105 protein-coding genes and 1 pseudogene are annotated in these 114,459 nt (G+C 71.8%); 80 read left to right on the forward strand and 26 right to left on the reverse strand.

Features of this window, described 5'->3' with window-relative positions; translation table 11 throughout:
• The first annotated feature begins 186 nt into the window (after positions 1-186).
• The gene (locus ACFC96_RS23710; RefSeq protein WP_376613993.1) at positions 187-765 is read left to right on the forward strand and encodes a hypothetical protein; all 579 of its coding nucleotides are present in this window, start codon (positions 187-189) and stop codon (positions 763-765) included.
• Positions 766-868: 103 nt separating this feature from the next.
• Here ACFC96_RS23710 and ACFC96_RS23715 read toward each other — a convergent pair whose 3' ends face one another.
• The gene (locus tag ACFC96_RS23715; RefSeq protein WP_340460962.1) at positions 869-1,183 is read right to left on the reverse strand and encodes a ferredoxin; all 315 of its coding nucleotides are present in this window, start codon (positions 1,181-1,183) and stop codon (positions 869-871) included.
• A gap of 254 nt (positions 1,184-1,437) precedes the next feature.
• Here ACFC96_RS23715 and arc point away from each other — a divergent pair, with 254 nt between their 5' ends.
• The 6 genes and pseudogenes from arc to prcA all read left to right on the forward strand — a co-directional run bounded on the left by arc (position 1,438) and on the right by prcA (position 7,240).
• On the forward strand, positions 1,438-3,204 hold the full coding sequence (arc, locus tag ACFC96_RS23720) for a proteasome ATPase (RefSeq protein WP_376257199.1): 1,767 nt from the start codon (positions 1,438-1,440) through the stop codon (positions 3,202-3,204).
• A 278-nt stretch (positions 3,205-3,482) separates the two neighbouring features.
• Positions 3,483-4,994 (forward strand): depupylase/deamidase Dop, encoded by a 1,512-nt coding sequence (dop, locus tag ACFC96_RS23725; RefSeq protein ID WP_376257201.1) that lies wholly within the window; start codon positions 3,483-3,485, stop codon positions 4,992-4,994.
• A gap of 120 nt (positions 4,995-5,114) precedes the next feature.
• Positions 5,115-5,333, forward strand: coding sequence for a ubiquitin-like protein Pup (locus ACFC96_RS23730; protein ID WP_011027899.1), 219 nt, complete (start codon positions 5,115-5,117; stop codon positions 5,331-5,333).
• Between the two features lie 75 nt (positions 5,334-5,408).
• Positions 5,409-5,604 (forward strand): annotated as a pseudogene (locus tag ACFC96_RS23735) (endonuclease domain-containing protein); the annotation flags it as partial.
• Positions 5,556-6,398 (forward strand): proteasome subunit beta, encoded by an 843-nt coding sequence (prcB, locus tag ACFC96_RS23740; protein WP_376257203.1) that lies wholly within the window; start codon positions 5,556-5,558, stop codon positions 6,396-6,398. The pseudogene ACFC96_RS23735 and the gene prcB, both read left to right, overlap by 49 nt.
• Positions 6,399-6,481: 83 nt before the next feature.
• Positions 6,482-7,240, forward strand: a complete 759-nt coding sequence (prcA, locus tag ACFC96_RS23745; protein ID WP_376257205.1) for a proteasome subunit alpha — start codon at positions 6,482-6,484, stop codon at positions 7,238-7,240.
• Positions 7,241-7,306: 66 nt separating this feature from the next.
• Here the strand turns inward: prcA and ACFC96_RS23750 are convergent, their stop codons facing one another.
• Positions 7,307-8,344, reverse strand: a complete 1,038-nt coding sequence (locus ACFC96_RS23750) for a LacI family DNA-binding transcriptional regulator (protein ID WP_376613995.1) — start codon at positions 8,342-8,344, stop codon at positions 7,307-7,309.
• 123 nt (positions 8,345-8,467) lie between these two features.
• On the opposite strand from ACFC96_RS23750, the gene ACFC96_RS23755 reads away from it, so the two are divergent.
• The 17 genes from ACFC96_RS23755 to ACFC96_RS23835 all read left to right on the forward strand — a co-directional run bounded on the left by ACFC96_RS23755 (position 8,468) and on the right by ACFC96_RS23835 (position 26,066).
• Positions 8,468-9,727: an MFS transporter gene (locus tag ACFC96_RS23755; RefSeq protein ID WP_376257209.1), complete on the forward strand. Its 1,260-nt coding sequence runs from the start codon at positions 8,468-8,470 to the stop codon at positions 9,725-9,727.
• A 9-nt stretch (positions 9,728-9,736) separates the two neighbouring features.
• Positions 9,737-11,098, forward strand: a complete 1,362-nt coding sequence (gene pafA, locus ACFC96_RS23760; protein ID WP_030606492.1) for a Pup--protein ligase — start codon at positions 9,737-9,739, stop codon at positions 11,096-11,098.
• A gap of 145 nt (positions 11,099-11,243) precedes the next feature.
• Positions 11,244-12,260, forward strand: a complete 1,017-nt coding sequence (locus ACFC96_RS23765) for an FKBP-type peptidyl-prolyl cis-trans isomerase (RefSeq protein ID WP_376257211.1) — start codon at positions 11,244-11,246, stop codon at positions 12,258-12,260.
• Positions 12,261-12,319: 59 nt separating this feature from the next.
• On the forward strand, positions 12,320-12,694 hold the full coding sequence (locus tag ACFC96_RS23770; RefSeq protein ID WP_376257213.1) for an FKBP-type peptidyl-prolyl cis-trans isomerase: 375 nt from the start codon (positions 12,320-12,322) through the stop codon (positions 12,692-12,694).
• 171 nt (positions 12,695-12,865) lie between these two features.
• Positions 12,866-13,819 (forward strand): YafY family protein, encoded by a 954-nt coding sequence (locus tag ACFC96_RS23775; protein ID WP_266668610.1) that lies wholly within the window; start codon positions 12,866-12,868, stop codon positions 13,817-13,819.
• Between the two features lie 15 nt (positions 13,820-13,834).
• Complete coding sequence (locus ACFC96_RS23780) at positions 13,835-14,791, forward strand: helix-turn-helix transcriptional regulator (protein WP_376257214.1); 957 nt, start codon at positions 13,835-13,837, stop codon at positions 14,789-14,791.
• Between the two features lie 136 nt (positions 14,792-14,927).
• Positions 14,928-15,173 carry a hypothetical protein gene (locus ACFC96_RS23785; RefSeq protein WP_376257216.1) on the forward strand — a complete coding sequence of 82 codons (246 nt, stop codon included), beginning with the start codon at positions 14,928-14,930 and terminating at the stop codon, positions 15,171-15,173.
• Positions 15,174-15,182: 9 nt separating this feature from the next.
• On the forward strand, positions 15,183-15,380 hold the full coding sequence (locus ACFC96_RS23790) for a hypothetical protein (protein WP_375997009.1): 198 nt from the start codon (positions 15,183-15,185) through the stop codon (positions 15,378-15,380).
• 261 nt (positions 15,381-15,641) lie between these two features.
• Positions 15,642-15,929 (forward strand): Sec-independent protein translocase subunit TatA, encoded by a 288-nt coding sequence (tatA, locus tag ACFC96_RS23795; RefSeq protein WP_227293751.1) that lies wholly within the window; start codon positions 15,642-15,644, stop codon positions 15,927-15,929.
• 50 nt (positions 15,930-15,979) lie between these two features.
• Positions 15,980-16,924 (forward strand): twin-arginine translocase subunit TatC, encoded by a 945-nt coding sequence (gene tatC, locus ACFC96_RS23800; protein WP_376257218.1) that lies wholly within the window; start codon positions 15,980-15,982, stop codon positions 16,922-16,924.
• A gap of 30 nt (positions 16,925-16,954) precedes the next feature.
• Positions 16,955-17,845, forward strand: a complete 891-nt coding sequence (locus tag ACFC96_RS23805; protein WP_376257220.1) for a diacylglycerol kinase — start codon at positions 16,955-16,957, stop codon at positions 17,843-17,845.
• Between the two features lie 136 nt (positions 17,846-17,981).
• Positions 17,982-20,807, forward strand: a complete 2,826-nt coding sequence (locus tag ACFC96_RS23810; protein WP_376257222.1) for a DEAD/DEAH box helicase — start codon at positions 17,982-17,984, stop codon at positions 20,805-20,807.
• A gap of 662 nt (positions 20,808-21,469) precedes the next feature.
• Entirely contained in the window at positions 21,470-23,092 is a 1,623-nt protein-coding gene (locus ACFC96_RS23815) for a sensor histidine kinase (RefSeq protein ID WP_376613997.1), read from the forward strand.
• Positions 23,089-23,496 (forward strand): roadblock/LC7 domain-containing protein, encoded by a 408-nt coding sequence (locus ACFC96_RS23820; protein ID WP_376613999.1) that lies wholly within the window; start codon positions 23,089-23,091, stop codon positions 23,494-23,496. The genes ACFC96_RS23815 and ACFC96_RS23820 overlap by 4 nt, the downstream gene beginning before the upstream one ends.
• Complete coding sequence (locus tag ACFC96_RS23825; protein WP_376257226.1) at positions 23,493-23,891, forward strand: DUF742 domain-containing protein; 399 nt, start codon at positions 23,493-23,495, stop codon at positions 23,889-23,891. Before ACFC96_RS23820 ends, ACFC96_RS23825 begins: the two co-directional genes overlap by 4 nt.
• Entirely contained in the window at positions 23,872-24,504 is a 633-nt protein-coding gene (locus ACFC96_RS23830; protein ID WP_340460080.1) for an ATP/GTP-binding protein, read from the forward strand. Before ACFC96_RS23825 ends, ACFC96_RS23830 begins: the two co-directional genes overlap by 20 nt.
• Before the next feature lie 77 nt (positions 24,505-24,581).
• Complete coding sequence (locus ACFC96_RS23835) at positions 24,582-26,066, forward strand: cytochrome P450 (RefSeq protein WP_376257230.1); 1,485 nt, start codon at positions 24,582-24,584, stop codon at positions 26,064-26,066.
• An 18-nt stretch (positions 26,067-26,084) separates the two neighbouring features.
• Here ACFC96_RS23835 and ACFC96_RS23840 read toward each other — a convergent pair whose 3' ends face one another.
• Entirely contained in the window at positions 26,085-27,059 is a 975-nt protein-coding gene (locus tag ACFC96_RS23840) for an RluA family pseudouridine synthase (RefSeq protein WP_376257232.1), read from the reverse strand.
• 78 nt (positions 27,060-27,137) lie between these two features.
• Between ACFC96_RS23840 and ACFC96_RS23845 the strand changes: the two genes are divergently transcribed.
• The 4 genes from ACFC96_RS23845 to ACFC96_RS23860 all read left to right on the forward strand — a co-directional run bounded on the left by ACFC96_RS23845 (position 27,138) and on the right by ACFC96_RS23860 (position 30,674).
• Positions 27,138-27,734, forward strand: coding sequence for a GNAT family N-acetyltransferase (locus ACFC96_RS23845; protein WP_376614001.1), 597 nt, complete (start codon positions 27,138-27,140; stop codon positions 27,732-27,734).
• 182 nt (positions 27,735-27,916) lie between these two features.
• Complete coding sequence (locus tag ACFC96_RS23850; protein WP_376614003.1) at positions 27,917-28,564, forward strand: PadR family transcriptional regulator; 648 nt, start codon at positions 27,917-27,919, stop codon at positions 28,562-28,564.
• Positions 28,565-28,872: 308 nt separating this feature from the next.
• Entirely contained in the window at positions 28,873-29,901 is a 1,029-nt protein-coding gene (locus ACFC96_RS23855; RefSeq protein ID WP_376257238.1) for an ATP-binding cassette domain-containing protein, read from the forward strand.
• Entirely contained in the window at positions 29,898-30,674 is a 777-nt protein-coding gene (locus ACFC96_RS23860; protein ID WP_376257240.1) for an ABC transporter permease, read from the forward strand. Before ACFC96_RS23855 ends, ACFC96_RS23860 begins: the two co-directional genes overlap by 4 nt.
• 62 nt (positions 30,675-30,736) lie before the next feature.
• Here ACFC96_RS23860 and ACFC96_RS23865 read toward each other — a convergent pair whose 3' ends face one another.
• On the reverse strand, positions 30,737-31,570 hold the full coding sequence (locus ACFC96_RS23865) for a siderophore-interacting protein (protein ID WP_376614005.1): 834 nt from the start codon (positions 31,568-31,570) through the stop codon (positions 30,737-30,739).
• A 51-nt stretch (positions 31,571-31,621) separates the two neighbouring features.
• A complete protein-coding gene (locus tag ACFC96_RS23870) occupies positions 31,622-32,569 on the reverse strand; it encodes a 5'-3' exonuclease H3TH domain-containing protein (protein WP_376614007.1) in 948 nt (315 codons plus the stop codon).
• Between the two features lie 249 nt (positions 32,570-32,818).
• Between ACFC96_RS23870 and ACFC96_RS23875 the strand changes: the two genes are divergently transcribed.
• From ACFC96_RS23875 to ACFC96_RS23890, 4 genes are all read left to right on the forward strand, one after another.
• A complete protein-coding gene (locus tag ACFC96_RS23875) occupies positions 32,819-33,943 on the forward strand; it encodes a glycine betaine/L-proline ABC transporter ATP-binding protein (protein WP_376257245.1) in 1,125 nt (374 codons plus the stop codon).
• Positions 33,936-36,554, forward strand: a complete 2,619-nt coding sequence (locus ACFC96_RS23880) for an ABC transporter permease/substrate binding protein (protein ID WP_376257247.1) — start codon at positions 33,936-33,938, stop codon at positions 36,552-36,554. Before ACFC96_RS23875 ends, ACFC96_RS23880 begins: the two co-directional genes overlap by 8 nt.
• A 158-nt stretch (positions 36,555-36,712) precedes the next feature.
• On the forward strand, positions 36,713-37,288 hold the full coding sequence (locus tag ACFC96_RS23885; protein ID WP_376257249.1) for a helix-turn-helix domain-containing protein: 576 nt from the start codon (positions 36,713-36,715) through the stop codon (positions 37,286-37,288).
• Entirely contained in the window at positions 37,285-38,025 is a 741-nt protein-coding gene (locus ACFC96_RS23890) for a helical backbone metal receptor (RefSeq protein ID WP_376614008.1), read from the forward strand. Before ACFC96_RS23885 ends, ACFC96_RS23890 begins: the two co-directional genes overlap by 4 nt.
• Here the strand turns inward: ACFC96_RS23890 and ACFC96_RS23895 are convergent.
• Positions 37,952-39,109 carry a TDT family transporter gene (locus ACFC96_RS23895; RefSeq protein WP_376257253.1) on the reverse strand — a complete coding sequence of 386 codons (1,158 nt, stop codon included), beginning with the start codon at positions 39,107-39,109 and terminating at the stop codon, positions 37,952-37,954. The genes ACFC96_RS23890 and ACFC96_RS23895 overlap by 74 nt on opposite strands.
• Before the next feature lie 70 nt (positions 39,110-39,179).
• Here ACFC96_RS23895 and ACFC96_RS23900 point away from each other — a divergent pair, with 70 nt between their 5' ends.
• Entirely contained in the window at positions 39,180-40,121 is a 942-nt protein-coding gene (locus tag ACFC96_RS23900) for a LysR family transcriptional regulator (RefSeq protein ID WP_376257255.1), read from the forward strand.
• Between the two features lie 15 nt (positions 40,122-40,136).
• On the opposite strand, the gene ACFC96_RS23905 is transcribed toward ACFC96_RS23900, so the two are convergent.
• The 3 genes from ACFC96_RS23905 to ACFC96_RS23915 form a co-directional block, all read right to left on the reverse strand.
• On the reverse strand, positions 40,137-40,829 hold the full coding sequence (locus ACFC96_RS23905; RefSeq protein ID WP_376257605.1) for a gamma-glutamyl-gamma-aminobutyrate hydrolase family protein: 693 nt from the start codon (positions 40,827-40,829) through the stop codon (positions 40,137-40,139).
• Positions 40,830-40,855: 26 nt separating this feature from the next.
• Complete coding sequence (gene eat, locus ACFC96_RS23910) at positions 40,856-42,304, reverse strand: ethanolamine permease (protein WP_376257257.1); 1,449 nt, start codon at positions 42,302-42,304, stop codon at positions 40,856-40,858.
• 111 nt (positions 42,305-42,415) lie between these two features.
• Positions 42,416-43,141, reverse strand: a complete 726-nt coding sequence (locus ACFC96_RS23915) for a FadR/GntR family transcriptional regulator (RefSeq protein WP_376257259.1) — start codon at positions 43,139-43,141, stop codon at positions 42,416-42,418.
• Between the two features lie 86 nt (positions 43,142-43,227).
• Here ACFC96_RS23915 and ACFC96_RS23920 point away from each other — a divergent pair, with 86 nt between their 5' ends.
• From ACFC96_RS23920 to ACFC96_RS23940, 5 genes are read left to right on the forward strand one after another with little or no spacing between them, the layout of a single operon-like run.
• A complete protein-coding gene (locus tag ACFC96_RS23920; protein ID WP_376614010.1) occupies positions 43,228-44,604 on the forward strand; it encodes a glutamine synthetase family protein in 1,377 nt (458 codons plus the stop codon).
• A 1-nt stretch (position 44,605) separates the two neighbouring features.
• Entirely contained in the window at positions 44,606-45,970 is a 1,365-nt protein-coding gene (locus tag ACFC96_RS23925) for an aldehyde dehydrogenase family protein (RefSeq protein WP_376257261.1), read from the forward strand.
• Positions 45,967-46,746, forward strand: a complete 780-nt coding sequence (locus tag ACFC96_RS23930) for a 3-oxoacyl-ACP reductase (RefSeq protein ID WP_376257263.1) — start codon at positions 45,967-45,969, stop codon at positions 46,744-46,746. The genes ACFC96_RS23925 and ACFC96_RS23930 overlap by 4 nt, the downstream gene beginning before the upstream one ends.
• 33 nt (positions 46,747-46,779) lie before the next feature.
• Entirely contained in the window at positions 46,780-48,069 is a 1,290-nt protein-coding gene (locus ACFC96_RS23935) for a haloacid dehalogenase-like hydrolase (RefSeq protein WP_376614012.1), read from the forward strand.
• Between the two features lie 28 nt (positions 48,070-48,097).
• The gene (locus tag ACFC96_RS23940) at positions 48,098-49,054 is read left to right on the forward strand and encodes a DUF2510 domain-containing protein (RefSeq protein WP_376257267.1); all 957 of its coding nucleotides are present in this window, start codon (positions 48,098-48,100) and stop codon (positions 49,052-49,054) included.
• 190 nt (positions 49,055-49,244) lie between these two features.
• Here the strand turns inward: ACFC96_RS23940 and ACFC96_RS23945 are convergent, their stop codons facing one another.
• Positions 49,245-50,447, reverse strand: a complete 1,203-nt coding sequence (locus tag ACFC96_RS23945; protein WP_376257269.1) for an amino acid deaminase/aldolase — start codon at positions 50,445-50,447, stop codon at positions 49,245-49,247.
• Between the two features lie 337 nt (positions 50,448-50,784).
• Between ACFC96_RS23945 and ACFC96_RS23950 the strand changes: the two genes are divergently transcribed.
• Together ACFC96_RS23950 and mycP are read left to right on the forward strand one after the other, a co-directional pair.
• Positions 50,785-51,915 carry a hypothetical protein gene (locus ACFC96_RS23950; protein WP_376257271.1) on the forward strand — a complete coding sequence of 377 codons (1,131 nt, stop codon included), beginning with the start codon at positions 50,785-50,787 and terminating at the stop codon, positions 51,913-51,915.
• Complete coding sequence (mycP, locus tag ACFC96_RS23955; protein ID WP_376257273.1) at positions 51,912-53,081, forward strand: type VII secretion-associated serine protease mycosin; 1,170 nt, start codon at positions 51,912-51,914, stop codon at positions 53,079-53,081. The genes ACFC96_RS23950 and mycP overlap by 4 nt, the downstream gene beginning before the upstream one ends.
• Positions 53,082-53,217: 136 nt before the next feature.
• Here mycP and ACFC96_RS23960 read toward each other — a convergent pair whose 3' ends face one another.
• Entirely contained in the window at positions 53,218-54,219 is a 1,002-nt protein-coding gene (locus ACFC96_RS23960; protein WP_376614013.1) for a serine hydrolase, read from the reverse strand.
• Between the two features lie 95 nt (positions 54,220-54,314).
• Here ACFC96_RS23960 and ACFC96_RS23965 point away from each other — a divergent pair, with 95 nt between their 5' ends.
• A complete protein-coding gene (locus tag ACFC96_RS23965; RefSeq protein WP_376614015.1) occupies positions 54,315-55,046 on the forward strand; it encodes an SseB family protein in 732 nt (243 codons plus the stop codon).
• Between the two features lie 13 nt (positions 55,047-55,059).
• On the opposite strand, the gene ACFC96_RS23970 is transcribed toward ACFC96_RS23965, so the two are convergent.
• Entirely contained in the window at positions 55,060-55,431 is a 372-nt protein-coding gene (locus tag ACFC96_RS23970) for a DUF1844 domain-containing protein (RefSeq protein ID WP_266566358.1), read from the reverse strand.
• Positions 55,432-55,780: 349 nt separating this feature from the next.
• Between ACFC96_RS23970 and infC the strand changes: the two genes are divergently transcribed.
• The 10 genes from infC (at position 55,781) to ACFC96_RS24020 (ending at position 66,859) form a co-directional block, all read left to right on the forward strand.
• On the forward strand, positions 55,781-56,500 hold the full coding sequence (gene infC / locus ACFC96_RS23975) for a translation initiation factor IF-3 (RefSeq protein WP_376257281.1): 720 nt from the start codon (positions 55,781-55,783) through the stop codon (positions 56,498-56,500).
• Between the two features lie 116 nt (positions 56,501-56,616).
• Positions 56,617-56,811, forward strand: a complete 195-nt coding sequence (gene rpmI / locus ACFC96_RS23980) for a 50S ribosomal protein L35 (protein WP_100597076.1) — start codon at positions 56,617-56,619, stop codon at positions 56,809-56,811.
• A 97-nt stretch (positions 56,812-56,908) separates the two neighbouring features.
• The gene (gene rplT / locus ACFC96_RS23985; protein WP_037628363.1) at positions 56,909-57,292 is read left to right on the forward strand and encodes a 50S ribosomal protein L20; all 384 of its coding nucleotides are present in this window, start codon (positions 56,909-56,911) and stop codon (positions 57,290-57,292) included.
• 181 nt (positions 57,293-57,473) lie between these two features.
• On the forward strand, positions 57,474-58,316 hold the full coding sequence (locus ACFC96_RS23990; protein ID WP_376614016.1) for a TrmH family RNA methyltransferase: 843 nt from the start codon (positions 57,474-57,476) through the stop codon (positions 58,314-58,316).
• A 55-nt stretch (positions 58,317-58,371) separates the two neighbouring features.
• A complete protein-coding gene (locus tag ACFC96_RS23995) occupies positions 58,372-59,526 on the forward strand; it encodes an ATP-binding protein (protein WP_376614018.1) in 1,155 nt (384 codons plus the stop codon).
• Between the two features lie 140 nt (positions 59,527-59,666).
• The gene (gene pheS, locus ACFC96_RS24000; RefSeq protein ID WP_376257287.1) at positions 59,667-60,791 is read left to right on the forward strand and encodes a phenylalanine--tRNA ligase subunit alpha; all 1,125 of its coding nucleotides are present in this window, start codon (positions 59,667-59,669) and stop codon (positions 60,789-60,791) included.
• Positions 60,791-63,304 (forward strand): phenylalanine--tRNA ligase subunit beta, encoded by a 2,514-nt coding sequence (gene pheT, locus ACFC96_RS24005; protein WP_376614020.1) that lies wholly within the window; start codon positions 60,791-60,793, stop codon positions 63,302-63,304. Before pheS ends, pheT begins: the two co-directional genes overlap by 1 nt.
• Before the next feature lie 170 nt (positions 63,305-63,474).
• Positions 63,475-64,614, forward strand: coding sequence for a PP2C family protein-serine/threonine phosphatase (locus tag ACFC96_RS24010; RefSeq protein ID WP_376614022.1), 1,140 nt, complete (start codon positions 63,475-63,477; stop codon positions 64,612-64,614).
• Positions 64,615-64,898: 284 nt separating this feature from the next.
• A complete protein-coding gene (locus ACFC96_RS24015) occupies positions 64,899-66,239 on the forward strand; it encodes a transcriptional regulator (RefSeq protein WP_376614024.1) in 1,341 nt (446 codons plus the stop codon).
• A 74-nt stretch (positions 66,240-66,313) separates the two neighbouring features.
• Positions 66,314-66,859: an NUDIX domain-containing protein gene (locus ACFC96_RS24020; protein ID WP_362905940.1), complete on the forward strand. Its 546-nt coding sequence runs from the start codon at positions 66,314-66,316 to the stop codon at positions 66,857-66,859.
• 16 nt (positions 66,860-66,875) lie between these two features.
• Here the strand turns inward: ACFC96_RS24020 and ACFC96_RS24025 are convergent, their stop codons facing one another.
• Positions 66,876-67,133, reverse strand: coding sequence for a hypothetical protein (locus tag ACFC96_RS24025; RefSeq protein WP_376614026.1), 258 nt, complete (start codon positions 67,131-67,133; stop codon positions 66,876-66,878).
• 207 nt (positions 67,134-67,340) lie between these two features.
• On the reverse strand, positions 67,341-68,201 hold the full coding sequence (locus ACFC96_RS24030; protein ID WP_376257297.1) for a 3-hydroxybutyryl-CoA dehydrogenase: 861 nt from the start codon (positions 68,199-68,201) through the stop codon (positions 67,341-67,343).
• A 176-nt stretch (positions 68,202-68,377) separates the two neighbouring features.
• Between ACFC96_RS24030 and ACFC96_RS24035 the strand changes: the two genes are divergently transcribed.
• On the forward strand, positions 68,378-69,586 hold the full coding sequence (locus tag ACFC96_RS24035; RefSeq protein WP_376614028.1) for a glycoside hydrolase family 10 protein: 1,209 nt from the start codon (positions 68,378-68,380) through the stop codon (positions 69,584-69,586).
• A 16-nt stretch (positions 69,587-69,602) separates the two neighbouring features.
• Here ACFC96_RS24035 and ACFC96_RS24040 read toward each other — a convergent pair whose 3' ends face one another.
• Positions 69,603-69,797, reverse strand: a complete 195-nt coding sequence (locus ACFC96_RS24040) for a DUF1918 domain-containing protein (RefSeq protein ID WP_100597064.1) — start codon at positions 69,795-69,797, stop codon at positions 69,603-69,605.
• Between the two features lie 68 nt (positions 69,798-69,865).
• Positions 69,866-70,834 carry a DMT family transporter gene (locus ACFC96_RS24045; protein WP_376614030.1) on the reverse strand — a complete coding sequence of 323 codons (969 nt, stop codon included), beginning with the start codon at positions 70,832-70,834 and terminating at the stop codon, positions 69,866-69,868.
• On the opposite strand from ACFC96_RS24045, the gene ACFC96_RS24050 reads away from it, so the two are divergent.
• The 3 genes from ACFC96_RS24050 (at position 70,833) to ACFC96_RS24060 (ending at position 73,446) form a co-directional block, all read left to right on the forward strand.
• The gene (locus ACFC96_RS24050; RefSeq protein WP_376614032.1) at positions 70,833-72,269 is read left to right on the forward strand and encodes a PLP-dependent aminotransferase family protein; all 1,437 of its coding nucleotides are present in this window, start codon (positions 70,833-70,835) and stop codon (positions 72,267-72,269) included. The genes ACFC96_RS24045 and ACFC96_RS24050 overlap by 2 nt on opposite strands.
• A gap of 75 nt (positions 72,270-72,344) precedes the next feature.
• The gene (locus ACFC96_RS24055; protein WP_376614034.1) at positions 72,345-72,794 is read left to right on the forward strand and encodes a GNAT family N-acetyltransferase; all 450 of its coding nucleotides are present in this window, start codon (positions 72,345-72,347) and stop codon (positions 72,792-72,794) included.
• Positions 72,795-72,870: 76 nt separating this feature from the next.
• On the forward strand, positions 72,871-73,446 hold the full coding sequence (locus tag ACFC96_RS24060; RefSeq protein ID WP_376257307.1) for a histidine phosphatase family protein: 576 nt from the start codon (positions 72,871-72,873) through the stop codon (positions 73,444-73,446).
• Between the two features lies 1 nt (position 73,447).
• On the opposite strand, the gene ACFC96_RS24065 is transcribed toward ACFC96_RS24060, so the two are convergent.
• Positions 73,448-73,894, reverse strand: a complete 447-nt coding sequence (locus ACFC96_RS24065; RefSeq protein WP_376614036.1) for a DUF6314 family protein — start codon at positions 73,892-73,894, stop codon at positions 73,448-73,450.
• Positions 73,895-74,088: 194 nt separating this feature from the next.
• Between ACFC96_RS24065 and ACFC96_RS24070 the strand changes: the two genes are divergently transcribed.
• The 6 genes from ACFC96_RS24070 to ACFC96_RS24095 all read left to right on the forward strand — a co-directional run bounded on the left by ACFC96_RS24070 (position 74,089) and on the right by ACFC96_RS24095 (position 79,379).
• Positions 74,089-74,397: a hypothetical protein gene (locus ACFC96_RS24070; RefSeq protein ID WP_376614038.1), complete on the forward strand. Its 309-nt coding sequence runs from the start codon at positions 74,089-74,091 to the stop codon at positions 74,395-74,397.
• A 25-nt stretch (positions 74,398-74,422) separates the two neighbouring features.
• Complete coding sequence (gene argC / locus ACFC96_RS24075; RefSeq protein WP_376257311.1) at positions 74,423-75,451, forward strand: N-acetyl-gamma-glutamyl-phosphate reductase; 1,029 nt, start codon at positions 74,423-74,425, stop codon at positions 75,449-75,451.
• 88 nt (positions 75,452-75,539) lie between these two features.
• Positions 75,540-76,691: a bifunctional glutamate N-acetyltransferase/amino-acid acetyltransferase ArgJ gene (argJ, locus tag ACFC96_RS24080; RefSeq protein ID WP_376614040.1), complete on the forward strand. Its 1,152-nt coding sequence runs from the start codon at positions 75,540-75,542 to the stop codon at positions 76,689-76,691.
• Positions 76,688-77,623: an acetylglutamate kinase gene (gene argB / locus ACFC96_RS24085; protein ID WP_116503245.1), complete on the forward strand. Its 936-nt coding sequence runs from the start codon at positions 76,688-76,690 to the stop codon at positions 77,621-77,623. The genes argJ and argB overlap by 4 nt, the downstream gene beginning before the upstream one ends.
• Positions 77,620-78,822, forward strand: a complete 1,203-nt coding sequence (locus ACFC96_RS24090) for an acetylornithine transaminase (protein WP_376614042.1) — start codon at positions 77,620-77,622, stop codon at positions 78,820-78,822. The genes argB and ACFC96_RS24090 overlap by 4 nt, the downstream gene beginning before the upstream one ends.
• 17 nt (positions 78,823-78,839) lie before the next feature.
• Positions 78,840-79,379 (forward strand): arginine repressor, encoded by a 540-nt coding sequence (locus ACFC96_RS24095; protein ID WP_100597053.1) that lies wholly within the window; start codon positions 78,840-78,842, stop codon positions 79,377-79,379.
• A gap of 73 nt (positions 79,380-79,452) precedes the next feature.
• On the opposite strand, the gene ACFC96_RS24100 is transcribed toward ACFC96_RS24095, so the two are convergent.
• From ACFC96_RS24100 to ACFC96_RS24115, 4 genes are all read right to left on the reverse strand, one after another.
• Entirely contained in the window at positions 79,453-80,424 is a 972-nt protein-coding gene (locus tag ACFC96_RS24100; protein WP_376257317.1) for a bile acid:sodium symporter family protein, read from the reverse strand.
• A gap of 96 nt (positions 80,425-80,520) precedes the next feature.
• Entirely contained in the window at positions 80,521-81,213 is a 693-nt protein-coding gene (locus ACFC96_RS24105; protein ID WP_376614182.1) for an FAD:protein FMN transferase, read from the reverse strand.
• Between the two features lie 31 nt (positions 81,214-81,244).
• The gene (locus tag ACFC96_RS24110; protein ID WP_376257319.1) at positions 81,245-81,709 is read right to left on the reverse strand and encodes an FMN-binding protein; all 465 of its coding nucleotides are present in this window, start codon (positions 81,707-81,709) and stop codon (positions 81,245-81,247) included.
• An 8-nt stretch (positions 81,710-81,717) separates the two neighbouring features.
• On the reverse strand, positions 81,718-83,085 hold the full coding sequence (locus tag ACFC96_RS24115; protein ID WP_376614044.1) for a ferric reductase-like transmembrane domain-containing protein: 1,368 nt from the start codon (positions 83,083-83,085) through the stop codon (positions 81,718-81,720).
• A gap of 145 nt (positions 83,086-83,230) precedes the next feature.
• Here ACFC96_RS24115 and ACFC96_RS24120 point away from each other — a divergent pair, with 145 nt between their 5' ends.
• Positions 83,231-83,959 carry a response regulator transcription factor gene (locus ACFC96_RS24120; protein WP_376257323.1) on the forward strand — a complete coding sequence of 243 codons (729 nt, stop codon included), beginning with the start codon at positions 83,231-83,233 and terminating at the stop codon, positions 83,957-83,959.
• Positions 83,956-85,425 (forward strand): sensor histidine kinase, encoded by a 1,470-nt coding sequence (locus tag ACFC96_RS24125; protein ID WP_376614045.1) that lies wholly within the window; start codon positions 83,956-83,958, stop codon positions 85,423-85,425. The genes ACFC96_RS24120 and ACFC96_RS24125 overlap by 4 nt, the downstream gene beginning before the upstream one ends.
• Here the strand turns inward: ACFC96_RS24125 and ACFC96_RS24130 are convergent.
• Both ACFC96_RS24130 and ACFC96_RS24135 read right to left on the reverse strand, forming a co-directional pair.
• A complete protein-coding gene (locus ACFC96_RS24130; protein WP_376614046.1) occupies positions 85,419-86,132 on the reverse strand; it encodes a L,D-transpeptidase family protein in 714 nt (237 codons plus the stop codon). The two genes, ACFC96_RS24125 and ACFC96_RS24130, sit on opposite strands and share 7 nt — an antisense overlap.
• 3 nt (positions 86,133-86,135) lie before the next feature.
• Positions 86,136-86,723, reverse strand: coding sequence for a pyridoxamine 5'-phosphate oxidase family protein (locus ACFC96_RS24135; protein ID WP_376257329.1), 588 nt, complete (start codon positions 86,721-86,723; stop codon positions 86,136-86,138).
• Positions 86,724-86,963: 240 nt separating this feature from the next.
• Here ACFC96_RS24135 and argH point away from each other — a divergent pair, with 240 nt between their 5' ends.
• The 9 genes from argH to ACFC96_RS24180 all read left to right on the forward strand — a co-directional run bounded on the left by argH (position 86,964) and on the right by ACFC96_RS24180 (position 104,171).
• The gene (argH, locus tag ACFC96_RS24140; protein WP_376257331.1) at positions 86,964-88,391 is read left to right on the forward strand and encodes an argininosuccinate lyase; all 1,428 of its coding nucleotides are present in this window, start codon (positions 86,964-86,966) and stop codon (positions 88,389-88,391) included.
• A gap of 187 nt (positions 88,392-88,578) precedes the next feature.
• Positions 88,579-89,436, forward strand: coding sequence for a DUF4132 domain-containing protein (locus ACFC96_RS24145; protein WP_376257333.1), 858 nt, complete (start codon positions 88,579-88,581; stop codon positions 89,434-89,436).
• Complete coding sequence (locus ACFC96_RS24150) at positions 89,433-94,628, forward strand: hypothetical protein (RefSeq protein ID WP_376614048.1); 5,196 nt, start codon at positions 89,433-89,435, stop codon at positions 94,626-94,628. Before ACFC96_RS24145 ends, ACFC96_RS24150 begins: the two co-directional genes overlap by 4 nt.
• Positions 94,629-94,759: 131 nt before the next feature.
• The gene (locus tag ACFC96_RS24155) at positions 94,760-95,023 is read left to right on the forward strand and encodes a hypothetical protein (protein WP_376614050.1); all 264 of its coding nucleotides are present in this window, start codon (positions 94,760-94,762) and stop codon (positions 95,021-95,023) included.
• 67 nt (positions 95,024-95,090) lie between these two features.
• Positions 95,091-96,275: an AAA family ATPase gene (locus ACFC96_RS24160; RefSeq protein WP_376614052.1), complete on the forward strand. Its 1,185-nt coding sequence runs from the start codon at positions 95,091-95,093 to the stop codon at positions 96,273-96,275.
• Between the two features lie 6 nt (positions 96,276-96,281).
• Positions 96,282-100,097, forward strand: coding sequence for a DUF5682 family protein (locus ACFC96_RS24165; protein WP_376614054.1), 3,816 nt, complete (start codon positions 96,282-96,284; stop codon positions 100,095-100,097).
• Positions 100,098-100,147: 50 nt separating this feature from the next.
• A complete protein-coding gene (locus tag ACFC96_RS24170; RefSeq protein WP_376614055.1) occupies positions 100,148-101,947 on the forward strand; it encodes a hypothetical protein in 1,800 nt (599 codons plus the stop codon).
• Between the two features lie 125 nt (positions 101,948-102,072).
• Positions 102,073-102,624: a TetR/AcrR family transcriptional regulator gene (locus ACFC96_RS24175; RefSeq protein WP_376257345.1), complete on the forward strand. Its 552-nt coding sequence runs from the start codon at positions 102,073-102,075 to the stop codon at positions 102,622-102,624.
• The gene (locus ACFC96_RS24180; protein WP_376614057.1) at positions 102,621-104,171 is read left to right on the forward strand and encodes an MFS transporter; all 1,551 of its coding nucleotides are present in this window, start codon (positions 102,621-102,623) and stop codon (positions 104,169-104,171) included. The genes ACFC96_RS24175 and ACFC96_RS24180 overlap by 4 nt, the downstream gene beginning before the upstream one ends.
• Before the next feature lie 133 nt (positions 104,172-104,304).
• Here the strand turns inward: ACFC96_RS24180 and ACFC96_RS24185 are convergent, their stop codons facing one another.
• Positions 104,305-105,078 carry a lysophospholipid acyltransferase family protein gene (locus ACFC96_RS24185; protein ID WP_376257609.1) on the reverse strand — a complete coding sequence of 258 codons (774 nt, stop codon included), beginning with the start codon at positions 105,076-105,078 and terminating at the stop codon, positions 104,305-104,307.
• Between the two features lie 185 nt (positions 105,079-105,263).
• Here ACFC96_RS24185 and ACFC96_RS24190 point away from each other — a divergent pair, with 185 nt between their 5' ends.
• From ACFC96_RS24190 to ACFC96_RS24200, 3 genes are all read left to right on the forward strand, one after another.
• The gene (locus tag ACFC96_RS24190; protein WP_376257349.1) at positions 105,264-106,445 is read left to right on the forward strand and encodes a glycerophosphodiester phosphodiesterase; all 1,182 of its coding nucleotides are present in this window, start codon (positions 105,264-105,266) and stop codon (positions 106,443-106,445) included.
• A gap of 91 nt (positions 106,446-106,536) precedes the next feature.
• Positions 106,537-107,055, forward strand: coding sequence for an RNA polymerase sigma factor (locus ACFC96_RS24195; protein ID WP_376614059.1), 519 nt, complete (start codon positions 106,537-106,539; stop codon positions 107,053-107,055).
• Between the two features lie 37 nt (positions 107,056-107,092).
• Entirely contained in the window at positions 107,093-107,590 is a 498-nt protein-coding gene (locus ACFC96_RS24200; RefSeq protein ID WP_376257353.1) for a GNAT family N-acetyltransferase, read from the forward strand.
• Between the two features lie 33 nt (positions 107,591-107,623).
• Here ACFC96_RS24200 and ACFC96_RS24205 read toward each other — a convergent pair whose 3' ends face one another.
• On the reverse strand, positions 107,624-108,049 hold the full coding sequence (locus ACFC96_RS24205; protein ID WP_376614061.1) for a hypothetical protein: 426 nt from the start codon (positions 108,047-108,049) through the stop codon (positions 107,624-107,626).
• Positions 108,050-108,056: 7 nt separating this feature from the next.
• On the reverse strand, positions 108,057-108,416 hold the full coding sequence (locus ACFC96_RS24210; protein ID WP_266668480.1) for a hypothetical protein: 360 nt from the start codon (positions 108,414-108,416) through the stop codon (positions 108,057-108,059).
• A 539-nt stretch (positions 108,417-108,955) separates the two neighbouring features.
• Between ACFC96_RS24210 and ACFC96_RS24215 the strand changes: the two genes are divergently transcribed.
• The 5 genes from ACFC96_RS24215 to cbiE all read left to right on the forward strand — a co-directional run bounded on the left by ACFC96_RS24215 (position 108,956) and on the right by cbiE (position 114,192).
• A complete protein-coding gene (locus tag ACFC96_RS24215) occupies positions 108,956-109,993 on the forward strand; it encodes a methionine ABC transporter ATP-binding protein (protein WP_376257357.1) in 1,038 nt (345 codons plus the stop codon).
• Positions 109,990-110,739, forward strand: a complete 750-nt coding sequence (locus ACFC96_RS24220) for a methionine ABC transporter permease (protein WP_376257359.1) — start codon at positions 109,990-109,992, stop codon at positions 110,737-110,739. Before ACFC96_RS24215 ends, ACFC96_RS24220 begins: the two co-directional genes overlap by 4 nt.
• Positions 110,740-110,813: 74 nt before the next feature.
• On the forward strand, positions 110,814-111,644 hold the full coding sequence (locus tag ACFC96_RS24225; protein WP_376257361.1) for a MetQ/NlpA family ABC transporter substrate-binding protein: 831 nt from the start codon (positions 110,814-110,816) through the stop codon (positions 111,642-111,644).
• 607 nt (positions 111,645-112,251) lie between these two features.
• Entirely contained in the window at positions 112,252-112,899 is a 648-nt protein-coding gene (locus ACFC96_RS24230; RefSeq protein WP_227293686.1) for a GNAT family N-acetyltransferase, read from the forward strand.
• An 81-nt stretch (positions 112,900-112,980) separates the two neighbouring features.
• Positions 112,981-114,192, forward strand: coding sequence for a precorrin-6y C5,15-methyltransferase (decarboxylating) subunit CbiE (gene cbiE / locus ACFC96_RS24235; protein WP_376257363.1), 1,212 nt, complete (start codon positions 112,981-112,983; stop codon positions 114,190-114,192).
• The last annotated feature ends 267 nt before the right edge of the window (positions 114,193-114,459 follow it).

The raw sequence follows: 114,459 nt of genomic DNA on the forward strand, positions 1-114,459 counted from the left end.
GTCGAGTTCCCCGCATGCCGGGGGAACTCGACGGCGGCGCCCGCGCGTTGAGAAGCGGCGCGCACCATACGGCAAGGACACGTGAGGAAGCTGAGAATCAGCGGACCCTGACGTTCCCCCACGGTGTGAGGTATGGCACGATGCTGGCCACCCCCACCGGCACAGCCCTCACAGGAGACACTCCTAGTGCAGCACCCCGCCGTCCCGGAACTGGCGCACTCCACCACCCGCCCCATCCACTGGCTCGCGACCGCCGCGGCCGTATCGGCCGTCGTCGCGGTCTCCTCGTTCCTGCAGCCCGGCGCGGCCACCGCGGCCCAGCCGGCCACCCAGCCCGTCGGCAGCAGAACCGCCGCCGCACCGCCCGACGCGGCTGCCGTCCACTTCCCGCTCGATTGCGGCCCGGCAAAGATCCTCGTGGTGAAGAAGGCCACCGGGGACCTCGACGGTGACGGCAGGCCGGAAACCGTCGCCGTGGTTCGTTGCGACGCCGGCTCCGGCACCCCGCCGAACGGTGTGTACGTCCTCACCCAGCCCCACGAGGCCCATGCCGAGCCGCGCATCGTCGCCACCCTCGTCGACCCGAAGGACCGGCTCACCGCCGACGACGTGGCGGTGCACGACCGGGCCGTCACCGCAACGCTCCTCGGCTACTCCAGCTCAGCCGTCCCCAGTTGCTGCCCCGACACCCAGGACAAGGCCAAGTGGCAGTGGAAGGGTGACGCGTTCGTGCGCTCCACTCCCGCGGAGGCGCGCAGCGTCTGAAGCGCCGCGGCATACGAAAAGGGGCCCTGCCCGCCGGGAACGGCGGCACGGGCCCCTTTCGTCGGCCTCTTCCCGCATCGAGTGACGCACGGAAACCCCGCGGTCACTCCGCGTCAGGGCCGTAGACCTCCACCCTGTCCGAAACGCGACGTACATGAATGCAGTCGCCCGGGCACTCCTTCGCGGAGTCCACGACGTCGTTCAGCAGCGGCAGCGGCACCGGGGTGGTGGCCCCCTGCGCCTGCAGCAGCTCGTCCTCGGGGCCCTTCACATAGGCCAGTCCGTCGATGTCCAGCTCGAAGACCTCCGGCGCGTACTGCACGCAGATCCCGTCGCCGGTGCAGAGGTCCTGGTCGATCCACACCTCAAGGGCGACACCGCTGTCGATGCCGGATCCGGCCTCCTGCTGCACGCTCATATCTCCTGCCGCTTCCTGCCTCGAACCGTCCCGCGTACCAGCAAGTCGGGCCAGCTCCGACGGGTGTTGAACACGTCGACCCTACAACCGGCCGCTTTCCGATGTTGTTGGGTGGGTATTCCCCTGGCGTGAGGGAGAGCGCAAGGGTGAAGATCGGACACACCCCCTTCGTCTTTGTGATCTAGGGGTTTCAATCGACACCCACCCAGGTAGGGTCTGGAAGCGTCCAGCTCCCCTTGGAGGAGGTGAGGACCGTGGCAGCCCACGACGACGACATGAACCGCGGCATCCGCCCGGGAAGAGGGTCCGACGACCCCGCCGGTCAGATTGCCTATCTTGAGCAGGAGATCGCCGTCCTGCGGCGCAAGCTCGCCGACTCTCCGCGCCATACGAGGATTCTCGAAGAGCGGATCGTCGAGCTGCAGACCAACCTGGCCGGCGTGTCCGCACAGAACGAGCGGCTCGCCAACACGCTCAGGGAGGCCCGCGACCAGATCGTGGCCCTCAAGGAGGAAGTCGACCGGCTCGCGCAGCCGCCGGCCGGCTTCGGAGTCTTCCTCACGGCGAACGAGGACGGTACCGCCGACATCTTCACCGGCGGCCGCAAGCTCCGGGTGAACGTCAGCCCCAGCGTGGAGCTCGAAGAGCTCAGGCGCGGCCAGGAACTGATGCTCAACGAAGCGCTCAACGTGGTCGAGGCCATGGAGTACGAGAGCGTCGGCGACATCGTCACCCTCAAGGAGATCCTCGAGGACGGCGAGCGCGCCCTGGTGGTGGGTCACACCGATGAAGAGCGGGTGGTCCGGCTCGCCGAACCGCTCCTCGACATCACCATCCGCCCCGGCGACGCCCTCCTGCTCGAACCCCGATCCGGCTATGTCTACGAAGTCGTACCCAAGAGCGAAGTCGAAGAGCTCGTCCTGGAAGAGGTCCCGGACATCGGCTACGAGCAGATCGGCGGTCTGGGCAACCAGATCGAGCTGATCCGCGACGCGGTCGAGCTCCCCTACCTCTACCCGGACCTGTTCAAGGAGCACGAGCTGCGGCCGCCCAAGGGCGTCCTGCTCTACGGGCCTCCCGGCTGCGGCAAGACCCTGATCGCCAAGGCGGTGGCCAACTCCCTTGCCAAGAAGGTCGCGGAAGTGACCGGACAGGCCACGGGCAAGAGCTTCTTCCTCAACATCAAGGGTCCGGAGCTGCTCAACAAGTACGTCGGCGAGACCGAGCGGCAGATCCGCCTCGTCTTCCAGCGTGCGCGCGAGAAGGCCAGCGAGGGCACGCCCGTCATCGTCTTCTTCGACGAGATGGAGTCCCTCTTCCGCACCCGCGGATCCGGCGTCAGCTCGGACGTGGAGAACACCATCGTCCCCCAGCTGCTCGCCGAGATCGACGGTGTGGAGGGCCTGGAGAACGTGGTCGTGATCGGTGCCTCCAACCGTGAGGACATGATCGACCCCGCGATCCTGCGGCCCGGACGACTCGACGTGAAGATCAAGATCGAGCGCCCGGACGCCGAAGCGGCCAAGGACATCTTCGCCAAGTACCTGACCGCCCGCCTCCCGCTGCACTCCGACGACCTCGGAGAGCACGGCGGCGACCGCGCCAGCACGGTCCACGGGATGATCCAGACGGCCGTGGAGCAGATGTACGCGGAAAGCGAGGAGAACCGCTTCCTCGAGGTCACGTACGCCAACGGCGACAAGGAAGTCCTGTACTTCAAGGACTTCAACTCGGGCGCCATGATCGAGAACATCGTCGGACGCGCCAAGAAGGCCGCCATCAAGGCCTTCCTCGAACACGACCAGAAGGGTCTCAGGGTCTCCCACCTCCTCCAGGCCTGTGTGGACGAGTTCAAGGAGAACGAGGACCTGCCGAACACCACCAACCCGGACGACTGGGCTCGCATCTCCGGTAAGAAGGGCGAACGGATCGTTTACATCCGTACGCTCGTCACCGGAAAGCAGGGCGCGGACACCGGACGCTCCATCGACACGGTGGCGAACACCGGGCAGTACCTGTAAAAGGCAGGGCGGCTGCGGGTGCCTCTACCGGGTACCCGCAGCCGACTGTTTTCCAGGCAACAATTGCGGCCGACATTCCGGTTTCCCGGCAACGGCCGGCCGGCAGTCTCAGCAACAGCAATGACGGTAATGATCTCCCCACCAGCGCATAGGCGTTCTAGGCTCTTCGGTACCGCCGAGTCGCGCAGCGCGGGGACGGGCACCGCACGCGCACCGGAGAACCAGCGGTACTTGAGCGCCGCCCCCGAACGGGGGCGCCGCCGGGCAAGGAGGGCCGCATGACCGTACGGCGAGTAATGGGCATCGAGACGGAGTACGGGATCTCCGTCCCCGGCCACCCGAACGCCAATGCCATGCTCACCTCGTCCCAGATCGTCAACGCCTACGCGGCGGCGATGCACCGGGCGCGCCGCGCCCGCTGGGACTTCGAGGAGGAGAATCCGCTGCGGGACGCGCGAGGCTTCGACCTCGCCCGGGAGGTCGCCGACTCCAGCCAGCTCACCGACGAGGACATCGGCCTGGCCAACGTCATCCTCACCAACGGTGCCCGCCTGTACGTCGACCACGCACACCCCGAATACAGCGCTCCCGAGGTCACCAACCCGCGGGACGCCGTCCTGTGGGACAAGGCCGGCGAGCGCATCATGGCCGAGGCCGCCGAGCGCGCCGCCCAGCTTCCCGGGGCCCAGCCGATCCACCTCTACAAGAACAACACCGACAACAAGGGCGCCTCCTACGGCACGCACGAGAACTACCTGATGAAGAGGGAGACCCCCTTCTCGGACATCGTGCGCCACCTGACGCCCTTCTTCGTCTCCCGCCAGGTCGTCACCGGCGCCGGCCGCGTCGGTATCGGCCAGGACGGCCATGAGCACGGCTTCCAGCTCAGCCAGCGCGCGGACTACTTCGAGGTCGAGGTCGGCCTCGAGACGACCCTCAAGCGCCCCATCATCAACACCAGGGACGAGCCGCACGCGGACGCGGAGAAGTACCGCCGCCTGCACGTGATCATCGGCGACGCGAACCTCTCCGAGATCTCGACCTATCTCAAGCTGGGCACCACGGCCCTGGTCCTCTCCATGATCGAGGACGGCTTCATCGCCGTCGACCTGGCCGTCGACCAGCCCGTGCGCACCCTCCACCAGGTCTCGCACGATCCCGGCCTGCAACACCTGGTCACCCTCCGCAGCGGCCGCACGCTCACCGCGGTGCAGCTCCAGATGGAGTACTTCGAGCTCGCCAGGAAGTACGTCGAGGAGCGCTACGGGGCGGACGCCGACGAGCAGACCAAGGACGTCCTGTCCCGCTGGGAGGACGTGCTCGGCCGCCTGGAGAGCGATCCGATGAGCCTGGCCGGAGAGCTCGACTGGGTCGCGAAGCGGCAGCTCATGGAGGGCTACCGCCGCCGCGACAACCTCGACTGGGACGCCGCGCGGCTCCATCTCGTCGACCTCCAGTACGCCGACGTGAGGGCCGAGAAGGGCCTGTACAACCGTCTGGTGGCCCGCGGCAGGATGAAGCGGCTCCTGGACGAGTCGGACGTCGAGAGGGCCCGTACGAAGCCTCCGGAGGACACCCGGGCGTACTTCCGCGGGCGCTGCCTGGAGCAGTACGCGGACGACGTCGCCGCGGCCTCCTGGGACTCGGTGATCTTCGATCTGCCCGGCCGTGACTCTCTGCAGCGGGTCCCGACCCTCGAACCCCTTCGCGGAACGCGTAATCACGTGAAGGAGCTGCTCGACCGGTGCCGCACGGCCGAAGATCTGGTCCGGGTGCTGTCCGGAGGCTGAAAAGCCGGCGGCAGGGGAATCACAGAGGTGGGCCTCGCACGTTGGACGAAGTGCGAGGCCGATGTCGGACCCGGCTTGTAGGGTCTGATCAAGAACGTCGAACCGAGCGGGGTGAGGTAGATGGCGACCAAGGACACCGGCGGCGGACAGCAGAAGGCGACGCGTTCCACCGAGGAGGTCGAGGAGCAGGCGCAGGACGCGCAGGCTTCCGAGGACCTCAAGGAACGCCAGGAGAAGCTGAGCGACGACGTGGACTCCGTGCTGGACGAGATCGACGACGTCCTCGAGGAGAACGCCGAGGACTTCGTGCGGAGCTTCGTTCAAAAGGGCGGCGAGTAGCTCGTTCCACCTTTGAACCGAAGGTGGCGTGGCCGGGGTGCCGGGGGCGGGTTGGTCGTCGACCGAAGCCGTTCCAAGCACCCGGCCACGGATGTGGATCACCGCTGTTCCGCGGGTAGGGTCCCTGACGTACTGTGCTTCAACTGCAATTCGGCCATCGGCAAGTTGGGACATGCGTCCCGACGTCGTCCGTCGCGCCGCCGCCTACGTGGAAGGAATCGCGTGGAAGCCAACACTCGTAGCACCGGGCGTCTACCAGCAGCCTTCCTGACGCCTGGATCCTCGTCCTTCGTGGACTTCCTGTCCGTGCATCAGCCGGAGATCCTGCCCGGGAACCGCGCGTTGCCGGTGAAGGGTGCGATCGAGGCGCCGCACGGCACGACGATCGTGTCCGTGACGTTCCCCGGCGGTGTGGTCCTCGCCGGTGACCGCCGGGCCACGATGGGCAACATGATCGCTCAGCGCGACATCGAGAAGGTCTTCCCGGCGGACGAGTACTCGGCGGTGGGCATCGCCGGTACGGCCGGTCTGGCCGTGGAGATGGTGAAGCTCTTCCAGCTGGAGCTGGAGCACTTCGAGAAGGTGGAAGGCGCCCAGCTGTCGCTGGAGGGCAAGGCGAACCGGCTCTCGACCATGATCCGGTCGAACCTCGGCATGGCCATGCAGGGCCTGGCCGTGGTGCCGCTGTTCGCGGGGTACGACGTGGACCGCGGCAAGGGCCGCATCTTCTCGTACGACGTCACGGGCGGGCGGAGCGAGGAGCACGGGTACGCGGCGACCGGTTCCGGGTCGATCTTCGCGCGCGGGGCGATGAAGAAGCTCTTCCGCGACGATCTGACGGAGGAGGAGGCCACGACGCTCGTCGTGCAGGCCCTGTACGACGCGGCGGACGACGACTCGGCGACCGGTGGTCCCGACGTGGCGCGCCGGATCTACCCGATCGTCACCGTGATCACGGACGACGGGTTCCGCAGGCTCACAGACGAGGAGGGTGCGCAGATCGCCCGTTCCATCCTCGAGCGCCGGCTCGAGCAGCCCGACGGCCCGCGGGCCGCGCTTCTCTGACCGGTCCGCATCCGTCATGCCCGAAGCGCCATTCGCCCGAGACTTGAGTCACTGAGTCACTGACAGAAAGGGACGGACAGCCGGTGTCGACGCCGTTCTATGTCTCACCCCAGCAGGCCATGGCCGACCGGGCGGAATACGCCCGCAAGGGCATCGCCCGCGGTCGCAGCCTGGTTGTGCTGCAGTATGCCGATGGCATCGTGTTCGTCGGCGAGAACCCGTCCCGTGCGCTGCACAAGTTCAGCGAGATCTACGACCGGATCGGCTTCGCCGCCGCCGGCAAGTACAACGAGTACGAGAACCTGCGGATCGGCGGTGTGCGCTACGCCGACCTGCGTGGTTACACCTACGACCGCGACGATGTGACGGCGCGTGGCCTGGCGAACGTGTACGCGCAGACGCTGGGCACGATCTTCTCGAGCGCGGCCGAGAAGCCGTACGAGGTGGAGCTGGTGGTCGCGGAGGTCGGCGAGACCCCTGACGGTGACCAGATCTACCGCCTTCCGCACGACGGCTCGATCGTCGACGAGCACGGCTCGGTCGCGGTCGGGGGAAACGCGGAGCAGATCAGCACCTATCTGGATCAGCGTCACCGTGACGGGATGACCCTGGCGGAGGCTCTGAAGCTGGCGGTGCAGGCGCTGTCGCGGGACACCAACGGCAGTGAGCGGGAGATCCCCGCGGAGCGGCTCGAGGTGGCGGTCCTCGACCGCACGCGCCCGCAGCAGCGCAAGTTCAAGCGCATCGTGGGGCCGCAGTTGTCACGGCTGCTCGAGGCCGGTGCGGCGACGTCCGCCGAGCCGGTGAAGAGCAGTGACGCGGAGTCCGACGACGAGGAGTGAGCCGGGTTTCCCCCGGAGGTGAACGGCGCCCCGACCGTGCGAGCGGTCGGGGCGCCGTTCGTCGTGTCAGCCCGGGGGTGCGGCCGTGGAGCCGCGGACGACCAACTCGACGGGGAGCGCGGTGGTCTGCGGGGTGCGGCCGTCCAGGACGGCGAGGAGCGCGGCCATGCCCCGCTCGCCGAAGAGCTCCGCGGGCAGCCGCACGGTGGTGAGTTCGGGCTCGACGGCGGTGGCGAGCGAGAGGTCGTCGAAGCCGGTGACGGACAGGTCGTCGGGGATGCGCAGGCCCAGTCTGCGGGCGGCCTTGTAGGCGCCGGTGGCGAGTTTGTCGTCGTCGCAGACGATCGCGGTGGGGCGGGGTCCCGGGGCGGCGAGCGCGGCCTGCGCGGCGGCGCGGGCGGCCTCGACCGTCAGGGCTGAGCGAACGGTGCTCACGTGGGTTCCGGGGACGCGGGCCGTGCGGCCGGCGAGTTCGTGGGCCCGTACGTCGAAGGTCCAGGAGGGCACGGCCGAGGCGAGGTGCAGGAACCGGCGGTGGCCGAGGGCGAGCAGATGGTCCGTCACCTGGAGCATCCCGTCGGCGATGTCGAGGTTGACGGTGGCCGCGCCGCCGGTGCCCGCCGTGTCGTCGGGGTCGCTGTCGAGCATCACGAGGGGGAGTCCGCCGCCGCGGATGGCCGTGACGGCGTCGGAGGCCATGGAGGAGGCGAGGACGCCGTCGAGGGCGGCGCGTGCGGAGTCGAAGGGGTCGCGCGCGGGGCCGATGCCTTCGGGGGAGGGGTAGAGCACGACGCCGAAGCCGTGCTCCGCGGCGACGCGGGCGGCGCCGGTGTAGACGCCGGCGAAAAACTCGTTGGTGAGGGCGGGGACGACGAGCAGGGCCGTGCGGGTGCGGCCGAGGCGCAGGTTGCGGGCGGCGAGGTTGGGCCGGTAGCCGAGGTCGCGGGCGGCGGCGCGGACGCGTTCGGCGGTGGCTTCGGCGACGCGGCCGCGCCATTTGTCGCCGAGTACGAGAGAGACGGCGGCCTGGGAGACTCCGGCGGCGCGGGCGACGTCGCGGCTCGTGGGGCGCGCGGGGGCCGTCTCGTCTGACCCGGTCGTCACTCATGCCTCCGTGGGGTGTGGGCGGAGCCTTCGGGTGGACCCGTGGCCTGCGGACATGGTACGTATGACGCTCGAAGTTATACGTAAAACCCAGGGCGCCTCGGGGCGGTGAGAGGGCGGGCGATGGCCGCGGGATATGCGGAGATCCTCAAGGCGCGGCACGCGGCGCGGCTGCTGGCGGGCACCTTGGTGGGGCGGCTTCCGAACGCGACGGCCGCCATCGCGATCGTGCTGTTCGTGCGCGCCGGGGGCGGCACGTACAGCCTGGCCGGGGCGCTCGCCGCGGTGTACGGCGTCGCCAACGCGGTGGGGCAGCCCCTGCTCGGCCGGCTCGTGGACCTGCGGGGACAGCCGCGCGTGCAACTCCCGGCAGCGCTGGCGTCGGCCCTGGCCATGACCGTCTTCGCCTTCGCCGGGACCGGGTCACCGGCGCTCGCGTACCTCGCCGTGGGCGCGGCCGGCCTGTTCACACCGCCCCTGGAGGGCGGGCTGCGCGCACTGTGGCCGAACGTGCTGCCGCGCGAGGACCAGGTGCACACCGCGTACGCCATGGACGCGGTGGCACAGGAAGTCATGTTCACCGTCGGTCCGTTGCTCGTCACCGTGTGCGTCTCGCTGTGGTCGGCGCAGGCCGCGCTCGTTGTCCTGAACGTCGTCGGCGTGCTCGGCGCGCTGTCGGTGGTGGTGTCGCAGCCCTCGCGCGCGTGGCGCTCGGCGCCGCGTGAGGCGCACTGGCTGGGCGCCCTGCGCTCGCCCGGACTCCTCGCGCTCCTCGGGGCGTTCCTGTTCATCGGGACGGCGCTGGGCTCGATCACGGTGGCGGGCGTCTCGTACGCGGACGGACACGGCGGCGACGTGACGTACGGCTGGCTGATGGCGGCGCTCGGGCTCGGCGCGCTGGCGGGCGGCTCGGTCTACGGGGCGCGGCAGTGGGCCGGCGTCCCCGAGCGGCGGCTGCGGTGGCTGGTGGCCCTGCTGGCCCTCTTCTACGTGCCGTTGGTGCTGATGCCGGGCGTCGTGGCCATGACGGCCCTGACGGCGCTCGCGGGGGTGTTCCTCGCCCCGTCGATCGCCTGCGCGTTCATCATCGTCGACCGGCATGCGCCCCGGGGCACGGTGACGGAGGCGTTCTCGTGGCTCGTGACGACGTTCACGGTGGGCACGTCGATCGGAACCGCCGCCGCCGGACCGGTCGTCGAGTGGGGCGGCACGGTGTGGGGCTTCGCCGTTCCCGGAGCTGCGGGCGTGGCCGCGCTGCTGGTCCTCCTCGCCACCGGGCGGGTCCTCGCAGCTCCCCGTAACGCCGGGCGTGTCGCGAGCTCATCGGAAAATGATCGAAACGGTGCTGTCGAACCCGGTTTCAGTACAGGGCATCAGGCGTAATGTTCACTCATGGACCGCCGCATTTTCGGGCTGGAGAACGAGTACGGCGTCACATGTACGTTTAGGGGACAGCGCCGCCTGTCTCCTGACGAGGTGGCGCGGTACCTCTTCCGCCGTGTCGTGTCATGGGGCCGCAGCAGCAATGTCTTTCTGCGGAACGGCGCCCGCCTCTATCTCGATGTCGGGTCGCATCCGGAATATGCAACTCCCGAATGTGACAACGTGACCGAGTTGGTCACGCACGACAAAGCGGGCGAGCGCATTCTGGAAGGCCTGCTCGTCGACGCCGAACGCCGCCTGCACGAGGAGGGAATCGCGGGCGACGTCTATCTCTTCAAGAACAACACGGACTCGGCGGGAAACTCCTACGGCTGCCACGAGAACTATCTGGTGGCCCGTCACGGGGAGTTCTCGCGACTCGCGGACATCCTCATTCCGTTCCTGGTCACACGGCAACTGCTGTGTGGCGCGGGCAAGGTGCTGCAGACTCCGCGCGGCGCCGTGTACTGCGTGAGCCAGCGTGCCGAGCACATCTGGGAGGGCGTGTCCTCCGCGACCACGCGTTCCCGCCCCATCATCAACACCCGCGACGAACCGCACGCGGACGCCGAGCGCTACCGGCGCCTGCACGTCATCGTCGGCGACTCGAACATGTCCGAGACGACGATGCTCCTCAAGGTGGGCGCCACCGACCTCGTGCTCCGCATGATCGAGGCCGGCACGGTCATGCGTGACCTCACCCTGGAGAACCCGATCCGGGCCATCCGCGAGGTCAGCCACGACATCACCGGCCGGCGCAAGGTGCGTCTGGCCAGCGGCCGCGAGGCATCCGCCCTCGAGGTGCAGCGCGAGTACTACGAGAAGGCCGTGGACTTCTGCGAGCGCCGCGGGATCCGCACCGGCACCGTCGAGCAGGTCCTCGAACTGTGGGGCCGCGTTCTCGACTCGATCGAGGCCGAGGACCTCGACCGGATCGGCACCGAGATCGACTGGGTGATGAAGTACAAGCTCATCGAGCGGTACCGGGCCAAGCACAACATGACCATGTCGCATCCGCGGGTCGCGCAGATAGACCTCGCGTATCACGACATCCACCGCCGCAGGGGCCTCTACTACCTTCTGGAGAGGAAGGGGCAGGCGGCCCGCATCTGCAACGATCTCAAGATCTTCGAGGGCAAGTCGGTGCCGCCGCAGACGACGCGCGCGCGGCTGCGGGGCGACTTCATCCGCAGGGCCCAGGAACAGCGCCGTGACTTCACGGTCGACTGGGTGCACCTGAAGCTGAACGACCAGGCGCAGCGGACGGTGCTGTGCAAGGACCCCTTCCGGTCGGTGGACGACAGGGTGGAGAAGCTGATCGCCGGAATGTAGGACGGCCGGCCCACCAACGGCCCAGGGCCCCGTACGTGATCTACGTACGGGGCCCTTTGCCGCGTGTGAGGTACCCCGGGTATGTGACGTGAGGGCCTACAGTGGCTGGAACGTACTCACGTAACCCCGCAACCTGAGGATCACTGTGCGACGCCGACTTGCTGCTCTGCTCATCGTCCCGGCTCTGGCGCTGACCGCGACGGCGTGCGGGGGTGATGACAACAAGAAGAGCGACACGGACAAGGCGGATTCGGCGTCCTCCTCGCCCCAGGCCGAGGCGGCCGCGCCCAAGCCCGTCGACTCGGCTTCGCCCATGCCGCAGATCAGCGGCGCCCTCGGCAAGCAGGCGAAGATCACCGTGCCGAAGGCCGAGCCGAGCGGCAAGTTCGTGGTGCACACGCTGTCGCAGGGTGACGGCGCCGTGGTCAAGAAGGACGACCTGGTGTCGATGAACTTCACCGGCAAGGTCTGGAAGAGCGGCAAGGACCTCGGCAGCTCCTACCAGCAGGGCGGCAGCCCGCAGATGATCACTGCGGGTTCGAAGTCGGTCATCCCGGCGTTCGCGGACGCGCTGGTCGGCCAGAAGGAGGGCAGCCGTGTCCTCGTCGTGGCGCCGCCCGCCGCCGGCTTCGGCAGCCAGGGCAACCAGCAGGCCGGCGTCACCGGCACCGACACGCTGGTCTTCGCCATCGACGTCGGCAAGGTCACCCCGAAGATGGCGACCGGCACGCAGGCGTCCATCCCGTCGAACCTGCCGCAGATCAAGGCCGACAAGCCCGAGCCCGCGACGATCTCCGTGCCCAAGAACGACCCGCCGAAGAAGCTGGTCGACCAGGTCCTGATCCAGGGCAAGGGCGCCGAGGTCAAGAGCGGCAAGACGGTCACCATGCAGTACAGCGGTGCCGCCTGGAAGATCAACGAGGGCAAGCCGAAGGCCACGCTCTTCGACTCCTCGTGGACCGCCGGCCAGCCCTTCTCCACGATCATCGGCCAGGGCCAGGTCATCCCGGGCTGGGACAAGGGTCTCGTCGGCAAGCACGTGGGCGACCGCGTCCTGCTCGTGATCCCGGCCGACCAGGCGTACGGGAAGCAGGCCAAGGGCGACACGCTCCCGGCCAACTCGACGCTCGTGTTCGTCGTCGACATCCTGGCCACGTCCTGACCCTGCGGGATGCAAGACTGTCCGGGTTGCCCAACCGTTTATCAGCAGGAGCAAGAGACGTGAGCATCGAGAAGCCCGAGATCGACTTCCCCGAGGGCCAGCCGCCGGCTGACCTGGAGATCAAGGAGATCTGGGAGGGCGACGGCGCCGTCGCCAAGCCCGGCGACTACGTCAAGGTCCACTACGTGGGCGTGGCCTTCTCCACCGGCGAGGAGTTCGACGCCTCCTGGAACCGCGGCAACCCGCTGGAGTTCCAGCTCGGCGCCGGCCAGGTCATCACCGGCTGGGACAAGGGCATCCAGGGCATGAAGGTCGGCGGCCGCCGTCGGCTGACCATCCCCGCCCACCTCGCCTACGGCGACCGTGGTGCCGGTGGCGGCGTGATCGCCCCCGGCGAGACGCTGATCTTCGTCTGCGACCTGGTCGCGGTCTGATCGTCACCGACGCGGTCACGGTCTGATCAGGCTGTCACCACAAGCGGTCAACCGAAGGCCCATGCCTCCTGGCATGGGCCTTCGGCTTTTGCCACGACACTCCGGAGCGGTACGGTCGACGTTCGGATGGGGGAGAGCCCAGGGCTCTCGAAGAGAGGACGTAGGGCGTCGATGGCCATTGCGAAGGCCGAGCGGCTGATGAATCTGGCGCTGTGTCTGCTCGGGACGGGACGCCCGCTCAGCAAGCGTGAGCTGCGCGGTTCCATCGAGGCCTACCTGGAAGCCAATTCCGACGACAGCTTCAACCGGATGTTCGAGCGCGACAAGGACGACCTGCGCGAGCTGGGGCTGGTCATCGCCACCGTGGAGAGCCTCGACGGGGAGATCGGCTATCTCGCCCGCCGCGACAGCAACCGGCTGCCGCCCGTCACCCTCGACGCCGAGGAGGCCGCCGCGCTCGGCCTCGCCGCGAAGGTCTGGCAGCAGGCCCGCCTCGCCGGCGCCGCCAGCGGAGCCCTGCAGAAGCTGCGGGCCGCGGGACTCCCCGAGGACGTCGACCCGTACGAGGCGCATTCGGCCCTCGAACCCCGTATCCCCGCGCACGAGGCGTCCTTCGAACCCCTGATGCTGGCCTGCCGCGACCGGCGCCCCGTCGTCTTCGACTACCGCAAGGCCACCGCCGCGCGGCCCGAGCAGCGGCATGTCGAGCCGTGGGCGCTGGAGTGCTGGCGCGGTCACTGGTATCTCGCCGGCTGGGACCGTGACCGTGGCGCCGAGCGCGTCTTCCGGCTCTCCCGCATCACCGGCAAGGTCCGTTCGCGGGCCGGCCGCTTCACCGCCGACGTGCCCGACGTCGTGACCGTCCGCGAGACCGTCGCGAGCTGGGCCGGGGAGACCGCCGACCGCACGGCCCTCATCAGGCTGCGCACCGGCTCCGGCTATCCGCTGCGCGCCAAGGCCTCCGCCGTACGCGACCTCGGCGACGGCTGGGACGAACTGGAGATTCCTTACGGGCACGGGCTCGATGCCTGGCTGGTCGAGTTCGGGCCCGACGTGGTCGTGCTCGAACCCGCCGAGCTGCGGGCCGAGGTCGTCGACCGGCTGCGTGCCGTGGCCAAGGGCTGAGGGGAACGAGGACCAATGGCCACGAACGCCATCGACCAGACCCGGCGGATGCTGTCCCTCGTGACGTATCTGCGGGAACGCCCGGGAGCGCGCGTCGAGGACGTCGCCCGCGCGTTCGGGATCACCGAGGACGAGCTGATCTCGGACCTCGACATCCTGCCGTTGTGCGGGACGAGCTTTCGTGGGGGCGACCTCCTCGACATCGACACGGACGGCGACCGCATCTGGTGGCACAACCCGGACGACGTCGCCGCGCCGCTGCGGCTCGCCGCCGACGAGGCGACGGCGTTGCTCGTCGCCGCCCGTGCCGTGTCCACGCTGCCCGGCCTCAGGGAGAGCGACCGGCTCGCGCTCCTGCGGGCCACCGCGAAGCTGGAGGCCGCGGCCGGCGAGGCGGCCGGCGCGAGCGCCCGGCTCTCGGTGACCTTCGAGTCCGAGGGCGGCGTCTTCGCCGACGTCGACCGGGCGATCTCGGAGCGGCGCCGGCTGTGGATCCGCTACTACTCCCCGGCCCGCGACGAGCTCACCGAGCGGGAGATCGACCCCATTCGCCTGGTGAGTGTCGGCCACACCTACGTGGAGGCCTGGTGCCGGCGCTCCGAGGCGCGGCGCACCTTCCGCCTCGACCGGGTCGCCGAGATCCGGATCCTGGACGAGCCGTCCGCGCCGCCGGAGATCGAACTGCGAGACCTGTCCGAGGGGCTCGTGCAGCCCGCGGCCGAGGACCCCGAGGTCGTGGTCGAGGTCGGTCCCGGCGGACGCTGGGTCGCGGAGTACTACCCGCACGACAGCGCCGAGGAGTTGGCGGACGGCGGCCTGCGGATCACGCTGCGCACGCCGGACCCCTCGTCGCTGCGGCGGCTCGCGCTCCGGCTCGGCCGCGACGGGCGTATCGTCTCGCCGCTCGGGCTCGCCGCGAGTGCGCGGCAGGCTGCCGCGGACGCGCTGGCCGCGTACGACGGGCAGGGGTAGGGCCGTTGGCCGCGGGCGGGTCGTGACGACCCCCACATGCGCGGCCGGGGTGAGCAGGGTGGGCGTGCCGTTGACCGCGGTGCGGCCCGGGGGCGCCAGAAGTTCGGGAAGTTCTGAAAAGTCTGGGATGGTCGAAATGGGTGGATTGTCCGCGATGGTGGGTCCGGTGCTCTTCAAGGCCGCCTGCCCCGAGTGCCGTGAGCGGTTCGAACTCTCCGCGGGCGCCCTGCGCCTGGCCATAGGCGCCACCCGCCGCACCACGTTCTACTCGTTCACCTGCCCCGAGTGCGGCGCCGCCGTACGCAAGCCGGCCGGGGAGCGCATCATCGAACTCCTCACCGGCGGAGGGGTGAGCACGCTCCGCCTCCACCAGACCGTCTAGGCTCGGCCCATGTTCTGGGCGATGCTGGCGATTGCTGTGGGGTTCGTGGGACTCGCCGTGCTCGGCGTGCTCGCGGTCAAGGTCTTTGTCGAGGCGCAGCGCCTCGGGCGCCAAGTCGCCGACACCACACAGCAGATCAACCGCGCGGCGGAGGATCTGGAGCGGGCGGCGACCGGCACGGCCCGCACGAGCCGCGAGCTTCTCTGATCGCGGGACCCGTCGAATGTGACGGGGGAGACATGCTGGTAAGCGCTTTACCCCGCTGCCCTGTCGGGTTGCGGGGCCGGGCGGGTACGCTGCGAGGCGCGGCCCGTCGAGCGAGGCGCGGACCGCAACTGGGAGTACGCAGAGGGATTGCCCCCTGTTCACCCCTGCGGGATACGATCGCTGCCAGCACGGTGGTCGGACACCAGTCCGATCTGTACCGGCAGCCCCGCCCCTGCCGCCTCGGTGAGAAGGTAAACGCTTATGTTCGGAAAGATCGGCGCCCCCGAGATCATTCTGATCCTCGTCGTCATCGTCCTGCTGTTCGGCGCGAAGAAGCTTCCCGACATGGCGCGCTCGCTGGGCAAGTCGGCCCGCATTCTCAAGAGCGAGGCCAAGGCCATGAAGTCCGACGGTCAGCAGACCGCGCCGGCCGACCCGCCGCAGCACGACGGGCAGACCCCGGCGCAGCGCACGATCAAGGCCGCCCCCGGTGACGTGACAGGCGGCCGCCCGGTCACCGAGCCGACCGACCAGACTTCGCAGCGCTGATCCCGGGCCGCCCCGCGAAGGCGGCCTGTCGCACGAGATGAGGACGTGGGTTGCTCAAGTCTGCCCGCAAGACGGAGAAGGATCCCGAGGGGCGGATGCCGCTCGCGGAACACCTGCGTGAGCTACGCAACCGGCTCGCGAAGGCCCTGCTGGCCATCGTCGTCGTCACGATCGTCGCCGCCTTCTTCTACAAGGACATCATCGAGTTCTTCACCAATCCGGTGCTCGACTCGGTGGGCTGCAAGTCGAGCTTCGCCGAGCTCGCCGCGCAGGCGAACAAGGGACAGCACGACGAGACGTGCGCGCGGATCGTGCTCAACGGTCTGCTGACGCCGTTCACGCTCGCGCTGAAGATCTCGCTGATGGCGGGCGTCGTGCTCGCGTCGCCGGTCTGGCTCTACCAGCTGTGGGGCTTCGTCGCGCCCGGCCTGCACAAGCACGAGAAGAAGTACGCGACCGCTTTCGTCGCCACCGGCTTCCCGCTGTTCCTGTGCGGCGCCTTCTTCGCGTACAAGACCCTCCCCACGATGGCGAGGGTGCTGCTCGACTTCTCACCGGGCGGTGTCGACAACCAGCTGCCGTTGGACGATCTCCTGGACCTGATCACGCGCATGGTGGTCGTGTTCGGGCTCTCCTTCGAGCTGCCGCTGCTCCTCGTGATGCTCAACCTCACCGGGGTGCTCACGGGCAAGCGGATGATCGGGTGGTGGCGCGCCATGATCATGGGCATCACGGTCTTCGCGGCCGTGGCCACGCCCAGCACCGACCCGCTGAGCATGCTGGCGCTCGCCGGACCCATCTGGGTCCTGTACTTCGCGGCCGCCGGTTTCTCCCTGCTCAACGACCGCCGCAAGGCCAGGGACCGCGAGGACCTGGACGACGACGAGGCCTCCCACCTGGACCTCACGCCCGAGCCCGTCTCGGCCGCCGGCGGGCTGCCCGAGCAGGCGAGCTCGGACCATGACCGGGTCAACGGTTATGACGACGTGACCTGACAGGGCGGCACGATCTTGTAAGGTCCGCCCGTGACCAGCGAGATCACCCTCTTCGTCAATCCCACCGCCGGGCGCGGCCGGGGCGCCCAGGCGGCGCAGCCGGCCGCTTCCGCGTTGCGGGCGGCCGGTTTCTCCGTGCGTACGGTCGTGGGGGAGGACGCCGACGACGCGCTCACACGCGCGCGCGGCGCGGTCCGCGCCGGCACCGGAGCCCTCATAGCCGTAGGCGGTGACGGCATGGCCAACCTCGCGCTCCAGGCCGTCGCGGGCACCCGCACCCCGCTCGGCGTGATCGCCGTCGGGACAGGAAACGACTTCGCCCGCTCCCTCGGACTGCCCGTGCGGGACCCGGCGGCGGCAGGCGCCCTCGTCGCCGACGCGCTCAAGGGGTCGCGGCTCCGCGAGCTCGACCTGGGGCGGGCCGACGGACACTGGTTCGGCACCGTCCTGGCCTCGGGTTTCGACTCCCGGGTCAACGACCGGGGCAACCGGATGCGCTGGCCCGGCGGCCGCTTCAAGTACGACCTCGCGATCATCGCCGAGCTCGCCGCTTTCAAGCCCGTCCCGTACCGGATCACCCTCGACGACGGCTCCGCGCTGGAGGTCGAGGCCACGCTCGTCGCCGTGGGGAACGGGACGTCGTACGGCGGTGGCATGAAGATCTGTGCGGGCGCCGACATGACGGACGGGCTCTTCGACATCACGGTCGTCGGGGACTGCTCGCGGACGACGCTGCTCAAGGTCTTCCCGCGCGTGTACAAGGGCACCCACCTCGATCACCCCGCGGTGACCGTCCACCGCGCGAAGAAGGTCGAACTGGCCGCGGAGGGGATCACCGGGTACGCCGACGGGGAGCCGCTCGGAAGCCTGCCCCTCACCGTCGAGTGCGTGCCGCGGGCCGCGCTGATCGTGGGGCCCTGACGCCCGGAGATCATGGGCCCCGGCCCCGGCGGTCGTGGGCTCCCGCCCCGGAAATCGTGGCGCCCCGTCCTTGGAAGGGGCCGATCACGATAAAGATCGTCCGTTGTCAGTGGTGGCCGGTAGTCTCGAATGCACGATGACAGAGGACCTCTCACCGGCCGAGCGGTACGCGGCAGCACGTAAGCGCGCTGCCGAGCAGGCCACCGCGCTCGCCGATTTCCGCGAGATGTACGACTTCGGCCTCGACCCCTTCCAGATCGAGGCGTGTCAGGCTCTCGAGACGGGCAAGGGCGTTCTGGTGGCCGCGCCCACCGGCTCCGGCAAGACGATCGTCGGCGAGTTCGCCGTCCACCTGGCTCTCCGGCAGGGCAAGAAGTGCTTCTACACGACACCGATCAAGGCGTTGTCGAACCAGAAGTACGCCGATCTCGCCAAGCGGTACGGCGCCGACAAGGTCGGCCTGCTGACCGGCGACAACAGCGTGAACGCGGACGCTCCCGTGGTCGTCATGACCACCGAGGTCCTGCGGAACATGCTGTACGCGGGCTCGCAGACCCTCCTCGGCCTCGGCTACGTGGTCATGGACGAGGTGCACTACCTCTCCGACCGCTTCCGCGGAGCCGTCTGGGAAGAGGTGATCATCCACCTCCCGGAGTCCGTCACCCTGGTCTCCCTCTCGGCGACCGTGTCGAACGCGGAGGAGTTCGGCGACTGGCTCGACACCGTGCGCGGCGACACCGAGGTGATCGTCTCCGAGCACCGGCCCGTACCCCTGTTCCAGCATGTGCTCGCCGGGCGCCGGATGTACGACCTCTTCGAGGAGGGCGAGGGCCGCAAGAAGGCCGTCAACCCGGACCTGACGCGCATGGCCCGCATGGAGGCCAGCCGCTCGTACAACCCGCGCGACCGCCGCAAGGGCAAGATGGTGCGCGAGGCGGACCGCGAGCGCGAGCGCAGACAGCGTTCCCGGATCTGGACGCCCGGCCGCCCCGAGGTCATCGAGCGCCTCGACAGCGAGGGGCTGCTGCCCGCGATCACGTTCATCTTCAGCCGCGCCGCCTGCGAGGCCGCCGTACAGCAGTGCCTGTACGCGGGCCTGCGGCTCAACGACGACGAGGCCCGCGCCCGTGTCCGCGAGATCGTCGAGGAGCGCACGGCCGCGATCCCCGACGAGGACCTGCACGTCCTCGGGTACTTCGAGTGGCTCGAAGGCCTGGAGCGCGGCATCGCCGCCCATCACGCGGGCATGCTGCCGACGTTCAAGGAGGTCGTCGAGGAGCTGTTCGTACGCGGTCTCGTGAAGGCCGTCTTCGCGACGGAGACCCTGGCGCTCGGCATCAACATGCCGGCCAGGTCCGTCGTGCTGGAGAAGCTCGTCAAGTGGAACGGCGAGCAGCACGCCGACATCACGCCCGGCGAGTACACCCAGCTCACCGGCCGGGCCGGCCGGCGCGGCATCGACGTCGAGGGCCACGCGGTCGTCCTGTGGCAGCGCGGCTTCAGCCCCGAGCACCTCGCGGGACTCGCGGGCACGCGCACGTACCCGCTGCGCTCCAGCTTCAAGCCCTCGTACAACATGGCGGTGAATCTGGTCGAGCAGTTCGGGCGGCACCGCTCGCGCGAGCTGCTCGAGACGTCCTTCGCGCAGTTCCAGGCCGACAAGTCGGTCGTCGGGATCTCCCGTCAGGTCCAGCGCAACGAGGAGGGCCTGGAAGGCTACAAGGCTTCCATGACCTGCCACTTGGGGGACTTCGAGGAGTACGCGCGGCTGCGGCGCGAGCTCAAGGACCGCGAGACGGACCTCGCCAAGCAGGGTGCGGCCCAGCGGCGCGCCGCCGCGGCCGCCGCCCTGGAGAAGCTCAAGCCGGGCGACGTCATCCACGTCCCCTCCGGCAAGTTCGCCGGGCTCGCGCTCGTCCTCGACCCCGGCATCCCGGCCGGCCGGTCGAACGGACACCGTGGCTTCGAGCAGCACGACGGCCCGCGCCCGCTGGTCCTGACCGCCGAGCGCCAGGTCAAGCGGCTCGCGTCGATCGACTTCCCGGTGCCCGTCGAGGCGCTGGAGCGGATGCGCATCCCCAAGTCGTTCAACGCGCGCTCGCCCCAGTCGCGGCGGGACCTCGCGTCCGCGCTGCGCACCAAGGCCGGCCACATCGTGCCCGACCGGCACCGCAAGGGCCGCGCGGCGGCGGCCGACGACCGTGAGATCACGCGGCTGCGCGCCGAGCTGCGCGCCCACCCCTGTCACGGCTGCGACGAGCGCGAGGACCACGCCCGCTGGGCCGAGCGCTACTACCGGCTGCGACGCGACACGCAGCAGCTGGAGCGCCGCATCGAGGGCCGGACGAACACGATCGCCCGGACCTTCGACCGCATCGTGGCCCTGCTGACCGAGATGGACTATCTGCGCGGCAACGAGGTCACGCAGAACGGCAAGCGCCTCGCGCGGCTCTACGGCGAGCTCGATCTGCTCGCCAGCGAGTGCCTGCGCGACGGGGTCTGGGAAGGCCTCAGCCCGGCCGAACTGGCCGCGTGCGTCTCGGCGTTGGTGTTCGAGGCCCGCGTCGGCGACGACGCGCTCGCGCCCAAGCTGCCGTCCGGCAAGGCCAAGGCGGCACTCGGCGAGATGGTCCGCATCTGGGGCCGGCTCGACGCCCTGGAGGAAGAGTTCAAGATCAGCCAGACCGAGGGGGTCGGTCAGCGCGAACCCGATCTGGGCTTCGCCTGGGCCGCGCACCAGTGGGCGTCCGGCAAGGGCCTGGACGAGGTCCTGCGTGAGGCGGACATGCCCGCCGGTGACTTCGTGCGCTGGTGCAAGCAGGTCATCGACGTGCTCGGCCAGATCGCGGCCGCTGCGCCGTCCGTCTCCGGCGCGGGAGACGGGAACGCGGTCGCCAAGAACGCCCGCAAGGCCGTGGACGCGTTGCGGCGCGGCGTGGTGGCGTACTCGTCCGTCGGCTAGGACGGTGATGTCCGGTCGCGCCGTCCCCGCGCCCCTGGCGGGCGCGGGGACCCAGGCCGTTCGCGCTTGCGTGCCGGTCGTCCCCGTCGTGCCGTCCGTGCGCGTTCGCGCCGAACTCAAGGAAATCCACGGGCGGTTGCTGCCGCCACCGATCGCCGATCAGGGCGTGCACGCGCGCCTCGGGTGAACTCTCCCCGCGTACCGAGCTGTTCTTCGGGCTGACCGAAGGCGTCATTCTCGTGCGCCGCCGCGATCCCGAACGTTCCGTACCGGTCGCCGCCCCGTCCTCGCCGCGACGACAGCGGATGCGCCCCGTGCATCGTGGGCCTCTGACCTCACACGCGTCACGCGCCGAAGGCCCGACAGCCCGTCCGTGACGGGGATTTCGCAAGGGCGGACGTGATCACTCCATGTGTGCGAGCTGCGGCTGAGCGTGCAAATGGAGCCGAGTGTATTCCTCCAGTCCGGCCATTTCAGGTGCTTGCGGAATATGACACAGCGGTGATCCCGCGGGACTAAGCTCGCCCGCAGCGCACCGAGTTGGCACATATTCGTGCGTTTGTTCCCAATCTTGTAAATGGTTCGAGTTCGTCCCCCACGCGCATGTCGGCACGTCCCCGTGACCACACATTTCCCCCGATCCGACCGTTCAGAGGGCATACATGGTGAGTGTTCAATCGCCTCCCGGTGGCCGAGAAATCCCCTACACACGTGTGCTGTTGCTGCCCGCCGTGGCCATGGCCGCGGCGACCGGAGCCGCCGTCGCGGTGGTGACGCAGCCCGCGCGGCTCGCCGTCGCCCTGTGCGGCGGCCTCGCCACGCTTCTGCTGATCCTGGTGGCCGCCGAGGCGGTACGCCGCGGCCGCACGATCAAATGGGAGCGGGCCCAGTCCGCCCGCCAGGTCGCGCACCTGGAACGCGGCCTCGCCGCCCGTGACGACGAGGCCCAGTGGATGGCCAGGTATCTGCTGCCCGAGTCCCTGTACCGGCTGCGCTCCGGCGACACGGCCTCGGAAGCCGTCAAGGTCGTCGTCGAGAGCGACCCCGCGCACTCCCAACTGCCGCACGCGCAGCGCAGGTTGATGGCCGAGGTGCTCGACCTCATCGACCGCGAGGAGAACATGCGCGACGCCGCGCAGCGCGCCTTCGTCTCCATCGCGCGCCGCGTCCAGTCCATCGTGCACAAGCAGAACGCCGAACTGCGCGAGATGGAGGAGGACCACGGCCGTAACCCCGAGGTCTTCGACGACCTCCTGCGCATCGACCACGGCACCGCGCTGATCGGCCGGCTCGCCGACTCCATCACCGTCCTCGGCGGCGCCCGCCCCGGCCGCCAGTGGCCCCGGCCGGTTCCGCTCTACAGCGTGCTGCGCGGCGCCATGTCGCGCATCCTGGAATACCCCCGCATCGAACTGCACTCGATCGCCAAGGTCGCCATCCGCGGCATCTCCGTCGAGCCGCTCATCCACGCGCTCGCCGAACTCATGGACAACGCGACGCGCTACTCGCCGCCGCAGACCAAGGTGCACGTCACCGCGGTCGAGGTGCAGACCGGCATCGCCATCGAGATCGAGGACGGCGGCGTCAGCCTCAGCGAGGAGGCCCGCGCCCGCGCCGAGGAGATGCTCGCCCGCGCGAAGGCCGGTATCGACCTCAACGACCTCGGCGAGAACCCCCGCCTCGGCATGGCCGTCGTCGGCCGGCTCTCGCAGATGTACGACATGCAGGTCGCGCTGCGCCAGTCCGCGTACGGCGGCGTCCGCGCCGTCCTCATCGTGCCGCGGATCATGATGACGACCGACCCCGCGCCCGGCCTCGCGCACGGCATCGGCGCCTCCGGCGTGCCTCGCGTCAACAACGACGGCGAGCCCATCGTGGAGGAGCCCCGCAAGAAGAAGCTGCGCCGCCCCACCACGGGACCCCGCCCCTCCGCGCCGCTGATGGCCGCCATGGAGGACGACGTCCCCGTCGTCACCGAGTGGCGGGCCAACGGCCTGCCGCAGCGCCGCAGGAAGGTCGACACGAAGGTCATCGACCAGCAGATCATCGTGACGCCCAGGGCGCCCGAGCACGGCAGCGGGGCGGCGCCCCGCGCGGACCAGCCCCCGCAGTGGACCCCCATCCCGGTGCCGGCCTCCGAGGCCGAACCCGAGAAGCCGGACCAGCCCGAACCGGGCCTGTGGGTCGAGGCGTTCATGAACGGGCTCAAGGGTGACGGGCAGGGCGACGCGTCGGGCGAGCCCTCCGGAACCAACCAGCAGGTCGATGAGGGAGACCGCCAGTGATCCAGCAAAGGGCAAACTTCGACTGGATGCTCAAGGAGCTCGCCGACGGCGTGCCCCAGACCCGGCAGGTCGTGGTGCTCTCCGCGGACGGCCTGCGCATCGCCCGCTACGGCGGCGACCCCGATGCCGCCGACCGCATCGCCGCCGCCTGCGCCGGACTCCAGAGCCTCGCGACCGCGGTGGCCAGCGAGATCCCGGACAGCGACGGCCGGATGAGCATGGTCATCATCGAGGTCAGCGGAGGGTTCTTCTATCTCATGGCCGCGGGCAGGGGCGCGTACCTCGCGGTCCTCGCCGACGCCCACGTGGACGCCGGACTCATCAGCAACCGCATGCGCGACCTCGTCGTACGTATCGGCGCACACCTGACCAGTCCGCCCCGGCGCAACGGGCAGACCGTATGACACATCCCCCGCAACCCTCCCGGGCGGAGCCGCCGCAGCGCGAACGCCGCGGGGCGGACGGCAAGGGCGCCAACCCCGAACGCCTGTACACCATCACGGGCGGCGGCGAGGGGGCCGAGCGCGCGCCGCTCGACCTGGTCACCCTGATCGTCGCGCGTGCCGACCCCCCGCCCGCGGCGCCGCCCGAACAGGCAGCCCTGTTACGGCTGTGCAAGTCACCCCTGTCCACGGCCGAGATCTCGGCCTACCTCAGTCTGCCGTTCAGCGTGGTCACCGTGCTGCTCGGCGAACTCCTCGCGGCCGAACTGGTCCAGGCACGCGCCCCCGTCATCCGCGGTGCCGTCGCCGACCGTTCCCTCCTCGAAGCGGTGATGCATGGACTTCAAAAGCTCTGACACGCTCCGGGACGGACCCCAGATTCCGGGGCCCCGGAGCGAGGACCATCTGCCCGACACGGTCACGGCCGCGGTGAAGGTCGTCATCGTGGGCGGATTCGGCGTGGGCAAGACCACGATGGTGGGATCCGTCAGCGAGATCAGGCCGCTCACCACCGAAGAGACCATGACCCAGGCGGGCATCGGAGTCGACGACAACTACGGCTCCGAGACGAAGACCGCCACCACGGTCGCCATGGACTTCGGACGCATCAGCATCACGGACGAGCTGGTGCTCTACCTCTTCGGCACCCCCGGCCAGGAGCGCTTCTGGTTCCTGTGGAACGGCCTGTTCGAGGGCGCGCTCGGCGCCGTCGTGCTCATCGACACCCGCCGCCTCGAAGTCAGCTTCGACGTGATCGGGCGCCTGGAGGAGCGCGGCGTGCCGTTCGTCATCGCCAACAACGCCTTCCCCGACGGCCCGCGCTACCCCGCCGACGAACTGCGCCAGGCTCTCGACCTCGACCCGGACGTCCCGATCCTCGAGTGCGACGCCCGGCGCCGCGCCTCCAGCCGGGACGTCCTGATGACGCTGATGCGCTATCTGCACGAACTGGCGCTCGCCCGCGTCTGACCCGGCCGGTGCCCGCCGCCCTCTTCTTCGACACAGCCTCTTCCACACAGACTTTCCACACGACCGGAGCGATCACCGTGACGACTCCCTCCCACTCACACGCCGGCACGGACGAGGCCGCGCTCAGTCCGCCGCCCGGCTGCCCGGCCCACGCCCTGGGTCCCGGCGGCCTGCGCCGGCTCTACGGTCCCGAGGCGGACGACGACCTCGCGGCCGTGTACGAGAAGCTGCGCGCCGAACACGGCCCCGTCGCCCCCGTCCTGATCCACGACGACGTGCCGATGTGGGCGGTCCTCGGGCACAGCGAGAACCTGCACATGGTCCGCTCGACCTCCCAGTTCAACCGCGACGCGCGCCAATGGAACGCGGTCCTCGACGGCAGCGTCACCCCCACCAACCCCCTCGCCCCCGTCTTCAGCTGGCAGCCCATCTGCAGCTTCGCCGAAGGCGCCGACCACCAGCGGCTGCGCGGCGCGGTCACCGGGGCGATCGGCACCATCGAGGCCCGTGGCCTGCGGCGCTTCATCAACCGCGCCTCGAACGAGCTGGTCAACAAGATCTGCGAGATCGGCGAGGCGGACGTCGTCAGCCAGTTCGCCGAGCATCTGCCGATGATGGTGATGTGCCGGATCTTCGGCATGCCCGAGGAGTACAACGAGCGGATGGTGCAGGCCGCCCGCGACATGATCAAGGGCACCGAGACCGCCATCGCCAGCAACGAATACATCATGGGCGTCCTCACCAGGCTCACCGCCCGCCGCCGTGCCCACCCCGAGGCCGACTTCACCAGTCACCTCATCGCCCAGCCCGCCGCTCTCGACGACGACGAGGTCGCCCAGCACCTGCGCCTCGTCCTGATCGCCGCCTACGAGGCCACGGCCAACCTCATCGCGAACGTGCTGCGCGTGGTCCTCACCGACCCCCGCTTCCGCGCCCGGCTCAACGGCGGCCAGATGACCGTGCCCGAGGCGGTCGAGCAGTCCCTGTGGGACGAGCCGCCGTTCAGCGCCATGGTCGGCTACTTCGCCAAGGAGGACACCGAGCTCGGCGGCCGGCACATCCGCCGGGGAGACGGCCTGATCTTCGGCATCGCGCCCGGCAACGTCGACCCTGTCGTGCGCCCCGACCTGACCGCCAACATGCAGGGCAACCGTTCGCATCTCGCCTTCGGTGGCGGACCGCACGAGTGCCCCGGGCAGGACATCGGCCGCGCCATCGCCGACATCGGCGTCGACGCACTCCTGATGCGCCTTCCCGATGTCGAACTCTCCGTGCACGAGCACGAGTTGCGCTGGCGCTCGTCGATCCTCTCGCAGCACCTGGTGGAGCTGCCGGTGAAGTTCGAGCCGCGCCCGCCGCAGGACGTCGTCGCCAAGCCCGGCTTCCGGCCGGTCCCGGAGCCGCGCGACGAATGGCAGGTGTCGACACACGCCCCGCCGGCGCCCGCCCCCGCCGCGGTGCCCGCCCCGGAGCCGCAGCAGCCGTCCGCCGCGTTCCCGGAGCCCGCCGCACCGCCGCAGGGCGCCTGGCGGCGCTTCCTGCGCTGGTGGCGCGGCTACTGACCGGGCCGCGCGCAGGCGTCACGAACAGTGGGCGGGCGCCGTCGGCCCGCCGCCCGCCCACTGTTCGTACGCCGACCAGGCCTCGAGCGTCCGCCCGCTCTCGAAGCGGTGTTCCCGGCCCGTCACCGGATCCCTGAACTCAAGGGTCCGGGCGAGGAGTTGGAGCGGGCGGCGGAAGTCGTCCGGCGCCACCTCGTCGGCGATCACCGGGTAGATCGGGTCGCCGAGGATCGGCAGGCCGAGCGCGTTCATGTGGACGCGCAGCTGGTGAGTGCGGCCGGTGTGGGGGAGCAGCCGGTAGCGGCCGAGCCCGCCGCGCCGCTCGACGAGCTCGATCCGGCTCTCCGCGTTCGGCTCCGCGCCCGGCACTTCACGCGCGGCAAGCACCCCGCGCTCCTTCTCGATCCGGCTGCGCACGGTCCTCGGCAGGTCGATGCCCGGGTCGTGGGCGGCCACGGCCTCGTACTCCTTGCGTACGAGCTTGTCGCCGAACAGCGCCTGGTACGCGCCGCGTTCCTCGGGCCGCACGACGAACAGGACGAGGCCCGCGGTGAGCCGGTCGAGCCGGTGCGCCGGCCCGAGCGCGGGCAGGTCCAACTCGCGCCGCAGGCGCGCCAGCGCGGTCTCGGTGACATGGCTGCCGCGCGGTGTCGTCGCCAGGAAGTGCGGCTTGTCGGCGACGACGATGTGCTCGTCCCGGTACACGATCCCGATGGGGAACGGCACCGGCTCCTCGGGCGCCAGGTCGCGGTGGAACCACACCCAGGCGCCCGGCGCATAGGGCGCGTCCGCCGCCACCGCGGCCCCGTCCGCGCCCACGATCCGCCCCTCGCGCAGCATCGCGTCGATCACCGCGGGCCCGGCCGCGAGCCGCTCCACGAGGTGGTCGCGCACCGTGCTCCAGGCGCCGACGAGCGGCAGCATGACCCGGAAGGCGTCGATGCCGTCGCGCTGTGGCAGCGGGGAGGGCGGAATGCGCCGCTTACGTCTCATCGCGGACCAGCCTACGGGCGGCCGCCGGTCCCCGGGAACCACGGCCGGAAGCGGGCGGCCGGGGGCAGGATGGGGCCCATGCCGATCACGATTCCGCAGATCCTGGCCACCGGCACGCTCGCCCGAGGCCCCCAGCCCACCATCGAGGCCGAGGGCGGTCTCGTCCTGAGGCCCTGGCGGGACGACGACGTGCCCGCCGTGTACGCGGCGTTCCGCGACCCGGCGATCCAGCACTGGCACGCGCGGATCGCGGAGTCCGAGGACGAGGCGCGCGCCTGGATGACGGAGTGGCGTGACGGCTGGGACAGCGAGCAGCGGGTCAGCTGGGCCCTCGCCACGGCGGACACCGGCGAGGTGCTGGGCCGCACAGGGCTGCGCTCCCTGTCTCTTCACGAGGGGCTGGCCGAGGTCGCCTACTGGGTCCTGCCCGCGGCGCGGGGCGCCGGGGTCGCCCCGCGCGCCGTCGCCGCGCTGTCCCGGTGGGCGCTCGACGAGATCGGCTTCCACCGCCTCGAACTCCAGCACGCCGTGGGCAACATGGCGTCCTGCCGGGTCGCCCTCAAGTCGGGTTTCGCCCTGGAGGGCACGAAGCGCAGCGCGCTGCTGCACGCGGATGGCTGGCACGACTGCCACCTCCACGCGCGCGTGCAGGGGGACCGTCGTCCGGCGGCGTGACGCGGCCGCGATCCGGATCTGCCGCGGCCGCTCCCACCGGATCCCCGCGCCACGGTCCGCGCCTCTTGCGCACCCGACCGGTTCGCGATACATCGTGTGTTGACCCCGAGGGTCTATCGCGATATGTTCGGCTACGGATATTCGGATACGGGGTGTCGAGCGCGAGGGGTGAGGTGAGGTCCGTGGCCACGAAGCGGCGCAAGCTGAGCAATCCGCTGGCCCTCGCGGTGATGGTGCTGCTCATGGAGAAGCCCATGCACCCGTACGAGATCGCGCAGACCCTGCGCCGGCGTGGCAAGGACACCACGACGAAGATCAACTACGGCTCGCTCTATACGGTCGTCCAGAACCTGGAGAAGCACGGCTTCGTCGAGGTCGCGGACGTGCAGCGGCAGGGGAACCGGCCGGAGCGCACGCTCTACGGGATCACCGACGACGGCCGGGAGGAAGCGCTCGAGTGGCTCTCCGACCTGCTCGCCGTGCCCGCGCGTGAGTACCCGATCTTCGAGACCGCGCTCTCCCTCATGGGGGTCGTGCACCCCGACGAGGTGACGCGACTTCTGGAGGAGCGGCTCGCCTCGCTCGAGGTCCAGGCGGCGAGCGTGCGCGGCGGACTCATGAAGCTGTACGAGACGCTGCCGCGGATCTTCCTCGTGGAGACCGAGTATCAGTTGCACATGGTCGAGGCGCAGGCCGAGTGGATCCGGGGCTTCCTGCGGGAGGTCAAGGAGGGCACGCTGGACGGCGTCGAACAGTGGCGGACGTTCCAGGAGACCGGTGAAATCCCGCCGGAGTTCGCCGAGTTGGAGGAGACCCGCCCCGACCGGTGAGCCACCCGTAAGCCGGTGGCCCACCCGTGAGGCGGCGACCCGCCCGCACTCCGGCGGGGGCTCACCCGCAGGAAGAGAAGAGAGACTCGCAAAGATGTAAGCCGAGAGAGACAAACAGACCCCGGCAGGACTGTTGCAGCAGTCCCGCCGGGGTCTCGAACCCCGGACCGACCCACCGTGCGGCGAGCCAGGCGATCGAGGTGCGGCACACCCAGGATAGCCCGGCGCTCTTCACGTGGATCGGCCGTCGTCCGCTCACACCCGTGAGCGGATCCATCGTCGTCCGCTCACACAGGAGAGCCGTCGTCATGAGCACCCGTGCGCCCGCAGTGCAGGCGCGTCAACTCGTCAAGACCTATCCCGGAGATGTCACCGCGCTCAGCGGCCTGGACATCACCGTGGAACCCGGCACCGTCTTCGGCCTGCTCGGCCCGAACGGCGCAGGGAAGTCCACCACCGTCAAGATCCTCACCACCCTCGCGCGCCCCGACTCCGGAACCGCCACCGTCGCGGGCCACGACGTGCTGCGCCACCCCGACCGCGTGCGCCGCGCCATCGGTGTCGTCGCCCAGAAGTCCGGCGCCGACCCCGTCGCCACCGGCCGCGAGAACCTCCAGCTCCAGGGCAGGCTCTACGGCCTGCGCGGAGCCGGCCTGAACCGGCGCGTCACCGAACTCCTGGACCGCTTCCGCCTCTCCGACGCGGCCGGACGCCAGGTCAAGGGCTACTCGGGCGGCATGCAGCGCCGCCTCGACGTGGCGCTCGGTCTCGTCCACCGGCCCGAGGTGCTCTTCCTCGACGAGCCCACCACCGGCCTCGACCCGGAGGCCCGCACCGCGATGTGGGACGAGATCACGCGTCTCGCCGGTGACGAGGGTCTGTCCATCCTGCTCACCACGCACTACCTCGAAGAGGCCGACCGGCTCGCCGAGCGCATCGCCGTCGTCGACCGCGGCCATGTCGTCGTCGAGGGCACCCCCGACGGTCTCAAGGGTGAACTGCGTGGGGACGCCGTCCACCTGGAGCTGCGCGCCCCCGTCGCGGACGCGGGCCGCACGCTGCTGGAGGGCGCGCTCGCCGCGCTGCCGGGCGTGCGCGAGACCCAGTTCGACGGCCGCCGCGTCAGTGTCCGCGCCGACGACGGGGCGGCCGCCGTTCCCGCCCTGCTCGGCGCGCTGGAGCGGGCGGGTGTCGCGGTCACCGCCGCCACCGTGGCCCGCCCCTCGCTCGACGACGTCTATCTCCGCTACGCCGGCCGCCGCTACTCCGAGGCGCAGGCCGCCACCGGGGACGAGTCCGCCGCCGATGCCCTCGCCCCCGCCGGAGGTGCCCGATGAGTACCGCGATCCCGCAGACCTGGTACATGACGCAGCGTCAGCTCATGGTGTTCCTGCGTCAGCCCGCGTATCTGCTGATCACCCTGATCCAGCCGGTGGTCTGGCTGTTCCTGTTCGGCAATCTGTTCAAGAAGGTCGTCGAGCTGGGCGGATTCGGGACCACGACCTATCTCGACTACCTCATTCCCGGCGTCGTCGTGATGAGCGCGCTCAGCTCCAACATGTGGGCGGGCATGGCGACGCTCGACGAGATCCAGCGCGGCACGCTCAACCGGTTCCTCACCACGCCGGTGAGCCGTGGGGCCCTGATGAACGGCAATGTGGTGAGCAACGGTCTGGTCACCGCGCTCCAGTCCGTCGTCATCGTGCTGCTCGGGCTCCTGGGCGGGGCCGAACTGCCGGGCGGGGCGGGCGGAGTGCTGGTCCTCGTCGTCGCCGCGGTGCTGCTCGGCACGGTGTTCGGCGCGCTGTCGAACGCGTTGGGCATGCTGGTCAGGGAGCGGGAGTCGATCATCGGGATCAACACGTTCCTGCTGCTCCCGCTGACCTTCCTGTCCTCCGCGTTCATGGCGCCGTCGCAGATGCCGTCCTGGATGCGGCACACAGCCGACTTCAACCCGCTCAACTGGGCGATGGTCGCGGGCCGTTCTTCGATGTCCGACCACCCGGACTGGAGTGACGTGCTGACCCGCGGCGGGGCGCTCCTCGTGCTGGCCGTCGCGGCGGTGTGGCTGTCGACCCGGACCTTCCGCTCGTACCAGCGGTCCGTCTGAGCACGAAGCCCCGGGAGGGCGCTGCCTGCGAGGTGGCGTCCCAGGGGGAGCGGGAGACGGCCCTACGCCGTCTCCTGCTCCGCCTCCACCTGCGCGTTCCACTCCCGCTTCGAGGCCTGCCAGCCGTCCTCGTTGTGACCGAGGCGCCAGTACCCGGAGATCGAGAGGTCCTCGCGCGGGATCTCCCGTTCGGTGCGCAGGTGGCGGCGCAGCTCCTTCACGAAGCCCGCCTCGCCGTGCACGAACGCGTGCACCCGGCCGGCCGGGAACGCGAGCCCGCGCACGGCCTCCACCAGGGCCTCGCCCACGGGCCGGTCGCCTCGGTGCAACCAGGCGACCTGCGCGGCGGAGTCGATCTTCTGCTCCTCGGCGGCGTCGGAGACCTCGACGAAGGCGTGGGCCACGGCGCCCTCGGGCAGCGCCTCCAGGGCGGCCGCGATCGCGGGCAGCGCGCTCTCGTCGCCGGCGAGCAGATGCCAGTCGGCGGTCGGGTCCGGGGCGTAGGCGCCGCCGGGACCGGCCAGATGCACGCTCGCGCCCGGCTGTACGTCCCGCGCCCACGGGCCGGCGATGCCCTCGTCGCCGTGCACCACGAAGTCGAGCGTCAGCTCGCGCGCCACCGGGTCCCAGGCGCGCACGGTGTACGTACGCGTCACGGGCCACTGCTCGCGCGGCAGTTCCTCCCGGATTCGGCCGAGGTCGAAGGGCTCGGGGTAGGTGACGCCGTCGAGGGGGAACTGCAGCTTCACGTAGTGGTCGGTGCAGCCGCCCGCGGCGAACGCGGCGAGGCCGTCCCCGCCGAGGACCACGCGCTGCATGTGCGGGGTGAGCCGCTCGGTGCGCAGGACCTCGCCCCGGTGTGCCGTCGGCTTCCTGCGTTCCGGACGTTCCGCCATGGCGGCCTCCCCTGAAGATCACTGACTACTTAGGTTTACCTAAGTTAACACTCAGCGCTCCAGGGTGGTGAGCAGCCGCTGCAAAGATCCGCCCAAGCCCCAGCGCTCCGCGAGCTTGTCGAGGGCCGCCGGATCGCGCGCTTCGCGCGGCAGTGCCGTGTCCACGTCCGGCAGGGGCACGTCCCCGGCGACCCGTACGACCGTCGGCGCGACAGCGATGTACGGGCGCGACTCGTCCAGGCGCTTGCGCTGCGAGGGTGTCAGCTTCGACTTCGGGTCGTCGACGGCGGCCATGATCCCGGCGAGGTCCCCGAACTGCGCGAGCAGCTTCGCCGCCGTCTTCTCGCCGATGCCGGGCACGCCCGGCAGGCCGTCGCTCGGGTCGCCGCGCAGGAGCGCCAGATCCACGTAACCGGAGCCGTCGACGCCGTACTTCTCGCGCAGCAGTTCCTCGTCGGTGACCTGGAGGGTGCCGACGCCCTTGAGGGGGTAGAGGACGCGGCGCTCGCGCGCGTCGTCGACGAGCTGGTAGAGGTCGCGGTCGCCGGTGACGATGTCGACCGGACCGGTGGCCCGCCCCGTGAACGTGCCGATGACGTCGTCCGCCTCGTAGCCCTCGACGCCCACACGCGCGATGCCCACCGCGTCGAGCACGTCCTCGATGATCGGGACCTGGGGGGAGAGGGTGTCGGGGATCTCCTCCGTGGAGGAACCGCTCTGCCCGGTCCCGGTCTCCTGTGCGACGCGATGCGCCTTGTACGAGGGGATCAGGTCGACCCGCCACTGGGGGCGCCAGTCCGCGTCCATGCAGGCCACCAGCGAGTCGGGGTGGTGGTCGTGCACGAGCCGGGTGATGAATTCGAGCAGGCCGCGCACCGCGTTGACCGGCGTTCCGTCCGGGGCCTTCACGGAGTCGGGGACCCCGAAATAGGCCCGGAAGTACAGGGACGCGGTGTCGAGCAGCATCAGGCGATCGGTTCGCTGGGTCACGTCCCACATCCTGCCGCACGGCACCGACAGTCACTGCCTCACGAGGATGTGGCGGATCTGATTCCGGAAGTGAACGCGATGTGAACTGGAACACTCTTCCGTTTGATCTGCATAAGCGAGGGCAGGCGCGCCCCCGGAGCGAACCCGGTCCCTCATTCAACCAATGGATGTGTTTCCGGCCTGCGAGCGGACCTCGCATCGCTCCACGGCCCGCCGGCGGGGGAGGCGGGCCGTCATGGTTCTACCCGAGAGGTGCATGTGTCCACGCTGCAAGCCGAAGACCTGTACAAGGTGTTCGGCAGACGACCCGATGAAGCGGTGGAGAAACTCCGCCACGGAGCAGACCGTGAGGAACTGCGCGCCGGCGGCACCACCGCTGCCGTGATCGATGCCTCCTTCACCGTCGAGCCGGGCCAGATCTTCGTCGTGATGGGTCTGTCGGGCTCCGGTAAGTCCACGCTTCTGCGCATGCTGAACGGACTGCTCGAGCCCACCGCCGGGCACGTCCGCTTCGATGGCCAGGACCTGACCGCGCTCAGCCCCCGCGACCTGCGGGCCGTGCGCTCCAAGAAGATCAGCATGGTCTTCCAGCACTTCGCGCTCTTCCCCCACCGGAGCGTGCTCGAGAACGCCGCCTACGGCCTCGAGGTCCAGGGCGTCCCGCGCAAGGAGCGCGAGCAGCGCGCCGTCGAGGCGCTGCGCCTGGCCGGTCTCGCCGGCTGGGAGAAGTCCTGGCCCGACGAGCTCTCCGGCGGTATGCAGCAGCGCGTCGGCCTGGCCCGCGCACTCGCCACCGACGCGGACCTGCTCCTCATGGACGAGTCGTTCAGCGCGCTCGACCCGCTGATCCGCCGCGACATGCAGGACCAGCTCCTCGAGCTCCAGAAGACCCTGAAGAAGACCATCGTCTTCATCACCCACGACCTGAACGAGGCCATGCGCCTGGGCGACCGCATCGCCGTCATGCGCGACGGCCGCATCGTCCAGATCGGCAGCGCCGAGGACATCCTCGTCACGCCGGCCAACGACTACGTCGCCTCGTTCATCCAGGACGTGGACCGCTCCCGCGTACTGACCGCCGGCGCCATCATGACCGCCCCCGAGAAGGGGTACGACCCGGCCGACGCGCCCGCGACGGTCACCGAGGACACCCCGGTGATCGAGCTGTTCACGCCGTGCTCCACGGACGGCGTCGCCGTCGCTGTGACCGACGAGAGCGGCAAGCTCACGGGCGTCGTGACGCGGGAACGGCTCCTCGCCGTACTCGGTGAGCCGATGAAGCCCACCGAAGAGACCTCCCTGACGAAGACCGAGAAGGACGCCGTCCCCACGCCGCGCGGCGAGGACGACGAGCCGGTGAAGAAGGTGAGCACCGGTGCCTAGGATTCCCTTCGGTGACTGGGTCAACGACGTCGTCGAGTGGCTGCTCAGCAACGCCGCGTGGCTCTTCGACTTCTTCAAGAACGTCTTCAACGGTGCCTACGACGGCATCAACTGGGTCCTCCAGGCCCCGCAGCCGCTGATCCTCGCGGGCATCTTCGCGGTGGTCGCCTTCTGGCTGCGCGGCACGGTGGCCGGTGTCCTGACCTTCGTGGGATTCGCCTTCATCGACTCCCTCGAACTGTGGGACCACGCGATGATGACGCTGTCGCTCGTCCTCGTGGCGACGATCATCGCGCTGGTCATCTCGGTGCCGGTCGGCATCTGGGCGTCCCGCTCCAACCGGGTCAGCGCGATCGTGCGCCCGGTCCTGGACTTCATGCAGACGCTGCCCGCGATGATCTACCTCATCCCGGCCATCCTGTTCTTCGGTTCGGGCGCCCCCGCGGGCATCGTCGCGACCCTGATCTTCGCCCTGGCCCCCGGCGTCCGCATGACGGAGCTGGGCATCCGGCAGGTCGACAAGGAACTGGTCGAGGCCGCCGACGCGTTCGGTGACACCCCGCGCAACACGCTGTTCCGCGTCCAGCTGCCGCTCGCGCTCCCGTCGATCATGGCCGGTGTCAACCAGGTCATCATGCTGGGCCTGTCCATGGCCGCCATCGCGGGCATGGTCGGCTCCGAGGGCCTCGGCGCCGACGTGAACGAGGCCATCGGCCAGCTGAACGTCGGCCTCGGCTCCGAGTCCGGCGTCGCCATCGTGATCCTCGCGATCTACCTGGACCGCATGACCAGCGCGCTCGGCACCCAGGCGTCCCCGATGGGCCGCCGCGCGCTCGCCAAGGTGCGCGCCGCGCACGGCCTCACGGTCTGGAACTACCGCCCGCGGCCCGAGGTCGCGGTCGTCGGTGTGGTCGTCCTCGCGCTGGTCGCGGGCGGCATGGGCATCTTCGGCGGCTCGAAGAGCGAGAACCCCGTGGCGGACGCGTCCGACGTCGGCCAGGGCAAGAAGATCTCCATCGGCTACATCCCGTGGGACGAGGGCGTCGCCTCCACCTTCCTGTGGAAGGAGATCCTGGAGCAGCGCGGCTTCGACGTGCAGGCCAAGCAGCTCGACGCGGGGCCGCTCTACACGTCGCTGGCCTCCGGCCAGATCGACTTCGAGACCGACTCCTGGCTGCCGACCACGCACGCGCAGTACTGGAAGAAGTACGGCAAGCAGCTCGACGACCTCGGCGCCTGGTACGACCAGACGTCACTGGAGCTTTCGGTGCCGGCCTACATGAAGGGCATCGACTCGCTCGAGGACCTCAAGGGCCAGGCCTCGAAGTTCGACGGCAAGATCACCGGCATCGAGGCGAGCGCCGGCGAGATGAGCCTGCTCAAGAGCAAGGTGCTCAAGGAGTACGGCCTCGACAAGGAGTACAAGGTCGTCGACAGCTCCACGCCGGCCATGCTGGCGCAGCTGAAGCGCGCGTACGCCAAGAAGCAGCCGATCGTCACGACGCTCTGGTCCCCGCACTGGGCGTACAACGACTACAAGCTCAAGAAGCTCGAGGACCCGAAGGGTGCCTGGGGCAAGGGTGACGGCGTGCACACGCTGTCCCGCAAGGGCTTCGCCGCGGACAACCCCCAGGTCGGCAAGTGGCTCAAGAACTTCAAGCTGACCGAGAAGCAGCTCACGAGTCTTGAGGCCGAGATCAACAAGGCCGGCAAGGGCAAGCAGCAGGACGCCGTCAGGACCTGGCTGAAGTCCAACCCCGGCGTCGTCGACAAGCTGGCCCCGGTCCAGAAGTCCTCGACGGCCGGCGGCAAGGGCGAGGCCGCCCGTCCGGTGAACGTCGCCTGGTTCCCCTGGGACGAGGACGTCGCGGTCACCTATCTGTGGAAGCGCGTCCTCGGCGACCGCGGCTACAAGCTCAATCTGAAGCAGATGGACGTCGGCCCCGTCTACACGGGTCTCGGCTCCGGCGACCTGGACGTCAACTTCGACGCCTGGCTGCCCTATGCCCAGAAGAACTACTGGGACAAGCACAAGGACAACCTGACGGACCTGGGCTCCTGGTACAGCCCGACGTCGCTCGAGGTCGCCGTGCCGTCCTACGTGAAGGGCGTCAAGTCCCTCCAGGACCTGAAGGGCAAGGGCTCCACCTTCGACGGCAAGATCATCGGCATCGAGCCGGGCACCGGCGAGATGAACCTGCTGAAGAAGAAGGTCCTGCCGGGCTACGGCCTGGACAAGGAGTACAAGGTCGTCGACGGCTCGACGCCCGCGATGCTCGCCGAGCTGAAGCGCGCGTACGCCAAGAAGCAGCCGGTCGCCGTCGTGCTCTGGTCGCCGCACTGGGCGTACAGCCAGTACAAGCTGAACAAGCTGACCGACTCCAAGAAGCTCTTCGGTGAGGGCAACACGATCCGCACCATCGCCAACAAGAGCTTCCCCTCGAAGTACCCGCAGCTCACGAAGTGGTTCAAGGACTTCAAGATGAGCGAGAGCGAGCTGGGCAGCCTCGAGGCGGAGATCAAGAAGCGCGGTCAGGGCCATGAGGAAGAGGCCGTGGACGCGTGGCTGAAGACGCACAAGGGCGTCGCGGACCGGATGGCTCCGCAGTAGTTCCCGAGTACGTTCGGACGTGGTTCCAGCGCGTGGGCGGCCGGTGTTCAGCACCGGCCGCCCAAGCGCGTTCCGCCGCTCACATGAAACCGTCGGGCGAACCTGCGTAGGGTGCAAGGAGCCGGGCAGGTGACGACGCGCGGGAGGCAGCCGGAGCGATGGACGAACACAAGGAGACTCTTCGGGTGGGCGCGGCCGTGCGGCGCAGGCGCCGGGCCCAGGAGCTCACCCTTGCCACGGTGGCCGAGCGCAGCGGCCTGTCCGTCCCGTTCCTGAGCCAGATCGAGAACGAGCGCGCCCGGCCGAGCCGGCGCTCCCTGGAGAAGGTGGCCGACGCGCTCGGCACCACGGCGGTCGAGCTCCTGGCCGCCGCCGACCCGGCACACACCGTGGACCTGGTGCGCGCGGACGACACCACGGTCGCCGAGGACGCGTCCCCCGAATCGGTCGTGCGCTCCCTCGTCCGCGGCCATCACCAGCTGCACGCCGAGGAGTTCATCGGCGACCACGACCCGAGGCGCGAGTTCCAGCTCCGCAACGACGTGCTGATGTACGTCACCGAAGGCGCCGTCGAGGTCGAGGCCGAGGGCCGGGCCTATCGGCTGGGCCGCGGTGACAGCCTGTATTTGACCGGTGGCGTACGGCACCGCTGGCGGGCCACCGCCGCGGACGCGCGGGTGCTCGTCGTCGCGGTCGCCGAACACATCGAGGCGCGGGACGAACCCGGCCGGTGACCGTGCCCCGCGGCCCGCGCGTCGTCTCCCTCGTCCCCTCGCTGACCGAGGCGGTCGCCGTCACGCTGCCCGGAGCCCTCGTCGGTGCCACCGACTGGTGCACACACCCGGCGGACCTCGGCAGCGGTCTCGTACGCATCGGCGGCACGAAGAACCCCGACGTGGCCCGGATCATCGCCCTCGCCCCCGATCTCGTGATCGCCAACGAGGAGGAGAACCGCGCGCCCGACCTCGCGGCCCTGCGTGCCGCGGGACTCGACGTCCTCGTCACCGAGGTCCGTGATCTGCCGGGCGCGCTGCGTGAGCTGGAGCGGGTCCTCAGGGCCTGCGGCTCTCCCCGCCGGCCCCGCTGGCTGGACGAGGCCGCGGCGGCCTGGGACGCGCTGGAGCCCCCCGCCCGGCGGCTGCGGGCGGCGGTGCCGGTGTGGCGGCGCCCCTGGATGGTGCTCGGCAGGGACACCTTCGCCGGTGACGTGCTCGCCCGGCTCGGCGTGGACAACGTGTACGCGGACCACGGCGAGCGCTACCCGCGCCTGGCGGCCGACGAACTGCGCTCGGCGGACATCGACCTGGTGGTGCTGCCCGACGAGCCGTACCGCTTCACGCGCGACGACGGGCCCGAGCAGTTCCCGGTGCCCGCCGCGCTCGTCAGCGGGCGTCATCTCACGTGGTACGGGCCGTCGTTGACGCAGGCGCCGGCTGTGCTGCGCGCGGCGCTGCGAGCAGCTCTGCGCTGATCAGGCCGCGGACCGTGGGCACGGCGGCGCAGACCCAGGCGGCGACGAGCACGACGTACAGGGCGACCGCGAGCACGTCGTACGCCGCGAGCCCCGTGTGCCGGCCGAGACCCTCCGCGCCGGTGACACAGGTGCCGATGGGGAAGGTGAACGCCCACCACGTCATCGAGAACCGCATGCCGCGGCGGCGGGCCCGCACCACGAGCGCGGCCGCGAGCGCCAGCCACAGCAGCGCGAACCCCATCACGGGGACTCCGAACAGGACGGCGAAGACGCCGAACCCCTGGGTGTACGGGGCCGGCAGGACGCCCGGCGCGATGTCCGCGAACTTGTTGACGGCGGTCGTCGACTGGCCGAGGGGGCCGAGCACGAGGAGCAGTGCGGGCGTGAGCATCAGCGGCAGCGGTCCCGCCGTCACCAGGCGCGCGAAGATCACGGGAAGCATCACCGCGGTGGCGATCAGGCTGAGCCCGAACATGGCGACACAGGCGAGGAGCAGCGTCTGCTGCCACTGACCCGACGGGAGATGCGGCACCAGGAGCGGGCCGACGGCCGCGGACACCATGGGCGCCACGACGGGAAGCAGCCACACGGGGGACGCCTGCCCCGGCTCGATGCGGTGTCTGGCCACCATCAGGTACGGGACGGCCACCGCCGCGGCGAGCCCGATCACCGTCCCCGCCGTGAACAGCACCGTGTCCAGGGCGACGGCGGCCCGCGTCCCGATCCAGTCCTGGCCGACGAGCATCGTGCCGCCGCCGACAGCGAGCAGCGCCATCGCGAGGCAGCCGTAGAAGGGGGCCACGGCCGGGTCCAGCAGATGTTCCCTGGCGCGGTCGCCGTGGTGCGTCCAGTGCAGGGCCCGGGCCGTGAGGAGGGCGAGGAGCGCCACCAGGGACAGTGCCCACATCGCGGTGCACAGGGCCCGCAGGCCCGGAACGTGTGCGGGGAGCGCGGCACCCGCGTTCGCGATGATCGCGGTACCCATCACGGACGCGTACCAGTTGGGACCGAGATGGCGGACGGCGGGACAGCGAAGGGGCGGGATGCGGGCCGCTGTCAGCGGCTGGGCGGCGGTGACCATGAGACCACGGTCGCGCCGGGCCGATCCCCCCACCAGGGACCATGCCTCTATGAGGGCATAAGCTGGATTTATGAGTGGCGATACGACGGGTGCGGCGGACGGTTCCACGACGGGGGCGGGGCTCGCCCACCGGGTCCCGGACCTCGGCGCGCTGGAACTCCTGCTCGCCGTGGCGCGGCTGGGCAGCCTGGGCCGCGCTGCCCGCGAGACGGGCATCACGCAGCCCGCCGCCAGCAGCCGCATCCGCTCCATGGAACGCCAGCTCGGGGTGGCCCTGGTCGACCGGTCGCCGCGCGGCTCACGGCTCACCGACGCGGGCGCGCTCGTCACGGACTGGGCGCGGCGGATCGTCGAGGCGGCGGCGGCCTTCGACGCCGGGGCGCAGGCGCTGCGCGACCGCCGTGACTCGCGTCTGCGGGTCGCCGCGAGCATGACGATCGCCGAGTACCTGCTGCCGAACTGGCTGCTCGCGCTGCGCGCGGAGCGCCCCGACACCGCGGTGTCGCTCCACGCGGGCAACTCGGCGGCGGTCGCGGAGCGCCTCCTGTCCGGCGATGCGGACCTCGGCTTCGTCGAGGGTCTCGCGGTGCCCGCGGGCCTGGACGCCGCGGTCATCGCCCATGACCGGCTCATCGTGGTCACCGCCCCCGGACACCCGTGGGCCCGGCGCAGGAAGCCGCTGTCGGCCGACGAGTTGGCGGCGACCCCGCTCATCCTGCGGGAGCGCGGCTCGGGCACCCGGCAGGTCCTCGACGCCGCGCTCGGCGGTCTGGCGCGCCCCCTCATCGAGCTGTCGTCGACGACCGCGGTGAAGGCGGCCGCCGTGAGCGGTGCGGGCCCCTCCGTCCTGAGCGAACTCGCCGTCGGCGAAGAGCTCGCCGCCCGCAGGCTCGTCGAGATCCCGCTCGAAGGCGTACGGCTGCGCAGGGACCTGCGCGCGGTCTGGCCGACCGGGCACCGGCCGGTGGGGCCGGCCAGGGAGCTGCTCGCTCTCACGCGAGGGCCGGCCTGAGCGTCGCCCGTGACGTCAGGAGCCGCCCCGCGCCGCCGCGCGGACCAGGCCGCCCATGACGCGTGCGTCCTCGCCCATCTCGGGGTGCCACTGCACGCCGAGCACCCAGGTCAGGCCCTGGAGTTCGACCGCCTCGACCGTGCCGTCCGCCGCGTGCGCCGACGCGACCAGACCCCGGCCGAGCCGGTCGACCGCCTGATGGTGGTACGTCGGCACGTCCGACTCCTCGGACACCAGCTCGCCGTACCGCGTCCCGGGCACGGGGGTCACCGCGTGCGTCCCGAAGACGCCGATGTCCTTGACGTGCCCCTCGATGTGCTGGGTGAGCGTGCCGCCGAGGGCCACGTTCAGGAGCTGCATGCCCCGGCAGATGCCCAGCAGCGGCTTGCCGGACGCCAACGCGGCGCGGATCAGGGCGAGTTCCCACGCGTCCCGCTCGACCGCGGGCGGCCCGGTGCGGTCCTCGCGCGCGGCACCGTACCGGCCCGGCTCCACGTCGGGTCCGCCGGCGACGACGAGCCCGTCGAGCCGGGCGACCACCGAGGGCGCGTACGCGGGGTCGTCCGGCGGCACCATCGCGGCGAGGCCGCCCGCGGACTGCACGAGCCGCGGGTACCCGGCGGGCAGCAGTGCGGCGGGCAACTCCCACACGCCCCAGCTCGCCTTCGCCTCCAAGTAGGTGCTGACCCCGATCAGCGGCCTGCCCATCATGTGCCCGTGCTCCCTCGCCATGGTCAGTCACGTTCCAGTTCGGCCTCTGCCGCCGCGAGCGCCGCGAACTCCTCCTCGGGGGCCCGCGCCACCAGATGCCTGCGGCTGTAGGCCCCGAAGTACCCGATCGCCACCGCGTACACCCCGAGCGCGATCAGCGCCGCCGTCACGTCCACCAGGAAGGTGGCGACCAGCGCCGCGCACGCGAGGAGCAGCGCCACGGAGGACGTGAGCACGCCGCCCGGAGTGCGGTACGGCCGCTCGAGGCCCGGTTCCCGGCGCCGCAGCACGATGTGCGACAGGGACATCAGAGCGTACGAGATCGTCGCGCCGAACACCGCGACGTTCAGCATGCGGGCACCGTCCCCCGTCGAGGCCGCCAGCGCGAAGCCGATCGCGCCCGGCACGATCAGGCCGAGATAGGGCGCCTTGCGCCGGCTGGTGAGCGACAGGAAGCGGGGGAGGTAGCCCGCGCGGGAGAGCGCGAAGAGCTGGCGCGAGCCCGCGTAGATGAGGGAGAAGAACGACGCGACCAGGCCCGCGAGTCCCGCGTAGTTCACGATGCGGCTCAGCACGGTCGCCCTGCCGCCGGGCTGGAGCGCCTCGACGAGCGGGTTGCCCGCCTCCTGGATCGCGGCGGAGCCGCGCGCCCCCGACGAGGCGAGGAACGTCAGGACGGCGAGGACCGCGAGGATCGCCATGGACCAGCGGATGGCGCGGGGCAGGGTGCGCGCCGGGTCCTTGGTCTCCTCGGCCGCGAGCGGCACGCCCTCCACGCCCAGGAAGAACCACATGCCGAACGGGAAGGCCGCCCAGATCCCCAACAGGCCCATGGGGAACCAGGAATTGGCCCCGAACGCGCCCGTGTCCACGGGGATGTCGTTGAGCTTCGACGCGTCGAAGTCGGTGAACGCGGCGACCGCGAAGACGAGCAGCGCCGCGACCGCGATGCCGGTGACGACGAAGCTGAAGCGCAGCGCCTCTCCCACGCCCCACAGGTGGATGCCGATGAAGACGAGGAAGCAGGCCAGGTGGACGGGCCAGCCGGAGGTCAGGCCGAACAGGCCGAGCGATTCGACGTAGTCGCCGATGAACAGGGAGATGGCGGCCGGCGCGAGGACGTACTCGATGAGGATCGCCGTGCCGGTGAGGAAGCCGCCCCAGGGGCCGAGGGCACGGCGCGCGAAGCCGTAGCCGCCGCCCGCGGTGGGCAGCACCGAGGACAGCTCGGCCAGCGAGAACACCATGCACGCGTACATGACGCCCATCAGGGCCATCGCGATCCCCAGGCCGCCGAAGCCGCCCTGCGCCAGGCCGAAGTTCCAGCCCGAGTAGTCGCCGGAGACGACGTACGCGACGCCGAGCCCGGTCAGGAGCAGCCAGCCCGCGCTGCCGCGGCGCAGCGTTCTGCGTTCCAGGTAGTCGTCCCCCGTATCACCGGTGGGGCGGGTGTTCTGGGTGTCCAAGGTCATGGCGCGGGCTCCCCGTCGTGCGGTGGATGCTCAATGGAGTGGATCCATACCTTTGCGGGGAGCGCGCGAAGAAATCAAGACCCTTGCGTGACACGCCGGTCGGGGGCGGGCTCAGGTCAGGAAGCCCCGCAGGAGAGCGGCCGTGCCGGCGCAGTGCTCGCGCATCATCTCCCGCGCCCCGTCCGCGTCCCCGTCGAGCACCGCCTCCACGAGGGCCGTGTGCTGGCGCTGCGAATGCTCCAGGTTCCGTACCAACAGCGGAATGCAGTCGAGGAGGTCGTTCACCGTCGCGCGCACCGCCGCGTACTGCGCCGTGAGCGAGGGCGACCCGCACAGCTCGGCGAGCGTGAGATGCAGCAGAGTGTCGAGCCGTCGGTAGTCGGCGAGGGGGGCGTCGTGAGTGCGCGCGAGGGCTTCGCGCAGCCGTCCGGCCTGTTCGTCCGTGAGGCCGTGAGCGGCGCACAGTCCAGCCGCGCCGACCTCCAGGACCTCCCGGAAGCGCAGCGCGTCCTCGACGTCCACGTCCTCGAGGCGACGGCGCAGCTCGTCCTCGCCCGGCGCGTCCGTGCGTGCCACCACGAACGTGCCGCCGTAGCGCCCGCGCCTCGACTCCACCAGGCCCTGGTCCTGGAGCACCTTCAGGACCTCCCGCAGCGTCACCCTGCTGATGCCGAGCCGGTCCGCCAACTCCCGCTCGGAGGGCAGGCGTTCACCCCCCGGCACCAGGCCGAGCCGGACGACCTGGAGGATCTGCTCCAGGGCCTCCTCGAATCCGTTGCCCGCCCGCACGGGCCGCAGCACCGGCGTGAGCCGGTCGTCGCCATCCGTGTGCGACATATGGCCGTACCCCCTTCCCAAGCAATGGTTCTCCGCAATACCTTATGGCTTCCGGCTGACCGAAGAAGCCCGAAGGAGGCCTTCCCGTGGCAGACCGCACACCCCCGCTCGGCGTCGAGGAGCTCACGTCCCTCGTCGAGAGTGGAGAGATCGACACTGTCGTCCTGGCCTTCCCCGATATGCAAGGGCGGCTCCAGGGCAAGCGGTTCGCCGCCCGCTTCTTCCTCGACGAGGTCCTCGCCCACGGCACGGAGGGCTGCAACTACCTCCTCGCCGTCGACACCGAGATGAACACGGTCGACGGATACGAGATGTCCTCCTGGGACCGCGGCTACGGCGACTTCGCCATGCACGCGGACCTCTCCACCCTGCGCCGCGTCCCCTGGAACGACGGCACCGCGATGCTCATCGCGGACCTGGCGTGGAACGACGCCTCGCCCGTCGTGGCCGCGCCGCGCCAGATCCTGCGCCGCCAGCTCGACCGGCTCGCCGAACTCGGCTACTCCGCCCACGTCGGCACGGAGCTCGAGTTCATCGTCTTCAAGGACACCTACGAGCAGGCCTGGGACGCGGGCTACAAGAACCTGACTCCCGCCAACCAGTACAACATCGACTACTCGGTCCTCGGCACCGGACGCATCGAGCCGCTCCTGCGCCGCATCCGCAACGACATGGCCGCGGCGGGCCTCGTCGTCGAGTCCGCCAAGGGCGAGTGCAACCCGGGCCAGCACGAGATCGTGTTCCGCTACGACGAGGCCCTCGTCACCTGCGACCAGCACGCCATCTACAAGACCGGCGCCAAGGAGATCGCGGCCCAGGAGGGTGTCTCACTCACCTTCATGGCCAAGTTCAACGAGCGCGAGGGCAACTCCTGTCACATCCACCTCTCGCTCCAGTCCATCGACCAGCCCGGCACCAACGTCATGGCGGGCACCGCGGACGACCCCGGCGGGATGTCGCCGGTGATGCGGCACTTCCTCGCGGGCCAGCTCGCCGCGCTGCGCGACTTCTCGCTCCTCTACGCGCCCAACGTCAACTCGTACAAGCGGTTCCAGCCGGGCTCCTTCGCGCCGACCGCCGCCGCGTGGGGCTACGACAACCGCACCTGCGCGCTCCGCGTCGTCGGCCACGGCCGCTCGATGCGCTTCGAGAACCGCCTGCCCGGCGGCGACGTGAACCCGCACCTCGCGGTCGCCGCACTCGTGGCCGCCGGCCTGTACGGCATCGAGCAGAAGCTCGAACTGCCCGAGGAGTGCACCGGAAACGCCTACACCGGCGAGTACGAGCACGTTCCCACGACGCTGCGCGAGGCCGCCGAACTCTGGGAGAACAGCCCCATCGCCAAGGCCGCGTTCGGCGACGAGGTCGTCGCGCACTACCGCAACATGGCGCGGGTCGAACTGGACGCGTTCGACGCCGCCGTCACCGACTGGGAACTCCGCAGGTCGTTCGAAAGGCTCTAGCGTGCACGACATCCTCAACCCGGCGACCGAAGAAGTCATCGCCACGATCCACGCGACCTCCCGCGACCAGGTCGACGCCGCGGTCCTGCGGGCCCACCGTGCGCAGCACGGCTGGGCGGCCGCGGCGCCCGCCGACCGGGCCCGCCTCCTGCGCCGCTTCGCCGCTGTCGTCGACGAGCACGTGGAGGAACTCGCCGGCCTGGAGGTGCGCGAGGCCGGACACACCATCGGCAACGCCCGCTGGGAGGCCGGCAACGTCCGCGACCTGCTCGACTACGCGGCCGGGGGAGTGGAGCGCCTCACCGGCCGCCAGATCCCCGTCGCCGGCGGCCTCGACATCACGATCCTCGAACCCCTCGGAGTCGTCGGTGTCATCGCGCCCTGGAACTTCCCCATGCCGATCGCCGCGTGGGGCACGGCCCCGGCGCTCGCCGCCGGGAACGCGGTGATCCTCAAGCCCGCCGAGACGACCCCGCTCACCGCGCTCCGCCTCGCCGAACTCGCCCTGGAGGCGGGGCTTCCCGAGTACCTCTTCCAGGTCCTTCCCGGCGCGGGGGACGTGGCGGGAGCCGCCCTCGTCGAGCACCCCGGCGTCGCCAAGATCGTGTTCACCGGCTCGACCCGCGTCGGCAGACAGATCATGGCCAAGTGCGCCGGCCAGGTGAAGCGCGTGACCCTCGAACTCGGCGGCAAGAGCCCGAACATCGTCTTCGCCGACGCCGACATCGAGGCGGCCGCCGCCGCGGCCCCCATGTCGTTCCTCGACAACGCCGGCCAGGACTGCTGCGCCCGCACCCGCATCCTCGTACAGCGGTCCGTGTACGACCGGTTCCTCGGCCTGCTCGCGCCCGCGATCGAGTCCGTCGTCGTCGGCGACCCCGCCGACGAGAAGACCCAGATGGGCCCGCTCATCTCCAGGACCCAGCTGGAACGCGTCCGTTCGTACGTCGACGGGGGAGCGGCCGCCGTGCGGGGGAGCGCCCCCGAGGGCGCCGGATTCTGGTTCCCGCCGACCGTCCTCACCGACACCGCCCCCGACGCGCCCGCCGCCGCCGAGGAGGTCTTCGGACCCGTCGCCGTCGTCCTGCCCTTCGATGACGAGGCCGACGCGATCCGGCTCGCCAACGCCACCGCGTACGGGCTCTCCGGGTCCCTGTGGACCCGTGACGTGGGGCGCGCCCTGCGCGTCGCCGGCGCGGTCCGCGCCGGGAACCTCTCGGTCAACTCCCACTCCAGCGTCCGCTACTCCACCCCGTTCGGCGGCTACAAGCAGTCCGGCGTCGGCCGCGAACTGGGCCCCGACGCCCTCACCGCCTTCACCGAAACCAAGAACGTCTTCATCAGCACGGAGGGTCCCGCACAGTGACAGAGAACATCTGCCGCCGCCTCACCGGCCGCACCGCCGTCATCACCGGAGCCGGCAGCGGCATCGGCCTCGCCACCGCCCGCCGCCTCGCCTCCGAGGGCGCGAACGTGGTCTGCGCCGACATCGACGAGAGCGCCGGCAAGAAGGCCGCCGAGGAGGTCGGCGGCACCTTCGTCCAGGTCGACGTCACCGACGCCGAACAGGTCGAGGCCCTCTTCAAGACCGCGTACGACACCTACGGCTCGGTCGACATCGCCTTCAACAACGCCGGGATCTCGCCCCCCGACGACGACTCCATCCTGGACACGGGCCTGGAGGCCTGGAAGCGCGTCCAGGAGGTCAACCTCACCTCCGTCTTCCTGTGCTGCAAGGCCGCCATCCCCTACATGCGGCAGCAGGGCAAGGGCTCCATCATCAACACCGCCTCGTTCGTGGCACGGATGGGCGCGGCGACCTCCCAGATCTCGTACACGGCCTCCAAGGGCGGCGTCCTCGCCATGTCGCGCGAGCTCGGCGTGCAGTTCGCCCGCGAGGGCATCAGGGTCAACGCCCTGTGCCCGGGTCCCGTCAACACCCCGCTCCTCCAGGAGCTGTTCGCCAAGGACCCCGAGCGCGCCGCGCGCCGCCTCGTGCACATCCCGGTCGGCCGTTTCGCGGACGCCGACGAGATCGCCGCCGCCGTGGCCTTCCTCGCCAGCGACGACTCCTCGTTCGTGAACGCCACCGACTTCCTTGTCGACGGCGGCATCTCGGGGGCGTACGTCACGCCTCTGTAGGGGACGCGTCATATAGGTGTACGGTCCCCAGGCATGCGTAACAGAGATGTTGCCGCGTGGACTTCAGCCGTGGTCACCGTCCTGGTGGCCACGGCTCTCGTCTCTCCTGCGGCCGCCGCCACGTCCGCTCCCACCGCCGACCGGGCCTGCCCGCAGCTCTCGAAGAAGCTGTCGTGGTACGGACAGAACCGGGCCCGGCTCCAGCGCATGATCGACGAACGCGGGACCTGCTCCGGTCGCCACGGGCCCCGGCCCGTCGCCGCGTTCGACTGGGACAACACCGTCTCCAAGAACGACGTCACCGACGCGACGATCGCCTGGTCGCTCAAGCACGACAAGATCCTGCGGCCCGCGAGCTGGAAGAAGACCAGCAAGTGGCTGACCGACGACGCCGACAAGGCCCTGACCGCCGCCTGCGGCACCGCCGTCCCCGTCGGCGCGCCCCTGCCGACCTCCACCGACACCGACTGCACCGACGAGATCTTCAACATCCGCGAGTCAGGCAAGACGATGAGTGGCGCCGCCGCCTTCGCCGGTGAGTGGAACCACCGCCGCACCGTGCCCCAGTACGCCTGGGTGCCGCAGCTGTTCGCCGGACACACCGTCCCCGAACTGGAGTCGTACGCCGCCCAGGCCCGCCGCGAGGCACTCGCCGCGCCCGTCGGCTCGACCCAGACGCTCGGCACGCACACCATCCCCGGCTACGTGCGCTACTACGAGCAGCAGCGCGACCTCATCCGCACACTGCAGAAGGCCGGGTTCGACGTCTACATCGTGTCGGCCGGGTCCGAGCCCGTGACCGAGGTGTGGTCCGGCGGCCGGGGCGGCGTCGGCATCGACCGTGCCCACACCATCGCCATCCGCTCCGTCCTCGACAGCAAGGGCCGCATCACCACGTACAACGAAGGCTGCGGCGGGGTCGGACGCACCCAGGGCGAGGCCATCCCGTACATCGACGGCAAGCGCTGCTGGATCAACCAGGACATCTTCCACATCAAGGGCAAGTCCGCCTGGGAGAAGCAGCGTTGGAGCAAGCGCATCGCCCTCGGCGGCGGCGACGCCGACACCGACGTCACCTTCGTCGGCGACGCCACCGGCGCGCACCTCGTGCTCAACCGCAACAAGAACGAGGTGATGTGCCGCGCCTACGACAACGCCGACGGGCGCTGGGTCGTGAACCCCATGTTCATCGAACCGCTCCCGCGCAAGTCCGGCAGCTACCCCTGCTCCACGGCCGCGTACAACGAGCCCGAGGGCGGCTTCGGCCCGGTCCTGCGCCCGGACGGCTCCGTCGTGCCCGACCAGGCGGACTCGGTGTACTGACCTTCCCCGCGCAATTTAGAGTGCGGGGATGAGCATGACGCCCCCGCCCGGCTGGTACCCGGACCCCACGGCCCCGCCCACCGAGCGCTGGTGGGACGGGGCCGCGTGGACCGAGCACCGGCGGCAGCCGCAGAACACCCCGGCCGCGTCACAGACCTTCGGGCCGCCCGTCGGACCCCCGCTCCCGGCCGCGGGGCCGCAGCGCCCGCCCGCCGCACCGGGCCGCCGCGCCAGGACCGTCGCCCTGGCCGCCGCCGGCATCGTGCTCGTCGCCTCCATCGCCACCGGCGCCGTACTGCTCGGCCGCGGCGACGACTCCCGCACCCGCACGGCACCCACCACGAGCGCCCCGCCGTCCAAGGGCCCGACCGCCACCGCGAGCAGCGCCGAGCCCACCCCCACCGAGGACGCGTCCACCGTCGTCGACCAGCTCAACGGCATCACGCTCCCCGTCCTCGACGGCTGGCAGAAGGCCGAGAACGTCGTCGACGACGACATGCTGATCACCACCCCGCGCACCTACGACTGCCCCGGCGACTCGGGCCTGTGCCGGCACGGCACCGTCGTCTCCCGCACCGTCACCGGGACCGACGAGACCTCGCCCGAAGTCATCGCCGAACGGGACATCAAGGACGCGGCGAACGCCTCGTACGACAAGAACGGCATCAACCAGCAGCCCTTCGGCGGCATCGAGTCGCACCAGCGGATCGCCGCCCGCCAGACCGCGGTCGCCGGGCGCGCCGGCTACCTCGTCCGCTGGAAGGTGAAGACCGCGAAGGGGCCCGGCGGTTACGTCCAGTCCGTCGTCTTCCCCTCCAGCGTCGGCTCCGAGTCCCTGGTGACCGTCCGGATCACCATCGACGCGGGAGAAGGCGCGCCACCCCTCTCCGACATGGACCGCATCGTCAAGGGCATCAAGGCGGCCGGCGACAGCGGGTCGGACGGCGGCGTGGGCAGCAGCATCGGCCCCACCGCCACGCCTTAGGACCTGTCGTCACATTCCCGTCTGCCCGGCGGCGTCTGGCACGCCCGCTCGTGGCGTTGCCGAAAAGCCCTGGCAGCTCCGCTACAAGGGCTCTCCGGCGCCTTGCGATCGCACGCACCGGACGCCGCCGGGCCCGCCCCTCGGGCGGACGACGGGAATGTGACGACAGGCCCTGGCGGCTGCGGGGGCCTCAGAGGAACGTGTGGCCCTCGCCGCGGTACGTCGGCACGGTCGCCGTCACCGTGTCGCCCTCCACCAGGCGCAGCACGTCGAACCGCTCGCACAGCTCGCCCGCCTTCGCGTGCCGGAACCACACCTTGTCGCCGATCAGCAGATCGTCGGCGGGCGCCCCGAGCAGCGGTGTCTGCACCTCCCCCGGCCCCTCCTGCGGGTCGTAGCGCAGGCCCTCCGGGAGATACGGGACCGGCAGCCGGTCGGCTCCCGGTGCGCCCGACGCCGGATATCCGCCGCCGAGCACGGTCACGACCCCGACGCCCGGCCGGCGCACCACGGGCTGCGCGAACAGGGCGGCGGGCCGGCCCGAGAACGACGTGTAGTTGTCGAACAGACGCGGCACATAGAGCCCGGACCCCGCCGCGATCTCGGTCACCGCGCGCTCGGCCGCGGTGTGCTGCACACTGCCCGTGCCGCCGCCGTTCACGAACTCCAGGTCCGGCGCCACCGTCCGTACCGCGCGCACCACTTCGGCCCGCCTGACCGCCAGCTCCTTGCGGGCCGCCGCCTGCATCAGCCGGATCGCCCGTGACCGCACCGGCCGCCCCGCGACCGCGTCCCCGACACCCGCGACATGCCCCTCGTACGCCATCAGACCCACGAGCCGGAACCCCGGCCGCCGGGCCACGGAGCGCGCCATGTCGGCGACTTGGGCGGGGGAGCGGAGCGGGGAGCGGCGTGCGCCCACCCGCACGCGGCCGCCGAGCACCTGCCACGAGGTGTCCAGTTCCAGACAGACCCGGATCTCCTCGCGCCCGCCGTCCCGCGCGTCGTCCATCAGCCGCAGCTGGGCCGGGTCGTCGACCATCACCGTGACCGTCGCCGCCAGCTTCGGGTCGTGCGCGAGCTCCGCGAAGGCGGCCCGGTCCGCCGACGGATACGCGAGCAGCACGTCCTCGAAACCGGACCGCGCCAGCCACAGGGACTCCGCGAGCGTGAACGACATGATCCCGGCGAAACCGTCCCTGGCCAGCACCCGTTCGAGAAGGGACCGGCAGCGCACCGACTTGCTCGCGACACGGATCGGCTTCCCGCCCGCCCGCCTCACCAGGTCGTCCGCGTTGGCGTCGAACGCGTCCAGATCGACGATCGCGACCGGGGCGTCGAGATGAGCGGTGGCCCGGTCGTAGCGGGCCCTGTCGGCTGCGCGGGGTGTCATGGCCGAAGCCTGCCAGACACGATTACCGCGGGGTAGGGGGAGGATCCGGGCAGATCGTCCTGACCTGCGATACGGGTTCCCTGCCAAGCCGCGTCAGCCCGTAGAGTGACGCGCACGCAGGACGAGAACGGGACGGGAACGGGGAGGCATGAGCACGCACGCGCGCCGCGCGCCGATCCCGCCGCGCCCCTCCCAGCCGCCCACGCCGCGCGACCGGTCGGCCGATGCCTCCGCCGGCCCGGACGGGTCCATACCCCCGCGCCCCACGCACACTCCGGCGCCGGACCACACACCTCCGCCGCCCCCGGCCTCGGCCCGTTTCCCGGACACTGCGCCCGTGCCGGGCGCACCCGCGGCGCCCGCGTCCGACCGGCCGGCGCCCGCCCCGCGCCCCGGGGCCGGCCCCCTGCCGCCCGAGCGCCCGACGGAGACCACGACCCGGCTGCGCCCGGTCAGGGACACCGCCGCGCAGAGCGCCGACGGCCCGCCCCCGCCCCGCCCCGCCACGCCGCCGCGCGTCCCCGGTGAACCGCACGCCACCGTCCCCCGCCCCGCCGCGTCCCCGCGCATCCCGGGCGAGACCGCCGCCGGAAGGCGCCCGGTCGGAGCCGTCGACCTCACCCCGGGACCCGGCGCCGGCCGCCCCTTCGTGTTCTTCGCCCGCCCCGCCTCGTACGACGACAGCACCACCCGCCTGCGCCCCGTCGGCTCCCGGACACGGCCCCGCGTCGCGGCCGCCGCGGCGTGCGCCGTGCTCGGCCTCGGCCTCATCGGCGGTGCGGCGACCGGGAGTTGGCTGGCCGGGGACGGTGACGGCAGCATCGGCTCACCGAGCTCGTACGCCGCCGCCGGAACCCTCTGGCACAGCGTCCCCGTCGACCGGCTGTTCCCGCCCGTCATCAAGGGCGACGGAGCGGGCCCCGGCGGCGCCGACCGCACCTGGACACGCATCGCCGTCGCCCCGGACAGCACCTGCGAGAACGCCTTCGACCCGCTGCTGCAACGGGCGCTCAGGCCCGCCGGGTGCCTGCGCCTCCTGCGCGCCACCTACACCGACGCCACCCGCAGCCATGTCACCACCGTCGGCCTGCTGTTCACCAAGGCGGACACCGAGGCCATGAAGGCGCTGCGCACCCGGTTCACCGAGGACGGCCTCGACCGCAGGAAGGACCTCATGCCCCACCCGTACGCGGCCAAGGGCACCCTCGCCGCCGGGTTCGGCGACGCCCAGCGCGCCTCCTGGACCGTGTCCGTCCTCACCGACGCCCCCGTCGTCGCCTACGCCGTCTCCGGCTTCGCCGACGGCCGGACCGTCACCGACCCGCAGCCCGCCGCCGAGGCCATGAAGTCCGGCAGTGTCACGACCCCCGCGCAGGCCGGTCTCGGCTTCGAGGCACAGGGCATCGCCGACCGTGTCGAACGACGCCTGCGCGCGGCCGTCGCCAAGGCCACCGAGGAGCCGTCTTGACCCGCACGGCCGCCGCCTGGCGGAACGCCGCCACCGCGCTGACCGCCGCCGCGGCCCTCGTCCTGGTCCCGTCGGCCACCGCCCACGCCGACTCGATCCGCGCCCAGCAGTGGGGCCTGGACGCCATGCACACCGAGGAGGCCTGGCGCACGACCAAGGGCAAGGGAGTCACGGTCGCCGTCCTCGACACCGGCGTGGACGGCACCCACCCCGACCTCAAGGGCAACGTGCTGCCCGCCAAGGACTTCGTCGGCCTCGGGGCCGAGCGGGGCGACCGCTCCTGGGCCCGGCACGGCACCGCCATGGCCGGGATCATCGCCGGTCACGGCCACGGCCCCGGCGGCGACGACGGTGTACTCGGCATCGCCCCCGAGGCGAAGATCCTCCCCGTCCGCGTGATCCTCGAGGACGGCGACCCGGCCCGCAAGGAAGCCCGCTCCAGCCGCGGCAGCGCACTCGCCGACGGCATCCGCTGGGCCGCCGACCACGGCGCCGACGTCATCAACCTCTCCCTCGGCGACGACTCCGCCACCGCCCACCCGGAAGCCACCGAGGACGCCGCCGTCCAGTACGCCTTGAAGAAGGGCTCCGTCGTCGTCGCCTCCGCGGGCAACGGCGGCAAGAAGGGCGACCACATCTCCTACCCGGCCGCGTACCCCGGAGTGATCACGGCCACCGCCGTCGACCGTTACCTCCACCGCGCCCCCTTCTCCACCCGCCGCTGGTACGCCACCGTCAGCGCCCCAGGCAACGCCATCGCGATCGCCGACCCCGACCGCACGTACTACTCGGGCTGGGGCACCAGCGCCGCCTCGGCGTTCGTCTCCGGCGCCGTCGCGCTGGTCCGCGCCGCGCACCCGGGGCTCACGCCCGCGCAGATCAAGCAGCTCCTCGAGGACACCGCCCGCGACGCCCCCTCGGGCGGCCGCGACGACTCCCTCGGCTTCGGCTTCGTCGACCCGGCGGCCGCGATCCGCAAGGGCGGCTCCCTCAAGCCCGAGGGCCTGCGCCCGGCCACCTACGCCGAGAAGTTCTTCGGCACGGGCCCCGACGCCCCCGACGGCGATGCCTCGACCGGCTGGGTGGGCCCCGTCGCGGGGGGCCTCGGCGTCGTGCTCCTCGCGGCCGCCGTCTGTCTGTGGCGCGGGCGTCGCACACTCCGCTGACCGACCTGCCGAGCCTCAGCCGGTGAGCACGGAGACGGCCGCCATCGCGACCCCCTCCACCAGCGCCACCCCGGCAGAGGCCGCCGTCTGTCTGTGGCGCGGGCGTCGCACACTCCGCTGACCGACCTGCCGAGCCTCAGCCGGTGAGCACGGAGACGGCCGCCATCGCGACCCCCTCCACCAGCGCCACCCCGGCAGCCTTGGTCGGGTTGCCGTCGGAGAGCACCGAGACCAGATACCGCTTCCCGCCCACGGACACGCGCCCGACGCTGTTGATGTCCCACAGCCCGGTCGCGCTGCGCGGCAGCCACCCGTTCTTCAGCGCGCACACGGCCGCGGAGTCGGCGGCCGCGGACACACCCCAGCGCTGGTCCGACGCGATCCGCCCCATGAGCCCGGCGACGTACGCACGCGACGCCTCGCTCAGCCCCGATTCCGTGCCCTGCGCGGCCCCTGTGCCCTGTGCGGTCCCTGTGCCCTCTGCGGTCCCTGTGCCCTCGGCGCTCGCCGCGCCCTCCGCGCTCTTCGTGCCTTCCGTCCCGAACACGGCCCGCAGCAGCGTCAGTTGATCCTCCGCCGTCGTCTGCGTCAGACCCCACTCGCCGCCCGCGCCCGCCCTCGTCCCGGTCAGCCCCAGTGTCCGGTTCGCCGCGTCGAGCCCGTCCGCGCCGCCGATCGCCTCCCACAGGGCCGTCGCGGACGCGTTGTCGCTGTTCTCGATCATCGCCGTCGCGTACGCGCGCTCCTGCGGGGTCAGCGCCCGCCCCGCGTCCTGCGCCCGCAACAGCAGCGCCGCGAGGATGTCGACCTTGACGATGCTCGCGGTGTCGAACGCGGACGTGCCGTCGTACACGGCGCCGTCCGTCGCCCCGTCCAGCGCGGCCACCGCCACGGAGACCCGCGCGTCACCGTCCGGAAGCAGGGGCTTCACCGCCTCGGCGAGCGCGTCGTCACGGTCCACGGAGACCTTCTCGTCATCGTCGGGGGCGGATGCGGACGCCTCCCCGGAAGAGGGCGCCGATGCCGTGGCGGCGACCGGAACGGCCTGCCCCGCCCCGCCCGGCGAGCAGCCTGTGAGGGTCCCCACGAGCGTTCCCGTGAGAAGGGCGGCCCACGCCGCGAGTCCGTTCCGGTGCATGCCCGGATGCTCGGCGCCCGTCCTGTGCGCACCGTGAGACCAGGCTCTGGGTCCGCTGAGAAGATCGCGCCGCAAGGTCGGTAGGGTCGGTGAACGTGGCGAACAAGAACATTCCCGACCCCGGCTTCTCCGACGACGACGGCTCCGCGGACCCGCGGCTGAGCGCGGCCCTCGCCGCGTGGGCCGAGGACCGCACGGCGCACGGCCCGGTCCTCGCGGCACTCAAGGAAGCCCGGCTCCTCGTCCCCGTCGTCGCCGTACTCGGCGAGGTGGAGGAGGACGAGAACGGGCTGCGCCGCGAGAAGACCAGCGACATGGCCGTGCCCACCCTCAAGGCCGGCGGCCGCAAGGCCCTGCCCGCGTTCACCTCCACCGCGGCCCTGGCGCTGTGGGACCCCGAGGCCCGCCCCGTCGCCGTACCCCTGCACCAGGCGCTCCAGGCCGCCGCGCACGAGCAGGCCGACACCGTCGTCATCGACCTCGCGGGCCCGGTCGCGTACGAGCTCAGCGGCGCCGCCCTGCGCGCCGCCAACGAGGGCCGCACCACCGCCGACCCCCTCGCCGACCCGGCCGTCACGGAGGCGATCCGCGCCGCCGTCGCCGCCGAGCCCGGCGTCGCGCGCGCCCACCTGGGCCCGGGCAGCGCCGACGGCGTCCTCGCGCTGGTCCTCGACCCGTCGGCCGCCCCGGCCGAGACCGTCCGCGCCGTCGCCGGGCGTATCGCCGCCGACGAAACACTGAGGGCCCGCCTGGTGCGGGGTCTCGACCTGGCACTCCTGCCGGCCGGGACCACGCCACCCGGCCGGCCCTTCTACGTACGCGCGTGAACCACCGGGACGATCAGCCGTAGACCGGGCCCGTGTACTTCTCGCCGGGACCCTGGCCCGGCTCGTCCGGCACGAAGGACGCCTCGCGGAACGCCAGCTGCAGGGACTTCAGGCCGTCGCGCAGCGGCGCCGCGTGGAACGAGCTGATCTCGGTCGTGCTCGCGTCGAGCAGACCGGCGAGGGCGTGCACGAGCTTGCGGGCCTCGTCGAGGTCCTTGTGGGCGTCGCCCTCCTCGGTGAGGCCGAGCTTCACCGCGGCGGCGCTCATCAGGTTGACCGCGACCGTCACGATCACCTCGACGGCGGGGACCTCGGCGATGTCCCGGGTCAGGGCGTCGTAATCAGTGTTTTCGGCGTTCTCGGCAGCGGGGGTGGCGTCATTCATGTGCCCCACGATATGCCGCCCGCGCAGCCGGTTGGGCCCACCCCCCGGGAGCTGCTAACCTTGTGTAACGACCGGCCGGACACGCACGCCACTGGCTTGAGTGACCGGCCCACAAGTGGAGGCTCCGATCTCCCACCTTGCTGCTCCTCAGGGGCGGCGGGTCACCGGTCAGGCGGCCCCCATCGTTCCGTACGGACGATGGAGCCGTCCGATGTGCGCCCCGCGGTCACACGCGTCGGTGCTCCGGTAGTCCTTGGAGCCCCGCCTGTGTACCGTCCGGGGCATTTTTTGTGTTTCGGCGCGGTTGGTACTACGAAACAGACGTTACGCGGCGGTCCGCCAGACCGTCGTGTGGTGCTACCGAGGAGGATCCATCAGCGCCGAGCCCCGCATCAACGACCGGATTCGCGTTCCCGAAGTGCGACTTGTCGGTCCCAGCGGCGAGCAGGTCGGGATTGTTCCGCTTGCCAAGGCCCTTGAGCTCGCTCAGGAGTACGACCTCGACCTCGTCGAGGTGGCGGCGACAGCCCGTCCGCCTGTCTGCAAGCTCATGGACTACGGGAAGTTCAAGTACGAGTCGGCCATGAAGGCCCGTGAGGCGCGCAAGAACCAGGCGCACACGGTCATCAAGGAGATGAAGCTCCGGCCGAAGATCGACCCGCACGACTATGACACCAAGAAGGGTCATGTCGTCCGGTTCCTCAAGCAGGGCGACAAGGTCAAGATCACGATCATGTTCCGTGGTCGCGAGCAGTCCAGGCCGGAACTCGGCTACCGACTGCTGCAGCGTCTGGCTTCGGACGTCGAGGACCTCGGGTTCATCGAGTCGAACCCGAAGCAGGACGGCCGCAACATGATCATGGTTCTGGGTCCTCACAAGAAGAAGACCGAGGCCATGGCCGAGGCTCGTGAGGCCCAGGAGGCCCGCAAGGCCGAGCAGAAGGCACAGCCGACGCACGGCCGCACGCAGCGGGCGAGCGACGACGCCGCGGAGTCCGAGGCCCCGGCCGAGGCGACCGGGGAAGCCCCTGCCGACGAGGCCACGGCCGAGGCGTCCGCCGAGGCCTGATCCGGCCACGTACAGCCCGTACGGACCGGATGCCAATCGATACATCTGGACGTTCCGTATGCCGGTCCGCACCCCGGACCGGCACGGAACGCCACTGACGAGGAGAGAACGGCGCTATGCCGAAGAACAAGACGCACAGCGGTGCCAGCAAGCGCTTCAAGATCACCGGCTCCGGCAAGGTGCTCCGTGAGCGCGCCGGCAAGCGCCACCTGCTCGAGCACAAGTCGTCCCGCGTGACGCGCCGCCTCACCGGCACGGTCGAGCTGGCCCCGGGCGACGCCAAGAAGATCAAGAAGCTTCTCGGCAAGTGAGTCCCGGCGCGCCACGGCGCGCCGGAGCTCGGACCGGGACCCAATCGAATTCGGGCCGTGTGAGTCCAACCACGGCCCCGCTACAAGGAGTTAACAAGTGGCACGCGTCAAGCGGGCAGTAAACGCCCACAAGAAGCGTCGGGCGATCCTCGAGGCGGCCAGCGGTTACCGCGGCCAGCGGTCGCGCCTGTACCGCAAGGCCAAGGAGCAGGTCACCCACTCCCTGGTCTACAACTACAACGACCGCAAGAAGCGCAAGGGCGACTTCCGTCAGCTGTGGATCCAGCGCATCAACGCCGCTGCCCGCCAGAACGGCATGACGTACAACCGCCTCATCCAGGGTCTGAAGGCCGCCAACATCGAGGTGGACCGCAAGATCCTCGCCGAGCTGGCCGTCAACGACGCGAACGCGTTCGCCGCGCTCGTCGAGGTCGCGCAGAAGGCCCTTCCGGCCGACGTGAACGCGCCCAAGGCTGCGTGACGCTCCGCTTTCAGCCGGATGCTCCTCGGACCCGCAAGTCACTTGGCTTGCGGGTCCGAGTGCGTCCGTTGTCCGGCTGCGGGGTGAGGGGGGTTGTTCGCGCAGTTCCCCGCGCCCCTTCCGGGGCGCGCACGACGATCGCCCCGCCCTTGTTCAACTTCTGCCCCCCGAAGGTGAGTTCATGGTCGGCCCCGAGTTGATCTCCCCCAAGTCGTCCCGCGTCAGTGCCGCGCGACGGCTTGCCAAGCGGAACTTCCGGGGCAAGGAGCGGCTGTTCCTGGCCGAGGGGCCGCAGGCCGTGCGGGAGGCCGCCGGTCACGCGGACACCCTCGTCGAGCTGTTCGCCACCCTCGACGCCGCCGAGCGCTACAGCGACATCGTCGCGGAGGCGCGCGACGCCGGCGCCCGGGTGCACCTCGCCGACGAGGACGTCATCGCCGACATCTCGACGACCGTCACCCCCCAGGGCCTCGTCGGGGTCTGCCGCTTCCTGGACACCCCGTTCGAGGACGTCCTCGCCGCCCGCCCCCAGCTCGTCGCGGTCCTCGCCAACGTCCGCGACCCCGGCAACGCCGGCACCGTCCTGCGCTGCGCCGACGCCGCGGGCGCCGACGCCGTCGTCCTGACCGACGCGTCCGTCGACCTGTACAACCCCAAGTCGGTGCGGGCGTCGGTCGGTTCGCTGTTCCACCTGCCGGTCGCCGTCGGCGTACCCGTGGAGCGGGCCGTACAGGGGCTCAAGGACGCGGGCGTACGCATCCTCGCCGCCGACGGCGCGGGGGAGCACGACCTCGACACCGAGCTCGACCGCGGCAGCATGGGCACCCCCACCGCCTGGATCTTCGGCAACGAGGCCTGGGGGCTCCCCGAGGAGACCCGGGAGCTCGCGGACGCCGTCGTACGGGTTCCGATCCACGGCAAGGCCGAGAGCCTGAACCTCGCCACGGCCGCCGCCGTCTGCCTGTACGCCTCCGCGCGCGCACAGCGAGCCCCCGGAGGGTGCCGCTCCGTCACCCCCAGCTAGTAGTGTGGCGAGCTCGGAGGCCACAGCGCCCTTCCGAGAGGTGGGATACGGGGATATGAGCGTCGGCACGAGCAGAGCTTCGGGGGCACGGGACACCCTGCGCCGGCCCGCGCCCCGTTGCGGCCCCGACGACCTCGCCACGCTCGCCGACAGCGGCCTCCACCCGGACGATCTGCCCGACGGTCTCGTCGTCGCCGACGAGACGGGGCACGTCATCTGCTTCAACGCGGCGGCCGTCCGCATCACGGCCGTCCCCGCCGCCGACGCCCTCGGTCACCCCCTGGAGCGCGCGCTCCCGTTAGAGGACCTGGAAGGCCGTCGCTGGTGGCAGCTGACCGACCCGTACGGCGGCCTCGCCACCCGCGTCGGACAGCCCGAGCGCAATCTGCTGCTGCCCGGAGGGCGCGAGGTGCTCGTCTCCGCGCGCTATGTCCGCACCGCGCCCACCGGCCCCGTCCGCCGCGTCGTCGTCTCCGTCCGTGACACCGAGGCCCGCCGCCGCACCGAGCGCAGCCACGCGGAGCTGATCGCGACCGTCGCGCACGAGCTGCGTTCGCCCCTCACATCGGTGAAGGGCTTCACCGCGACGCTGCTCGCGAAGTGGGAGCGGTTCACGGACGACCAGAAGAAGCTGATGCTGGAGACCGTGGACGCCGACGCGAACCGCGTCACGCGGCTCATCGCCGAGCTCCTCGACATCTCCCGCATCGACTCCGGCCGCCTCGAGGTGCGCCGCCAGCCCGTCGACATCGGCGCCGCCGTGGCCCGCCACATCCAGGCCCACGTCGCCTCGGGACAGCCGGCCGACCGCTTCCTCGTCCGGGTGGAACAGCCCCTGCCCGACCTCTGGGCCGACCCGGACAAGATCGACCAGGTGCTCAGCAACCTCCTGGAAAATGCCGTGCGGCACGGCGAGGGAACGGTCACCATCGACGTCATGCCCTCGGCATCACCCCGCGAGCGGGAGTGCGCCGGCACGTCGGTCACCGTGAGCGACGAGGGGCCCGGCATCCCGGAGGAGTCCATGAACCGCGTCTTCACCCGCTTCTGGCGGGGCAGCAAGCGCGGCGGCACCGGACTCGGTCTGTACATCGTCAAGGGCATCGTCGAGGCCCACGGCGGGACCATCACGGTCGGCCGCGCGCCCGGCGGCGGCGCCCAGTTCCGATTTACGTTGCCCGTGGGGGCCCCGGCGTACCTGAACGCCTGAGCGGGCCCCCACGGGCGCATCGGCACACCCCACCCCCGTTAGACTCGGTCTTTGGCACTTTGCGTCCCAATCCAGAGACGAATCGTCTCCGAGTCGTGGACGGGGACCATCCGCCAAACCAACCGGAAGCACGGGAAGAGATGTCGGCACCGAATAAGTCGTACGACCCTGTTGAGGTCGAGGCCTTGAAACCGGAAGAGATCGAGCGCATGCGGGACGAGGCGCTCGCCGCCTTCGCGGCCGCGGACTCCCTCGGCGCGCTCCAGGAGGCCAAGGTCGCCCACACCGGCGGCACCTCGCCCCTGTCGCTCGCCAACCGCGAGATCGGCGCCCTGCCCCCGCAGGCCAAGGCCGAGGCCGGCAAGCGCGTCGGCATGGCCCGCGGCGCCGTCAGCAAGGCACTCGCCGCCCGCCAGTCGGAGCTCGAGGCCGAGCGCGACGCGCGCGTCCTGGTCGAGGAGGCCGTGGACGTCACGCTGCCCTACGACCGGACCCCGGCCGGCGCCCGCCACCCCCTGACGACGCTCTCCGAGCGCATCGAGGACGTCTTCGTGGCCATGGGCTACGAGGTCGCCGAGGGCCCCGAGGTCGAGGCGGAGTGGTTCAACTTCGACGCCCTGAACATCGGCCCCGACCACCCGGCGCGCGGCACGCAGGACACGTTCTTCGTCGAGGGCCCCAAGGGCCGCGAGACCGAGTCGAACGTCGTGCTGCGCACCCACACGTCCCCCGTGCAGATCCGGTCCATGCTCGACCGCGAGCCGCCGGTCTACGTGATCTGTCCGGGCCGCGTCTACCGCTCCGACGAGCTGGACGCCACGCACACCCCCGTCTTCATGCAGGTCGAGCTCCTCGCCATCGACGAGGGCCTGACCATGGCCGACCTCAAGGGCACCCTCGACCACATGGTCCAGGCGCTCTTCGGCGAGGGCATGAAGACCCGCCTGCGGCCGAACTTCTTCCCGTTCACCGAGCCGTCCGCCGAGATGGACATGGTCTGCTACGTGTGCCGCGGCGAGTCCGTCGGCAACCCGGACCGGCCGTGCCGCACCTGCTCCTCGGAGGGATGGATCGAGCTCGGCGGCTGCGGCATGGTCAACCCCAAGGTGCTGACCGCGGCGGGCATCGACCCCGAGAAGTACAGCGGATTCGCCTTCGGGTTCGGTATCGAGCGGATGCTGATGTTCCGCCACAACGTCGAAGACATGAGAGACATGGTCGAGGGTGACATCCGGTTCACCCGGCCGTTCGGGATGGAGATCTGATGCGTATCCCGCTTTCCTGGCTGCGGGAGTACGTCGATCTCCCCGCCACCGAAACCGGCCGCGACCTGCAGGCCAAGCTCGTCGACAGCGGCCTCGAGGTCGAGACCGTCGAGCAGCTCGGCGCCGGCCTCAAGGGCCCCCTCGTCGTCGGTCAGGTGCTGACCATCGAGGAGCTGGAGGGCTTCAAGAAGCCCATCCGCTTCTGCACCGTCGACGTCGGCCAGGCCAACGGCACGGGCGAGCCGCAGGAGATCGTCTGCGGCGCCCGTAACTTCGCCGTCGGCGACAAGGTCGTCGTGGTTCTGCCGGGCGCAGTCCTGCCCGGCGACTTCGCGATCGCCGCGCGCAAGACGTACGGCAAGACCTCGCACGGCATGATCTGCTCCGGCGACGAGCTGGGCATGGGCGACGACGGAAGCCACGGCATCATTGTGCTGCCGCCGGAGCACGAGGTCGGCACCGACGCCATCGAGCTGCTCGAACTGGTCGACGAGGTCCTCGACATCGCCGTCACCGCCAACCGCGGCGACTGCCTGTCGATCCGCGGCGTCGCCCGCGAGACCGCCATCGCGTACGGGCTCCCGCTGCGCGACCCGGCGCTCATCGACGTGCCCGGGCCGAACGAGTACGGCTACGCCGTGCAGATCTCCGAGCCCGTCGGCTGCGACCGCTTCACCGCGCGCACCGTCACCGGCCTCAGCCCCGAGGCGCGCTCCCCGATCTGGCTGCAGCGCCGTCTGCAGAAGGTCGGCATGCGTCCGATCTCGCTCGCCGTCGACATCACTAACTACGTGATGATGGAGATCGGCCAGCCGATCCACGCGTACGACCGCTCCCTCCTCCAGGGCGCGATCGGTGTGCGCAGGGCCGAGCAGGGCGAGAAGCTCACCACTCTCGACGGGGCCAAGCGCGTCCTGGACGCCGGGGACCTGGTGATCACCGACGAGCGCGGTCCGATCGGCCTCGCCGGGGTCATGGGCGGCGCCAACACGGAGATCGCGGACCACGACAACACGGCCGGTGCCACCACCGAGGTCGTCGTCGAGGCTGCACACTTCGACGCCGTCTCCATCGCCCGCACCGCGCGCCACCACAAGCTGTTGTCCGAGGCGTCCAGGCGCTTCGAGCGCGGCGTCGACCCGCAGGCCACGTCGGCCGCAGCCCAGCGCGTCGTGGACCTGCTCGTGCTGCTCGCGGGCGGCACCGCCGACGCCGGCGTAACCGAGGTCATCGCGCCCTCCGCGCCGCACACCATCAGGATCCCGGCAGACCACGCCGACAAGGTCGCGGGTGTCGTGTACGGCCGCGAGACCGTCGTGCGCCGCCTCCAGCAGGTCGGCTGCGACGTCTACGGGCAGGACTCCCTGACCGTCACCGTGCCGTCCTGGCGGCCCGACCTCGTGGAGCCGAACGACCTGGCCGAAGAGGTCATCCGCCTGGAGGGCTACGAGAACCTGCCCTCCACGCTGCCCAGGCCCCCGGCCGGCCGCGGCCTCACCGAGCGCCAGCGGCTGCACCGCCGCGTCGGCCGCGCCCTGGCCGGCGCCGGTTACGTCGAGACGCTGAACTACCCGTTCATCAGCGACGAGACGCTCGGCAAGCTCGGCATCGAGCGGGACGACCCGCGGCGCACCACGGTCAAGCTGGTCAACCCGCTCTCCGACGAGGAGCCCGCGCTCCGTACGACGCTGCTGCCGGGCCTCCTGGAGGCGCTGCGCCGCAACGACGGACGCGGCTCGCACGACCTGGCGCTCTTCGAGACCGGCCTGGTCTTCCGGCCGACCGGCGAGGAGACCGCGGCGGCCCGTCTGCCCGTCGACCGGCGTCCCACGGACGAGGAGATCGCCGGCCTCGACGCCGCGCTGCCGCGTCAGCCGCGCCGCGCCGCCGTCGTCCTCGCGGGCGCCCGTGAGCAGGACGGCTGGTGGGGCAAGGGCCGGCAGGGCGACTGGGCGGACGCCGTCGAGGCGGCCCGCACTGTCGCCCGCGAGGCGGGCGTCGAGCTGATCGTCCGCAACGACCAGCACGCGCCGTGGCACCCGGGCCGGTGCGCCGCGCTGTACGTCGTGCTTGACGGCGAGGCGACCCTCGTCGGCCACGCCGGTGAACTGCACCCGCGCGTCATCAAGGCGCTGCACCTGCCCGAGCGCAGCTGTGCCATGGAGGTCGACCTCGACCTGGTCGAGCGGGCCGGCACCGGCGCGCTCCAGGCGCCGCGGATCTCCACGTTCCCCGTGGCCACGCAGGACGTCGCGCTCGTCGTCGACGCCTCCGTGCCGGCCGCCGACGTGGAGAAGGCGCTGCGGGAGGGGGCGGGTGAGCTCCTCGAGTCCCTCCGCCTGTTCGACGTGTTCACGGGTGAGCAGCTCGGTGAGGGCCGCAAGTCCCTCGCCTACGCGCTGCGCTTCCGTGCCACCGACCGCACGCTGACCGTCGACGAGGCCTCCGCGGCCCGCGACGCGGCGGTCGCGCTGGCCGCCGAGCGCACCGGGGCGGTGCTGCGCGGGGCCTGATCCCGGCAGAGCGAGACGCGGTGAGGGGCACCTCCGGACCACCGGAGGTGCCCCTCACTCGTTCGGGTGAGAAGTGGCGGTGATCCGCTCCGATCGGGGCGGGCGGTCGACAGAATCGTTGCGGCCGCAGGGCTGACCGCGCTGAACAGGGCCTTAGGGAGGCCGTCGGCATGATCCGTAACCATCCGAGGACGCCCTCCCGACCACCCCGCACCTCCTTCAGATCCCGGCTCGCCCGCTCCCGCTCCCGATCCCTTCGCGTGCGTCGCGCGCTCGATCTGGCGCTGCCCACGGCCTGGGGCGCCGTGGCGATCACCTTCAAGCTGGCCTGCCCGCTCGCGCAGGAGACCGGACTCGGCGCGCGCATCGCGTCGAGTGCCGTGTTCTTCGCCGTCGGCACCGGTCTGATACTCCATGTGCGGCGCGGCCTCCAGCGCGAGCTGCGGCAGCTGCGCAGGATCGCGGGGGCCGCACAGAACGTGCTGCTGCGCCCGCTGCCTCCCCGCATCGACGGCCTCGCCATCGCGGCGGGGCAGCTCTCGTCCGACCGGGGCGCCACCGTGGGCGGTGACCTCTACGAGGCCATCGCGACCGACCACGGCGTGCGGGTGGTCATGGGGGACGTCCGCGGGCACGGCCTCGCCGCCCTCGCGACCGTCGCCGCCGTCCTCGGCAGCTTCCGCGAGGCCGCGCACGACGAGGTGGAACTGACCTGCGTACTGAGGCGACTCGAGCGGGCCATGGCCCGGCATCTGCGCGAGCGGTCGCGGGACGAGCATCCCGCGGCCGGCGGCGCCGAGCCGGTCAGTCCGGTCGCGGAGGAGTTCGTCACCGTTCTGCTCCTGGAGATCCGGCAGGACGGGGAGGTGCTCGCGCTCAACTGCGGGCACCCGTGGCCGTATCTGCTGCGCAGCCATGTGGGTTCCGCCGCCGTGGCGCGTGGCTACGCCGAGTTGGTCGCGGGCGGTGATCCCCTGCCGCCGCTCGGCCCGTTCCCGCTGCCGGCGGAGCTGCCCGTCGTCGCGTGCGGGCGGCTTCTGCCCGGGGAGGGGCTGCTGCTCCACACCGACGGGCTCGAGGACGCGCGGGACGCCCGCGGCCGATTCTTCCCGCTGCCCGCCGCGCTCGCCGAGGCCGTACGCGTCCAGCCGGTCGTCCCCAAGGCCGTCATCCGTGCCGTGTACGCCCAACTCCTGCGCCATACAGGTGGGTTGCCGAGCGACGACGCCGCGCTTCTCGTGCTGCGCAACGACCGTAGGCGGGTCCCGATGCAGCACGGGGAGCCCTGTGTCCACAGTGCTGCCCAGTGAACGGAGCCGCCGCGTGACGTGACCCCGGGGCTCTCGCCCCGGGGCGCGCCGTCCGCCGGCAGCGGAGTGTCGGGCAGGCAGCCGGTCGGACGGCGCACAACGGGCCGCCGCACTGTATGAGGGGGAGCCGGCGGCCCGGCCGGCCTCTTGCGAGGCAGTTCAGTCAATCGAGTTGCATCACGCCACAAAAGAGTGCGCACCACCCGGATTCGGGCACTCGGTTCACACCCCGTGTGAAGCCCGCTCCACTACGCTGACGGCACCGAGGCACCGGAGGGCCCTCCATGCAGCCCAACACCTTGCTCGACGCGATCCTCGACGAGGCCGGGATCTCCCATGCGGGCCTCGCCGCACATGTGAACCAGGCGGGCCGCGTCAGGGGACTCGCCCTGCGCTACGAACACACCGCCGTCGCACGGTGGTTGAAGGGACAGCGGCCACGCGGCCAGGTGCCCGACCTCATCTGCGAGGTCCTCGCCGCCCGGCTGCAGCGCCCCGTCACTCTCGACGACATCGGCCTGGGCATGCCCGGTGAACCGGCGCCCTCGCCCGGCCAGAGCCTGTCCGGATTCGTCGAGCGGGCCACCGCCCTGTGGCGCTCGGACGAACAGCAGCGGCCCCACATACTGGGCGCACCCGCCGTCACCGGGACTCCGGCCGTGATGCCCGTGTGGGAGTGGGAGAACCCGCCCGAGGACACCGATGTGTCGCGCGGCGGGCGCCACCGCGTCAGTGCCGCCGACCTGGAGATGATGCGCTCGGCCCGCGCGCACTACGAGCAGATGTACCGCAAGGCCGGCGGCATCGCGACGCGCACCCGCATCGTCGGCTTCCTCAACACGGAGGCGGCGCCCCTGCTGCGCGGCAGTTACACCGACGAGACGGGCCGCCAACTGCACCGCGCCACCGGCGGGTTGGTCGCCATCGCGGGGATCTGCGCCTACGACTCCGACGCGCACGGCCTCGCCCAGCGCTACTTCCACCAGGCCCTGCGCCTCGCCAAAGCGAGCGGTGACCGCGGTCTCGGCGCCTATGTCATCGCCCTCCTGGTCAACCAGTCGCTCCACATGCGGCAGTACCGGCAGTCGGTGGCCTTCGCGGAGGCCGCCCTGCGGGCCGCCGGACGCCACATCACCCCGGCGCTCGCCTCGGATCTCTACGCGATGCAGGCCAAGGCGTACGCACACCTCGGTGACGGCAGCAGCGCCCTGTCCTGCATCCGGCGCGCCGAGTCGGCGGCCGACCGCATCCGGCGCGGTCACGAACCGGACGAGACGGGCTACGTCCAGCCCGGACTCGTCAACGTGCAGGTGGCGGAGGCCCTGTTGAGCCTCGGCGACCTCACCTCGGCGCGTGAACACGCGGCGGCGGCCGTGCACAACCCCGCCCATGACCGGGGGCGGGTGCACCGGCTCGCCATGCTCAGCCAGATCGAGCTGAGACAGGGCAACGCCGAGAAGGCGGTCGCGATCGCCGTGGAGATGGCCGAGCGGGCCCGGGGAATGGAGTCGCAGCGGCTGCGCGACAGACTCCGGGCGGTGCGCGAACACCTGGTGCGCAACGGCTGTGCCGGCACGGCCGAGGCCGCCGAACTCATCGACGGAGCACTGCGCGTACCGCTCTGAGCCCGACCTGCACCGCTCTCTCACGCTCCGCTGCTGCGATATTGCCATCTAACTCGGCGGAAGGTGGCAGAACCGTGCAGTGGACGAAACAGAACGAACAAACGGTGTATGAAAACCGCTGGTTCCGGGTCAATCTCGCGGATGTGGAGCTCCCGGACGGCAGGCATCTCGACCACTTCGTCATACGGCTGCGGCCGGTCGCCGTGGCCACCGTGGTCAATGACGCCAACGAGGTGCTGCTCCTGTGGCGGCACCGCTTCATCACCGACAGCTGGGGCTGGGAGCTCCCGGCGGGGGTGGTCGAGGACGGCGAGGACATCGCCGCCGCGGCCGCCAGGGAACTGGAGGAGGAGACCGGCTGGCGGCCGGGACCCTTACGCCATCTGATGAGCGTGGAGCCGTCGAACGGTCTCGAGGACGCCAGGCACCACGTCTACTGGGCCGAGGAGGGTTCGTACGTCGGCCATCCCGAGGACGACTTCGAGTCGGACCGCCGGGAGTGGGTCCCCCTCAAGCTCGTCCCCGACATGGTCGCCCGCGGCGAGGTCCCGGCCGCCAACATGGCGGCCGCGCTGTTGATGCTGCACCATCTCAGGCTGGGGCAGGACACCCCGGCCTGACCCGGACGAGAGGGGGCTAACGTCCGAACGCCTGCCAGACGGCGAGGCCGAGGGCACCGGCCGCGGTGATCGTGGCGACGGCCTGCAGCGGCCATCGGGTGTGCTCGAGCTGGGCGACCCGGGTGTTCAGGTCGTCCTGATCCTTGACGCTCTGTTCATCGCGCTGGGTGAGCAGCGCCAGCTTGCCGTCGACGCGGGCGAGACCCACATCGAGGCTGCGGCGTAACTCCGCGAGTTCTTCCGGGACCACGGGACGCTCGGGGTCGGCGGTCACGGGTCGGCTCCTTTCCGTAGTCGGCAGATCCGTTGCCTTACGCACGGAAAGTCAACTCGCCTGGTGGGTACGGCGGGAGAGTGTGCGATGGGCATATGCGGGCCCGGTGCGCACACGGTGTGCGAATGGTTCGGGCCCGGCACTCCGAAGAGCGCCGGGCCCGAACTTCCGACTACACAGAGTCAAGCGGCGTGGAGCCGCGCGGGGTCACGAGTACTGGTAGAAACCCGAGCCCGTCTTGCGGCCGAGACGGCCCGCGTCGACCATCCGCTGGAGCAGCGGGGGAGCGGCGTACAAGGGCTCCTTGAACTCCGCGTACATCGAGTCGGCGACCGAGGCGACGGTGTCGAGGCCGATGAGGTCGGAGAGCTTGAGCGGGCCCATGGGATGGGCGCAGCCGAGCTCCATGCCGTTGTCGATGTCCTCGCGGCTGGCGATGCCCGACTCGAACATCCGGATCGCGGAGAGCAGGTACGGGATCAGCAGCGCGTTGACCACGAAGCCCGAGCGGTCCTGGGCGCGGATCGCGTGCTTGCCGAGGATCTTCTCGACGAGGGACTGGGCGCGGCTGATGGTGCCCTCGGAGGTGGTGAGGGCCGGGATCAGCTCGACGAGCTTCTGCACGGGCGCCGGGTTGAAGAAGTGGATGCCGATGACGTGGTCGGGGCGCGAGGTCGCCACGGCCAGCTTGACCAGCGGGATCGAGGAGGTGTTGGACGCCAGGATGGCGTCCTGCCGGGTGACGACCTGGTCGAGCACCTGGAAGATCTCGGTCTTGACCTGCTCGTTCTCGACGACGGCCTCGATGACGAGGTCCCGGTCGGAGAACTCACCGAGGTCGGTGGTGAAGCTCAGGCGGGCCAGGGTCTCGGCCAGCTCCTCCGCACTGATCTTGCCGCGCTCGGCCGCCTTGGAGAGGGAGTTGTGCAGCCGGGTACGGCCGATCTCCAGGGCCTCTCCGGTGGTCTCCGCCACCATGACGTCCAGACCGGCGCGGGCGCAGACCTCTGCGATCCCGGCTCCCATCTGGCCGCAGCCCACCACTCCGACGCGCTGGATGTCCCCCATAGGGTCGGTCACCTCGTGCCTTTCGCTGTTCTCCGGCCGGCAGGACTCCGGGGTTCCGGCGCCCGCCTCGGCCCTGCACGTTACTCGGAGCCTCCCAGGTGTGAGGGGCCGGGTCGGGCATGCTGTCCCCAGTGCGGCCCGGGACGGCTGGGCACCATTGGCCATTGGGTGGTCGGATGAGGCATTTGTCACGCAGGGGCTTCACGGTTGCGGCGGCGGCCGCGCTGGCCGGACTCGCCGCCGGGGACGCGACGGCGGCCACCGCCGGTCGTGCCCCGGTCGCCAGCGACATGCGGGGCATGTGGCTGGCGACGGTGGCCAACGTCGACTGGCCCTCGAAGCCGGGCCTGAGCGCGGCCCGGCAGCGTACGGAACTCATCGCCCACCTCGACACGGCGGTGGGTCGGCACCTGAACGCCGTGGTCTTCCAGGTACGGCCGACGGCCGACGCGCTGTGGCCCTCCCCGTACGAGCCCTGGTCGGCGGTCCTCACCGGGGTGCAGGGCAGGAGCCCGGGCTGGGACCCGCTCGGCACGGCCGTCACGGAGGCCCACCGGCGCGGGCTCGAGCTGCACGCCTGGTTCAACCCCTACCGCGTCGCGAACCACACGGACCTCTCCCGTCTCGTGTCCACGCACCCGGCCCGCCTCCACCCCGACTGGGTCGTCCCCTACGGCGGGAAGCTCTACTACAACCCGGGCCTGCCGGACGTGCGCACGTTCGTCCAGGACGCGATGCTCGACGCCGTCAGCCGCTACGACATCGACGCCGTGCACTGGGACGACTACTTCTACCCGTATCCGGTCGCGGGCCAGGTCTTCGACGACGACGACGCCTACGCGGCGTACGGCGGGAACTTCCCTGACCGGGACGCGTGGCGGCGCGACAACACCGACCGGCTCGTGCGCGAGATGGCCGCGAGCGTGAAGCGGATCAGGCCGCGCACCCAGTTCGGGATCAGCCCCTTCGGCGTGTGGCGCAACGCCGCGACGGACCCGCTCGGCTCGGACACCCGGGCCGGGGTGCAGACGTACGACGACCTGCACGCCGACACCCGCAAGTGGGTGCGCGAGCGCTGGATCGACTACATCTGCCCGCAGGTCTACTGGAACATCGAATTCGCCGCCGCGGACTACGCGAAGCTCGTGCCCTGGTGGTCCGACGTCGCCCGCGGGACGGGGGTGCGCCTCTATGTGGGCGAGGCGCTCTACAAGGCGGGCGATCCGGCGCAGCCCGCCGCGTGGCAGGATCCGGCCGAGCTCTCCCGCCACCTCACCTTCGCCGAGAGCTATCCGCAGGTGAACGGACATGTGTACTTCTCGGCGACGGAGGTGGGCACCGACCGGATCGGCGCCATGGCCCGGGTGGTCGAGGACCACTACTGAACGGGCCAATGTGTGATCAGGGGGCCGGCTCCTCGTGCTGCACGACGGAGTCGGGACCCGGTGACATCACCGCCTCGTGACCGTCCTGGAAGCGGACCCTGAACGGCGGCTCGCCGTCGTGGCCCATGATCTCGACGATTTCCGCGACCCGGTCGTGCTCGCCCACGGTCCTGCCGTGCACCCGCAGATGGTCGCCCTTGGTGGCACGCATGAGTGACCTCCTCGTCCCTCGTCGACCCGTACCTCAAGGGTAGGACCGAGTCGCCGGGTCGGGGAGCCTCAGCCGCGGGAGCGTTGGGTCACTGCGATGCACACGAGCACGGCCGCCGCGGTCAGGGGCGCGGCGGGGGAGAGGCTCTCGCCGAGCAGGAACACCGACCAGACCAGGGTGAGCAGCGGCTGGGCCAGCTGGAGCTGGCTCGCCTTGGGGATGCCGATGACGGCCATGCCGCGGTACCAGACGACCAGGCCCACGAACTGCGAGCCCGCGGCCACCCAGAGCAGCCCCGCGACGGCGTGCCCCGTCAGGTGCACCGGCTCGTGGCTCAGAGCCACGAGCGCCCCCGGCACGGCGAGCGGCAGGCACATCACGAGTGCCCAGGCGATGACCTGCCAGCCGGGCATCACGCGGGCCAGGCGGCCGCCCTCCGTGTAGCCGGCGGCGCAGACGAGGAGCGCGCCGAAGAGATACAGGTCGGCGGTCGTGAGCGTGCCGCCGCTCTGCTGCACGGTGAACGCGATCACGGCGGCGGCGCCCGCGCACGCCGCGATCCAGAAGCTGCGCGAGGGCCGCGCGCCGGTGCGCAGCGCGGACAGCAGGGCGGTCGTCAGGGGCAGCAGGCCGACGACGACGGCGGAGTGCGCGGTGGTGGCCGTCTCCAGGGCGAGCGTCGTGAGCAGCGGGAACCCGAGCACGACGCCCGCGCCGACCACGGCGAGAGCGGCCCAGTGGCGGCGCTCGGGGACCGCGACGCGCAGGGCGAGCAGACAGGAGCCGGCGATCACGGCGGCGAGGACGCTCCGCACGGTGACAAGACTCCAGGGCCCGAACCCTTCGAGCCCCCAGGCGGTGGCGGGGAAGGTGAGCGAGAAGGCGGTGACGCCGAGCGCGGCGAGGACGGTCCCGCCACGGGTCGTCTTCGCGGTCAGGGGCGTGGGGCCAGGGCGTGCCGGGGAGGCCGCGGTGGAGGCCTCGCTCGCGTCAACTGCTATCCCGGTGGGGGTGGTAGCGCTATTCTCTGTCCTCATGCATGAGCGTAGCAGCGTGGGTGAGCTGGCGGAACGGCTGCGGGGGGAGCTCGATCGCTACTCTCCAGGTGGAAAGCTGCCGTCCAGTCGGGCTCTCGTCGAACGGTTCCGGGTGAGCCCGGTGACGGTGTCGCGCGCGCTCGCGCAGCTCGCCGCGGAGGGCCTCGTCGTGACACGCCCGGGGGCCGGGGCGTTCCGCGCGGAGCCCCGCGCCGCGGCACAGCCGGCCGGTGACACCTCCTGGCAGGCGCTCGCGCTGAGCGCCGACTCCGCGGCCGAACTGGTGCCGCGGGCCGTGGACGCCTCCGGAGTCCTGGTCACGCTCTCCGCCCCGCCGCCGGGAGTCGTCGAGTTCAACGGCGGCTATCTGCACCCCTCGCTCCAGCCGGAACGCGCCATGGCCGCGGCCCTGGCCCGCGCGGGCCGCCGCCCCGGCGCGTGGGGGCGGCCCCCGGTCGACGGCATCCCCGAGCTGCGCGAGTGGTTCGCCCGCGGCATCGGCGGCGCCATCACCGCCGCCGAGGTACTGATCGCGTCCGGCGGCCAGTCCGCTCTGGCCACCGCGCTGCGCGCCCTCGCCCCGCCCGGCGCGCCCGTCCTCGTCGAATCACCGACGTATCCGGGCATGCTGGCGATCGCGCGCGCGGCGGGGCTGCGGCCCGTGCCCGTGCCGGTCGACACGGACGGGGTGCGACCGGAGCTGCTCGCCGAGGCGTTCCGGGCGACGGGGGCGCGTGTGTTCGTGTGCCAGCCGCTGTTCCAGAACCCCACGGGCGCGGTCCTGTCCGCGCGGCGGCGCCCCGAGGTGCTGAGGATCGCGCGCGAGGCCGGCGCGTTCATCGTCGAGGACGACTTCGTGCGCCGCCTCGTCCACGAGGACGCGGGACCGCTGCCCAGGCCGCTGGCCACCGACGACCACGACGGCGTCGTCGTCCATGTCTGTTCCCTGACCAAGGCGACCTCGCCGAGCTTCCGCATCGGCTGCCTCGCCGCGCGCGGCCCCGTCCTCGAACGGCTGCGGGCGATTCAGGTCGTCGACCACTTCTTCGTGCCGCGCCCGCTCCAGGAGGCCGCCCTCGAACTGGTCGGCTCACCGGCCTGGCCGCGCCATCTGCGCACCGTGGCCGCCCACTTGACGGTACGCCGCGACACGATGACGGCGGCGCTGCGGACCACCCTGCCCGAACTCACCGTGGGGCACGTGCCGTTGGGCGGCTATCTGCTGTGGCCGCGGCTGCCCGACGGCACGGACGAGGCGGCGCTCGTCGCGGGGGCGCTGCGCGCGGGCGTCGCCGTCGCGCCCGGGCGCCCCTACTTCTCCGCCGAACCCCCGGCCCCGCACATCCGGCTGAGCTTCGCGGCGGTAGCCGGGCCCGCGGAGATCACGGAGGGCGTCCGCCGGCTGCGGGCCGCGTGCGACGAGGTGCTCGAGTAGGCGAGGGGCGGGTTCCGCGCCCGCAGGCCCGAAACCTGCTCGACGGTCACCGGCCCCGCCTGCGAATCTCGCGTCATGACCGACACGCACACCACGGCCCCCGCGCTCCCCGACGGCTACGAGATCTCGACCGACACCGCCCGCGTCGACGCGGAGCGCGTGCACCGCTGGCTCTCCACGGACGCCTACTGGGCCATGGGCCGCGCCCGCGAGCACCAGGACCGGGCGATCGCGGGCTCGCTGAACTTCGGGGTGTACGAAGCCGCTTCGGGCGAGCAGGTCGCGTACGCCCGTGTCGTGACCGACCACGCCACCTTCGCCTGGCTCTGCGACGTCTACGTGGACCGGGCCGTCCGCGGCAAGAACGTGGGCACCGCGCTCGTCGCCGCCGTCCGCGGCCACCTGGAGCCGCTCGGCCTGCGCCGCATCGTGCTCGCCACGCGGGACGCGCACGGGGTGTACGACAAGGTGGGCTTCGCGGGGCTCGCCGAGCCGGAGAACTGGATGGTGCTGACCCTGCGGTGAGCGCGCGGCCGGGCGCATGCGCCCGGCATACGCCCCGTCTCTTGACCGCGGCCGCGGCACGCCCCACGATCACCGCATGCCCGTTCGCGTGACGCTTCTCGCCGCCGCGCGCAGCGCCTCGCTGCTCGCCGAGCGCTTCGACGACGACCGGCCCCTCGACCACACAGGCCGGTACGAGGTGGAACGGGCCTCGCCCGCCCTGGTGCCGCTCGCCGCGGCGGAGTTGCGCTACTGCGCGCCCACCGCCCGGAGCCGCGGGACCGCGGAGGCGCTCGGCCTCGCGCCGCTGGCCCAACTCGCCCTGAGGGACTGCGACATGGGCCGCTGGCGCGGGCGCACGCTCGCCGAGGTGACGGCGGTCGAGCCGGGCGCCGTCGACGCCTGGCTGCGCGACCCGCGCTCGGCGCCGCACGGTGGGGAGTCGCTGCTCGCGTTCATATCGCGGGTCGGCGGCTGGCTCGACACACGGCCGAACGACGACGGCGCGACCGTCGTGGCGGTCGCCGAGCCGGCCGTCGTGCGGGCGGCGCTCGTCTACGCGCTCAAGGCGCCCCCGCCGACGTACTGGAACATCGACGTGCGCCCCCTGTCGGCCGCCGTCCTCACGGGGAGCGCGGGCCGCTGGAGCGTGCGGCTCGACGCCGCGGTGTGAGTCAGGGCGCGGCGCGCGTGTACGCGGTGGTGAGCACCAGGTCCTTCGCCGGGCCCCTGACCCGCCACTCCATCCGCCAGCGGTCCGGTCCTGTCACCTCGAACTCGCCGCGGTAGAGGTCCGCCGCGCAGGGGTGGTCCGCCGTGTGGCGGCCGGTGCGCAGGTCCAGGTCGTGGAAGAAGCGGCCGTCGGAGAACCGCACGACGGCCGTGCCGGGAGCGTCGCCCGGCAGGAACCGCAGATTGCGTTCGGCGGGCCGGGCGGTGCCGTGCCACACGAAGGTCCCCGCCTCGTGGTGCAGCAGCCCGCCCGCGTCGTCGGACGTGAAGTCCGTGGTGCCGGAGAAGGTACCCACCGCGTCGCCGACGAGGTCCCGCACCGTCCGCTCGACGTGCCACCGGCCCGCCAGATGGGCCAGCACGTCGGGAACCGGCCAGGCCTCACTCATCTCGTCCCACCCATCTCGTTGCCCGTGCTCCCCATCCTGCCGCCTGCCGCGACCCGCCCGGCGACAGGGTCGCGCCGCCGGAAACGCCGTGCGCCACCGCGGCCCCCGTCACGCCGGGGTGCGGACCGCGTCGTCGACGGCGCGAGGCGACCGTCCCGGTCGGCGACGGCCTCCAGGTTCAGGGTGACCTGAGCGTGATCCCGCGGTCCCCTGCGCCTTCGTCGCCCGGCAGCTCCGCGCGCCGAGGCACTCCGACCGGCGGGCGCGTTGCCGCGGCCGGGCAGGAGTCCCCGAACACTGCCGCGGGCGACGATCCGCGCACCCTCGTCGCGGGGGAGGGTGCCTGTCACCGGACGGACCGCGTCGCCGCCCCCGGCCTCGCGCTCGGCCTGATCGAGAACACCGTCGTCGCCTGTCCCATCCACCCGGGACAGGGCGGCACGGGCATCGCCCCCGGCCGCCCCTTCGTCCTACATTGCATAAACGTGCATGCGGGCGTATAGTCATGCCATCCAAGAGGAGGGTTCCATGGCGGTACGCGTAGCAGTGGCAGGGGCAAGCGGATACGCGGGCGGAGAGCTGCTGCGTCTGCTGCTCGCTCATCCCAATGTGGAGATCGGCGCCCTGACCGGCAACTCGAACGTGGGGCAGCCCCTCGGTGCGCTCCAGCCGCATCTGGTGCCGCTGGCCGACCGGATCCTGGAGCCGACGACCGCGGAGGTGCTCTCCGGTCACCACGTGGTCTTCCTCGCGCTGCCGCACGGGCAGTCCGCCGCAGTCGCCGAGCAGCTCGGCGAGGACACCCTCGTCGTGGACATGGGCGCCGACTTCCGGCTGAAGGACGCGGGCGACTGGGAGAAGTTCTACGGCAGCGGGCACGCCGGTACCTGGCCCTACGGCCTTCCCGAGCTGCCCGGTGCGCGCGCGGCGCTGGAGGGCACCAAGCGCATCGCGGTCCCCGGCTGCTACCCGACGGCCGTCTCCCTCGCGCTCTTCCCCGCGTACGAGGCCGGGCTCGCCGAGCCGGAGGCCGTGGTCGTCGCCGCGTCCGGGACGTCCGGCGCGGGCAAGGCGCCCAAGCCGCACCTGCTCGGTTCCGAGGTCATGGGCTCCATGTCCCCGTACGGCGTGGGCGGCGGCCACCGGCACACCCCCGAGATGATCCAGAACCTGGGCGCGGTCGCCGGTGTGCCCGTGTCCGTCTCCTTCACGCCGACGCTGGCCCCGATGCCGCGCGGCATCCTCGCCACGTGCAGCGCCAAGGCGAAGCCGGGCGTGAGCGCCGAGAGCGTACGGGCCGTCTACGAGAAGGCCTTCGCCGACGAGCCGTTCGTGCACCTGCTCCCGCAGGGGCAGTGGCCCGCGACCTCTTCGGTATACGGCTCGAACGCCGTGCAGGTGCAGGTCGCGTACGACTCGGCGGCCGGCCGGATCATCGTCATCAGCGCCATCGACAACCTCACCAAGGGCACCGCGGGCGGCGCCCTGCAGAGCATGAACATCGCCCTCGGTCTCGACGAGACCACCGGGCTGACCACGGTCGGAGTCGCGCCGTGAGCGACGCACGCGCAGCCACCGGGCCGCAGACGGGTACGAAGGCCGCGCCGCCGCGCTGCGTGGGCGGAGAAGCGAACGAGGAGACACAGTGAGTGTGACGGCAGCCAAGGGATTCACGGCCGCGGGCATCGCCGCCGGGATCAAGCAGAACGGCAACCCGGACCTGGCCCTCGTGGTCAACCGCGGGCCCCGCCTGGCCGCCGCGGGCGTCTTCACCTCCAACCGTGTGAAGGCCGCGCCGGTGCTCTGGTCGGAGCAGGTCCTCAAGGGCGGGCTCGTGTCCGCCGTCGTCCTCAACTCCGGTGGCGCCAACGCCTGTACGGGGCCCAAGGGCTTCCAGGACACGCACGCCACGGCGGAGAAGGTCGCGGAGGTGCTCGGCCTGAACGCGGGCGAGGTCGCCGTCGCTTCGACCGGCCTCATCGGCGAACTCCTGCCCATGGACAAGCTCCTGCCCGGCGTCGACACGGCGGTCGCGCAGCTCAGCCCGCACGGCGGTGAGAAGGCCGCCGTCGCCATCAAGACCACCGACTCCGTGCACAAGACCGCGGTGTTCGAGGGCGACGGATGGACGGTCGGCGGCATGGCCAAGGGCGCGGGCATGCTCGCCCCCGGCCTCGCCACCATGCTCGTCGTCCTGACGACGGACGCCGACCTGGAGGCCGACGTCCTGGACAAGGCCCTGCGGAACGCCACCAAGGTCACCTTCGACCGCGTCGACTCCGACGGCTGCATGTCGACGAACGACACCGTGCTGCTCCTGGCCTCCGGTGCCGCCGAAGTCGCCCCCGAATACGCAGAGTTCGCCGAGGCCGTCCGCACGGTCTGCGACGACCTCGGACGCCAGCTCATCGGCGACGCCGAAGGCGCCAGCAAGGACATCAGGGTCGACGTCGTCAACGCCGCGACCGAGGACGACGCCGTCGAGGTGGGCCGCTCCATCGCCCGTAACAACCTCCTCAAGTGCGCGATCCACGGCGAGGACCCCAACTGGGGCCGGGTGCTGTCCGCGATCGGCACGACGTCCGCCGCCTTCGAGCCCGACCAGCTGAACGTCGCCATCAACGGCGTCTGGGTCTGCAAGAACGGAGGCGTCGGCGAGGACCGTGAGCTCGTCGACATGTGCTTCCGGGAGGTCGTCATCACCGCCGACCTGGCGGCCGGCTCCGAGACCGCGACGATCTGGACGAACGACCTGACCGCGGACTACGTCCACGAGAACAGCGCGTACAGCTCATGAGCACGACACGGAAGCACACCGCGCTGCCCAAGGCGCAGATCCTCATCGAGGCGCTGCCCTGGCTCACCCGGCACCAGGGCAAGACCGTCGTCATCAAGTTCGGCGGCAACGCCATGATCGACGAGGACCTCAAGGCAGCCTTCGCGCAGGACGTCGTCTTCCTGCACCACGCGGGCCTCAAGCCCGTCGTCGTGCACGGCGGCGGACCGCAGATCAGCAAGGCCCTCGACCGGCACGGCATCGTCAGCGAGTTCAAGGCCGGCCTGCGGGTCACCACCGAGGACGCGATGGACGTCGTGCGGATGGTCCTGGCCGGCCAGGTGCAGCGCGAGCTCGTCGGGCTCCTCAACGAGCACGGCCCCCTCGCCATCGGCCTCACCGGCGAGGACGCGCACACCATCACCGCCACCAAGCACAAGCCCGAGATCGGCGGCGAGCTGATCGACATCGGCCGGGTCGGCGAGATCACCGAGATCGACACCGGCGCCATCGAGGCCCTGCTCGCCGACGGCCGTATCCCGGTCGTCTCCTCGATCGCCCGCTCCCAGGACGACGGACATGTCTACAACGTCAATGCCGATACGGCGGCCGCGGCACTCGCTGCGGCGCTGGGCGCCGAGACCCTGATGGTCCTGACCGACGTCGAGGGCCTCTACGAGGACTGGCCGAACTCCGACGAGGTCATCAGCAGGCTCACCGCCAAGGAGCTGGAGAAGCTCCTTCCCGAGCTGGCCAGCGGCATGGTGCCCAAGATGGAGGGCTGCCTGCACGCCGTGCGGGGCGGCGTGACGACCGCCCGCGTCATCGACGGCCGGGTCCCGCACTCGATCCTGCTGGAGATCTTCACCGACGAGGGCATCGGCACGATGGTCGTGCCGGACGCCCCCGAGGCCACCGACGTGAGCGCCATCGACGCACAGGGGGAGTCATGAGCAACCAGGAGCTGACCGCGCGCTGGCAGGGCGCGCTCATGGACAACTACGGCACGCCCCGGCTGCCGCTCGTCCGCGGCGCGGGCGCCAAGGTGTGGGACGCCGACGGCAACGAGTACGTCGACTTCGTCGGCGGCATCGCGGTCAACGCCCTCGGCCACGCGCACCCCGCGGTCGTCCAGGCGGTCACCGAGCAGATCGCCTCCCTCGGCCATGTCTCGAACCTGTTCGTCGCCGAGCCGCCCGTCGTGCTCGCCGAACGGCTCCTCCAGCTCTTCGGCCGGTCCGGCCGCGTGTACTTCTGCAACTCGGGAGCCGAGGCCAACGAGGGCGCCTTCAAGATCGGCCGCCTGACGGGCCGTTCGCACATGGTCGCCACCCAGGGCGGCTTCCACGGCCGGACGATGGGCTCTCTCGCGCTGACCGGCCAGCCCGGCAAGCAGGAGCCGTTCGTACCGCTGCCCGGCGACGTCACGCACGTGCCGTACGGCGATGCCGAGGCGCTGCGGGCGGCGGTCACGGAAGACACCGCGCTCGTGATCATCGAGCCGATCCAGGGCGAGAACGGCGTCGTCGTACCGCCCGTCGGCTACCTCAGGGCGGCCAGGGAGATCACCCGGGCCACCGGCACCCTCCTCGTCCTCGACGAGGTGCAGACCGGCATCGGCAGGACCGGCCACTGGTTCGCGTACCAGGCGGAGGAGGGCATCGACCCCGACGTCGTCACGCTCGCCAAGGGGCTCGGCGGCGGACTGCCCATCGGCGCGACCGTCGCGTTCGGCGAGGCGGCCGAACTGCTCAAGCCCGGTCACCACGGCACGACGTTCGGCGGGAACCCCGTCGCCTGCGCGGCCGGCCTCGCGGTGCTCGACACCGTCGCGGGAGAGGGCCTCCTGGAGAACGTGAAGCGCGCCGAGGCGCGGCTGAGGGACGGTATCGCCTCACTCGGGCACCCGCTCGTCGGCCACGTAAGGGGCGCCGGACTCCTCCTGGGTATCGTGCTCACCGAGCCGCTCGCGCCCCAGGTGCAGCAGGCGGCTCAGGACGCCGGCCTCCTGGTGAACGCGCCCGCCCCCGATGTCGTACGGCTCATGCCGCCGCTCAACCTCCACGACGACGAGGTGGACACCCTTCTCCAGGCGCTGCCCGGCGTCCTGGACAAGGCCCTCGAAGGGGCCGACGGGGAAGGACGATCCTGAGGAATGGGACGACGACGATGAGTCAGGCGCAGGACAACGAGCACGCCGCGGGACCCGCCGTGCCGCAGACCCGCACCGCGCGTCACCGCCGGATCGTGGACATCCTCAACCGGCAGCCGGTGCGTTCGCAGAGCCAGCTGGCGAAGCTTCTCGCCGACGACGGCCTCACGGTCACGCAGGCGACGCTCTCCCGGGACCTGGACGAGCTGGGCGCGGTCAAGATCCGCAACACCGGCGGTGAGCTGATCTACGCGGTGCCCAGCGAGGGCGGTTTCCGCACCCCGCAGGCCCCACTCGGCGGCTCGGCCAAGGAGGAGCGGATGCGGCGGCTCGCGGGCGAACTGCTGATCTCCGCGGAGGCCTCGGCGAACCTTGTGGTCCTGCGCACCCCGCCCGGCGCCGCCCAGTTCCTCGCGTCGGCGATCGACCAGGCGGAACTCCAGGTCATCCTGGGCACGATCGCGGGTGACGACACCTTGATGCTGATCAGCCGTGACCCGGCCGGCGGGCAGGCCCTCGCCGACCATCTGCTGCGGCTCGCCCAGAACGACCACTGAGTGCGCTGACTCGTTCGGGTTCGCGCCCCGGACCGCCCGGATGCACGGGCGGTCCGGGGCGCTTTCGCGTTCCTCAGGCCTGCTCGGCGCGGCGCGCCCGGTACGACATCCAGGCCGCGACCAGGGCGCCCGACACGTTGTGCCAGACGGAGAACACGGCCGCGGGGAGCGCCGCGAGCGGACTGAAGTGGGCCGTGGCCAGCGAGGCGGCGAGCCCCGAGTTCTGCATGCCGACCTCGAACGCCATCGCGCGGGACGCGGGCGCCCCGAGGCGGGCCACCTTTCCGGCGCCGTAACCGAGCGCGAGGCCGAGGCCGTTGTGGAGGACGACGGCGAGCAGGACGAGCCCGGCCGCCGACTTGATCGCCGTCGCGCTGCCCGCGACGACCACGGCCACGATGACGGCGATCGTCAGCGCCGAGATCCAGGGCAGGACGCCGAGCACCCGGTCGATGTACCGGCCGAGGACCAGGCGCACGACGAGCCCCGCGACGACCGGCAGCAGCACGGTCTTGAGGATGTCCGTGACCATCGACCCCGCGTCCACGGGCAGGAACTCGCCCGCGAGGAGCAGGGTCAGCGGTGGCGTGACGAGCGGGGCGAGCACGGTCGAGACGGTGGCGACGGAGACGGACAGGGCCACGTCGCCGCGCGCCAGGTAGGTCACCACGTTGGAGGCCGTGCCGCTGGGGGCGCAGCCCACGAGGATCACGCCCGCCGCCAACTGGGGCGGCAGGTCCAGGGCGTTGGCTATCAGCCAGCCGAGCCCCGGCATGATCACGTAGTGCGCGACGAGCCCGAGGCCGACGGCCCAGGGCCGCTTCGCGACGCCCTTGAAGTCGTGCGGGGTCATCGTGAGCCCCATGCAGAACATCACCACACCCAGCAGGTACGGGACGTTCGTCTTCCAGCTCGCGAAGGCGTCCGGCAGGGCGAGCCCGATGCCGCCCGCCGCGAGCACGAGTACGGGGAACACGGTCACGGCCAGGCGCGCCGCGCGGTTGCCGGTGTCCGTCGGCTGGGGGATCAATTGTTCGGTCTGCACCGGGTGATGCAACGCCGCGGCCCGGCGTGCCCGCAACCCCGTCTCGTTATGTGGTCCCTACATCTTCATGGGGCCGTCACATTTCCCCCGCCCTCGTCAGGGCGTCACCGACCAGGTCTCCCCGTCCGCCGTCACCGCGAACGCCGTGACACCGGGCTGCGCCTCCAGACACGCCCGTGCCCCCGGACCCATCGCGTACGCGGCGGTCGCCCAGGTGTCCGCGTCGGTGAGCCCCTCGTGCACGACGGTCAGGGAGGCGAGAGCGCCGACGGGCGCCCGCCCGGTGTGCGGGTCGACGATGTGGCAGCCACGCTCCGCGGGACCCGACGTGGCCACCGCGAGCGCGCCCTGCCGCGACTCGACGACCGCCGCCACCTGACCCGGACACAGCGGATGAGCGACGCCCACGCGCCACGGGCCGCCGTGGAGCTGGACGTCACCGCCGCCGTTGAGACAGACGCCGGTCGCGCCCGCGGCGAGCAGCCCTTCGGCCGCCCGCTCCACCGCCCACCCCTTGACGAGGCCGCTCGGGTCGAAGCCGCCGGAGTGCTCCGCGCTGAACCAGCCACCGGTGTGCTCCCGCGCCCGCTCGCACAGTCGCAGCACCTCGCGGACCTCGGGCGCACAGTCCTGGGGCGCGAGCTCGCCCCGGGCGAGCCGGCTGACCGCGCTGTCCTCGCGGTACGTCGAGAAGACGGCGTCCACATGACGCAGCCACGCCTCCGCCTCGTCGAGCGCCCGCGGACCCGCGTCCCCGCCGCGCACCGTGATCGAGAACACCGTGCCCATGGTGTGCACGACCCGGTGCAGACCGGCCGCGTCACCCACGGGCCCGGTCCAGCGCGCTCTGCAGCGACGAGATGTAGCCCTCGCTGGTGAACGTGGCACCCGAGACCGTGTCGATCCGGGCGCTCTGGGCGTCCAGGGTCTCCTGCACGAGGGTCGGGACCGAGGACGAGGCGATGTCCACGCTGCGCCGGTCGCCCGACGGGGTCCTGACGGCACGGGCGGCGGTGATCTTCGCGCCGTCGACGGTGATCTCGACCTGGACGGGGCCGTAACGCGTCTGCACGGTCTCGCCGGTCAGCGTCCGGCTGCCGTTCGCGCTGCCGGACCCGGTGTCGGACCCGGTGCCGCCCGAGGCCGCCGGGGACCGGCCGGACGTCGGGGCTTGCGGGGCCGCCGTGACCGGCTGCGAGTGCGGCTTGAGCGCGAGCGCCAGCGTCGTCACGGAGACGGTCGCGACACAGGTCAGGACGGTACGGCGGATCGGATGGGCTCTCATGGCGCGGCTCACAGCTCGAACGACTCGTAGTGGACACGGGAAGCGGGCACACCGGCCTCGCGCAGGGCGTCGTACGAGGCGAGCGCGAGGCCGTGCGGCCCGCACAGGTACACGTCGTGGGCCGCGATGTCCGGGAGCATCCGGCGCAGTCCGTCCGCGGTGACGTCCGTCCGGGTGCCGTCGGCGTCGTTGAGGACGTACACGAGGCGGGCGCCGCGGCCGGCCGCGATCGACTCCAGTTCACCGCGCAGCGCCAACTCCTCGGCGGTGCGCGCCCGATAGAGCAGCGTCAGGTCGCCCGGCGCCGCCGGCAGCGTCTCGAAGAGCGTGCGCAGGGGCGTGATGCCCGTGCCGCCCGCGAGCAGCAGCACCCGCCGCGAGCGCCGCAGCCCCGCCGTGAGCGCCCCGTACGGCCCTTCCGCCCACACACGCGTGCCCCGCGTCAGACCCGCGACGGACGCGCTGTGGTCGCCCAGCGCCTTCACCGTGATCCGCAGGAACCCGCCGCGCGGCACCGCCGACAAGGAGTACGGGTGCGAGGCTCCCCGCATGCCGGGCGCGAGGAAGCGCCAGCGGAAGAACTGACCCGGCTCCGCGCCGAGCGCCTCCAGCCGTCGGCCGCTCACCCACACCGACGACACCCCCGGCGCCTCCCGCACGACGGCCTCGACGCGCAGCCGGTGCCGGACGTTGAGCCGCACCGGCACCAGCACCCGGAACCACAGCACCAGCGCGGCCACCCCCAGATAGAGGGCGTACCAGGCCGCGCGGGCGGCTGCCCCGCCCGCGAAGTCCGCGCCGAGCGCCAGCTGGTGCCCGAACGCGAGGAAGATCGCCGCGTACGTCAGGACGTGCAGGTAGTACCAGGTCTCGTACCGCATCCGGCGGCGCACCGCCCGTGCCGACACGAAGCCCACCAGCGCGAGCACGGCCGCGCCCGCCGTGCCCTTCAGCATCTCGGGGTAGTCGAGGACGATCGTGCCGAGCTCCGACACGGGGTCGGTACGGCTCTGCGCCGCGTATCCGAGAGTGATCAGGACGATGTGGCCCAGGAGCAGACCGACCGTCCAGCGGCCGGCCGAGGCGTGCCAGCGTGCCGTCCTGTCGCTGCCCAGCCGCTTCTCCAGAAGCGGCACTCGCGCCATCAGGGCGACGAGGAGCGCGCACATGTAACCGCACATCAGGCCCATGATCCGGCCCGCCCCCGTCAGCCAGCCGTCGGCGCCGGACACGATGCCGGTACCCTGCCACCACAGGCCGAGCACCGCGGCCCCGCCCGCACCGGCGGCGGCCAGGAGCGGCACCGCGGGGGAGCGGCGGCGCGCCGGGCGCGGGGCGCGGTGGCGCAGCGGCGGGGGGCTGTGCGTGGTGGTCACCGGAGCGGCTCCTCGTCGGATCGGGGTCGGGCGGGCCGGGCAGAACGCAACTCTGCGGCCCGAACCTCTGAGCGGGCTCTGAACGGGCGGCCCCGTGCGTACCTCAGAGCGAACTCACAGCAATCCGAGAGAGTCTTGGGACGACATGAACGAACGCCCCGCACTCACCCGCCCCGACGGCACCCCCGTGCGCGTCCTCGTCGTCGACGACGAGCCCGACATCGCCGAGGTCGTCACCGGAGTCCTGCGCTACGAGGGCTGGGACGTCCGCACCGCCGGGAACGGCCGTGACGCCGTGCGCGAGGGACTCGACTTCCGGCCCGACGCCGTCGTCCTCGACATCATGCTGCCGGACCGCGACGGCCTGTCCGTCCTGCGCGAACTGCGCGCCGCGCAGCCGCACGTCTGCGTGCTCTTCCTCACAGCCCGCGACACCGTCGAGGACCGGGTCACCGGCATCACCGCGGGCGGCGACGACTACGTGACCAAGCCGTTCAGCCTGGAGGAACTGGTGGCCCGGCTGCGTGGCCTGCTGCGTCGCGCCGGCATGACCAGGGAACTCGCTGAGAGCGCTCAGCTCACCGTCGGTGACCTGGTGATGGACGAGGACGCCCGCGAGGTCACGCGCGGCGGCACGGGCATCGACCTGTCGCCGACCGAGTTCGAGCTCCTGCGCTGCCTGATGCGCAACCCCCGACGCGTCCTGAGCAAGACCCAGCTCCTCGACCGCGTCTGGTCCTACGACTTCGGCGGCCAGGCCCATGTCGTCGAGCTCTACGTCTCGTACCTCCGCAAGAAGATCGACGCCGGCCGCGAACCCATGATCCACACGGTGCGCGGGGCCGGGTACGTCCTGAAGCCGGCGGCTCGATGAACCGGCCGCGCCCGCGCATGCCGCACACCCTGCGCGCCCGGCTCACCACCGGGCTCGTCCTGCTGCTCGCCGTCAGCTGCGCGGCCGTCGGCGTGGCCGCGGTCGTCGAGCTGCGCGGCTTCCTCACCGGGCGGCTCGACCAGCAGCTCCACGAGGCCGGCAGCGCCCTGCCCGCCAGCATCGAACACGGCGGCCGGGCGCGCGACGACCACGACGGCGACGAGCACGCCGACACCCGCCGCCAGTCCACCGGCACCCTCGGCGTCCGGCTCGTCGGCGGCGCCGTCACCGGCGCCGCCGTCGTCCGGGCGGGCTCCGACCCGGCCGACCTGCGCGTGCGCCTCTCCGACGCGGACCGAGAGGGCCTCGCCCGCCTGCCCGTCGACGGGTGCGGCCACACCGTGCGGCTGTCGTCCCTGGACCGCTACCGGGTCGAGGCCTTCGAGGGGAGGGACGGCGACGTCCTCGTCACGGGCCTGCCGCTGGAGCCTCTGGAAGCCACCGTGCACCGTCTCGAACTCGTCGCGGCGGGCGTCTTCGGGATCGCGCTCGCGGCCACCGGCGTCGCCGGCGCCCTCTGGGTGCGCTGGTCCCTGCGCCCGCTGAGCCGGGTCGCCGCCACCGCCACCCGCGTCAGCGAACTGTCGCTCGCGAGCGGCGCGGTGGTCCTGCCGCCGCGCGCCCCCGAGTCCGACCCGCGCAGCGAGGTCGGTCAGGTGGCGTCCGCCTTCAACCGGATGCTCGGCCATGTCGAGGACGCGCTCACCCGCCGGCACGCCTCGGAGGAACGACTGCGCAGCTTCTCCGCCGACGCCAGCCACGAGCTGCGCACCCCCGTCGCCTCCATCCGCGGTCACGCGGAACTCGCCCTTCTGCACCGGGGCCCCGTACCCGCCGAAGTCCGCCGTGCGCTGGAGCGCATCGCCGCGGAGTCCGGACGGATGGGCGAGGTGGTCGAGGACCTGCTCCTGCTCGCCCGTCTGGACGCGGGCCGGCCCCTGGAACGCGAGCCGGTCGACCTCACGCGCCTCGTCCTCGACGCGGTCACCGACGCCAGGGCGGCGGGCCCGGGGCACCGCTGGACCATGGAGCTCCCGGAGGACCCGGTCACCGTCACGGGCGACGCGCACCGCCTTCACCAGGCCGTCGCCAACCTCCTGGCCAACGCCCGTCTGCACACCCCGCCCGGCACCCGGGTCACCGCCCGCATCGAGGCCGACGAGCTCGGGGTGTCGCTGTCGGTACGGGACGACGGCCCCGGCGTCCCGGAGGAGATCCGCGACGGGATCTTCGAACGCTTCACCCACGGCGACCGGCCCAGACCGTCCGGGGCGGGCGGCGGCACGGGACTCGGCCTCGCGATCGTCACGGCGGTCGCCGAGGCACACGGCGGCACCGCGACGCTGCGCAGCGAGCCGGGCGAGACCGTGTTCACGGTCCGCCTTCCGAAGGCGTCGCCTCAGTAGCGCGTGATCGCGGTCGCGCCGCTCGCCGTGCCGATCGCGATGTGCGGCCGGCGGCCGGGCTCGGCCCAGCGCAGGATGCGCCGCATCGCGTCCGCCGGGACCGACACGCACCCGGCCGTCGCCCCGCGCCCGTTCACGTGCAGGAAGATCCCCGCCCCGCGCCCACGTACGGGCCGGTCGTAGTTGTAGGCGATGACGAAGGCGTGGGCGTATTGGGTCGCGTACGACACGAGGTGCTCGGACTCGGCGGCGCGGCAGTCGGCCGGGCGCGGCTCGGTCCAGCGGTTGTAGGAGCGCGAGTCGTTGTCCTGGCACCACCACGAGTCCTGGTGCACGCGCCGGTAGGCGGTGGTCGTGCCGGCGGGCGCGGGCTCGATCCCGAAGGCGTAGGGCAGGCCGTACAGGCCGGTGGGCGTGGTGTACGTGCCCTGCTTGCGTGAGCCGCCGTCGGCGAGCCCCTTCGCGCCGAACCGCGCCGCCGCCGAACCGGCCGCCACCCACCGCCCGTCGCGCCGGTCCCACCAGGTGACGGTGCCGGTGGTGGAGCCCGTGCCGGCGGCCTGCGCGGTGACGAGCTGGGAGCCGCCGCCCGTGTCGGCCATCCGCGCGGGCAGCGGCGCGGCGGGCCCGTCGGGCGGTGCCGCGCCCAGGGTCAGCAGGGCGATCGCCGCGGTCAGGGACGCGATGGTGACGGATCGTGCACGCATGTGTCAGACGGTAGTCGGGGGCAGCGGGAGCGGCAGCCCGGGAAGTCCGTCGATGCTGCGCTCGATGTGTTCCTTCTTCTTGAAGTACTCGCTGAGGGAGGCGTCGTCCTCGCGCGCGAACCGCCTTCCGTGCAGGTCGCGGTCCGCGTCGTACGACATGAAGGGCACCGCGTATCCGCAGCTGTCGCGGATGAGGTGGGCGGTCACGACGACGATCGCGCGCAGGCCGTGGAGGCTGGGGTCGATGTCGGGGAAGTGTTCGAGCAGGTCTTTGAACCGTGCGTCGTCACGGAAGACGGGTTCTCCGTGGCCGTGCACCCGGACGATGTTCGGAGGGCCCTGGAAGGCGCACCACATGAGGGTGATGCGGCCGTTCTCGCGCAGGTGCGCGATGGTCTCGGCGGTGCTGCCGGCGAAGTCGAGATAGGCGACGGTCCGCTCGTCGAGCACGGCGAAGGATCCCGTCAGTCCTTTGGGCGAGAGGTTCACCGTGCCGTCCTCGGCGAGGGGCGCGGTCGCGGTGAAGAACATCGGCTGCTCCTCGATGAAGGTGCGGAGCCTGCCGTCTATGCGTTCGTAGGTCTTTCCCATGGTTCTGGATTATCGGCCGAGATCGTTCGCCTGTCTAAGGATTTCGCGCGTCTCGCACCCTGGAGGGGGCGATTGACGAATCATGCAGTCGAATGCATACTCATGCATGACGTCATCGACGTCTTCGCCCCGTCCTCGAACAGCGCGGCGAAGCGCGACCTCGCCTGACACCCGTTACGGGAAGGGGCGGGACGGGGAAGAGAAAACCCGCCCCGCGTCACCGCACATCTAGGAGCAACCGTGAGCAGCAACACCGGCGATGTCCGCCTCTGGGGCGGCCGGTTCGCCGACGGCCCCGCCGAGGCCCTGGCGAAACTCTCCGCCTCGGTCCACTTCGACTGGCGCCTGGCGCCGTACGACATCGCCGGCTCCCGCGCCCACGCGCGCGTGCTGCACAAGGCGGGCCTGCTCACCGAGGACGAGCTGACCCGCATGCTCGCCGGCCTCGACCAGCTCGAAGCGGACGTGGCGGACGGCTCGTTCGTCGGGACGATCGCCGACGAGGACGTCCACACGGCGCTGGAGCGCGGCCTGCTGGAGCGGCTCGGTGCCGACCTCGGCGGCAAGCTGCGCGCGGGCCGGTCCCGCAACGACCAGGTGGCCACCCTCTTCCGGATGTACCTGCGTGACCACGCGCGCGTCATCGGCGGCCTCGTCGCCGACCTCCAGAGCGCGCTCGTCGGCCTCGCCGAGGCGCACGCCGACGTCGCCATGCCCGGCCGTACGCACCTCCAGCACGCCCAGCCGGTCCTGTTCGCGCACCACGTCCTCGCGCACGTCCAGTCCCTGTCCCGGGACGCCGAGCGGCTGCGGCAGTGGGACGAGCGCACGGCGGTCTCGCCCTACGGCTCCGGCGCCCTGGCCGGTTCGTCGCTCGGCCTCGACCCGGAGGCCGTCGCGAAGGACCTCGGCTTCGAGCGCGGCTCGGCCGGCAACTCCATCGACGGCACCGCGTCGCGGGACTTCGTCGCGGAGTTCGCCTTCATCACCGCGATGATCGGCGTGAACCTCTCGCGCATCGCCGAGGAGATCATCATCTGGAACACGAAGGAGTTCTCCTTCGTGACCCTCCACGACGCCTTCTCCACCGGCTCGTCGATCATGCCGCAGAAGAAGAACCCGGACATCGCCGAGCTCGCCCGCGGCAAGTCCGGCCGCCTCATCGGCAACCTGACCGGCCTCATGGCCACGCTCAAGGCCCTCCCGCTCGCGTACAACCGCGACCTCCAGGAGGACAAGGAGCCGGTCTTCGACTCCTGCGACCAGCTCGAGGTCCTGCTGCCCGCGTTCACCGGCATGATGGCCACGCTCACGGTCAACCGGGAGCGGATGGAGGAGCTCGCCCCGGCCGGCTTCTCGCTCGCCACCGACATCGCCGAGTGGCTCGTCAAGCAGGGCGTGCCGTTCCGCGTCGCGCACGAGGTCGCCGGCGAGTGCGTCAAGGAGTGCGAGCAGCACGGCATCGAGCTCGACCAGCTCACGGACGAGCAGTTCGCGAAGATCTCCGAGCACCTCACGCCCGAGGTGCGCACCGTCCTCGACGTGCCGGGCGCGCTCGCCTCGCGCAGCGGCCGGGGCGGCACCGCTCCTTCGGCCGTCGCGGTGCAGCTCGCCGAGGTGAAGGACGACCTCGCCGTGCAGCGCGCGTGGGCCGACGCCAAGTCCTGACCTGCCTTTTGTGTGGCCCGGCCCCTGCAGGGGCCGGGCCACACCGCGTTGTCAGTGGCTGCCTCTAGAGTCTCCGGCAGTTGATCAACATCGGCTCACAACCGGTGCTCGTGACGCGTGCCTTCGGCGCGCCCACGACCGATGGTCGACATCTGGGGAACGGGAATCGGCTGTCGGGGAGGCAGTGGTGGGGTGGATGCGCGCGGGTGACTATGAAGTCGCCCTGGACGACGGTGGCAAGGTCGTCTGCCGCAACAGCAAGGGACGGCTCCTGAAGTCGGTGCCGCCGAAGATCGCCGACGAGCAGGCCGTCATCGGGCTCCGGCAGCTCACCGAGTGGCTGGAGCGGCACGAGCGCGACTGCCGGGAGCGCGCCGAGCGCTGGATGACCCGCTCACTTCCCGTACCGGCCGCGGTGCTCGCCGAGGTCTGGCCCGACCCGGCCTGGCGCGCCGCCCTGAAGGACCTGGTCGTCACCGGCGACGACGGGACGGTCGCCGGGTTCCTGCGCGACGCCGACCCCGAGCGCGGCATCGGCCTCGTCGACCTCGACGGGGACACCGTGCGCATCCGCCCGCGACAGATCAGCATTCCCCACCCGGTCCTCCTGGACGACCTCGGTGAACTGCGCGAATTCGCCGTCGAGTTGGGGGTCGACCAGGGCGTTCAGCAGCTGTTCCGCGAGATCTGGACCCGTGGCGCCGACCGCGACCCGGCAGCCCAGGCGGTCGACGACTACGAGGGCGGCGCCTTCAAGGAACTCCGCTTCCTCGCCGGCCGCGCCACGTCCCTCGGCTATCGGGTGCGCGGCGGCCACGCCGTCCAGCCCGTGCTCGAAGCCGGACGCACCGTCGAGGCCCGCGTCTGGATCGGCGATGACGAGGGCTACGCCGAGACCGAGACCGGACCGCTCACCTGGACCGGCGAGGGCGGACAGGCCCTGGCCCTCGCCGAAGTCGGGCCGGTGGCCTGGTCGGAGGGCATGCGCATGGCCGCCGCCCTCCACGCGGGCCGCGAGCTCGAGGACGGGGAGCGGGCGGCGTGAGCACGGCGGTGAGCGGCGCGGGCGCGGGTCCGGGCGCGGCAGACACGACCAGCACATCGGGTACGGCGGGCGAGGCGGCGGGGGAGCGGGGCGCGATGCGTACGGGCGACGGCACGGCGGACACGGGAGCGCTCCTGGAGGCGGGCGCCGTCCTGCTCCCGGGCTCGCACAGGGGCGAGGACGCCGACGACCTCACGGCCCGCGCGTACACCCATCCCGTCCTCGAAGGGCGCACCGTGGTGCGCCTCGTGCCGGGCACGCTCGGCGACGCGGAGGACCTCGCCCTCGACTTCCTCGGGCTGCGGCGCGAGAGCGTCCGTGACGGGCTCGGCCAGGTGCGCCGCGAAACCCTCGGCTTCCCCGCCTGGGCCCTGGTCAACGACCCGGAGAACGGGCACCACGCCCTCGCCCTCGTCAAGGACGTCGAGCGCCTCGCCCGCATGGCCAAGGCCCGTGCGGGCGCCGCCAAGGAGGGATTCGAGGAGCTCGGCGAGCGCCTGGGGCGCTCCGTCCCGCACTTCCTGCCCACGTACTACGAGGAGGCGGGCCGCGCCTTCCTCCGGCACGAAAACACCACCTACGCGGCGGCCCTCTTCGGCAAGGCGCGCGAGGCCGAGCGCGTCCACAGCCTCGTCGTGGACGAGCAGCGACAGCGCGCCGTGTTCCTCGAGTTCGCCTTCGCCGGGGCGCTCACCGTCAAGGCGCTCAAGGACCATGTGCGGGACCTGACGCAGCGTCTCGCGCCGCAGGCGGCCTGGGAGCAGTACCGCAGGCTCGTCGTCGAGCGCTGCGGCGCCGGGATGCCGCCGTACGCCGCGCTGCCGCAGGATGCCCGCAAGCTCATCAAGGCGGCGGGCCTGGACCGGGTCGAGGAGGAGTGCCGGCTGCTCGCGGACCTCCTGGCCTCCCCGGCGGTGGTACGCGCACCCGGCACGTTCTGGACGGCGTACCGGCCCACCCTCCTGGTCCTCGCGGCGCAGGAACCCGCCGTCCGCGAGCGGCTGCTGGAGATCATGCCGACGGGGTTCGGACACGACAACGGCTCCGAGGGCGACTGGCTGGAGCTGCTCACCGAGACCGGCGCCGAGCAGCTCCTCACCGACCCGGCCCCGGACGCGGCCGTCGACGCGGGGGACTGGCTGTCCCGCTGGTCCACCCATCTGAAGGGCGGCTGGCGCGGGGTGCGCCGCTCCCCGATGACGTACGGCCTCGTGGAGCGCATGGCGGCCCGCCTGCGCGCAGAGGGGCGGCCGGTCGACCTGTTCCGCGGGCGCGGCTGGCGCAGTTGGGCCGACCTGGACCTCATCGAGGTGTGCCTCGCGTCGGGCGTCGCCGTGGCGGACCCCGCGCCCCGCACGGACGGCCACGGGATCGGCCTCGACGACTGGTTCGGCGGACCCGACAGCGGCCGCAGCGACCTCGCGGCGGTGGCCGCCGACGCGCGGTTCAGGCCGCTGCTCAAGGAAGCGATCGGCGGCAACTCCCACCGCAGCGTGGGCAGCCGCAAGACCCTCGCCGTCGCGGAACACCCGGTGCTCCGCCCGCTCCTGGCCGAGTGGCTCGCCGAACAGGCCGAGGCGTTCACCGCGGCGGCGGGCCTGCCCGGCGCCCGCTCGGCGCTCCAGCGCCTCAGGCGCTTCCGGTCGGTCGCGGCGGACGTCGCGCCCGACGCCGTCGCCCGCGTCCGCGCCCACGACCTCAGCGGCAACCTCGGCCGCACCCTGCGCGCGGGCATCGTCGACGAGCTGGGCTGGCCCGCGCTCGAAGAGGCCATGCAACTGCTCGGGCCCGTACCCGAGCAGCGCCACGGCGACGGGCTCACCGTCCAGGAGGCCTGGCCCGCGCTGATCGTCGCCCACCGGGACAAGGCCGTCGTCGCGGGACCCGACGGCATCCTCCTCGAACACGACCTGCGCATCCCCGGCAAGCCCGACCACTGGCGGCAGCCCGCCTTCCGCTTCGTCGGCGGTGAACTTCTCGTCACCTGGTGGCACGAGGGCAAACAGCGCGCCTACTGGTCCTCTCGCCCCGCCGACGTCTTCCACCTGGGCGGCGAGTCAGCCACCCAGTGGCGCGCACACGCCCTGGACGCCTCGCTGCCCCTGCCCGACGGCGGCCGCAGCACCGGCGCCCGCCCCTTGCACGCGGGCGACACCGCTCTTCCCAAGGAACACCGGGTCAGCGGCGACGGCGTGAACCACTGGCGGCTGCGCACCACGAGCACGGCCAGCACCTGGATCGAGTACGACCCCGCCACCGGCGCCACCGGCCGCGCCTCCCTGCCGCCGCTCCTCGCGGGCGCCGTGCGCGACGAAGGACGGCTGCGGCATGCCGACTGCCAGGTACTGCCCCTCCAGGCGGGCCTGGAGAACAGCCCCCTGGGCACCGACGGCACGGTCCTCGGCCGATGGGTCCGCAGCGACGGCCCCGCAGACGGCGCGCAGGAGCGGCTGACCGCGGGTACGCCCGACGGCCGCGAGGTCGCGCTTTCCGCCCGCTTCGCCGGCGGCGGCAGCCCCGTACCGCTCGGCGCGCTGCGCCTGCCCGGCGGAGCGGAGCCCGTACTCGCCCTCGACGGACATCAGTTGGGCCTCTACGCGGACGGCGCCGGGCCCGCCGACGGATCCTTCGGCGACACCGCGACGTCCCGGGCGGGCGCGCAGTACGCGGCCGGCACGCCGCTCGTCCCGCCGGCATCGTTCTGGCACGCCATGCGGGCCCGCGACGAGGACGGTTCCAAGGCGCTGCGCGCGTTCGCCGACGAGCAGGCCGCCGCACTGGCGGACGAGGCCGCGGCAGCGCTGGCGCGGCATCGGAGGAAGACCACGGGCGAGGCCAGGACCACCCTGACGGACGAGCAGAAGAAGGCCGCGTCCGACCAGTTCGACCGCGACCTGCTCGCCGCGACCGAGCGTGCCCTGCCCGCGATCGGGCACCCCGCGCTGCACGTGGGCGTCGGCGTCATCACGCTCGCCATGGTCCAACTCCGCGAATCTGTGGCCGAGTTCACCGATCCTCAGACGGTGGCAGCACGGCCCGTCGCGGCTCGCAGGCAGGAGATGTTCCACGACTTCTCGCCCCACGACGGCGACGACCGGACCCTGCTCAGCGCGATCCGAGGCGTCCTCGGCCACACCGTTCACGGCTACTGGAGCCCCGACACCTGGAGCACACTGCGGCAGATCAGGTCCGTCGGCCACGTCATCGCGGGCAAGGCGGCCGAAGGCACCCCGCTGCCCGGCGGACACGGCCTCGCGAAGCTCACCGGCGGCTGGACCACGGACGAACTCACCATCCCGAGCTGCACGTCCACCTGGCTGAGCGTCCTGCGCCACCTGCCCGCGCTGGCGTACCGCGCCACCGTCCCCGGCATGGACGAGACCGACAGGGCCGCGCTCCTGCACCTCCTGGACGCCGTCGCCGAGGGCGCCCTCGCGGACCCGGACCGTCAGCTGCGCAGCGTCGAACTCTGCGAGAAGGGCGCCTACCGGCCGCGCCCCGGCCAGGTCCTCCGCCTGGGCGACCGTACCGTCGCGATCCTCGCGGCGGTACGCACGCGCAGCCACGACGGGGTGGACTGGCTGGCTCTGGACCACGATCCTTCCGGGGCGTTCGGGCCGGTCGCCCACTTCATCACCCGTGAGGCGCAGCGGATCCCGGGCACACTCACCGGCGACCGGATCGCCTCGCTCGCCGCCCTCGTGCGTGAGCGCGGCGCCACGCCCTGGCACGCGGAGAGCGCGACCGCGCTGGCGACCGCGCCCGGCTGCGGCCCGGTCCAGGCGGCGCTGCTCCTCGCGGGACGCCCCTCCGGCGTCCTCGCCGACGACGTCGCGTCCGCCGAGTGCCAGGCCCGCTCCGGACTCACCCGCACGCAGGTGGAGGCGGGCCACGACCGCCTGACCGCGCTCACGTGGCAGGGCCGTGTCGATGTCGTCACCGCGCTCCTCCCCGAGACCGCTGCCGACCTCTGGGAGACCGGGCCGGCCGTCGAGGCCGCCCGGCTGGTCTGGACGGCCCGGTTCGGCGACCTCGTACGCCTCCCCGAGGACCTGGAGATCTCGCTGAACGGGGTCTCCACCATCACTGGCGCCGAGGCCGTGCTCAACCCCCGGCACACCCCGTGGCTCAGCCGCACCACCGTCCAACGACTCGACACGGACGGCCGGTTGACGGGCGATGACGCCACCGCGGTGCCGCATGTCAGGGACCTGGTGCCCGCCGTGTCGGCGCTGGGCGCGCTCGCGTACGGCCTGCCCTACGGGCATCCGCTGCGCGCCGCCCTGCCCGCCGCCCTCGATGCCCTGCGCACCCGGCTCGCCGACCCACAGCTGCTGCTCCAGCTCGGCATCGCCTGGACCGAGAAGGGCGGCGCCACCGCGCCCGAACTGCGCAAGGCGCACGGGATGCCCGAGGCGGGCGGCGCCGGAGCGGACGGGCTGACGCGCGTGGGCGAGGCGTTCGTGCTCCACCCCTGGCATCAGCAGGAGGCCGTCCTCCTGCGCCCGGCAGGCCTCACCGGCCCCGACGACCCGGCGCTCGGCCTGATCGAGGGACTCACCGGACACCGTGCGGACGCCCCGCTGCGGGCGATCAGAGCGGTACTGGGGGAGGGGCTCGGCCGCGCGGTGTCGGCGGGCCTGCCGGGTGTGGACGGGCCGGGTGCGGGTGGAACAGGTGCGGGTGGAACAGGTGCGGTGGGAACAGAGGCAGGACAGGAGGCACGACCGGAGGGCTACGCGCAGGACCCCACGCGCAGTGTCCCCGGCCTGGTCACCGAGGTCGCCGAAGCGCACGGCATCGGCGAGGACGCCGCCGCCCTCTATCTGCAACTGCTCGCGCTGCCCGACCCGACCGACCGCAACAGCACGCGCTGGACCGGCTGGAAGCCCGCCCGTATGAAGAAGGCCCGCGCCGAACTCGCCGCGACCGCACTGGTGGTGCAGGCGAAGCGCGCCCGCGCGGGACGCGGCCTGTTCCTGCCCGGCGCCTGGCTGGCGCTCAAGGCGCCCGCGCTGCCCGTCGAGCCCTGGAAGCGCGACCTGTACGCCATCCCCGGCCACACCGCGACGGTTCCGCTGCTGCCCGTCCCGGAGCTGTTCACCCGCGCGTGGGACCGAGTGCGCGCAGGCGACATCCCGGCCTTCGAGGAACTCACGACCCGCGCGACCCGGAAGGGGCGGCGCCGATGACGAGGAGAGCGCGCCGCGTCACCCCGGCGCTGCGCGGCCTGCGCCGTCGGGTCGCGCGGCGGCCGATGACAACCAGGGCCCGCGTCGCCCCGGCGGTCCCTGACGTGCGCCGTCCGGTCGGGCGACCGTCGATGACCACCACCACAGACCCGGTCCCGACCGCGCCCAGCGTCCCGGGCGTGACGACTGCGACCGAACCCGTCCCGACCGCGCCGAGCGTGCGGTGCCGGGGTACGTGGTGGCGGGGGGTGCCGTCCGACGAGCACGACCACCACCGCATCGGTTCCGGCCGAGCGGTGGAGGACCGTACCGCCGCAGGTGTCTCGACGATGACGACTGCGACCGAACTCGCCTCGACCGCGCCGAGCGTGCGGTGGCGGGGTGCGGCCCGATGAGCACGACCACCACCACATCCGTCCCGGCCGCGCCATGCGGGGCCGCGCAGCCGCGGGAGCGACGCCGATGAGTACCACGACCGACACCGTCCGGGGCACGACGCCCTCCGCTCCGCGGCAGATCGTGCCGCCCGAGGAGCTGTACGCCGACGAGCTCGCGTTCCTCGCCGCGTACGACTCGGGCCCACGCCCTCCCGGCTGGCGGCTCACCCCGCGCGCCGTCGTCACGTTCGTGAGGGGCGCCGACGAACCGCTGCGCCTGCCCGAAGGCGCCGACGCAGGCGAGGGCGTGCCGCGCCGGCTCGCCGTCCGGCGGAAGTTCGTCGGCGAGCGCGCCCTCGTGGAGCGCTGCGTCGTCACGCTCGCCGGCGAGCGCGGACTGCTCCTGGTCGGCGAGCCCGGCACCGCCAAGTCGATGCTGTCGGAACTGCTCGCCGCCGCCGTCAGCGGCACCAGCGCGCTCACCGTCCAGGGCACCGCGGGCACCACCGAGGACCAGCTCAAGTACGGCTGGAACTACGCCCTGCTGCTCGCCCAGGGCCCGAGCCCGAAGGCACTCGTACCCTCACCCGTGCTCGCCGCCATGACCCGCGGCGCCGTCGCGCGGGTGGAGGAGGTCACCCGCTGCCTCCCCGAGGTGCAGGACGCCCTGATCTCCCTCCTCTCCGAACGGCGCATCGCCGTCCCGGAGCTGGCCGGCACGGACGCGGCCCAGGTCCACGCGGCCTCCGGGTTCAACGTCATCGCCACCGCCAACCTCCGCGACAAGGGCGTCTCCGAGATGTCCGCCGCGCTCAAGCGCCGCTTCAACTTCGAGACGGTCGGCCCCATCGGCGACTTCGACGCCGAACTCGACCTCGTACGCCGCCAGTCGAAGGCCGCCGTCGAACGGGCGGGCGCCGCGTACCAGCTCGACGACATGGTCCTCGACGTCCTGGTCACCGCTTTCCGCGAGCTGCGCTCGGGCCGTTCGGCCGAGGGCTGGGAGGTGGAGCGGCCGTCCACCGTCATGAGTACGGCCGAGGCCGTCTCCGTCGCGACGGCGCTCGGCGTCGCCGCCGCCTACTTCCCCGGCGACCGCGACGCCCTCGCCCTTGTGCCGGGCCACCTCACCGGCGTGGTCCGCAAGGACGACCCGGCGGACGCGGCGCGGCTGCTCGGCTACTGGGACGGCGCGGTGCGGCGCCGCGCCGAGGAGGGCTCCGCGACCTGGCGGACGCTGTGGGACCTGCGCTCCGTCCTGGAGGGCTGACCCGCCATGACCACCGACGCGGGCATGGCCATCGACGCGCTCACCGATCCCGGCGGGCCCTACCTCATCGGCGTACGCCACCACGCGCCATCGCTGGCCGCCGTCGTCCCCCGACTCCTCGACGAGGCGGCCCCGGACGTCCTGCTGGTCGAACTCCCGGCCGAAACGCAGGAGTTGCTGCCCTGGCTGGCGCACGAGGAGACGGTGGCGCCGGTCGCGCTCGCGGCGGTGCTCGGCGGGGAGGCGGAGTCGGGCCCGGCGTTCTACCCGTTCGCGGACTTCTCACCGGAGCTGGCGGCGCTGCGCTGGGCCGCACGGAACGGCGTCCCGGTCGTGGCCTGTGATCTGCCACTGGCGGAACGGGCCTGGCGGGAGCCGCGCGTCCCTCACCCCGCGGAAGGGGGATCCGCTCCCGCCGGACGCGGGCTGAGCCTGCACGACGCGGTGCGTGGACGGCTGACCGGCCGTGACGGCGACGACCTCTGGGACCGCCTCGTGGAGGCACCCGCCCCGGGCGCCACCCCACAGGCCCTGCGCCGCGCGGCGCTCCTCACCGGCTGGGCCCTGCGCCGCGACGCACAGGACGGCCCGGGAGTCGACCCGCTCGACCTCACCAGGGAACGGTGGATGCGCGCCCGCGTGCGCGAGGCGGCGAGCGGCGGACGCAGGGTGGCCGCGGTGATCGGAGCGTTCCACGCGCCCGCCTTGAGCGCGGGGGCGCTGCGGGACGAGGAGCCGCAGGAACCGGTCGCGGGGGTGTCGGCCCGGACGCCCGCAGAGTCACCGGCGGCCGGGCCCGTCGCCGAACGGCCGGCAGCCGCCGGACCGTCGGCCCGGTCGCAGGCCCCGGTGCCCGCCGAGCCGCACACGGACGTCCCGGCGGGGGCGGCCTCGGCGCCCACGTGTGCCGTCTCCCTGATCCCGTACACGTACGCGTTGTTGGACGCCCGTTCCGGATACCCGGCCGGGATCCGTGATCCCGAGTGGCAGCACCAGATCCTGGAGTCGGCGGGCGAGCCGGCCGCGGTCGGCGAGACGGCCCTGCGCTGCGCCGTCCGCGTCACCGGCGAACTGCGCGCCGAGGGCCACCCGTCGGGCCCGGCGGACGCCCGCGAGATCCGCCGCGTGGCGGGCGATCTCGCCGGCCTGCGCGGGCTGCCCGCCCCGGGCCGGAGCGAGTTCGTCGAGGCCGTGCAGACCGTGCTGGCCCAGGGCGAACCGCTGGGCCGCGGACGCGCCGTCGCCCGCGCGCTGGAGCGGGTCCTCGTCGGCGAGCGCACGGGCCGCGCCGCCCCCGGCGCACCCCGTGGCGGACTCGCGCCGGCCGTCGAGGCGGAGCTGGCCGCGCTCGGACTGCCGGGCCCGGCAAGTGGCGTACAGGAGAAGGAGCTTCGGCTCGACCCCCTGCGTTCCGACCCGGACCGCAGGCGTGAGGTGCTGCTGCGCCGCCTCACCCTGTGCGGCATCCCGTACGCGCAGGAGACGTCCGTCGGCGGGGCGGGCGGGGCCGACGCGCTCACCACGCGCTGGACCGTGCGCTGGACACCCGCCACGGCGGCGGTCCTCACCACGGCGACCACCCGGGGCGTCACCCCGGCGCAGGTGGCGGAGGGCGTGCTCCGCGCACGCGTCCGTGCGGCCCACGCGGAGGGCGGCCCGACGGCGGCGCAGGCTCTGGCCACGCTCGGCGAGGCGGCCGCATGCGCACTGCCCGCGTTCGCGGCCGAAGCCCTGGCAGAGGTCACGACGGTGGTGCCCGCCATCGGCACCCTCCCGGAACTCCTCACGGGCCTCGACCTCACCGATCGCCTCACCTCGGGCCACATCGCGGGCCTGACCACGACGGATTCCGCCACCGCACCTGCTGCCGCCGCCCCCACCCCCTGGCTTCGCGCGCTCGCCGATTGCGCCGACCTCCTCACCGTCGCCGCCGTCCGTAGTCTCGACGGGCTTGCCGGCTCCGAGGACCCGGACGACGCCCGCGCGCTGGTCGAACTCGCCCGGCGCGCCGACGTGTTCGGGGGTATGCGGCTCGCCGACTCGCTGGCACGGCTGGCCGACGGCGGAACGCCGCTGATGCGCGGCGCCGCGGCGGCGGTGCGCGTTCTGCTCGGGCACACCCCCGCCACCGCCCTCGGCGCACGCGCGGCGTCCTGGGTCGACACGGCCACCGACCCCGGCACCCGTGCGGAACTCACCGCCCGGCTGACCGGCCTGCTCACCGCCGCCGGATCCCTCCTGGAGACGGCTCCGGAGGCACTCGCCCCGCTGCTCGACCGCGTCGGCGAACTGCCGGACAGCCCCTTCCTCGCACGGCTCCCCGCCCTGCGCGGCGGCTTCGACACGCTCAGCCCGGCCGCCCGCGACCGGTTGCTCACCGTCATCGAGGAACGCATCGACGGCACCCTCGATGCCGACCTCCCCCCGGACACGGACGCGCGGACACTGGCGGCGTGGACCACCGCGGACCTCGCCGCCCGCGAGGCCCTGGCCGCGCTCGGCCTCCTGCCCGCCGCGCCGGACACGTCCGACCGGCCTCACCCCACATCCCCGTCCACTGCCGCCCCCGCTGCCGTCCCATCGGCCGGCGACGCACGGACATCACCTGTTCCCGTCCCATCGGCCGGCGACGCACGGACGTCACCTGTTCCCGTCCCACCGGCCGGCGACGCACGGACAACCCCTGTTCCCGTCCCACCGTCGGGCGACGTCCGCATAGCCCCCGCCGAGCGGTGGCGCCTCGTGCTCGGCCGACGAGGGGATCAACTCCCGCAGGGCATCGCCCCGTTGGCGACGGCATTGGACGAGCTGTACGGGAAGGGCCGCGGTGAAGGCGCGCGCGGCGATCTGCCCGGTGGCGCGGGCGGCCGGGGTGGGCGAGAGGCGCCCTATCCCGGCGTACGCGAATGGGCCGAGGAACTCACGGCGCTCTTCGGCCCCGGCATCCGCGAGGAGGTCCTCGCCGCCGCGGCCACCCGCGGCCGCACGGACGTCGTGTCCGCGCTCGACCCCGAAGCCGTACGCCCCTCCGTGGAACTGCTGCGCACCGTCCTCCAGCACGCGGGCGGCCTGCCCGAGGCCAGGCTCGCCGCCCTGCGCCCCCTCGTACGGCGTCTCGTCGACGAGCTCACCCGCACCCTCGCCACCCGCCTGCGCCCCGCGCTCACCGGCGCCGCGACCGCCCGCCCGACCCGGCGTCCCGGCGGCGGGCTCGATCTCGCCCGCACGCTGCGCGCCAACCTCGCCACGGCCCGGCGCACCGACGACGGACGTATCCACGTCATCCCCGAGCGCCCCGTGTTCCACGGCAGGGCCCGGCGGGCGGCGGACTGGCGGCTGATCATCCTCACGGACGTGTCCGGCTCGATGGAGGCCTCCACCATCTGGTCGGCGCTCACCGCGTCGGTCCTGGCCGGGGTGCCCGCGCTGTCCACGCACTTCCTGGCGTTCTCGACGACGGTCCTCGACCTGACCGAACACGTCCACGACCCGCTGGCCCTCCTCCTGGAGGCCCGTGTCGGCGGCGGTACCCACATCGCCGCCGGACTGCGCCACGCGCGCACGCTCGTGACGGCGCCCTCGCGCACCCTCGTCGTCGTGGTCAGTGACTTCGAGGAGGGGTATCCCGTCGGCGGAATGCTCGCCGAGGTACGCGAACTCGTCGGCGCGGGCTGCCAGGTACTGGGCTGCGCGAGCCTCGACGACGCCGGGCGCCCCCGCTACTCCACCGGCATCGCGGGACAGCTCGTCGCCGCGGGCATGCCGGTCGCCGCACTCAGCCCGCTCGAACTCGCCCGCTGGGTAGGGGAGAAGATCCGTTGACGCCGACGCACTCTCAGCCGCGGTCTCATCCGACGCCGCAGCTTCCTCCGGTGCCGCCCGAGGTCACCGCCGCCGTCGTGGCCGCGCTGTCCCCACGCCTGCGCAAGCGCCTCGACGCCGCCGTCGAGAAGCTCGCCGCGCGACCGGTGACGTGCGACGGCGGCATCTGCCGTATCGCGGTCGACGACGAGACCTTCGTCGAACTGCACGCTCCCGGCGGCACGGTCGCGGCCGAGGGCGGGATCCGCTGCGGCTGCCTGCTCGCCCCGGCCTGCGTCCACCGGGCCGCGGCGGCGACCCTCGCACCGATCGCGGACGACACCTCCACGCCGGCCCCTTCCGACGCGCCCGATCAGCCGCCCCTGCCGGCCCCGGACGAGGCGGACGCCACCGCACCCCTCACCGGGCCGACCGAAGAAGGCGCCTCCGCGCCCACCACCGCTCCATCCGGCACCCCGGCCCAAGCGGCCGCCGCCGAAGCCCTGTGGCAGGCCGCCGTTCCCGTCCTCGACGCCGGTGTCGACGGTGCGGGTGCCGTGCTCCAGGCCGCTCTGCTCAGGGCCGCCCACACGGCCCGTCTCGCGGCCCTGCCCCGCCCGGCGGCCGCCGCGATCCGTACGGTGAACGGCCTGCGCGCGGCCCGCGCCGCCGAGCCCGACCACCGGACAGCGGAACTGGCCGACGCCCTCGAGGAGTTGCTCGCCACCGCGTACGGGCTGCGCCGCCCCGGCACCCCGGACGCGCACGCCGCCCTGCGGGGAACGGCGCGCCGCGCCTATACGCCGGGCGGCTCGCTGCGGCTCTACGGACTGTTCGCCGAGCCCGTCCTCACCGCGACCGGCCACGCGGGCGTGGTCACCTGGACCGTCGACTCCGCCGGCCGCCTCTACACCGTCCCCGACGTGGCCCCCGGAGGACCGGTGAGGGCCAGGAACGCGGGGGACCGAGCCGTCAGGATGGGCGACACCGCGCTCACGCACCGGGACCTGGCCCGCGCCGGGCTCGTGGTCTCCGGGGCGACCGTCTCCCCCGACGGGCGGCTCGGCGCGGGCCGGAGCGTGCGGGCCGCGGCCGCCGCGGGAGCCGACTGGACCGAGGAACCGCTCGCGTCCCTGTGGTCCGTCCCCGTGGCCGACCAGGCGGCGCGCGTCCTCGCCGCCGGAGCCGCCGGGCCGGACCTGCTGTTCCTCGACGCCACGCTCACCGGTGTGGCCCGTGAGGCGGGCGGTGACTGCCTCCTGGCCGAGTGCGCCGGGCTCACCGTGCGGCTGACCGCCGCCGACGACCACCCCGAACTGGCCCACCGCGAGAATCTCGCCCTCCTCGCCACGGCCCCCGGGACCAGGTTCCGTGCGATCGCGCGCCTCGTACCCGCGGCGCATCCCCGGGCCGCCCTCCTCGCCGTCCGTCTTCCCACGGGCCGCCACGACCTCGGCCTGGACCGCCTCCAACGCCAGGACGTGCCCCCCACATCACCCCTGCCCGACCCCGCACGCGCACCCAGCCCTGTCCGCCCCACCCCCTCCGCGCCCCTCCACATCCTGCGCCGCCGCACGGAACAGGTGGTCGTCGCGGGCCGCCGAGCCCTGACGCACGCGGCACCCGCCCGACCGCACACCGCGGCACCGCACCCCGAGGCACCCGACTCCGCGCTCCTGCGCCGCGCCGGCCTGTCCACCGCCGCCGAGCTCCTCGACGCGCTGCGCGGATCCGCGGCCGAGCGGGGCCGCGACGGGTTCGGCCGCCTGGTCGCGGCGGACACCGACGCCTTCGCCCGTGCCTGGCTCGCCACGGCCCGTTACCTCGACGAGGCGTCCACGGCCCTGTGCCGCGAGGCCTGGCGGACCTGACCCGCGCCCCGTACTCCATCGGCGGCGCCCACCCGCACCCGATTCACCCCTGTATGTACAGCCAGCAATGAGACGTGCGCGCTCTGCATGAGACAAACATGTCTCACATGGTCTACCCTCGTCTCATGTCAGTCGACCGAGACCAGGTGCTGCGCACCGCAGCCGCCCTGCTCACCCGCAAGGCCACGGCCACCATGGACGAGGTGGCCAGGGCGGCCGGTCTCAGCCGCGCCACGCTGCACCGGCACTTCGCGGGCCGGGACGCACTCGTCAGGGCGCTCGAGGAACTGGGGATCCAGGAGTGCGAGGCGGCCCTCGACGCCGCCCGGCTCGACGAGGGCAGCGCCGACGACGCCGTACGCCGGCTCGTGACGGAGGTCCAGCCGTGCGCAGGGCTCCTCGCCTTCCTCGTCACGGAGAACCAGCTCTTCGAGGGCGAGTCGCAGAACGAGGGCTGGGCCCGGCTCGACGCCCGGATCGCCGGGCTGTTCACCCGCGGGCAGGAGCGCGGCGAGTTCCGTATCGACCTGACACCCGCGTGGCTCACGGAGGCGCTCTACAGCCTGATCGGCGGGGGCGCCTGGGCCGTACAGGACGGCCGTGTGGCCGCCAAGGACTTCCAGCACATGATCGTCGAGCTTCTGCTCGGCGGCGCCAGACGGAGAGTGGAACCATGACCAGCACACACCAGCGCACATTCGCGGCGGAGGTGGAGCCGAGGCCCGGACGAGGACGATGGCTCGCGCTCTCCGTCCTCGTGCTCGCGGTGCTCCTGGTCGCGGTCGACGCGACCGTGCTCGGTCTCGCGACGCCGTACATCAGCGAGGACCTGGAGCCGACCGGTACGCAGCTCCTGTGGATCGGCGACGTCTACTCGTTCGTGATCGCGGGACTCCTCGTCTCCATGGGCAGCCTCGGAGACCGCATCGGCCGTAAGAAGCTGCTGCTCACCGGCGCGGTCGCGTTCGGTGCCGTCTCGGTGCTCAACGCGTACGCGACGAGCCCCGAGATGATGATCCTGGCGCGGGCCCTGCTCGGCGTCGCGGGGGCCACCCTGATGCCCTCGACCCTCGCCCTGATCCGCAACATCTTCATCGACCCGCGCGAGCGTTCCCTCGCCATCGGCATCTGGGGCGCGGCAGCCTCGGCGGGCGCGGCCGTGGGCCCCGTCGTCGGCGGTTTCCTGCTCGAACACTTCTGGTGGGGCTCGGTCTTCCTGATCAACCTGCCCGTGATGGCGGTCCTCGTCGTCGTCGGCATCAAGCTGCTGCCCGAGTCGAAGAACCCGGCCGGCGGCCCGTGGGACCTGATCAGCGTCGTCCTGTCCCTCGTCGGCATGATCGGCGTCGTCTACGCGGTCAAGGAGGCCGCGTCGCACGGCCTCGGCTGGCAGGTGCCGGCGTCCGGCGTGCTCGGCCTTGCCGCTCTGACGTGGTTCGTCCGACGCCAGCTCACGCTGCCCGCGCCGCTCCTCGACATGCGTCTGTTCCGCCACCGCGGATTCTCGGCCGCGGTCCTCGCCGACCTGCTCACCATCCTCGGCCTTTCGGGTCTGGTGTTCTTCCTCTCCCAGTTCCTGCAACTGGTCCAGGGGCGCGGCCCGTTCGAGGCCGGTCTCGCCGAACTGCCCGCCGCCATCGGCGCGGTGGCGGCCGGACTGGTCGCCGGCAGGGTGGCGCGCCGGTTCTCGGTGCGCTCCGTCGTCGCGGGCGGCCTCGCCGCGGTGGGCCTCGCCCTGGCCGGGCTGACCGGGCTCAGCCAGTCGACCGGCTATCCGCTGCTCGGGTCGGTGCTGCTGATCGTCGGCGTCGGCGCGGGGTTCTCGTTCACCGTCACGGCCGACGTGATCCTCTCCAACGTGCCGAAGGAGCAGGCGGGCGCGGCCTCGGCGGTCTCCGAGACGGCGTACGAACTGGGCGCGGCCCTCGGTATCGCCCTGCTCGGCTCCGTCGTCACGGGCGTCTACCGGAACTTCACGGCCCCGGCCGGCACGCCGTCCGAGGTGGCGTCGGCCGCCCACGAATCCCTGGGCGGCGCGGTCGAGTCCGTCTCGGCGCTGCCCGCGCACGCCGCGGGCGAACTGATCTCGGCGGCGCAGGACGCCTTCGTCGACGGGCTGAGGGCGGCCGCGGGGGTCGGCGCCGCGGTACTCCTCGCGACGGCGGTGGCGGCGTGGTTCCTGCTGCGCGGCCAGAAGCTGGAGGACGGTGTCGAACACCCGTGACGGGCGCGGCCGTACGGATGACGACACGGCCGTACGGATGACGTGCCTTCACCGGGCGTCCAGGCGTCCATACGCGTGACGAAGGGCCGCACCCACCGGGTGCGGCCCTTCGTCACGTTCGCGTGCGACCCGCTCAGGCGGCCTTCGCCTTGGTGGCGTACATGTCCACGTACTCCTGGCCGGACAGGCGCATGACCTCCGCCATCACCGAGTCCGTCACGGCGCGCAGCACGTAGCGGTCGCGGCCCATGCCGTCGTAGCGGGAGAACTCCATCGGCTCGCCGAAGCGGACCGTGACACGGCCGGGCCGCGGGAGGCCGCTGCCGCCCGGCTGGAGCTTGTCCGTGCCGATCATCGCGAACGGGACGACGGGCGCACCCGTCATCAGGGTCAGCCGGGCGATGCCGGTGCGGCCGCGGTAGAGCCGGCCGTCGGGGGAGCGGGTGCCCTCGGGGTAGATGCCGAAGACCTGGCCCTCCTCCAGGACGCGACGGCCCGTCATGAGCGCCGCGACACCGCCGTTCGCGCCGTCCCGGTCGACCGGGATCATGCCGACGCCGGTGAAGAACCACGCCATGACGCGGCCCTTGAGGCCCTTGCCGGTGACGTACTCGTCCTTGCCGATGAACAGGACCTGACGGTCACACACGATCGGCAGCACGATCGAGTCGATGAAGGTCAGGTGGTTGCCCGCGAGAATGACCGGACCGGTGCCCGGGATGTTCTCGGCGCCCTCCACCCGGGGGCGGAACATCAGGCGCATGATCGGTGAGAGCACTGCCTTGATGAAGGCGAAACGGGACAACGGGCCCTCCGGGGTCAAGGGGTGGCGGCCTGAGCCGTGGCTGGATGAGCTGAAGTCTGTGCAGGTGAGGACGATACTCGCGGCCCCCGGCCCGTTGCACATCGGGTTCACGCACTCGATACGCAGTGTTGACCCGTATTTACGCTCCGTTGGCCGTCATCCGGCGCACAGGAGTCACCCCGCATCACCCTTCCGTTCGGCCCGAGGTCTCCCACTGGCCACTCCCGCACACCTACGATCGGTTGCGCTTTGACAGGTGCAAGGCAGCGATGTGGGAGGAGTGCTCAATGGGGATGCGGAAGTCACAGGAGTCCCGGGGGTCGCAGCTCGGCCGCCGTTCGGTACTGGGTGCGGCGGTGCTCGGCGCGGGCGGAGCCGTCCTGGGCGCGCCCGGCGTGGCGAGCGCCGACGAGCGCGGCGGTGGCGGACATCACGGCGGCGGTGGCTACAAGAGCCTGCCCGTGCCGACCGTCATCGCCCACCGGGGCACGAGCGGCTACCGGCCGGAGCACACCTTCGGTTCGTACCAGCTGGCCCTGGACATGGGCGCGCACGTCATCGAGGCGGGCGACCTCGTGCCCACCAAGGACGGTCACCTCGTATGCCGTCACGAACCGGAAATCGGCGGGACGACCGACGTCTCCGCGCACCCCGAGTTCGCCGGCCGCAAGACCACGAAGAGCCTCGACGGGGTCGCCACCACCGGCTGGTTCACCGAGGACTTCACGCTCGCCGAGCTGAAGACCCTGCGCGCCAAGGAGCGCATCCCCGCCAACCGTCAGCGCAACACGCTCTACGACGGCCGCTGGGAGATCCCCACATTCGAAGAGGTCCTCAAGTGGCGGGAGCGGCAGAGCCGCGAGCGGGGCAAGGAGGTGTGGATCCATGTCGAGACCAAGCACCCCACCTACTTCCGCAAGCTCGGCCTCGGCCTGGAGGAGCGCGTCGCCACGCTCCTGCGCAAGTACGGCGTCGACAAGAAGAACTCGCCGGTCTTCCTGCAGTCCTTCGAGCCGACCAGCATCCAGCGGCTGAACAAGCTGGTCGGCAACCCGCTCGTCGTCCTCCTGTCGACCGCGAACTCCCGCCCCTGGGACTTCGTCGACGCCGGTGACCCGCGCACCGTCGCCGACCTCATCACCCCCAAGGGACTCGACGAGATCGCCTCGTACGCCCAGGGCATCGGCCCCACGCTCGACCTCGTCATCCCCAAGGACAAGGACGGCAAGCTCCTCGCGCCCACCACGCTCGTCAAGGACGCGCACGCCGCGGGCCTGATCCTGCACCCGTACACGATGCGCAACGAGAACACCTTCCTGCCCGCCGACTTCAAGAAGGGCACCGACCCGAACGCCTACGGCGACGCGTTCGGCGCCTTCAAGGCCTACCTGGCCACCGGCATCGACGGCATCTTCTCGGACAACTGCGACACGGCGCTCCTCGCCCGCGAGGACTTCCTGAAGGCCTGACCTCCGTCAACACCGCACACCCCGGTCCCGGTTGGGGTGACGCGCGGCCGCCCCGGCAACCACAGGCCCGGGCGGCCGCGTCCCGCCCGGCATGACGTCCGACCTGGTCATCGACACCCTGCGCCCGCTCATCGCCGCCGAGGTCTCGGCGGAGGCCCACGCCGGCGCGGGCGAACCCGGCGACCTCGAACAGGCCGTCTGGCTGCGCCTGCTGGAGCGCATCGACGCCGGCGGCCCGCCCGCGGACCCCGCCGCCTGGCTCACCGCCGCCGTCAGATCCGAGGCCCGCCGCACCCGCCGGGCCGCGCTGCGGGAGATCCCGTACGTCACCGAGCCGGCCGCCGACGTCGAACACGGCCCGGAACCGCGGGCGCTGGCCGGCGACCGCCACCGCGCGCTGCGCGCCGCCGTGCGCCGACTGCCCGGGCGCTGCCCCCGCGTCGTGGCCGCCTTCCTGTCGCCGCAGGACCTCACCTACCGCGAGATCGCGGGGGAGTTGGGTATCTCACAGGGCAGCCTCGGTCCGGAACGTTCCAGATGTCTGGGATGCCTGCGCAGAATGCTGGCAGCGGAGGTTGCGGCTCCTGAACCCTGGGGAAAGGAGCGATAGACAACCGGCGGAGCAGGTGAGCGGGAGGCATGCACACATGGGCATGAGCGTGATCATCTCTGCGGCGACCGAGCAGGACGCCGAGAAGATCCTCAAACTTCAGTACCTGTGCTACCAGAGCGAGGCCGAGCTCTACGGCGACTACTCCATCGAACCGCTGACGGAACCGCTCGACTCGGTCAGGGCCGAACTCGCCGGCGGTACGGTCCTGGTGGCCCGGCTCGGGGAGGAAGTCGTGGCCGCGGTGCGGGGCGCCATGGACGCGGACGGCACGGCCCGGATAGGAAAGCTCGTCGTACACCCGCGCATGCAGCGCCACGGCCTGGGCGGGCGTCTGCTCGACGCCGTCGAGGCGAAGCTCGGCGCGGACGGTACCGCCAAGCGCTTCCAGCTGTTCACCGGCCACCGCAGCGAGCACAACCTGCGTCTCTACCGGAAGCACGGCTATGCGGCCGTGTCCACGAAGCGCGTCGACGAGCGGCTCACCGTGGTGACGCTCGCCAAGGACGCGGAAGCGGGCGCCTTCGTCTCCTAGGATCCCGCAGTCTCCGGAGGCTGCCGGCAAGCCCTACCCGGCAGCCCTGCGCGCCTTGTTGAGCCAGAACATGGCAGTCACCGGGAGCAGCACCGGAATGAACAGATAGCCCATGCCGTAGTCCGACCAGACCGTGGCGTCCGGGAACGCCGACGGGTCCGCCAGCGTCCACGTCCCCACGGTCAGTACGCCCACGAGCTCGGCGGCGCAGCACACCAGCGCCGCCCTGCGGGCCTTCTCCCCGCCGCGCACGAGGGAGTACGTGATGAAGCCGTACACGATGCCCGCGAGCGCCGACAGCGAGTAGGCGAGCGGCGCGTGGCCGAACTCCGTCGAGATCTGGACGGCCGAGCGCGACACCGCGCCGACCACCATCACGCCGTACAGCCACACCAGCAGCGTGCCGGGGCCGCTGGTCAGCTTCTGCGGCTTGCTGCCGCTCTCGCTCTGTGAGGTCACGGACACCTCAGCCTCCCCAGATGTCGTAGAGCCGCACTTGCAGGACCGCGAGCACGATGCCGCCGGCCGCCACCGTCACCGAACCCCAGCGGGTCCGCTCGGCGAGCGACATGAAGCCGGCCGCCGGGATGCACGCGAACGCGCCGATCAGATAGGCCACGAAGATCGTCGTGCCCTGGTCGGGCTTCTCGCCGCGCGCCAGCTGCACGATGCCGACGATCAGCTGGACCGTGGCGAGCAGCGACACCACCGCCATGCCGATGAAGTGCCAGTCCTTGGTCGGCTGGTCGCGGTAGGCGGCGAAGCCGCACCAGGCGGCGAGCGCGAGCGCGGCGACAGCGGTCGCGACCGTCAGGGCATCAAGCATGCCGAGACCCTATTACGGCCGAAAAGGCCCGCTGCGCGCGGCCCCGCCACCGTGGCGTTGACCACAGCGCACCGGGTGCCGGGCCGGGCCTGGGCGGCGGCGCGAACCACCTCCTGCCCCTGTCCGCACTGGCTGCACGGGTCACTCGGGCGGCGTCCGCGTCGGGCCGTCCCCCGTCCAGGGCTGTCCGCTATTCGGACAGCGGTTCGGGGATCCGGGCGCACTTCTGCTTTACTTTTCGCATGACCACGACGAGCAGCCGCACCCTTGCGACCGAGGCGACGATGACGCCCGGTGCTCGTTGTATGTGTCGAATGTGCGCCTTCTGAGGGCCCCCGCACCGCCTGTTTCTCGCGCCCCGAAGCGAAACGCCGTGCCCTGTCCGTGCTGATGCCGTACGCGACCGGGCCGCCCGCGCACAGTCTCCCCCGGTTCCACCGCCACAGCGAGAACCGTGCTGCGTCCAGGCCGATCCCGACCATGAATGCCCGCCGCAGGCGCTCACCCGCGCCGCGCAATCGACAGTGACGGAATCCCACGTGATCACCACCCAGGGCCTCACCAAGGTCTACCGCTCGCGCGGTCGAGAGGTCACCGCCCTCGACGGCGTCGATCTGCACGTCCGCGAGGGCGAGGTGTACGGCGTCATCGGCCAGTCCGGCGCCGGCAAGTCCTCCCTCATCCGCTGCGTCAACCTCCTGGAGCGTCCCACCTCCGGCACCGTGACGGTCGCCGGACAGGACCTCACCGCCCTCGTCGGCCGCGGCTCCCGCGCCGGCAAGGAGTTGCGCGAGGCCCGCAGCCGCATCGGCATGGTCTTCCAGCACTTCAACCTGCTGTCCTCGCGCACGGTCCAGGACAACATCGAGCTGCCGCTCGAGATCCTCGGCACGTCGGGCAAGGAACGCTCGCGCAAGGCGCTGGAGCTCCTCGACCTGGTCGGCCTCGCCGACAAGGCCAAGGCCTACCCGGCCCAGCTCTCCGGCGGCCAGAAGCAGCGCGTCGGCATCGCCCGCGCCCTGGCCGGAGACCCGAAGGTGCTGCTCTCCGACGAGGCCACCAGCGCTCTCGACCCCGAGACCACCCGCTCGATCCTCCAGCTCCTGCGCGACCTCAACCAGCAGCTCGGCCTGACCGTCCTGCTGATCACGCACGAGATGGACGTCGTCAAGACGGTCTGCGACTCCGCCGCCCTCATGGAGCGCGGACAGATCGTCGAGTCCGGCACGGTCAGCGAGCTGCTCGCGACGCCCGGCTCCGAGCTCGCCGCCGCGCTCTTCCCGGTCAGCGGCGACGCCTCCGGCGCCGACCGCACGGTCATCGACGTCACCTTCCACGGGGAGTCGACGACCCAGCCGGTCATCTCGCAGCTGTCGCGCACGTACAACATCGACATCTCGATCCTCGGCGCCGCGATGGACACCGTCGGGGGCAAGCAGGTCGGCCGCATGCGCATCGAGCTGCCCGGCCGCTTCGACGAGAACGTCGTGCCGATCGGCTTCCTGCGTGAGCAGGGCCTCCAGGTCGAGATCCAGGGTCACGAGCCCGTACTGCTGAAGGAAGGTGTCACCAAGTGACCTGGTCGGAGATGCAGCCGCTGCTGTCCCAGGCGTGTTGGGACACCCTCTACATGGTCGGCTGGTCCACCCTGATCGCGGTCGTGGTGGGCCTGCCCCTCGGTGTCCTGCTGGTCCTCACGGACCGCGGCGGCCTGCTGCAGAACGCCGCGGTGAACAAGGTCATCGGGCAGATCGTGAACGTCGTCCGCTCGATGCCCTTCCTCATCCTGATGGTCGCCCTGATGGGCTTCACGCGCTGGATCGTCGGCACCACGATCGGCCGCGAGGCCGCCATCGTGCCGCTCGCGATCGGTGCCATCCCGTTCTTCGCGAGGCTCGTCGAGACCTCCGTGCGCGAGGTCGACGGAGGTCTGGTCGAGGCCGTGCAGTCGATGGGCGGCAACACCTGGACCGTGGTCCGCAAGGTCCTCGTGCCGGAGTCGCTGCCGTCGCTGATCTCGGCCACCACCACGACGATCATCGCGATCATCGGCTACTCCGCGATGGCCGGCACGGTCGGCGCGGGCGGCCTCGGCGACCTCGCGATCCGCTACGGCTACCAGCGCTTCGAGGCCGAGCTGATGTGGATCATCGTGGCGATCCTCGCCGTCGTGATCGCACTGATCCAGTTCGCCGGCGACAGCGGGGCCCGCGTCCTGCACCGCCGGACCGGCAAGGGCGGCGAACCGCTCCGCTTCCGCGCCTTCACCGGTCTGCTGCCCGGTGCCGTCTCTGCGGACGCCGCCCCGGCCAAGACCCGCTGACCCCCTGACCCGCTGCTCACTGTCTCCCCGCCCCACCCGGCGGGTTGCACCACCCATGGAGAAAGGCACTTTTCGTGCGTAACACCACCAAGATCACCGCTGCTGTCCTCGCCACCGGCGCCCTCACCCTGGGCCTGACCGCCTGCGGCTCCGACAAGGGCGACACCAAGGCCAAGGCGTCCGACCCGCTCGTCGTCGCGGCGACCCCCGTCCCGCACGCCGAGATCCTCGAGTACGTGAAGGACCACCTGGCGAAGAAGGCCGGCCTCAACCTCGAGGTCAAGGAGTTCACCGACTACGTCACGCCGAACACGGCGACCGAGGACGGGTCCGTGGACGCCAACTACTTCCAGACCCAGCCGTACCTGGAAGACTTCAACAAGAAGAACGCCACGCACCTCGAGTCGGTCGCCACGGTCCACCTCGAGCCGCTCGGCCTCTACTCCCAGAAGGCCAAGGCGCTCGGCGATCTGAAGAAGGGCGGCACCATCGCCGTCCCGAACGACGCCGACAACGAGAGCCGCGCCCTGCGCTTCCTCGCCGCCAACAAGCTCATCACGCTCAAGAGCGGCTCCGAGGCCACGGCGACCCCGCAGGACATCGCGAAGAACCCGAAGGACCTCCAGTTCAAGGAGGTCGAGGCGGCCCAGACCCCGCGCTCCCTGCAGGACGTCGACGCCGCGGTGATCAACGGCAACTACGCGATCGGTGCCCACCTCAACCCCGCCAAGGACGCCCTCGCCCTGGAGTCCACGAAGAACAACGCGTACAACAACGTCCTCGCCGTGAAGAAGGGCAACGAGGACGACCCGCGCGTGAAGAAGCTCGCGAAGCTGCTGACGTCGCCCGAGGTGAAGAAGTTCATCGAGGACAAGTACAAGGGCTCCGTGCTCCCCTCCTTCTGATCCGGGACACGAGCAGCTGCTGACGCGCACCGTCACGATGCCCGCGGCCGTCGTCGCCGGAGCCCTCGCGCCCGGCCCGACGGCCCGCGGGTCGGGCGAATGCGACGAGGAGGGGCGGGAAGTACGGTCCCCCGTCGTCGGACGCAGCCGGAAGCGCGAATCGGCCGAGGTGGGCACGCCCCGACCTCGGCCGAGGAGTTGACGGACCGGATGCTGCCCGGGCTCGTGGGCAGACGGCTGCCCGCTCCGCTCCCCGTACGTCAACCACGCGCGGGGCGCGCGGCGTTCAGCTTCTGCAGGCGCCATCCTTCCGGAGTCCCCGGTCAAGAACCCGTACGACAACGTCCTCGCCGTCAAGAAGGGCAACGGGCGCGACACCGGGTCAAGAAGCCTGCCACGCCGCCGACTTCGCCCGAGGTGGAGAAGCTCGTCGAGGGCAGGGACCGGGGATGGGTGCTTCCGGTCGCCGCCGGCCGGCACCACCCGCAGCCACCGCGCCTGCACGGGGTCCTCTTCCGCACCGGGAGAGGACCCCGTGGTGCAGTTACGTGCCTTCATGCTGCATGCTGGGCACTTCACCAGGCCATGAAGGTTACGGAGCGGCGCCATGACTACTGGTACTCGGGGCTTCCCGGACATCTCCATCAGCACGGATCGGCTGGTCCTGCGCGCCCTCGAGGAGGACGACGCCCCCGCCCTCGCCGAGATGATGAACGACGAGATGGTCGCCGCCTGGACCTCGGTGCCCCAGCCCTTCGGTGAGGACCAGGCCCGCACCTGGATCACCCAGTACGCCCCCACCGAGCGCATCGCGGGCCGCGGCCTCGACCTCGCCGTCACCGAGTTCCTCACCCAGCGCCTGGTCGGCATCGTCCAGCTCGGCAAGACGAACTGGCACGTGGGCTCCACCGAGCTGTCGTACATCATCGCGCCGTGGGCCCGCGGCGAGGGCTACGCGTCCGAGGCGGCGCTCGCCACCGCCCGCTGGCTCTTCCGCGAGCAGGGACTGGAGCGCCTCGAGCTGCGTACCGCGGCCGACAACACCGCCTCCCAGCAGGTCGCCCAGAAGATCGGCTGCATCAGCGAGGGCGTCCTGCGCAACGCGTGCATAGCGCGGACGCGTACCGAGGACGGCGGCTGGGAGGACCTGCGGACCGACTTCATCGTGTGGAGCCTGCTGCCCGAGGACCTCGACGGCGTCTCCGACGAGTTCGCCGAGACCGGCGGATACACGGCCTTCTCGGACTGGAACTGACCCCAGAGGTCGCATTCAGGTTCACCAGGTACGCTCACGGAGCCCGTTCGACCCGCGAGAACCTCCAGGAGACTGACGACGATGGCCGACCGGGTCACGGTGATCGGCTGGGACGGCTCGCCCCTGACCGCGGCAGCACGCTCCGCCCTCGGCGCCGCCACCCTCGTGGCGGGCGCGGGCCACCATCTCGCTCTTCCCGAGGTGCCGGGCCGTGCCGAGCGGATCAGACTCGGCAGCGTTTCGCTCGCCGCCCGCCGCATCGCCGCCCACCGCGGCACCGCCGTCGTCCTCGCCGACGGAGACCCCGGTTTCTTCGGAGTCGTACGCACCCTGCGCGCGCCCGAGTTCGGCCTCGAGGTCGAGGTGGTCCCCGCCGTCTCCTCCGTGGCCCAGGCCTTCGCCCGCGCCGGCATGCCCTGGGACGACGCCCAGGTCGTCGTCGCCCACCGCCGCACTCTGCGCCGCGCCGTCAACGTCTGCCGCGCCCACCCCAAGGTCGCCGTCCTCACCTCGCCCGGAGCGGGCCCCGCCGAACTCGGACTGCTTCTCGAAGGCGTCCACCGCACCTTCGTCATCTGCGAGGAACTCGGCACCGACCGCGAGCAGGTCACCGTGGTGACCAGCGACAAAGCCGCCGACCACACCTGGCGCGACCCGAACGTCGTCATCGTCATCGGCGGCCCGAGCGCCCCGTCCGACGACAGCGCCTGGCTCGCCGGAGGCGCCCCCTCGGCCACCCCGCGTGGCTGGGCGCTGCCCGGCGCCGAGTACGGCGGCCGCCTCGGCGAGGGTGAGACCGAGCCCCTGCGCGCCGCCCAACTCGCCCGCACCGGACCGCGCGTGGGCGATCTCGTCTGGGACATCGGCTGCGGCAGCGGAGCCTTCACCGCGGAGGCCGCCCGCTTCGGCGCCGCCGTCATCGCCGTCGACCGTGACCCCGACGCCTGCGCGCGGACCCTCGCCACCGCCCGCCGCTTCGGAGTGCAGCCGCAGATCGTGCACGGCACGGCGCCCCACATTCTCGAAGTCCTGCCCGAACCCGATGTCGTACGCATCGGGGGCGGGGGAGCGGCGGTCGTCTCCGCCGTCGCCGACCGGCGACCCCGACGCATCGTGACGCACGCCGCGACACGCGATGCGGCCGAACTCATCGGCAGGGACCTGTCGGAGCACGGCTACCGGGTCGAGTGTTCGCTCCTGCAGTCCGTCGAGCTGGACACTCGTGTGTGGACCGAGAAGGAGCGGACCGTGGGGTTCCTGCTCTCCGGAGAGTTGCCCGACCGCAACCCGTGACCCCGTCGCTCCGGGGCGCGCGGTAGGCTGGCCGATCGTTGTACTGCACCCGGACGACCGGCTTTCCGTCGGTCAATGTCCGGAAAACGCGCCACTTTTGGGGGTGCGTGTGGTACGGCAGGACCGGAGGATGCGCAACGTGGCGCAGTCCACAGCGGGCCGTGCCCGATCCAGGTGCGGTGGCAGCCGGCCGACCGGGACAATACCTGTTGTCCTCAGCCGGCTCGTGCCGCACGGCACTCACGCTCGTTCTTCATGACGGGCGGT

The organism is Streptomyces sp. NPDC055955 (assembly GCF_042270245.1).
Taxonomy (GTDB): domain Bacteria; phylum Actinomycetota; class Actinomycetes; order Streptomycetales; family Streptomycetaceae; genus Streptomyces.

Bases quoted from the DNA above. Each gene is read 5' to 3' on its own strand.
- ACFC96_RS23870 (WP_376614007.1), bottom strand. From the start codon at position 32,569: ATGTGGGACGTGACCCAGCGAACCGATCGCCTGATGCTGCTCGACACC.
- ACFC96_RS23730 (WP_011027899.1), top strand. From the start codon at position 5,115: ATGGCGACCAAGGACACCGGCGGCGGACAGCAGAAGGCGACGCGTTCC.
- ACFC96_RS23940 (WP_376257267.1), top strand. From the start codon at position 48,098: ATGAGCATGACGCCCCCGCCCGGCTGGTACCCGGACCCCACGGCCCCG.
- ACFC96_RS24130 (WP_376614046.1), bottom strand. From the start codon at position 86,132: ATGCGTGCACGATCCGTCACCATCGCGTCCCTGACCGCGGCGATCGCC.
- ACFC96_RS23865 (WP_376614005.1), bottom strand. From the start codon at position 31,570: ATGGCGGAACGTCCGGAACGCAGGAAGCCGACGGCACACCGGGGCGAG.
- ACFC96_RS23715 (WP_340460962.1), bottom strand. From the start codon at position 1,183: ATGAGCGTGCAGCAGGAGGCCGGATCCGGCATCGACAGCGGTGTCGCC.
- cbiE (WP_376257363.1), top strand. From the start codon at position 112,981: ATGGCCGACCGGGTCACGGTGATCGGCTGGGACGGCTCGCCCCTGACC.
- ACFC96_RS24180 (WP_376614057.1), top strand. From the start codon at position 102,621: ATGACCAGCACACACCAGCGCACATTCGCGGCGGAGGTGGAGCCGAGG.
- ACFC96_RS24090 (WP_376614042.1), top strand. From the start codon at position 77,620: ATGAGCAACCAGGAGCTGACCGCGCGCTGGCAGGGCGCGCTCATGGAC.
- pafA (WP_030606492.1), top strand. From the start codon at position 9,737: ATGGACCGCCGCATTTTCGGGCTGGAGAACGAGTACGGCGTCACATGT.
- ACFC96_RS24200 (WP_376257353.1), top strand. From the start codon at position 107,093: ATGGGCATGAGCGTGATCATCTCTGCGGCGACCGAGCAGGACGCCGAG.
- ACFC96_RS24135 (WP_376257329.1), bottom strand. From the start codon at position 86,723: ATGGGAAAGACCTACGAACGCATAGACGGCAGGCTCCGCACCTTCATC.
- ACFC96_RS24040 (WP_100597064.1), bottom strand. From the start codon at position 69,797: ATGCGTGCCACCAAGGGCGACCATCTGCGGGTGCACGGCAGGACCGTG.
- rpmI (WP_100597076.1), top strand. From the start codon at position 56,617: ATGCCGAAGAACAAGACGCACAGCGGTGCCAGCAAGCGCTTCAAGATC.
- ACFC96_RS23840 (WP_376257232.1), bottom strand. From the start codon at position 27,059: ATGAGACGTAAGCGGCGCATTCCGCCCTCCCCGCTGCCACAGCGCGAC.
- ACFC96_RS23945 (WP_376257269.1), bottom strand. From the start codon at position 50,447: ATGACACCCCGCGCAGCCGACAGGGCCCGCTACGACCGGGCCACCGCT.
- ACFC96_RS23860 (WP_376257240.1), top strand. From the start codon at position 29,898: ATGAGTACCGCGATCCCGCAGACCTGGTACATGACGCAGCGTCAGCTC.
- tatA (WP_227293751.1), top strand. From the start codon at position 15,642: ATGTTCGGAAAGATCGGCGCCCCCGAGATCATTCTGATCCTCGTCGTC.
- dop (WP_376257201.1), top strand. From the start codon at position 3,483: ATGACCGTACGGCGAGTAATGGGCATCGAGACGGAGTACGGGATCTCC.
- ACFC96_RS24120 (WP_376257323.1), top strand. From the start codon at position 83,231: ATGAACGAACGCCCCGCACTCACCCGCCCCGACGGCACCCCCGTGCGC.
- ACFC96_RS24060 (WP_376257307.1), top strand. From the start codon at position 72,871: ATGCCCGTTCGCGTGACGCTTCTCGCCGCCGCGCGCAGCGCCTCGCTG.
- ACFC96_RS23905 (WP_376257605.1), bottom strand. From the start codon at position 40,829: ATGGGCAGGCCGCTGATCGGGGTCAGCACCTACTTGGAGGCGAAGGCG.
- pheT (WP_376614020.1), top strand. From the start codon at position 60,791: ATGCGTATCCCGCTTTCCTGGCTGCGGGAGTACGTCGATCTCCCCGCC.
- ACFC96_RS24155 (WP_376614050.1), top strand. From the start codon at position 94,760: ATGACCACCACCACAGACCCGGTCCCGACCGCGCCCAGCGTCCCGGGC.
- ACFC96_RS23790 (WP_375997009.1), top strand. From the start codon at position 15,183: ATGTTCTGGGCGATGCTGGCGATTGCTGTGGGGTTCGTGGGACTCGCC.
- ACFC96_RS23755 (WP_376257209.1), top strand. From the start codon at position 8,468: ATGGCCGCGGGATATGCGGAGATCCTCAAGGCGCGGCACGCGGCGCGG.
- ACFC96_RS23845 (WP_376614001.1), top strand. From the start codon at position 27,138: ATGCCGATCACGATTCCGCAGATCCTGGCCACCGGCACGCTCGCCCGA.
- ACFC96_RS24185 (WP_376257609.1), bottom strand. From the start codon at position 105,078: ATGTGCAACGGGCCGGGGGCCGCGAGTATCGTCCTCACCTGCACAGAC.
- ACFC96_RS24165 (WP_376614054.1), top strand. From the start codon at position 96,282: ATGACCACCGACGCGGGCATGGCCATCGACGCGCTCACCGATCCCGGC.
- ACFC96_RS24175 (WP_376257345.1), top strand. From the start codon at position 102,073: ATGTCAGTCGACCGAGACCAGGTGCTGCGCACCGCAGCCGCCCTGCTC.
- ACFC96_RS23990 (WP_376614016.1), top strand. From the start codon at position 57,474: ATGGTCGGCCCCGAGTTGATCTCCCCCAAGTCGTCCCGCGTCAGTGCC.
- ACFC96_RS24095 (WP_100597053.1), top strand. From the start codon at position 78,840: ATGAGTCAGGCGCAGGACAACGAGCACGCCGCGGGACCCGCCGTGCCG.
- argB (WP_116503245.1), top strand. From the start codon at position 76,688: ATGAGCACGACACGGAAGCACACCGCGCTGCCCAAGGCGCAGATCCTC.
- ACFC96_RS24105 (WP_376614182.1), bottom strand. From the start codon at position 81,213: ATGGGCACGGTGTTCTCGATCACGGTGCGCGGCGGGGACGCGGGTCCG.
- ACFC96_RS23995 (WP_376614018.1), top strand. From the start codon at position 58,372: ATGAGCGTCGGCACGAGCAGAGCTTCGGGGGCACGGGACACCCTGCGC.
- ACFC96_RS24160 (WP_376614052.1), top strand. From the start codon at position 95,091: ATGAGTACCACGACCGACACCGTCCGGGGCACGACGCCCTCCGCTCCG.
- ACFC96_RS23830 (WP_340460080.1), top strand. From the start codon at position 23,872: ATGGACTTCAAAAGCTCTGACACGCTCCGGGACGGACCCCAGATTCCG.
- ACFC96_RS24055 (WP_376614034.1), top strand. From the start codon at position 72,345: ATGACCGACACGCACACCACGGCCCCCGCGCTCCCCGACGGCTACGAG.
- ACFC96_RS23785 (WP_376257216.1), top strand. From the start codon at position 14,928: ATGGGTGGATTGTCCGCGATGGTGGGTCCGGTGCTCTTCAAGGCCGCC.
- ACFC96_RS23810 (WP_376257222.1), top strand. From the start codon at position 17,982: ATGACAGAGGACCTCTCACCGGCCGAGCGGTACGCGGCAGCACGTAAG.
- ACFC96_RS24035 (WP_376614028.1), top strand. From the start codon at position 68,378: ATGAGGCATTTGTCACGCAGGGGCTTCACGGTTGCGGCGGCGGCCGCG.
- eat (WP_376257257.1), bottom strand. From the start codon at position 42,304: ATGACCTTGGACACCCAGAACACCCGCCCCACCGGTGATACGGGGGAC.
- ACFC96_RS23815 (WP_376613997.1), top strand. From the start codon at position 21,470: ATGGTGAGTGTTCAATCGCCTCCCGGTGGCCGAGAAATCCCCTACACA.
- ACFC96_RS23885 (WP_376257249.1), top strand. From the start codon at position 36,713: ATGGACGAACACAAGGAGACTCTTCGGGTGGGCGCGGCCGTGCGGCGC.
- ACFC96_RS24010 (WP_376614022.1), top strand. From the start codon at position 63,475: ATGATCCGTAACCATCCGAGGACGCCCTCCCGACCACCCCGCACCTCC.
- ACFC96_RS24230 (WP_227293686.1), top strand. From the start codon at position 112,252: ATGACTACTGGTACTCGGGGCTTCCCGGACATCTCCATCAGCACGGAT.
- ACFC96_RS24195 (WP_376614059.1), top strand. From the start codon at position 106,537: ATGACGTCCGACCTGGTCATCGACACCCTGCGCCCGCTCATCGCCGCC.
- pheS (WP_376257287.1), top strand. From the start codon at position 59,667: ATGTCGGCACCGAATAAGTCGTACGACCCTGTTGAGGTCGAGGCCTTG.
- ACFC96_RS24015 (WP_376614024.1), top strand. From the start codon at position 64,899: ATGCAGCCCAACACCTTGCTCGACGCGATCCTCGACGAGGCCGGGATC.
- ACFC96_RS24065 (WP_376614036.1), bottom strand. From the start codon at position 73,894: ATGAGTGAGGCCTGGCCGGTTCCCGACGTGCTGGCCCATCTGGCGGGC.
- ACFC96_RS24125 (WP_376614045.1), top strand. From the start codon at position 83,956: ATGAACCGGCCGCGCCCGCGCATGCCGCACACCCTGCGCGCCCGGCTC.
- ACFC96_RS24050 (WP_376614032.1), top strand. From the start codon at position 70,833: ATGCATGAGCGTAGCAGCGTGGGTGAGCTGGCGGAACGGCTGCGGGGG.
- ACFC96_RS23935 (WP_376614012.1), top strand. From the start codon at position 46,780: ATGCGTAACAGAGATGTTGCCGCGTGGACTTCAGCCGTGGTCACCGTC.
- ACFC96_RS24110 (WP_376257319.1), bottom strand. From the start codon at position 81,709: ATGAGAGCCCATCCGATCCGCCGTACCGTCCTGACCTGTGTCGCGACC.
- ACFC96_RS24045 (WP_376614030.1), bottom strand. From the start codon at position 70,834: ATGAGGACAGAGAATAGCGCTACCACCCCCACCGGGATAGCAGTTGAC.
- argC (WP_376257311.1), top strand. From the start codon at position 74,423: ATGGCGGTACGCGTAGCAGTGGCAGGGGCAAGCGGATACGCGGGCGGA.
- ACFC96_RS23970 (WP_266566358.1), bottom strand. From the start codon at position 55,431: ATGAATGACGCCACCCCCGCTGCCGAGAACGCCGAAAACACTGATTAC.
- ACFC96_RS23855 (WP_376257238.1), top strand. From the start codon at position 28,873: ATGAGCACCCGTGCGCCCGCAGTGCAGGCGCGTCAACTCGTCAAGACC.
- ACFC96_RS23915 (WP_376257259.1), bottom strand. From the start codon at position 43,141: ATGTCGCACACGGATGGCGACGACCGGCTCACGCCGGTGCTGCGGCCC.
- ACFC96_RS23895 (WP_376257253.1), bottom strand. From the start codon at position 39,109: ATGGTCACCGCCGCCCAGCCGCTGACAGCGGCCCGCATCCCGCCCCTT.
- ACFC96_RS23825 (WP_376257226.1), top strand. From the start codon at position 23,493: ATGACACATCCCCCGCAACCCTCCCGGGCGGAGCCGCCGCAGCGCGAA.
- ACFC96_RS24190 (WP_376257349.1), top strand. From the start codon at position 105,264: ATGGGGATGCGGAAGTCACAGGAGTCCCGGGGGTCGCAGCTCGGCCGC.
- ACFC96_RS24210 (WP_266668480.1), bottom strand. From the start codon at position 108,416: ATGCTTGATGCCCTGACGGTCGCGACCGCTGTCGCCGCGCTCGCGCTC.
- ACFC96_RS24030 (WP_376257297.1), bottom strand. From the start codon at position 68,201: ATGGGGGACATCCAGCGCGTCGGAGTGGTGGGCTGCGGCCAGATGGGA.
- ACFC96_RS23775 (WP_266668610.1), top strand. From the start codon at position 12,866: ATGGCCATTGCGAAGGCCGAGCGGCTGATGAATCTGGCGCTGTGTCTG.
- ACFC96_RS23780 (WP_376257214.1), top strand. From the start codon at position 13,835: ATGGCCACGAACGCCATCGACCAGACCCGGCGGATGCTGTCCCTCGTG.
- ACFC96_RS23960 (WP_376614013.1), bottom strand. From the start codon at position 54,219: ATGCACCGGAACGGACTCGCGGCGTGGGCCGCCCTTCTCACGGGAACG.
- ACFC96_RS23900 (WP_376257255.1), top strand. From the start codon at position 39,180: ATGAGTGGCGATACGACGGGTGCGGCGGACGGTTCCACGACGGGGGCG.